General features: G+C 67.5%; 95 protein-coding genes, 3 tRNA genes and 2 riboswitches (1 of these 100 only partly in view). Of the genes, 67 read left to right on the top strand and 31 right to left on the bottom strand.

Annotated elements, in window-relative coordinates; genetic code table 11:
- Positions 1-228 precede the first annotated feature (228 nt).
- Positions 229-1944 carry a SulP family inorganic anion transporter gene (locus AC1DEM_RS08360; protein WP_476884020.1) on the top strand — a complete coding sequence of 572 codons (1716 nt, stop codon included), beginning with the start codon at positions 229-231 and terminating at the stop codon, positions 1942-1944.
- 96 nt (positions 1945-2040) lie between these two features.
- On the opposite strand, the gene AC1DEM_RS08355 is transcribed toward AC1DEM_RS08360, so the two are convergent.
- Positions 2041-2712, bottom strand: a complete 672-nt coding sequence (locus tag AC1DEM_RS08355; protein WP_476884019.1) for a response regulator — start codon at positions 2710-2712, stop codon at positions 2041-2043.
- On the bottom strand, positions 2705-4429 hold the full coding sequence (locus AC1DEM_RS08350; protein ID WP_476884018.1) for a sensor histidine kinase: 1725 nt from the start codon (positions 4427-4429) through the stop codon (positions 2705-2707). Before AC1DEM_RS08350 ends, AC1DEM_RS08355 begins: the two co-directional genes overlap by 8 nt.
- A gap of 182 nt (positions 4430-4611) precedes the next feature.
- On the opposite strand from AC1DEM_RS08350, the gene AC1DEM_RS08345 reads away from it, so the two are divergent.
- From AC1DEM_RS08345 to gatB, 4 genes are all read left to right on the top strand, one after another.
- The gene (locus tag AC1DEM_RS08345; RefSeq protein WP_476884017.1) at positions 4612-6093 is read left to right on the top strand and encodes a CitMHS family transporter; all 1482 of its coding nucleotides are present in this window, start codon (positions 4612-4614) and stop codon (positions 6091-6093) included.
- Between the two features lie 175 nt (positions 6094-6268).
- A complete protein-coding gene (gatC, locus tag AC1DEM_RS08340) occupies positions 6269-6565 on the top strand; it encodes an Asp-tRNA(Asn)/Glu-tRNA(Gln) amidotransferase subunit GatC (protein ID WP_026537696.1) in 297 nt (98 codons plus the stop codon).
- Between the two features lie 4 nt (positions 6566-6569).
- Positions 6570-8159 carry an Asp-tRNA(Asn)/Glu-tRNA(Gln) amidotransferase subunit GatA gene (gene gatA, locus AC1DEM_RS08335; protein ID WP_476884016.1) on the top strand — a complete coding sequence of 530 codons (1590 nt, stop codon included), beginning with the start codon at positions 6570-6572 and terminating at the stop codon, positions 8157-8159.
- On the top strand, positions 8159-9664 hold the full coding sequence (gene gatB / locus AC1DEM_RS08330) for an Asp-tRNA(Asn)/Glu-tRNA(Gln) amidotransferase subunit GatB (protein WP_377986112.1): 1506 nt from the start codon (positions 8159-8161) through the stop codon (positions 9662-9664). Before gatA ends, gatB begins: the two co-directional genes overlap by 1 nt.
- Positions 9665-9667: 3 nt before the next feature.
- Here gatB and AC1DEM_RS08325 read toward each other — a convergent pair whose 3' ends face one another.
- The gene (locus AC1DEM_RS08325; RefSeq protein WP_079551528.1) at positions 9668-10576 is read right to left on the bottom strand and encodes a LysR family transcriptional regulator; all 909 of its coding nucleotides are present in this window, start codon (positions 10574-10576) and stop codon (positions 9668-9670) included.
- A gap of 160 nt (positions 10577-10736) precedes the next feature.
- Between AC1DEM_RS08325 and tdh the strand changes: the two genes are divergently transcribed.
- The 5 genes from tdh (at position 10737) to AC1DEM_RS08300 (ending at position 16155) form a co-directional block, all read left to right on the top strand.
- The gene (gene tdh / locus AC1DEM_RS08320; RefSeq protein WP_476884015.1) at positions 10737-11783 is read left to right on the top strand and encodes an L-threonine 3-dehydrogenase; all 1047 of its coding nucleotides are present in this window, start codon (positions 10737-10739) and stop codon (positions 11781-11783) included.
- 86 nt (positions 11784-11869) lie between these two features.
- Positions 11870-13081, top strand: a complete 1212-nt coding sequence (locus AC1DEM_RS08315; protein ID WP_476884014.1) for a glycine C-acetyltransferase — start codon at positions 11870-11872, stop codon at positions 13079-13081.
- Positions 13082-13539: 458 nt separating this feature from the next.
- Positions 13540-13761 (top strand): hypothetical protein, encoded by a 222-nt coding sequence (locus AC1DEM_RS08310; protein WP_476884013.1) that lies wholly within the window; start codon positions 13540-13542, stop codon positions 13759-13761.
- Positions 13762-13786: 25 nt separating this feature from the next.
- On the top strand, positions 13787-14926 hold the full coding sequence (locus AC1DEM_RS08305; protein ID WP_476884012.1) for an NAD(P)/FAD-dependent oxidoreductase: 1140 nt from the start codon (positions 13787-13789) through the stop codon (positions 14924-14926).
- Between the two features lie 11 nt (positions 14927-14937).
- Positions 14938-16155 carry an amidohydrolase family protein gene (locus tag AC1DEM_RS08300; RefSeq protein WP_476884011.1) on the top strand — a complete coding sequence of 406 codons (1218 nt, stop codon included), beginning with the start codon at positions 14938-14940 and terminating at the stop codon, positions 16153-16155.
- A 22-nt stretch (positions 16156-16177) separates the two neighbouring features.
- Here the strand turns inward: AC1DEM_RS08300 and AC1DEM_RS08295 are convergent, their stop codons facing one another.
- Positions 16178-16858, bottom strand: coding sequence for a histidine phosphatase family protein (locus AC1DEM_RS08295; RefSeq protein WP_476884010.1), 681 nt, complete (start codon positions 16856-16858; stop codon positions 16178-16180).
- Positions 16859-16957: 99 nt separating this feature from the next.
- On the opposite strand from AC1DEM_RS08295, the gene AC1DEM_RS08290 reads away from it, so the two are divergent.
- A complete protein-coding gene (locus AC1DEM_RS08290) occupies positions 16958-17725 on the top strand; it encodes a CPBP family intramembrane glutamic endopeptidase (protein ID WP_476884009.1) in 768 nt (255 codons plus the stop codon).
- Positions 17726-17927: 202 nt separating this feature from the next.
- Here AC1DEM_RS08290 and AC1DEM_RS08285 read toward each other — a convergent pair whose 3' ends face one another.
- Positions 17928-18566, bottom strand: coding sequence for a VOC family protein (locus AC1DEM_RS08285; RefSeq protein ID WP_377986123.1), 639 nt, complete (start codon positions 18564-18566; stop codon positions 17928-17930).
- A 169-nt stretch (positions 18567-18735) separates the two neighbouring features.
- A riboswitch (SAM riboswitch) is annotated at positions 18736-18851 on the top strand.
- 61 nt (positions 18852-18912) lie between these two features.
- Between AC1DEM_RS08285 and AC1DEM_RS08280 the strand changes: the two genes are divergently transcribed.
- The 3 genes from AC1DEM_RS08280 (at position 18913) to AC1DEM_RS08270 (ending at position 23183) form a co-directional block, all read left to right on the top strand.
- A complete protein-coding gene (locus AC1DEM_RS08280; protein WP_476884008.1) occupies positions 18913-20229 on the top strand; it encodes a bifunctional o-acetylhomoserine/o-acetylserine sulfhydrylase in 1317 nt (438 codons plus the stop codon).
- Positions 20230-20370: 141 nt separating this feature from the next.
- Positions 20371-20486, top strand: a riboswitch (SAM riboswitch).
- 11 nt (positions 20487-20497) lie between these two features.
- Positions 20498-21637 (top strand): homoserine O-acetyltransferase MetX, encoded by a 1140-nt coding sequence (metX, locus tag AC1DEM_RS08275; RefSeq protein WP_476884007.1) that lies wholly within the window; start codon positions 20498-20500, stop codon positions 21635-21637.
- A 166-nt stretch (positions 21638-21803) separates the two neighbouring features.
- The gene (locus tag AC1DEM_RS08270) at positions 21804-23183 is read left to right on the top strand and encodes an MFS transporter (protein ID WP_476884006.1); all 1380 of its coding nucleotides are present in this window, start codon (positions 21804-21806) and stop codon (positions 23181-23183) included.
- A gap of 130 nt (positions 23184-23313) precedes the next feature.
- On the opposite strand, the gene AC1DEM_RS08265 is transcribed toward AC1DEM_RS08270, so the two are convergent.
- Positions 23314-24213, bottom strand: a complete 900-nt coding sequence (locus AC1DEM_RS08265) for a LysR family transcriptional regulator (RefSeq protein WP_476884036.1) — start codon at positions 24211-24213, stop codon at positions 23314-23316.
- A gap of 202 nt (positions 24214-24415) precedes the next feature.
- Here AC1DEM_RS08265 and mmsB point away from each other — a divergent pair, with 202 nt between their 5' ends.
- From mmsB to AC1DEM_RS08250, 3 genes are all read left to right on the top strand, one after another.
- The gene (gene mmsB, locus AC1DEM_RS08260) at positions 24416-25318 is read left to right on the top strand and encodes a 3-hydroxyisobutyrate dehydrogenase (protein ID WP_476884005.1); all 903 of its coding nucleotides are present in this window, start codon (positions 24416-24418) and stop codon (positions 25316-25318) included.
- Positions 25319-25427: 109 nt separating this feature from the next.
- A complete protein-coding gene (locus AC1DEM_RS08255; RefSeq protein ID WP_476884004.1) occupies positions 25428-26912 on the top strand; it encodes a CoA-acylating methylmalonate-semialdehyde dehydrogenase in 1485 nt (494 codons plus the stop codon).
- A 140-nt stretch (positions 26913-27052) separates the two neighbouring features.
- Positions 27053-27619: an isochorismatase family protein gene (locus AC1DEM_RS08250; protein WP_476884003.1), complete on the top strand. Its 567-nt coding sequence runs from the start codon at positions 27053-27055 to the stop codon at positions 27617-27619.
- On the opposite strand, the gene AC1DEM_RS08245 is transcribed toward AC1DEM_RS08250, so the two are convergent.
- Positions 27616-28227, bottom strand: a complete 612-nt coding sequence (locus tag AC1DEM_RS08245; RefSeq protein ID WP_476884035.1) for a hypothetical protein — start codon at positions 28225-28227, stop codon at positions 27616-27618. The genes AC1DEM_RS08250 and AC1DEM_RS08245 overlap by 4 nt on opposite strands.
- A 99-nt stretch (positions 28228-28326) precedes the next feature.
- Positions 28327-29190, bottom strand: coding sequence for an SGNH/GDSL hydrolase family protein (locus AC1DEM_RS08240; protein ID WP_476884034.1), 864 nt, complete (start codon positions 29188-29190; stop codon positions 28327-28329).
- Between the two features lie 94 nt (positions 29191-29284).
- Between AC1DEM_RS08240 and AC1DEM_RS08235 the strand changes: the two genes are divergently transcribed.
- Positions 29285-29941, top strand: a complete 657-nt coding sequence (locus tag AC1DEM_RS08235; RefSeq protein ID WP_476884002.1) for an alpha/beta hydrolase — start codon at positions 29285-29287, stop codon at positions 29939-29941.
- A 63-nt stretch (positions 29942-30004) separates the two neighbouring features.
- On the opposite strand, the gene AC1DEM_RS08230 is transcribed toward AC1DEM_RS08235, so the two are convergent.
- Positions 30005-30241, bottom strand: a complete 237-nt coding sequence (locus tag AC1DEM_RS08230; protein ID WP_090576591.1) for an RNA-binding S4 domain-containing protein — start codon at positions 30239-30241, stop codon at positions 30005-30007.
- 33 nt (positions 30242-30274) lie between these two features.
- On the opposite strand from AC1DEM_RS08230, the gene AC1DEM_RS08225 reads away from it, so the two are divergent.
- The 3 genes from AC1DEM_RS08225 to AC1DEM_RS08215 all read left to right on the top strand — a co-directional run bounded on the left by AC1DEM_RS08225 (position 30275) and on the right by AC1DEM_RS08215 (position 33754).
- Positions 30275-31240: a DMT family transporter gene (locus AC1DEM_RS08225; RefSeq protein WP_476884001.1), complete on the top strand. Its 966-nt coding sequence runs from the start codon at positions 30275-30277 to the stop codon at positions 31238-31240.
- A gap of 121 nt (positions 31241-31361) precedes the next feature.
- On the top strand, positions 31362-32747 hold the full coding sequence (locus tag AC1DEM_RS08220) for a glycine--tRNA ligase (RefSeq protein WP_277526103.1): 1386 nt from the start codon (positions 31362-31364) through the stop codon (positions 32745-32747).
- A gap of 2 nt (positions 32748-32749) precedes the next feature.
- Positions 32750-33754 (top strand): GNAT family N-acetyltransferase, encoded by a 1005-nt coding sequence (locus tag AC1DEM_RS08215; protein WP_476884000.1) that lies wholly within the window; start codon positions 32750-32752, stop codon positions 33752-33754.
- Positions 33755-33836: 82 nt separating this feature from the next.
- Here the strand turns inward: AC1DEM_RS08215 and AC1DEM_RS08210 are convergent, their stop codons facing one another.
- The 4 genes from AC1DEM_RS08210 to AC1DEM_RS08195 all read right to left on the bottom strand — a co-directional run bounded on the left by AC1DEM_RS08210 (position 33837) and on the right by AC1DEM_RS08195 (position 37896).
- Positions 33837-35276 (bottom strand): short-chain fatty acid transporter, encoded by a 1440-nt coding sequence (locus AC1DEM_RS08210; RefSeq protein WP_476883999.1) that lies wholly within the window; start codon positions 35274-35276, stop codon positions 33837-33839.
- Positions 35277-35346: 70 nt separating this feature from the next.
- Positions 35347-36243 (bottom strand): lysophospholipid acyltransferase family protein, encoded by an 897-nt coding sequence (locus AC1DEM_RS08205; RefSeq protein WP_476884033.1) that lies wholly within the window; start codon positions 36241-36243, stop codon positions 35347-35349.
- A gap of 76 nt (positions 36244-36319) precedes the next feature.
- Entirely contained in the window at positions 36320-37132 is an 813-nt protein-coding gene (locus tag AC1DEM_RS08200) for a DUF1295 domain-containing protein (protein WP_476883998.1), read from the bottom strand.
- Positions 37132-37896 (bottom strand): alpha/beta hydrolase, encoded by a 765-nt coding sequence (locus AC1DEM_RS08195; RefSeq protein WP_476884032.1) that lies wholly within the window; start codon positions 37894-37896, stop codon positions 37132-37134. Before AC1DEM_RS08195 ends, AC1DEM_RS08200 begins: the two co-directional genes overlap by 1 nt.
- A 255-nt stretch (positions 37897-38151) precedes the next feature.
- Here AC1DEM_RS08195 and AC1DEM_RS08190 point away from each other — a divergent pair, with 255 nt between their 5' ends.
- The 7 genes from AC1DEM_RS08190 to AC1DEM_RS08160 all read left to right on the top strand — a co-directional run bounded on the left by AC1DEM_RS08190 (position 38152) and on the right by AC1DEM_RS08160 (position 46025).
- Positions 38152-39525: an FAD-binding oxidoreductase gene (locus tag AC1DEM_RS08190; protein WP_476883997.1), complete on the top strand. Its 1374-nt coding sequence runs from the start codon at positions 38152-38154 to the stop codon at positions 39523-39525.
- Between the two features lie 113 nt (positions 39526-39638).
- Positions 39639-41132: a YibE/F family protein gene (locus AC1DEM_RS08185; RefSeq protein ID WP_476883996.1), complete on the top strand. Its 1494-nt coding sequence runs from the start codon at positions 39639-39641 to the stop codon at positions 41130-41132.
- A 101-nt stretch (positions 41133-41233) separates the two neighbouring features.
- Complete coding sequence (dusB, locus tag AC1DEM_RS08180; protein WP_476883995.1) at positions 41234-42412, top strand: tRNA dihydrouridine synthase DusB; 1179 nt, start codon at positions 41234-41236, stop codon at positions 42410-42412.
- Positions 42405-43694: a deoxyguanosinetriphosphate triphosphohydrolase gene (locus tag AC1DEM_RS08175; protein ID WP_476883994.1), complete on the top strand. Its 1290-nt coding sequence runs from the start codon at positions 42405-42407 to the stop codon at positions 43692-43694. Before dusB ends, AC1DEM_RS08175 begins: the two co-directional genes overlap by 8 nt.
- Positions 43695-43746: 52 nt before the next feature.
- On the top strand, positions 43747-45690 hold the full coding sequence (gene dnaG / locus AC1DEM_RS08170) for a DNA primase (protein ID WP_476883993.1): 1944 nt from the start codon (positions 43747-43749) through the stop codon (positions 45688-45690).
- 53 nt (positions 45691-45743) lie between these two features.
- A tRNA-Asn gene (locus AC1DEM_RS08165) sits at positions 45744-45816 on the top strand.
- A gap of 136 nt (positions 45817-45952) precedes the next feature.
- Positions 45953-46025, top strand: a tRNA-Asn gene (locus AC1DEM_RS08160).
- A 134-nt stretch (positions 46026-46159) separates the two neighbouring features.
- On the opposite strand, the gene AC1DEM_RS08155 is transcribed toward AC1DEM_RS08160, so the two are convergent.
- The gene (locus AC1DEM_RS08155) at positions 46160-46567 is read right to left on the bottom strand and encodes a hypothetical protein (RefSeq protein ID WP_090576548.1); all 408 of its coding nucleotides are present in this window, start codon (positions 46565-46567) and stop codon (positions 46160-46162) included.
- A 538-nt stretch (positions 46568-47105) separates the two neighbouring features.
- Entirely contained in the window at positions 47106-48329 is a 1224-nt protein-coding gene (locus tag AC1DEM_RS08150; protein ID WP_476883992.1) for a multidrug effflux MFS transporter, read from the bottom strand.
- A gap of 184 nt (positions 48330-48513) precedes the next feature.
- Between AC1DEM_RS08150 and AC1DEM_RS08145 the strand changes: the two genes are divergently transcribed.
- From AC1DEM_RS08145 to AC1DEM_RS08120, 6 genes are all read left to right on the top strand, one after another.
- Complete coding sequence (locus AC1DEM_RS08145) at positions 48514-49380, top strand: phage holin family protein (RefSeq protein WP_476883991.1); 867 nt, start codon at positions 48514-48516, stop codon at positions 49378-49380.
- A 54-nt stretch (positions 49381-49434) separates the two neighbouring features.
- Positions 49435-50058: a CDP-alcohol phosphatidyltransferase family protein gene (locus tag AC1DEM_RS08140; protein ID WP_476883990.1), complete on the top strand. Its 624-nt coding sequence runs from the start codon at positions 49435-49437 to the stop codon at positions 50056-50058.
- Positions 50058-50960, top strand: a complete 903-nt coding sequence (locus AC1DEM_RS08135; protein ID WP_476883989.1) for a DMT family transporter — start codon at positions 50058-50060, stop codon at positions 50958-50960. The genes AC1DEM_RS08140 and AC1DEM_RS08135 overlap by 1 nt, the downstream gene beginning before the upstream one ends.
- A 105-nt stretch (positions 50961-51065) precedes the next feature.
- Entirely contained in the window at positions 51066-52262 is a 1197-nt protein-coding gene (locus tag AC1DEM_RS08130; protein WP_476883988.1) for a glycosyltransferase, read from the top strand.
- A gap of 162 nt (positions 52263-52424) precedes the next feature.
- Positions 52425-52498, top strand: a tRNA-Ile gene (locus tag AC1DEM_RS08125).
- 200 nt (positions 52499-52698) lie between these two features.
- A complete protein-coding gene (locus AC1DEM_RS08120) occupies positions 52699-53889 on the top strand; it encodes an acyl-CoA dehydrogenase family protein (RefSeq protein ID WP_476883987.1) in 1191 nt (396 codons plus the stop codon).
- A gap of 95 nt (positions 53890-53984) precedes the next feature.
- On the opposite strand, the gene AC1DEM_RS08115 is transcribed toward AC1DEM_RS08120, so the two are convergent.
- Entirely contained in the window at positions 53985-54617 is a 633-nt protein-coding gene (locus AC1DEM_RS08115; protein ID WP_476883986.1) for a M23 family metallopeptidase, read from the bottom strand.
- A gap of 728 nt (positions 54618-55345) precedes the next feature.
- On the opposite strand from AC1DEM_RS08115, the gene rpsB reads away from it, so the two are divergent.
- The 6 genes from rpsB (at position 55346) to AC1DEM_RS08085 (ending at position 60394) form a co-directional block, all read left to right on the top strand.
- A complete protein-coding gene (rpsB, locus tag AC1DEM_RS08110; protein WP_277526085.1) occupies positions 55346-56263 on the top strand; it encodes a 30S ribosomal protein S2 in 918 nt (305 codons plus the stop codon).
- 133 nt (positions 56264-56396) lie between these two features.
- Positions 56397-57233 carry a translation elongation factor Ts gene (gene tsf, locus AC1DEM_RS08105; protein ID WP_476883985.1) on the top strand — a complete coding sequence of 279 codons (837 nt, stop codon included), beginning with the start codon at positions 56397-56399 and terminating at the stop codon, positions 57231-57233.
- Positions 57234-57408: 175 nt separating this feature from the next.
- A complete protein-coding gene (pyrH, locus tag AC1DEM_RS08100; RefSeq protein WP_277526083.1) occupies positions 57409-58146 on the top strand; it encodes a UMP kinase in 738 nt (245 codons plus the stop codon).
- A 112-nt stretch (positions 58147-58258) separates the two neighbouring features.
- A complete protein-coding gene (gene frr, locus AC1DEM_RS08095) occupies positions 58259-58816 on the top strand; it encodes a ribosome recycling factor (protein WP_277526082.1) in 558 nt (185 codons plus the stop codon).
- A complete protein-coding gene (locus tag AC1DEM_RS08090) occupies positions 58816-59736 on the top strand; it encodes a phosphatidate cytidylyltransferase (RefSeq protein ID WP_476883984.1) in 921 nt (306 codons plus the stop codon). The genes frr and AC1DEM_RS08090 overlap by 1 nt, the downstream gene beginning before the upstream one ends.
- Before the next feature lie 31 nt (positions 59737-59767).
- Entirely contained in the window at positions 59768-60394 is a 627-nt protein-coding gene (locus AC1DEM_RS08085) for a DivIVA domain-containing protein (protein ID WP_476883983.1), read from the top strand.
- A gap of 72 nt (positions 60395-60466) precedes the next feature.
- Here AC1DEM_RS08085 and AC1DEM_RS08080 read toward each other — a convergent pair whose 3' ends face one another.
- The 4 genes from AC1DEM_RS08080 to AC1DEM_RS08065 all read right to left on the bottom strand — a co-directional run bounded on the left by AC1DEM_RS08080 (position 60467) and on the right by AC1DEM_RS08065 (position 64468).
- Complete coding sequence (locus AC1DEM_RS08080) at positions 60467-61939, bottom strand: sodium/solute symporter (RefSeq protein WP_476883982.1); 1473 nt, start codon at positions 61937-61939, stop codon at positions 60467-60469.
- A gap of 40 nt (positions 61940-61979) precedes the next feature.
- Positions 61980-62318, bottom strand: a complete 339-nt coding sequence (locus tag AC1DEM_RS08075) for a DUF485 domain-containing protein (RefSeq protein WP_476884031.1) — start codon at positions 62316-62318, stop codon at positions 61980-61982.
- A 125-nt stretch (positions 62319-62443) separates the two neighbouring features.
- Complete coding sequence (locus tag AC1DEM_RS08070; protein WP_476883981.1) at positions 62444-63163, bottom strand: LytR/AlgR family response regulator transcription factor; 720 nt, start codon at positions 63161-63163, stop codon at positions 62444-62446.
- 87 nt (positions 63164-63250) lie between these two features.
- Positions 63251-64468 carry a sensor histidine kinase gene (locus tag AC1DEM_RS08065; RefSeq protein ID WP_476883980.1) on the bottom strand — a complete coding sequence of 406 codons (1218 nt, stop codon included), beginning with the start codon at positions 64466-64468 and terminating at the stop codon, positions 63251-63253.
- 224 nt (positions 64469-64692) lie between these two features.
- Between AC1DEM_RS08065 and AC1DEM_RS08060 the strand changes: the two genes are divergently transcribed.
- A complete protein-coding gene (locus AC1DEM_RS08060) occupies positions 64693-65073 on the top strand; it encodes a DUF485 domain-containing protein (protein ID WP_476883979.1) in 381 nt (126 codons plus the stop codon).
- The gene (locus tag AC1DEM_RS08055; protein ID WP_476883978.1) at positions 65070-66686 is read left to right on the top strand and encodes a solute symporter family protein; all 1617 of its coding nucleotides are present in this window, start codon (positions 65070-65072) and stop codon (positions 66684-66686) included. The genes AC1DEM_RS08060 and AC1DEM_RS08055 overlap by 4 nt, the downstream gene beginning before the upstream one ends.
- Before the next feature lie 127 nt (positions 66687-66813).
- Here AC1DEM_RS08055 and AC1DEM_RS08050 read toward each other — a convergent pair whose 3' ends face one another.
- From AC1DEM_RS08050 to AC1DEM_RS08035, 4 genes are all read right to left on the bottom strand, one after another.
- Positions 66814-67605, bottom strand: a complete 792-nt coding sequence (locus AC1DEM_RS08050; RefSeq protein ID WP_476883977.1) for a hypothetical protein — start codon at positions 67603-67605, stop codon at positions 66814-66816.
- 81 nt (positions 67606-67686) lie between these two features.
- Positions 67687-68097, bottom strand: coding sequence for a DUF4383 domain-containing protein (locus tag AC1DEM_RS08045; RefSeq protein ID WP_476883976.1), 411 nt, complete (start codon positions 68095-68097; stop codon positions 67687-67689).
- Positions 68098-68229: 132 nt separating this feature from the next.
- Positions 68230-68985 (bottom strand): hypothetical protein, encoded by a 756-nt coding sequence (locus AC1DEM_RS08040; RefSeq protein WP_476883975.1) that lies wholly within the window; start codon positions 68983-68985, stop codon positions 68230-68232.
- A gap of 151 nt (positions 68986-69136) precedes the next feature.
- Positions 69137-69610 carry an Lrp/AsnC family transcriptional regulator gene (locus AC1DEM_RS08035; protein ID WP_277526072.1) on the bottom strand — a complete coding sequence of 158 codons (474 nt, stop codon included), beginning with the start codon at positions 69608-69610 and terminating at the stop codon, positions 69137-69139.
- Positions 69611-69805: 195 nt separating this feature from the next.
- Between AC1DEM_RS08035 and pdhA the strand changes: the two genes are divergently transcribed.
- The 3 genes from pdhA to AC1DEM_RS08020 are packed head-to-tail and all read left to right on the top strand — an operon-like array spanning position 69806 to position 73391.
- Complete coding sequence (pdhA, locus tag AC1DEM_RS08030) at positions 69806-70984, top strand: pyruvate dehydrogenase (acetyl-transferring) E1 component subunit alpha (protein WP_476883974.1); 1179 nt, start codon at positions 69806-69808, stop codon at positions 70982-70984.
- Complete coding sequence (locus AC1DEM_RS08025) at positions 70984-71994, top strand: alpha-ketoacid dehydrogenase subunit beta (protein ID WP_476883973.1); 1011 nt, start codon at positions 70984-70986, stop codon at positions 71992-71994. The genes pdhA and AC1DEM_RS08025 overlap by 1 nt, the downstream gene beginning before the upstream one ends.
- Positions 71991-73391 carry a dihydrolipoamide acetyltransferase family protein gene (locus AC1DEM_RS08020; protein WP_476883972.1) on the top strand — a complete coding sequence of 467 codons (1401 nt, stop codon included), beginning with the start codon at positions 71991-71993 and terminating at the stop codon, positions 73389-73391. The genes AC1DEM_RS08025 and AC1DEM_RS08020 overlap by 4 nt, the downstream gene beginning before the upstream one ends.
- A gap of 254 nt (positions 73392-73645) precedes the next feature.
- Here AC1DEM_RS08020 and AC1DEM_RS08015 read toward each other — a convergent pair whose 3' ends face one another.
- Entirely contained in the window at positions 73646-74314 is a 669-nt protein-coding gene (locus AC1DEM_RS08015; RefSeq protein ID WP_476883971.1) for an SACE_7040 family transcriptional regulator, read from the bottom strand.
- Between the two features lie 149 nt (positions 74315-74463).
- On the opposite strand from AC1DEM_RS08015, the gene AC1DEM_RS08010 reads away from it, so the two are divergent.
- From AC1DEM_RS08010 to AC1DEM_RS07980, 7 genes are all read left to right on the top strand, one after another.
- Positions 74464-76071 carry a carboxyl transferase domain-containing protein gene (locus tag AC1DEM_RS08010; RefSeq protein ID WP_476883970.1) on the top strand — a complete coding sequence of 536 codons (1608 nt, stop codon included), beginning with the start codon at positions 74464-74466 and terminating at the stop codon, positions 76069-76071.
- A gap of 19 nt (positions 76072-76090) precedes the next feature.
- Entirely contained in the window at positions 76091-78277 is a 2187-nt protein-coding gene (locus AC1DEM_RS08005; protein WP_476883969.1) for an acetyl/propionyl/methylcrotonyl-CoA carboxylase subunit alpha, read from the top strand.
- A gap of 91 nt (positions 78278-78368) precedes the next feature.
- A complete protein-coding gene (locus tag AC1DEM_RS08000; protein ID WP_476883968.1) occupies positions 78369-79532 on the top strand; it encodes an acyl-CoA dehydrogenase family protein in 1164 nt (387 codons plus the stop codon).
- A 19-nt stretch (positions 79533-79551) separates the two neighbouring features.
- The gene (locus AC1DEM_RS07995; protein WP_476883967.1) at positions 79552-80352 is read left to right on the top strand and encodes a CoA transferase subunit A; all 801 of its coding nucleotides are present in this window, start codon (positions 79552-79554) and stop codon (positions 80350-80352) included.
- A gap of 2 nt (positions 80353-80354) precedes the next feature.
- Positions 80355-81116, top strand: a complete 762-nt coding sequence (locus AC1DEM_RS07990) for a CoA transferase subunit B (protein ID WP_476883966.1) — start codon at positions 80355-80357, stop codon at positions 81114-81116.
- Positions 81113-81673 carry a MaoC family dehydratase gene (locus tag AC1DEM_RS07985; RefSeq protein WP_476883965.1) on the top strand — a complete coding sequence of 187 codons (561 nt, stop codon included), beginning with the start codon at positions 81113-81115 and terminating at the stop codon, positions 81671-81673. The genes AC1DEM_RS07990 and AC1DEM_RS07985 overlap by 4 nt, the downstream gene beginning before the upstream one ends.
- Positions 81670-82512, top strand: coding sequence for an HpcH/HpaI aldolase/citrate lyase family protein (locus AC1DEM_RS07980; protein WP_476883964.1), 843 nt, complete (start codon positions 81670-81672; stop codon positions 82510-82512). Before AC1DEM_RS07985 ends, AC1DEM_RS07980 begins: the two co-directional genes overlap by 4 nt.
- Before the next feature lie 65 nt (positions 82513-82577).
- Here AC1DEM_RS07980 and AC1DEM_RS07975 read toward each other — a convergent pair whose 3' ends face one another.
- Both AC1DEM_RS07975 and AC1DEM_RS07970 read right to left on the bottom strand, forming a co-directional pair.
- Positions 82578-83315, bottom strand: coding sequence for a response regulator (locus AC1DEM_RS07975; protein ID WP_476883963.1), 738 nt, complete (start codon positions 83313-83315; stop codon positions 82578-82580).
- Positions 83312-84937 carry an ATP-binding protein gene (locus AC1DEM_RS07970; RefSeq protein WP_476883962.1) on the bottom strand — a complete coding sequence of 542 codons (1626 nt, stop codon included), beginning with the start codon at positions 84935-84937 and terminating at the stop codon, positions 83312-83314. The genes AC1DEM_RS07975 and AC1DEM_RS07970 overlap by 4 nt, the downstream gene beginning before the upstream one ends.
- A gap of 172 nt (positions 84938-85109) precedes the next feature.
- Here AC1DEM_RS07970 and AC1DEM_RS07965 point away from each other — a divergent pair, with 172 nt between their 5' ends.
- Genes AC1DEM_RS07965 through AC1DEM_RS07955 form a run of 3 tightly spaced genes read left to right on the top strand, consistent with a single transcriptional unit; the run spans position 85110 to position 88220 of the window.
- Positions 85110-86171: a Bug family tripartite tricarboxylate transporter substrate binding protein gene (locus AC1DEM_RS07965; protein WP_476883961.1), complete on the top strand. Its 1062-nt coding sequence runs from the start codon at positions 85110-85112 to the stop codon at positions 86169-86171.
- 2 nt (positions 86172-86173) lie between these two features.
- Positions 86174-86695 carry a tripartite tricarboxylate transporter TctB family protein gene (locus AC1DEM_RS07960; RefSeq protein ID WP_476883960.1) on the top strand — a complete coding sequence of 174 codons (522 nt, stop codon included), beginning with the start codon at positions 86174-86176 and terminating at the stop codon, positions 86693-86695.
- Positions 86688-88220, top strand: a complete 1533-nt coding sequence (locus AC1DEM_RS07955) for a tripartite tricarboxylate transporter permease (RefSeq protein WP_476883959.1) — start codon at positions 86688-86690, stop codon at positions 88218-88220. Before AC1DEM_RS07960 ends, AC1DEM_RS07955 begins: the two co-directional genes overlap by 8 nt.
- 127 nt (positions 88221-88347) lie before the next feature.
- Here the strand turns inward: AC1DEM_RS07955 and AC1DEM_RS07950 are convergent, their stop codons facing one another.
- On the bottom strand, positions 88348-89826 hold the full coding sequence (locus tag AC1DEM_RS07950) for a lipase maturation factor family protein (protein WP_476883958.1): 1479 nt from the start codon (positions 89824-89826) through the stop codon (positions 88348-88350).
- A gap of 120 nt (positions 89827-89946) precedes the next feature.
- Here AC1DEM_RS07950 and dxr point away from each other — a divergent pair, with 120 nt between their 5' ends.
- The 10 genes from dxr (at position 89947) to AC1DEM_RS07900 (ending at position 100859) form a co-directional block, all read left to right on the top strand.
- Complete coding sequence (gene dxr, locus AC1DEM_RS07945) at positions 89947-91131, top strand: 1-deoxy-D-xylulose-5-phosphate reductoisomerase (RefSeq protein ID WP_476883957.1); 1185 nt, start codon at positions 89947-89949, stop codon at positions 91129-91131.
- Positions 91132-91149: 18 nt separating this feature from the next.
- Entirely contained in the window at positions 91150-92481 is a 1332-nt protein-coding gene (locus tag AC1DEM_RS07940; RefSeq protein ID WP_476883956.1) for a M50 family metallopeptidase, read from the top strand.
- Between the two features lie 123 nt (positions 92482-92604).
- Complete coding sequence (locus AC1DEM_RS07935; RefSeq protein ID WP_476883955.1) at positions 92605-93303, top strand: MarR family transcriptional regulator; 699 nt, start codon at positions 92605-92607, stop codon at positions 93301-93303.
- Positions 93300-93830 (top strand): hypothetical protein, encoded by a 531-nt coding sequence (locus tag AC1DEM_RS07930; RefSeq protein WP_476883954.1) that lies wholly within the window; start codon positions 93300-93302, stop codon positions 93828-93830. Before AC1DEM_RS07935 ends, AC1DEM_RS07930 begins: the two co-directional genes overlap by 4 nt.
- Positions 93831-93888: 58 nt before the next feature.
- Positions 93889-94179: a YciI family protein gene (locus AC1DEM_RS07925; protein ID WP_476883953.1), complete on the top strand. Its 291-nt coding sequence runs from the start codon at positions 93889-93891 to the stop codon at positions 94177-94179.
- Positions 94180-94227: 48 nt separating this feature from the next.
- Positions 94228-95394, top strand: coding sequence for a flavodoxin-dependent (E)-4-hydroxy-3-methylbut-2-enyl-diphosphate synthase (ispG, locus tag AC1DEM_RS07920; RefSeq protein WP_277526049.1), 1167 nt, complete (start codon positions 94228-94230; stop codon positions 95392-95394).
- Positions 95357-96244 carry a GNAT family N-acetyltransferase gene (locus AC1DEM_RS07915; protein WP_476883952.1) on the top strand — a complete coding sequence of 296 codons (888 nt, stop codon included), beginning with the start codon at positions 95357-95359 and terminating at the stop codon, positions 96242-96244. Before ispG ends, AC1DEM_RS07915 begins: the two co-directional genes overlap by 38 nt.
- A gap of 504 nt (positions 96245-96748) precedes the next feature.
- Entirely contained in the window at positions 96749-98560 is a 1812-nt protein-coding gene (locus AC1DEM_RS07910; RefSeq protein ID WP_476883951.1) for a proline--tRNA ligase, read from the top strand.
- A 19-nt stretch (positions 98561-98579) separates the two neighbouring features.
- The gene (locus AC1DEM_RS07905; RefSeq protein ID WP_476883950.1) at positions 98580-99374 is read left to right on the top strand and encodes a sulfite exporter TauE/SafE family protein; all 795 of its coding nucleotides are present in this window, start codon (positions 98580-98582) and stop codon (positions 99372-99374) included.
- Between the two features lie 72 nt (positions 99375-99446).
- On the top strand, positions 99447-100859 hold the full coding sequence (locus tag AC1DEM_RS07900; RefSeq protein WP_476883949.1) for a pyridoxal phosphate-dependent decarboxylase family protein: 1413 nt from the start codon (positions 99447-99449) through the stop codon (positions 100857-100859).
- On the opposite strand, the gene AC1DEM_RS07895 is transcribed toward AC1DEM_RS07900, so the two are convergent.
- The 3 genes from AC1DEM_RS07895 to AC1DEM_RS07885 all read right to left on the bottom strand — a co-directional run bounded on the left by AC1DEM_RS07895 (position 100856) and on the right by AC1DEM_RS07885 (position 104168).
- Entirely contained in the window at positions 100856-101938 is a 1083-nt protein-coding gene (locus AC1DEM_RS07895) for an aminoglycoside phosphotransferase family protein (protein WP_476883948.1), read from the bottom strand. The two genes, AC1DEM_RS07900 and AC1DEM_RS07895, sit on opposite strands and share 4 nt — an antisense overlap.
- 79 nt (positions 101939-102017) lie before the next feature.
- Complete coding sequence (locus AC1DEM_RS07890) at positions 102018-102746, bottom strand: VIT1/CCC1 transporter family protein (RefSeq protein WP_476883947.1); 729 nt, start codon at positions 102744-102746, stop codon at positions 102018-102020.
- 228 nt (positions 102747-102974) lie between these two features.
- On the bottom strand, positions 102975-104168 hold the full coding sequence (locus tag AC1DEM_RS07885) for a ferritin-like domain-containing protein (protein WP_476883946.1): 1194 nt from the start codon (positions 104166-104168) through the stop codon (positions 102975-102977).
- Positions 104169-104272: 104 nt separating this feature from the next.
- Between AC1DEM_RS07885 and AC1DEM_RS07880 the strand changes: the two genes are divergently transcribed.
- Positions 104273-104890 carry a ribosome maturation factor RimP gene (locus tag AC1DEM_RS07880; RefSeq protein WP_476883945.1) on the top strand — a complete coding sequence of 206 codons (618 nt, stop codon included), beginning with the start codon at positions 104273-104275 and terminating at the stop codon, positions 104888-104890.
- Positions 104890-105006: the 5' end (the start) of a transcription termination factor NusA gene (gene nusA / locus AC1DEM_RS07875; RefSeq protein ID WP_476883944.1), read on the top strand. Its footprint extends 864 nt past the window's final position; the window shows 117 of its 981 coding nt (coding positions 1-117); the start codon lies at positions 104890-104892; its stop codon lies off the right edge, out of view. The genes AC1DEM_RS07880 and nusA overlap by 1 nt, the downstream gene beginning before the upstream one ends.

Genomic DNA, 105006 nt, shown 5'->3' with positions numbered 1-105006 from the left:
GCATGACCCCGACACGCCGGGCCGCGGCGAGTATCGACATCCCGCCACACACCATGTCAACGAAGTCGGTGCGGGTATTCGGAGGAAACAGCTTGACCATAAAACGCTCCATCAATCAGAGCGTTGCTACGACCATATGACTTTGCCCGGTCCTCATGGGCCGTAAGTGACCCCGCGTCGCTGTCTTAGACTCTGGCGGAACTCTCGGGCGTGGAGTATGACTGGCGCATGAAGAGGGCGCACGTCAGGGGCCCCGCCCGGGTCCCGCTCATCGGCCAGTTCCGCTCGTATGACCGCAAGTGGCTGCGGGGCGATCTGATCGCCGGCGTCACCGTCGCGGCCCTGATCGTGCCCAAGAATCTGGGATATGCCGGCATCGCGGGGATCCCGCTGCAGAATGGCCTGTATGCCGCGGCCGCCGGCGCCATCGTGTACGCAATCTTCGGCACGTGCCGGCAAATCTCGATGGGGCCGAGCTCGGGCCTCGCCGCGGTGGCCGCGAGTGCCGTGCTCGCGGCAGGCATCACCAGCGAACAAGACGTCGCCTCGTTCGTCGCCGGGATCACCCTGGCCTCCGGCATCCTGTTCCTGCTTCTCGCCGTCTTCAAGATGGGCTGGATTGCGCAGTTCCTTTCGAAGGCTGTGGTCACCGGTTTCCTATTCGGCGCGGCGATCGACGTCGTCATTGGAGAGCTCCCCAAACTCACCGGGACCGAGGTCACCGGCTCCAACCCCATCCAGGAACTGCGGTCCTGGCTCGGCACCCTGGGCGAGGCGCAGCCGACCACGGTGGTGGTGGGCGTCGTCGCGCTGGCCGTCGTCTTTGGATTAAAAGCCGTCGCGCCCGGAGTTCCCGGCGCCCTGGTCCTGGTGGTGGGCGGACTGCTGGCTGCGGCGCTGTTCGATCTCGGGGCCAAAGGGGTGGCCCTGGTGGGCGACGTGCCCAGAGGCCTGCCCTCGCTTCAAGTCCCGAACGGCCAGTTGATGTGGGACCACGTGGGCACCGTGGCCGCCGCGGCGGTGGCACTGGTCCTGATCGGCTTCTCCCAGACCGCCGGGGATGCGAGGGCGTTCGCTGCCAAGCACCGCTACCAGATCGATATCAACCAGGAATCGATTGCCCAGTCGATGGCCAACATTGCCGCCGGACTCTTCAAGGGGATGCCCGTCTCGACGAGTCTGTCGGCGAGCTCGCTGAACGACCACTCCGGGGCGAAGACCGGCCTCGCCTCCCTCACGTCGGGGGTCACCGTTCTGCTTACGCTGCTCTTCCTGGCGCCGCTGTTCTCCATCCTGCCGAAGCCTGTGTTGGCCGCGCTGATCATCGAGGCCGTAGTCATGGGCATGATGAACGTGCCTGAGATGCGGCGGCTGGCCCGGGTACAAAGGTTCGACTTCTGGATTGCGGTCGCCGCGATTATCGGCACGCTCATCTTCGGCGTGCTGGCCGGCGTCGTGATCGGGATCGGCCTCTCGCTCTTCTGGCTCGTCCGGGTGGCCACCCACCCGCAGATGCCGTCCCTCGGCCGCGAACAGGGCACCCAGGTGTTCCGCGACACCGGCGAGCACCCCGGCGACGAGATCGTTCCCGGCATTGCCGTGATCCGGTTCGACGGCGGCCTCTTCTTCGCCACCGCCGACGCCCTGGAGGACCGGCTGCGCGAGGTCATCCAGACCACGCCGGGGCTCACCGGCATTGTGCTCGACTGCGGCGGGATCAATTTCGTCGACTCCCAGGGGGCAGCAAAGATGGCGGACATCGCACGCCTCGCCCGCGAGTCGGACGTCAACCTGCGCCTGACCCGGCTCAAGCCCGCGGTTCGGGCGGTCCTGGAGCGCGACGGCGTGATCGAGCGCATCGGGGCGGAGATGATCCACGGCAACATCCACCGGGCCGTGCAGGCCGAGCAGGCGGCGCCACAGAAGCGGCCCGACGGCGCCTAGGTACAACCGCGCCGAGGAGCAACGAGGGGTCACGTATGGCCCATGCCGGCAGTCGACATGGGCCGTAGATGACCCCGCGTTGCTTGGGGTGCGTTACTAGTGACCGGTTCGGGCCGGGATCCCGTAGCGGTGCTCGGGGCGCCCGGTGGTGCCGTAGCGCAGCTGGATGTCGACGGCGCCGTCGTCCGCCAGCGCCGACAGGTACCGCTGGGCGGTGGCCCGGGACACGCCTACCCGGGCGGCGACGTCGGCAGCCGAGTACTGCTCGCCGGGAACCAGGGATTCGAGCACCGCGGCTTCCGTGGCAGAGCGGGGCCGCGCGGACGTGACGACATCGCCCGGGATCAGGGCGCGCTTGGCGCGTTCCACCGTCTCCTGGTTGACGGATCCCGGCTGCGCCAGGATCCGGCGGTAGCGGGCATAGGAGCGCAGCTGCTGCGAGAGGGCATCGGCCGTGAAGGGCTTGAGCAGGTAGCCCAGTGCCCCGCGCCGGAACGCGAGCCGGAGCGAGGCCGTGTCCGAGGCCGCGCTGAGGACCACGGTGTCCACGTCCAGTTGGTGCAGCAGGTCCAGTCCCGACGCGTCCGGGAGGTAGACGTCCAGCAGCACCAGGTCCGGGCGCAGGCTGTGGATGGCCTGCAGGGCCTGCGACGCCGATCCGGCCGGGGGCAGGGCCAGGAACCCCGCCACCGAATCCACGTAGGCGGCATGCAGCTTGGCGACGTGGAAATCATCATCGACAATCAGCACCCTGAAATCCTCAGACATCGTTGTCCTCTCCGCCGGGTTTAGTAGCAGTAGGTTCGGTGGTTCCCGGCAGGGTGGCGACGAACACGGCGCCCGGGCCGCCGGGGGTGCCCGCCTCGAGCAGGCGGACGTCTCCGCCACGGCGGCGCGCGAGCTGCCGGGACAATGCCAGCCCCAGGCCCTGGCCGGCGCCAGCCCGCGCCGGCCGGTCCGAGGTCGTATAGCCTTCCGCGAAGACCGCCTCGGCCTCCGCGGCTGCCATTCCGGTCCCCAGGCCGTCACCGGAATCCGCCACCACAATGTGAAGTGTGCCGGGCCCTGCGTCGATGCCCGGTTCGTCCAGCACTTCCACTTCCACCCAGCGCTCGGCCGCAGAACCGGCGACGGCGGCGTTCACGGCGTTGTCGATCAGGTTCCCCAAGACGGTGGTGACGTCCTGCGGCTCGGTGACATGGCCGCGGACCACGGATTCCGGGCCGAGGCGCAGGCTTACGCCGCGCTCGTCCGCCTCGACGCCCTTGGCGCCCAGGAAGGCCTGCAGGTAGGGATCCTGAAGCAGCTCGGCCTGGTCCACCGGGAACGCCAGCGGCCCGGTGCCGGCCAGTTTGGCGAGGTAGTCCTGGGCCTGCTGGGGCTGGCCGATGCTCATGAAGCCGGCGATCGTGTGCAGCTGGTTGGCGAATTCGTGGCGCTGCGCCCGCAAGGCCGCGGACATGGTGCCGACGGCGTCGAGCTGGCGGGTCAGCTGCTGCAGCTCGGTCCGGTCCCGGAGCATCACCACCCAGCCCAGGTCCTCGCGACGATGCAGGGCTTTGCGGGCGCTCGCCACCAGGACCCGGCCCCCGGCCACGAGTTCCACGGCCTCACCCTCCGCCGCGTCGGCCCGGGTCAGGGCTTTCAGCTGGGCCGGCACCGGCGCGGCGGCCCAGGCGCTGCCCGCCAGGTCGGGGACGCCGAGGAGCCGCTGGGCGGCGGCGTTGAAAACACTGACCCTGCCGTCGGCCGCAACGCCGATCACGCCGTCGTCGACCCCCTGCAGTACGGCCACCTGGTCGTGCACGAGGCTGCTGATCTCCTCGGGCTCCAGCCCGAGCGTCAGCCGCTGGAGCCGCCGCCGCAGCAGGAAGGAGGCCAGCACGCCGGCCAGCAGCGCACCGGCGGCCGTGGCGGCGATGGGGATGATGTCCCGGGCCAGGCTTTGGCTGATTGTTTCGGTGGAGTACCCCACGCTTACCTCACCCACCACGGTCCCGGAGTCCGGGGCGTACACCGGGACCTTGGCGCCGGCGGACGGGCCCAGCGTGCCCGTGTTGCGCGTGGTGACCTCCCGGCCGGCGAGGGCCTCGGAGGGGTCGGTGCTGACCTTTTCGCCCAGCCGCTCCGCGTCCGGGTGCGCCAGCCGGATACCGGTCTCGTCCGTGATGACCACGAACAGCGCGCCGGTGCGGGTGCGGGCACCCTCAGCGGCAGCCATCAACGGACCGGACAGCAACTCGGACGCCGGGGGAGCGGCGGGAAGGGCGCTGATGGACTGGACCTCTGCCCGCACTGACGGGTCCGAGGCCACCGTCCGGGCCAGGGTCAGCGCCTGGCTTTCCGCCTCGCGGCCCAGCCGGTCGTAGGTCAGCCAGGCGTGGACGGCGCTGCTCAGCAACACCACCAGCGCCACGACGCCGAGCTGCAGCAACAGCGTCTGGGTCGAAAAGCGCAGGGCCGGCATAGCTGTGCGGCGCTTCATCGGGCTCCTGCCTGGGAGTTGGTACCGGGGTTTGTGCGGACGTGAGCAGAATGCGCAAAATGCGTCCAATAAGCAGTATGCCAATCAATTGAGCCAAAGGCCCAGTCGTGACGGGCGCCACTCTAACGTCTGTAGTGCGCATCACACCGGAGTGGTGTCATTCAACGAAGAAGGAGCCGGCCGTGCTGGTATTACTAGGATTCGCGATGATCGCGGTATTCATGGTGCTGATCATGACGAAGAAATTGACGCCCGTACTGGCGCTCATCATCGTCCCCACAATTTTCGGGCTTTTTGCCGGCGCGGGCCTCGGCATCGGGCCCATGGTCATGGACTCCATGAAGTCGATGACGTCCACTGCAGCCCTGCTCATGTTCGCCATCATCTACTTCGGCTTGATGATCGACGTCGGGCTGTTTGACCCCCTGGTCCGGTTCATCGTTCGCAAGCTCGGCAACGACCCCGCCAAGGTGGTCCTCGGCACGGCCATCCTCGCAGCGGCAGTGTCCCTCGACGGCGACGGTTCCACCACCTTCATCCTCACCACCGCGGCCATGCTGCCGGTCTACCTGCGGCTCAAGATGAGCCCCGTGGTCCTGACCTGCGTGGCGGGCCTGGCCAACGGCACCATGAACATCCTGCCGTGGGGCGGCCCCACCGCCCGTGCAGCAACCGCGCTGAAGCTCGACGTCAACGATGTCTTCGTGCCCATGGTCCCGTCCCTCATCGCAGGCCTCGTTGTGGTGCTGGTCTTCTCCTGGCTGCTCGGCCTGCAGGAACGCAACCGCCTCCGCGCCACCGCCCCCGAGATCTGGGGCACTGGTGACGCAGGGATGTCCGACGGCGGCAGCGGCGCGGGCCGCTTTGGCCTCGGCCGCAAGGGTACGGGCCCCAAGGTCTCCGGGCCCAGCGGCGGAACTGCCGCCGTCGGAAGCCCCTCAACTGGCGGATCCTCCGTCGCCGTGCTCGAGCGCACTGAAACCCTCGTTGACGACCGCGACTCCGCGATGGCCGACACCGCCCTGGACCCCAACCGCAAGACCCTCCGCCCCAAGCTGTTCTGGTTCAACCTCGGCTTGACGGTCGCGGTCATGGTGACGCTCGTTGCCAACATCATTCCGCTCCCGTTCGTCTTCATGGTCGGTGCCGCCATCGCCCTGCTGGTCAACTTCCCCAACGTCAAGGACCAAGGCGCCCAGCTGATCGCCCACGCACCTTCGATCGTCGCCGTCGTCAGCATGGTCATGGCCGCCGCGGTCCTGACAGGTGTCCTCAACGGCACGGGCATGGTCAAGGCCATGTCGGAATGGCTCGTCCAGATCATCCCGTCCGACATGGGCCCGTTCATGGCCATCATCACCGGCGTCCTAAGCATCCCGATGACGTTCTTCATGAGCAACGACGCCTTCTACTTCGGTGTCCTGCCGGTCCTCAGCGAGACGGCGGCCCACTACGGCGTCAGCGCCGCCGACATGGCACGCGCCTCCATCACCGGCCAGCCCTTCCACCTGCAGAGCCCCCTGGTGCCGGCCATCCTGCTCCTGGTCTCCCTCGCCAAGGTGGAACTCGGCGATCACCACAAGAAGGTTCTCTGGCGCACGGCCGTGATCTCCCTCGTCATGCTGGCCGTAGGAGTCCTCACCGGGGCTATCGGCATCGGCTAACCACCCCCACAGCACCAAGCAACACGGGGTCACTTACGGCCCATTCGGAACCTCCGGATGGGCCGTAAGTGACCCCGCGTTGCTTGTCGTTGTGCTTCCTCGGCGGCCGACGGTAACAGCAGTTCAACCCACGTAGACTGGGACGGAAAATAATCCGAACTTGCAGGGGAGATCCATGGCTGCGATCAACCGCGACGACGTCGCGCATCTCGCGCAACTCGCGCACATCGAGATGAGTGCTGAAGAGCTGGACAGGATGGCCGGCGAACTCGCCGTCATCGTGGATTCAGTGAAGTCCGTCAGTGAAGCTGCCGGTGATGATGTCCCGGCTACGTCCCACCCGATTCCGCTGACCAATGTGTTCCGCGAGGATGTCGTGGGCCACACGTTTACGGCCGAGCAATCCCTCTCCGGTGCCCCCGACGCGTACGAAGGCCGTTTCAAGGTCCCGGCAATCCTGGATGAGGACTAAGACCATGACTGAGAACAACGAACTGATCCGCCTCTCCGCCGCCGCGCTCGCCGAGAAGCTCGCCGCCCGCGAGATCACCGCCGTCGAGGTCACCCAGGCGTACCTGGACCGCATCGCGGCCGTGGACGGCAAGGTCCACGCCTTCCTGCACGTCAACACGGATGAGGCGCTCGCCGTCGCCGCCGAAGTGGACGCGATCCGCGCCGCCGGCGGTGCCGCCGCCGAAGAGCTCCACGTCCTCGCAGGTGTGCCGATCGCCGTCAAGGACCTCATTGTCACCATCGGCCAGCCCACCACGGCCGGCTCGAAGATCCTCGAAGGCTGGAACAGCCCCTATGACGCCACCGTCGTCGAGCGCCTGCGCGCCGCGAAGATGCCGATCCTGGGCAAGACCAATCTGGACGAATTCGCGATGGGCTCCTCCACCGAACACTCCGCCTACGGCCCTACCCACAACCCGTGGGACCTGGACCGCATCCCGGGCGGTTCCGGCGGTGGCTCCGCTGCCGCCGTCGCGGCCTTCGAAGCTCCGCTGGCCCTCGGCACGGACACCGGTGGCTCCATCCGCCAGCCCGGCGCCGTCACCGGCACGGTCGGCGTCAAGCCCACCTACGGCGGCGTCTCCCGCTACGGCGCCATCGCCATGGCCTCCTCGCTGGACCAGATCGGCCCGGTCTCCCGCACCGTGCTGGACTCGGCCCTGCTGCACCAGGTGATCGGCGGCCACGATCCGCGCGATTCCACCTCGCTCCCGGATCCGCTGGAGGACCTCGTCGCCGCCGCCCGGACCGGCAACGTCGAGGGCATGAAGATCGGCATCATCAAGGAGCTCCACGGCGAGGGCTACCAGGCCGGCGTCGAGAACCGCTTCAACGAATCCCTTGAGCTGCTCAAGGGCGCCGGTGCCGAGATCGTCGAGGTCTCCTGCCCCAACTTCAAGTACGCCTTGGGCGCCTATTACCTGATCATGCCCTCCGAGGCCTCCTCCAACCTGGCCAAGTTCGACGGCGTCCGGTACGGCCTGCGGGTCCTGCCCGCACAGGGACCGATGACGATCGAACGGGTCATGGGCGCCACCCGCGCCGCCGGCTTTGGCGATGAGGTCAAGCGCCGCATCATCCTGGGCACCTACGCCTTGAGCGCCGGCTACTACGACGCCTACTACGGCTCGGCCCAGAAGGTGCGCACCCTGATCCAGCGCGACTTCGACGCCGCGTTCGCCAAGGCCGACGTGCTGATCTCCCCGACGGCCCCCACCACGGCCTTCAAGCTCGGCGAGAAGCTCAACGACCCGCTGGCGATGTACCTCAACGACGTCGCCACCATCCCCGCCAACATGGCAGGCGTCCCCGGGCTCTCCCTGCCCGGCGGCCTGGCCGATGAGGACGGGCTGCCGGTGGGCATCCAGCTGCTGGCCCCGGCCCGCCAGGACGCCCGGCTGTACCGCGTCGGCGCGGTCCTGGAATCCCTGCTCGAGGCACAGTGGGGCGGACCGCTGCTGGACCGTGCCCCTTCATTAACGGCTCCTTCCCTTACAGATTCTGCGGCTGCTTCACCGGCTGGCGCCGCTTCGAGCCACGGAGGTTCACACTAATGACTGACGCAACCCTCAGCTTCGAAGAAGCAATGGAGAAGTACGATCCCGTCCTGGGCTTCGAGGTCCACGTGGAGCTCAACACCAAGACCAAGATGTTCTCGTCGGCGCCGAACGTCTTCGGCGACGAGCCGAACACCAATGTCAACGAGGTGGACCTCGGCATGCCCGGCGTGCTGCCGGTGGTGAACAAGACCGCGATCGAGTCCTCGATCAAGATCGGCCTGGCGCTGAACTGCAAGATCGCCGAGAGGTGCCGCTTCGCCCGGAAGAACTACTTCTACCCGGACACGCCGAAGAACTTCCAGACCTCCCAGTACGACGAGCCCATCGCGTACGACGGCTACCTGGACATCGAGCTCTCCGACGGCACCATGTTCCGCGTCGAGATCGAACGCGCGCACATGGAGGAGGACGCCGGCAAGTTGACCCATATGGGCGGCGCCACCGGCCGCATCCAGGGCGCTGACTACTCCCTGGTGGACTACAACCGCTCCGGCGTGCCGCTGGTCGAGATCGTCACCAAGCCGATCGAGGGCGCCGGCAGCCGCGCCCCCGAACTCGCCAAGGCCTACGTGGCCGCCGTCCGCGAAATCGTCAAGAACCTCGGGGTCTCCGACGCCAAGATGGAACGCGGCAACGTCCGCTGCGACGCCAACGTCTCGCTGCGCCCGCACGGCCGCGAACGCTTCGGCATCCGCTCGGAAACGAAGAACGTCAACTCGCTGCGCGCCGTCGAACACGCCGTCCGCTACGAGATCCAGCGGCACGCCGCCGTGCTGGACTCCGGCGAGCCGGTCACCCAGGAAACCCGGCACTGGCACGAGGACACACGGACCACGACGTCGGGCCGGGCCAAGTCCGACGCCGACGACTACCGCTACTTCCCCGAACCGGACCTGGTCCCGATCACCGCGTCCCGCGAATGGGTCGAGGAACTCCGGGCCACCCTGCCCGAGCCGCCGGCCGCCCGCCGCAAGCGGCTGCAGGCCGACTGGGGCTACTCGGACTTGGAGTTCCGCGACGTCGTCAACGCCGGCGTCATGGACGAGATCGAGGAAACCATCGCCGCCGGCGCCACCGCCACCGTGGCCCGCAAATGGTGGATGGGCGAGATCGTCGGACGTGCCAAGAACGCCGACGTCGATCCCGGCCAGCTCGGCGTCGCACCGGCCACCATCGTGGAACTGAACAAGATGGTGGAGGACGGCAAGATCAACAACAAGATGGCCTCCGAGGTCCTGGACGGCGTGCTCGCCGGCGAAGGCACCCCGGCCGAAATCGTCGAGAAGCGCGGCCTCGCCGTTGTCTCCGACGATGCCCCCCTCCTGGAAGCGATCGACGCGGCCCTCGCCGCGCAGCCCGACGTCGCGGACAAGATCCGCGCCGGCAAGCTCCAGGCGATCGGTGCGATCGTCGGCGGCGTCATGAAGGCCACCCGCGGGCAGGCCGACGCCGGCCGTGTCAAGGAGCTGATCCTGCAGCGCCTCGGCGTCGAGGGCTAGCCCCTAACCGCCCACTAAATCGGTCATGATGGTCTGCAGTGCTTCGCAGACCATCATGACCGATGTGCGTTTAAGGTTCTCCGGCCGGGCCAGGAGGTCGATCCGGCGCCGGGTGCTGATGCCTTCCAGCGGCCGCAGCACAATGTCCGGGTTCAACACAGGCCGCGCGGTGTGCCGCGGCAGCAGGCCGATCACGCCGCCGGCCGCCACGAGGGCCGCCACGGTGGAGTAGTCGTTGATGCGGTGCACAATGTTCAGCTCACGGCTGGAGACCGCCGCGACGGCGGAGAGCACGTCCGCGGGGGAGTAGCCGGCGCGGCTGGTCACCCACGGCTCGCCCACGACGTCGTCGGCCGTCACCGCCCGCTGGCCGGCCAGCCGATGCCCGGCCGGCAGGGCCACGTCCAGCGGCTCGTGCGCCAGCGGGATTACCGCGACGCGTTCCTCGGGCCAGCGCGGGCTGTGATCCATCCGGTGCGCCAGGACCAAGTCGTAGCGCGCCGTCAGGGCCGGGAAATCCTGCTGGGCGACGTCCTCGTCGGACAGCAGGATCCGGGGTTGCCCGGGGCCGTCCAGGAGCCGGGCCAGCGGCGCGAACAGCGCCTGCCCGGCACTGTGGAACCCGCTGAGCGTCACCGGCGCCACCGGTGAGCCGTGGTACGCGCCGATCGCCATCTTCGCATCCGCCATCGCGCTGACCACCGCGGCTCCGGCGTCGGCCAGGACCTGGCCGGCCTCCGTGAGCACCAGGTTCCGGCCCTCCTTGCGGGTCAGCGGCACCTCAACGGTTTTCTGCAGCGCGGCCAGTTGCTGGGACACGGCCGACGGCGTCACGAGAAGGGTTTCGGCGACGGCCTTGACGCTGCCCAGGGCCCCGAGTTCGCGTAGCATCTCCAGCTGGTGGATTTCCATCCAGCCATTCTATGCAATAGCAATTCCTAATTCGTCGATTGAGAAGAATTCGGTTGTGCTAATGCTTTCTGATGGGTCTAATGGGGTGAGTTGTCCCACAACCCCGTCCCCGCGCGGCGGCACAAAACGCGCGGAGCGAATCTCAGAGTTAGGAAGACCCATGAAGGCTCTCTACAAGGCCGGCGCCCACGCAGGGTTCGAGCTCGTTGACCGTCCCGAGCCGAAAACCGGCCCTGGCGACGTCAAGATCCGGGTCATGACCACCGGCATCTGCGGCACCGACCTGCACATCCAGGCCTGGGACGCCTGGGCGCAGGGCATCATCAACGCACCCCTGATCGCCGGCCACGAGTTCTACGGCGAGGTCGTGGAGACCGGTGAGGACGTCCTGGACGTCAAGGTGGGGGACCGGGTCTCCGGCGAAGGGCACATCGTCTGCGGCATCTGCCGCAACTGCCGCGCCGGCCGCCGCCAGATGTGCATCAACACCGTCAGCGTCGGCGTCCAGCGCGACGGCGCCTTCGCCGAGTACGTGGTGATCCCCGAAACCAACGTCTGGGTCCACCAGGACCCCTCCGTCACGCCGGAACTCGGCGCCATCTTCGATCCCTTCGGCAACGCCGTGCACACGGCCCTGAGCTTCCCGCTGGTTGGCGAGGACGTCCTGATCACCGGTGCCGGACCCATCGGGCTGATGGCAATCGCCGTCGCCCGGCACGCCGGCGCGCGGAAGATCGCGATCACCGACGTCTCCGCTCCCCGGCTGGAACTGGCCCACAGGCTCGGCGTCGACCTCGCCATCGACGTCTCGAAGATGCGGGTCAAGGACGCCCAGCGCGAGCTCGGCATGCGCGAAGGCTTCGACATCGGCATGGAAATGTCGGGACACCCCACGGCACTGCCTGAGATGATCGACAACATGAACCACGGCGGCCGGATCGCAATGCTGGGACTGCCCAGCCAGTCCATCGACATCAACTGGGGCAAGGTGGTCACGCACATGCTGACCATGAAGGGCATCTACGGCCGCGAAATGTTTGAGACCTGGTACGCGATGAGCGCCATGCTCTCCTCCAGCCCGGTCCTGCACGCGAACATCTCGGCCGTCGTCACGGACACGCTGCCGGCCACCGACTGGGAAAAGGGATTCGAGGTGGCCCGCGCCGGCGTGGGCGGCAAGGTGGTCCTCGACTGGACCGTTTTCTAGGCCAGCCGCTTTTCAGGCCCGTTCCGCACCGCCCTTTCCACACCGCATTCTTTGCCCCCGCATCCAACCAGCTGAGGAGCCAACCCATGTATTCAGCCATCAAGGACCAGCTGCAGCACGAACTCGATGAGATCCGCAGCGCCGGACTGTTCAAGACCGAGCGGCACATCGACTCGCCCCAGGCCAACCGCATCAAGGCCGGACAGATCGGCGAGTCCGGCGCCGACGTGCTGAACTTCTGCGCGAACAACTACCTGGGCCTCGCCGACCACCCGGACATCATCGCCGCGGCGAAGACCGCGATGGACGAGCGCGGCTTCGGCATGGCGAGCGTGCGCTTCATCTGCGGCACCCAGGACCTGCACCTGGCCCTCGAGCAGCGCGTCTCGGCGTTCCTCGGCACCGAGGACACCATCCTGTTCTCCAGCTGCTTCGACGCCAACGGCGGCGTGTTCGAGTCCCTCTTCGGACCGGAAGACGCCGTCATCTCCGACGCCCTGAACCACGCCTCCATCATTGACGGCATCCGGCTCTGCAAGGCCCAGCGTTTCCGCTACGCCAACCAGGACATGGCTGACCTAGAGGCAAAGCTGATCGCGGCCACCACGCAGGAGAACCCGGCCCGCCGCAAGATCATCGTCACGGACGGTGTCTTCTCGATGGACGGCTTCCTGGCGCCGCTCGAAGCGATCTGCGACCTCGCCGAGAAGTACGACGCCCTGGTCATGGTGGACGACTCCCACGCGGTGGGCTTCATGGGCGCCACCGGTGCCGGCACGCCTGAACACGCCGGCGTCTCGGACCGCGTGGACATCTACACCGGCACGTTCGGCAAGGCCCTCGGCGGCGCGTCCGGGGGCTACGTCTCGGGCCGCGGCGAGGTGGTGGCCATGCTCCGCCAGAAGGCCCGCCCGTACCTGTTCTCCAACTCGCTGGCCCCGGCAATCGTCGCGGCCACGCTCACGGCCCTGGACCTTGTAGAGAGCTCCGGCGTACTTCGCGGCAAGCTCTTCGCGAACGCTGAGCTCTTCCGGAGCCGCATGAGCGAGGAAGGCTTCGACCTGCTCCCCGGCGAGCACGCGATTGTCCCGGTGATGTTCGGCGACGCCGTCATGGCGGCCAAGGTGGCCGACGCCATGCTCCACAACGGCGTGTTCGTCACGGCGTTCAGCTACCCGGTGGTGCCCAAGGGCGCCGCCCGGATCCGCGTGCAGCTCTCCGCGGCGCACAGCTCCGACGACGTCGAGGCCTGCGTCCAGGCATTCGTGCGCAGCCGCGCGGCGGTGGCCGCAGCCTAGGGCGGATCCCTGAGGCCGGGCCCCTGTTCATGTACGGGGTCCGGCCTCGCCTTGCTCGTTCATCCCGGCTTCCTCCGCTTGCTTGTCCGCGGGACATGTCCAGCTCCGGCAGCGAGGACTGGACTTAATGCCACTATGTCCAACGGCCACGACCACCGAAGGGCATGTCCCGGGCCGGCACACGGCAACGAGGGACATGTCCAGTCGCGCGGACCAGGGAAGGGCATGTCCCGGGCCGACCCGTGGCAACGAGAGACATGCCCAGCGGTGCGGACTCGGAAGGGACATGTCCATCTGCGTCCTCCAGCAGAGGCGGCCACTCTGCTCGGGCAAATTCTTTTTGCGGCCTAGCCCCTTCATTAGGGCTCAAATTCCCATATGACATGAATTTACCCGGGCTTTTTCGGGGGTGCGGCGGCTCCTGAGACCGTGCCCGAGCCGTTGTTCAGCTGGAGCAGTTGCAGCGGCATCACAGCCTGCAGCAGGGCTTGCGGTCCGGCGGGCTGCACCTGACAGGGCTGTTCTATGACATTGCCACGGCCCAAGTGCTGCAGGTGACCACCTCCGGCATCAGCCACCTGGACCCGGTGCCGCGGACCATTGAAAACACTGACAACGCAGACAAACCCGACAGCACAGCCGCCGCCGCTGGCCGAGGCGCAGGTCCCGGCGCGGTCTGACGCGGCGATCTGCAAGGATGGGACCATGTCAGCTCATTACGATGTCGTAATTGTCGGCGGCGGTATCGCCGGCCTGTCCCTTGCCTCCACCCTGGCCGGGCAATGCAGCGTGGCCCTGATTGAGGCCGAGCAGAACCTGGCGTACCACACCTCGGCCCGCTCGGCCGGGCAACTGATTCCCAGCTACGGCCCGCCCGTGGTCCAGGAACTCACCCTCCGGACGCTGGAAGTCATCGCCGCCCAGGACGCCGACCGTCCGGAACCGGTGCTCACGCCGCGCAGCTTCATGCTGATCGGGGACGACGCCACCGTCCGGGCGGAGGCCAGCGGCCACATGCACCGGATCACCCACGCCGAGGCACTGGATTTGTGCCCGGCCCTTGTCCCGGACGCGTTCAGCGCCGCCGGCCTGGACACCGGATCCTTCGCCTGCAACGCCCCGGTGCTGCTCGAGGACCACCGGCGCCGCGCCGAGGCCGGAGGGGTGGACATCATCACCGGCGCCAGGGTCCATTCGGCCCAGCGCCTCGGCACCGGCTGGGAACTGGGCGCCGGGCAGGAAGGCTTCCAGTCTGCCGTCGTGGTCAACGCCGCCGGCGCCTGGGCGGACGAGCTCGCCGTCCTCAGCGGCGTCGAGAAGCTCGGCCTCCAGCCGTACCGGCGCACCGCGGCGATCGTCGACGTCGAGAATCCGCTCCCGGAGGCCTCCCCGTTCGTGGCCGCGGCCGATGACAGCTTCTACTTCCGGCCCAAGAACGGCCAGGTACTGATCTCGCCCGCGGAGCACGTGCCCAGCGGCCCCGAGGACGCCCGGCCCTATCCCGGTGACATCGAACGGCTCGTGGCCCGGCTCAACGCGATCACGACGCTCGGGATCCGGAACGTTAACACGGCCTGGACGGGACTGCGGACGGAGGCGGCCGACGGCGTCCCGGTGGCGGGCTTCGACGCCGAGGCCACCGGATTCTTCTGGCTCGCCGGCCAGGGCGGGTACGGTTTCCAGACCTCATCCGCGATTGCGGAGCTGGCCGCCGGCCTGATCCTGGCCGGTCAGGCGCCCGCGCCCGCGGCCCAGTCCCCGGCTGTGTCCCCGCCCACCGGGGCCAGTCCGGCATCCCGGACACTGGAGGCGCTGGCCGCCACCCGCTGGTCCATCCGGCGCTAAAGAATGGTTCTATGAGCACCCTGATCACCAACATCGCCGAACTGATGACCCAGGACGCGGAACACCGCGTCCTCCGCGACGCGGCGGTGGTGATCGAGGGGGAGCGGATTTCCTGGCTCGGCGCCGCAGCCGATGCGCCGGCGGCCGACGAGGCCGTCGACGCCTGTGGCCGGGCGCTCCTGCCGGGCTGGGTCGATTCGCACACTCACCTGATCTTCGCGGGGGACCGCACCGCCGAGTTCGAGGCCCGGATGGCCGGACAGAGCTACAGCGCCGGCGGGATCGCCGTCACCACCGGCGCCACCCGGACCACGAGCGACTTCGACCTCACCCGGCTGGCGATGGGCCGCGTCGCGGAGGCCGTGTCACAGGGCACCACCTACCTCGAGACCAAAACCGGCTACGGGCTGGACCTCGAAAACGAGGCCCGCAGCGCCCGCATCGCCTCAACCGTGGCGGACGAGGTGACCTACCTGGGCGCGCACCTCGTGCCCGCCGGGATGGACGCGGAGGAATACACCGAGCTGGTCTGCGGGCCGATGCTGACCGCGGTCCGGCCCTACGTCCGCTGGGCCGACGTCTTTTGCGAGCAGGGCGCCTTCAACGAGGACCAGTCCCGCCGGGTGCTCCTGGCCTGCAAGGCCGCAGGGCTGGGGCTGCGCGTGCACGGCAACCAGCTGGGCGAGGGCCCCGGTGTCCGGCTGGCGGTGGAAGTCGGCGCCGCGAGCGTGGACCACGTGAACTACCTTTCGGCCGCGGATGTCAATGCCCTGGCCGGCAGCTGGTCCGGCTGGGACGCCGCCGGCGGCAGCGGCACGCGAGGCACCGTTGCAACGTGCCTTCCGGCCTGCGATCTGTCCACCCGGCAACCGCTGGCCCCCGGCCGGGAACTGCTCGACGCCGGCGTGCAGCTGGCGCTGGCGTCCAACTGCAACCCCGGCACGTCCTACACCAGCTCCATGGCCTTCTGCGTCACCACCGCCGTGCTGCAGATGCGGCTGAGCGTCCATGAGGCGGTGCGCGCCGCGACCTACGGCGGCGCGCTGGCCCTGGGGCGGGAGTCCGGGAACGACGTCGACGGCGAACGCGCGGTGGGCTCGATCGCCGTCGGACACCGCGCGGATCTGCACCTGCTCAACGCGCCTTCGGCCACGCACCTGGCCTACCGGCCCGGCATCCCCCTGACGCACGCAGTGTGGCGGGCCGGCGTAGCGCAGCCCGTCCGGTAGCCGGACCGTCCGTTAGCACTGGCTAGAAAACCATGGGCGGAGCATCGAGGACGGTCTCGTCCACGCGCCTCTTCTCCCACTGTGTGAAGGGTTTGTCGAGCTCGTACTTGTCCCGCGCCGTGCGCAGCAGGGTGCGGACCTCGGCGTTCTCCGGGTTGTTCAAGGACTCGAAATATTCCACCGACCAGTGAAACCAGCGCATGCAGAACAGGCGCATGGTCAGCCCGTGCGTCACGAACAGCGCGTTCGGGGCGTAGCTGGGCTTCGACCAGTGCCGGTGCAGGGTTTCCATGAAGGAGGAAATCCTGTCGTAGACATCGGAACCGGACTCGCCCTCGCGGAAGCGGTAGAAGAAGTGCCCGTAGGCGTTGCGGAGCTCCTTCTGGTCTTCGATGTCGCCGGCGATCTGAAAGTTCGCCCAGTCCTGTTCGCGCAGCCGCGGTTCCTCGATCACGCGCTCCACCAGAGGGCCAAGGTTGAGCGCCTCGAGGGTCTGGTAGGCGCGCAGGTACGGGGAGACATAGACACACACCGGGCGGCCGTCCAGCTGGCGCCGGACCTCTTCCCCGGCCGCGGTGGCCTGCTCAAGGCCCAGCGCCGTCAACGGGATCCGGTAGTCCGGAACACGGTTGTAGATCGAGGTATCGGCATTGGCGGCAGACTGGCCGTGCCGGATCATGATGATTTTCCGGGGCGCACTCATAATCCCCAAGCATAGGGCGCCCAACAGCCGGGGGTGCCGGCGCGGGCGGCACCACGCGGGCACCAGCAAACTTTCGGCAACTGCAGGCAAGATAGAAACATGTTGGTTCCCTCCCGCCGTCGGCTGCGGTTCGAAATGTTGATTGTCCTGGGCTTATCGCTGGGGCAGTCCGCGGTCTATTCCCTGGTGCAGCTGCTGGACAAGATGACCACGGCGCCGCTGGCGCAGGGGACGTCCACGCTCAACCGGTCACAGAGCCCGCGCGAATACTTCGACCTCACTTACCAGATGCTGGACATCATCTTCGCCCTCGTCCCGGTGGCCCTGGTGATTTACTTCCTCACCGAACACTGGCCGGCCGGAGAGCGCGGAACCTCGGCATTCCGAAAGATCGGCTTCGACTTTGCCCGGCCCGGCAAGGACCTCCTGCAGGGGCTGGGGCTTGCCGCGCTGATCGGCGTTCCGTCCCTGGGGCTCTACGCTGCCGGCCGGGCGCTGGGGATCACGACGTCGATCATTCCCAGCGCGCTTGCCCCGTACTGGTGGACCGTGCCGGTGCTGGTCCTGTCCGCGATCCGGCACGGGATCGTGGAGGAAGTGATTGTGGTGGGCTACCTGCTGGACCGGCTGGGGAAACTGGGCTGGAGCGTGCCGGCAGCCATCGCCGCCAGCGCCCTGCTCCGCGGCAGCTACCACCTCTACCAGGGGTTCGGGCCGTTCATCGGCAACGCGATAATGGGCGTCGTCTTCGCGCTGTTCTACATACGGTCCAAGCGGGTGATGCCGCTTGTGATCGCCCACGCCATTCTGGACACCGTGGCGTTCGTGGGGTTCAGCCTGTTCGGCAAGGCCGTGGGCCTGGGCTGAGCGGCTCACAACGCAACGCGGGGTCAGATACGGCCCATCCGGAGCCCCAGGATGGGCCGTATCTGACCCCGCGTTGCGTTTAGGGGCCGGCGACATTACCGGCCTAAATGATCCGGGCCCTTAAATGATTTCGGCCGCCGTCTCCTGGGTGACATCGTTGGCACCTAAGAGATGGCGGCCGAAGCGTGGGGCAGGTGGGGCGTTAGATCGTGACCGCTCCGGAGGAGGTCTCGAAGGTGACGGAGAGGATGCCGGGAGTGCCGTGCGGCGCGATCCAGTTCACGGCGACGTCCTCCAGCGGCTTTTCCACCGGTTCGCCCAGCCACTCGGTCACGCGCGCTGCCGAACCGGCAATGGTCAATGCGGACATCTTGACTTCGCTCGCGTAGGCGTTGGACGGGTGGAGTTCCGGGTCGCCCTCCCACTTGAGCATGTAGGGCACCTGGGGGTCGGCGATGAGCCCCAGGATGCCGATCTGCTTCCAGACCAGTTCGCGGCCGTCCGGAAACTTCCGGTTGCCGTTCACGGCCGCTCGGCCGAGCCGCTCCTCGAACGGGGCCAGATCGTCAACCTCGACGCACCAGCCCATCCAGCCGCCGCCCGCTTCGGAACGTGCCCGGACTGCCTGGCCGAACGGGGCCTTGTCGGAGGCCGGGTGGTTCAGGACCTCCACGACCTCCAGGTACTTGTGTCCCGCGAGCGGGATAATCATGTTGCGAGTCCCGAAACGGGGGTGCACTCCGCCCTTCACGGCTTCAACGCCGAGGGCAGACGCGATACGTTCAGTGGTGGCTGCCAAGCCATCGTGTTCACAGGCGTAAGAGACGTGATCCATGCGCATGCCATCATCTTGGCACTTTGTGATGGACCTCTCAGCTTAGGTTCCCCTAACCGTCATGGGATGTCCCGGGGAGGCCGACGCGGTGTCACGGGGGGCGCTGACACGCAGGCGTCTTCATCTTCGTCACAAAGCTATCCAGGGCTCCGCCGCGCTTCCTACACTGATGCAAGGTCATGAGTGCCAGCGCACAGCCCCGGCTTGCTGGCCGGCAACCCTCGTATCGCGGTGGGGTGCCCCGGGTGAAGACCTGGCCGTCCGGCGCCCGCCGGAGGGCAAGCGCGGCGCCTGCGCCGGTCCGGGCCGGAAGCCCTGGCCGGTGCTGTGCCCAGTCCCTTGAGGAGCATCAATGTCCAACGCCTGGTCCTTCGAAACCCGCCAGATCCACGCCGGCCAGGAGCCGGACAGCGCCACCGGCGCGCGTTCCCTGCCGATCTACCAGACGACGTCGTTCGTGTTCCCGAGCGCCGAAAGCGCCGCGAACCGCTTCGCACTGGCCGAACTCGCCCCCATCTACACCCGGATCGGCAACCCCACCCAGGACGCCGTGGAACAGCGCGTGGCCAGCCTGGAAGGCGGCCTCGCGGCCCTGCTGCTCAGCTCCGGCCAGGCGGCGGAGACCTTCGCGATCCTCAACATCGCCGAGGCCGGGGACCACGTGGTGGCCAGCCCCAGCCTGTACGGCGGGACCTATAACCTGCTGGCCCACACGCTGAAGAAGTTCGGCATCTCCGTGACGTTCGTGGAGGACCCGGACAATCTGGAGCAGTGGCGCGACGTCGTCCGGCCCAACACCAAGCTGTTCTTCGGCGAAGTGGTCTCCAACCCCCGCCAGGACGTCCTGGACATCGAGGGCGTCTCCCGTGTGGCGCACGAGGCCGGCGTGCCGCTGATCGTCGACAACACGCTCTCCACCCCGTACCTGATCCGGCCGATCGAGTGGGGCGCGGACATCGTGGTCCACTCCGCCACCAAGTACCTCGGCGGTCACGGCGCCGCGATCGCCGGCGTGATCGTGGACTCCGGCAACTTCGACTTCGGCAAGGACCCGGGGCGGTTCCCCGGCTTCAACACCCCGGACCCCACCTACAACGGGCTGGTCTACGCCCGAGACCTCGGTGCGGACGGCGCGCTGGGCGCGAACCTTTCGTACATCCTCAAGGCCCGCGTCCAGCTCCTGCGCGATCTCGGCTCCGCCGTGTCCCCGTTCAACGCGTTTCTCATCGCCCAGGGCATTGAGACCTTGAGCTTGCGCGTCGAACGCCACGTGGCCAACGCCACCACGGTGGCGAAGTGGCTGGAGGCGAGGGACGACGTCGAATCGGTTGCCTACGCCGGGCTGCCGTCCAGCCCCTGGTACGAGCGCGGCCGCAAGTACGGGCCCAAGGGAACCGGCGCCGTCGTCGCGTTCAACATCGCCGGGGGAGCCGAGGCCGGCAAGCGGTTCGTCGATGCCCTCGAACTGCACTCGCACGTCGCGAACATCGGCGACGTCCGTTCCCTGGTGATCCACCCGGCCTCGACCACCCACAGCCAGCTCTCGCCCGAACAGCAGACCATCGCCGGCGTCAATCCCGGCCTCGTGCGGCTCTCCGTGGGCCTGGAGCACATTGACGACATCCTCTCGGATCTCGACGCCGGATTCCGCGCGGCCAAGTCCGCCTGAGTTAAGCCAGATAAACCTGACGGCCAGCCGCCGGCCTCCCTTGAACGGGACGGCCGGCGGCGGGGCTGTCTGATCGCGGGGCTGTCACATGGAAGTCACAATCTTCGTGATTTCCGCACCCTCTTTCGTAGACTCGTACCAGGTCATGAGTGCCAGCGACAGCCCCGGCTTGCTGGCCGGCAACCCTCCTTTTGCGGCGGGGTGCCCCGGGTGAAGACCTGGCCTGCCGGTCAGCTGACGGCAGGCAAGCGCGAAGTTAGGTCCTCACATGACGATTGCCGTCACCCGCACGGGTGTTCCTGAAACCAAGCCATCCCGCAACCCGGACGGAACCGTCCAGTACGTCAGGATCGGTGACCTGCAGCTCGAATCAGGGATTCCGCTGCCGGATGTGGTCCTCGCCTACGAGACGTGGGGGACCCTGAACGATGACGCGTCCAATGCCGTTCTCATCGAACACGCCCTGACGGGCGACACGCACGTGACCCGCGGCCACAGCGAAGAGCCCGGTTGGTGGGAACAGCTCGCCGGGCCCGGGGCCCCCGTGGACACGGACAAGTACTTCGTGGTTTCAATCAACATCCTGGGCGGCTGCCACGGATCCACGGGACCCTCCACGCGGGCCCCGGACGGGCGCCCCTGGGGATCCCGGTTCCCGCTCGTCACCCTGCGGGACACCGCCGCCGCCGAGGCGCGGCTGGCCGACGCCCTGGGCATCGGCAGCTGGTACGCCGTGCTGGGCGGCTCCCTCGGCGGCGCGCGCGCCCTTGAATGGGCCGTCACGTTCCCCGGCCGGGTCCGGCGCTGCGCCGTGATTTCCGTCGGCGCCAGCAGCACAGCCGAACAGATTGCCTTCGCGCAGGCCCAGACCCTGGCCATCCGCCAGGACCCCCACTTCAACGGCGGAAACTACTACGGCGGCCCGGAACCCGAAGCAGGGCTCGCGCTCGCCCGCCGCATCGCGCACATCACCTACCGCTCCGCAGCCGAACTGGACGGCAGGTTTGGCCGGAACGCGCAGGAGCCGGAGGCGCCCCTGGAAGCCGGATCGCTGGCCGGGCGCGGGCGCTACCAGGTGGAGAGCTATCTGGACCACCAGGGCAACAAGCTGGTCCGGCGCTTCGACGCGAACAGCTACATCGCCATTACCGAGGCCCTCATGAGCCACGATGTCTGCAGGGGGCGCGGAAGCCTCGAGGAGGCCCTGGCCCCGGCCACCGCCGAGTTCCTGGTGGCGGCCGTGGACTCGGACCGCCTGTATTTCCCGGCCCAGTCCCGTCAACTGGCCGATGCCCTGCCCGGGCGCCCGGAAGTGCACATCATTGAAGCGCCCATCGGCCACGACGGTTTCCTGACCGAAATCGGCCAGCTCAGCGGCCAGCTGCGGGAGGCCTTCTTCGACCACTAGGCGCGACCTCGTGTGCATTTTTGCAGATGCGCTCTGCACTAATGGCTGTTGAGGCTCAGGGCGGGAGCGTCCATACTCATGGGGAATGACGCCATGTGCCCTAAGTCACGTGCGTCCTCAGCCCAATGGTCCACAGGGTGTCGACGGAGACACCAAAGGAGTCACGATGAGTACGGAAAACGCCGCAAGGCGCGCTGAAGAAACGGACGTCAAATCGTCCGGCCTGAAGAAGGTTGTCACGGCCTCCATGGCCGGCACGGTGGTTGAGTGGTACGAGTTCTTCCTCTACGCTTCCGCCGCCACCCTGGTCTTCGGCAAGCTGTTCTTTCCCAATTCCGGTTCGGAGTTGGACGGCATCATTGCCGCGTTCGTCACCTACGCGGTCGGCTTTATTGCCCGCCCCATCGGTGGCATCGTCTTCGGCCACTTCGGCGACAAGTTCGGCCGCAAGCAGCTGCTCCAGCTGAGCATCATCCTTGTCGGTGTTGCCACCTTCGCTATGGGCTGCCTGCCGACCTTCCAGCAGATCGGCTACTGGGCCCCGGCGCTCTTGGTCTTCCTGCGCTTCGTCCAGGGCTTCGCCGTCGGCGGTGAGTGGGGCGGCGCAGTCCTCCTCGTGGCTGAGCACAGCCCGAGCAAGTCGCGCGGATTCTGGGCCAGCTGGCCTCAGTCGGCGGTTCCGATGGGCAACCTTCTCGCCACCGGCGTGCTGTTCACCTTGTCCGCCACGCTGTCATCCGCGGAGTTCCTCAGCTGGGGCTGGCGTGTGGCCTTCTGGCTCTCCGCTGTGATCGTGATTGTCGGCTACTACATCCGCACTAAAGTCCAGGACGCCCCAATCTTCCTGGAAGCCCGCAAAGAGGTCACCGTTGAGAACAAGGGCTACGGCGTCGCCGAAGTCTTCCGCCGCTACCCGCGTGGCGTCTTCACCGCGATGGGTCTGCGATTCGCGGAGAACATCCTCTACTACCTTGTGGTCACGTTCTCCATTACCTACCTGAAGGTCGTGGTCCAGACGGACACCTCGCGGATCCTGCTGCTGCTGCTCGTGGCGCACCTGGTCCACTTCGTCGTGATCCCTTTGGTCGGCAAGCTCTCGGACAACGTCGGCCGCAAGCCTGTCTACATGGCCGGCGCTATCCTCGGTGGCACCTGGGGCTTCTTCGCCTTCCCGATGATGGACACCAAGAACGACCTCGTCATCCTCGCCGCGATCACCATCGGTCTGCTGTTCCACTCTCTGATGTATGCCGGCCAGCCGGCCATCATGGCCGAGATGTTCCCGACCCGGATGCGCTACTCCGGTGTCTCGCTGGGCTACCAGGTCACCTCGATCGTGGCCGGTTCGCTGGCTCCGATCATCGCCGTCGCGTTGCTGAGCCAGTACAAGTCCTCCACGCCGGTGGCGATTTACCTCCTCGGCGCCTGCCTGGTAACGATGGTGGCCGTGTTCTTCCTCAAGGAGACCCGCGGTATTTCGCTGCACGACGTCGACGCCGCCGACGCCCAGGGCACTGCCGACCTGCTCGCCGCAGGCAAGAAGTAAGCTCGAATCAACACACCAACAGCCCGGGCCCCGCACTGCGGGGCCCGGGCTGTTGCCGTTTGTGCCAGCCGATCCGCAATTGACGACCCCCGCGAAGGCGGGCAGCCGCCTTAAACGCAGCGTGCCCGGCTCAGCCGGCCAGCACGTCCTGGCGCTCCCGGATTTCGCCGCGGATCGCCTCCAGCACGGCACGGACGGGGGCTGAACGCAGCGCCTCGGGCCGGGCCACGGCCCAGATGGGCAGCTGGCGCTGGAAGTCGTCCGGCAGGACGGGCAGGAAGTCGGACCTGCCCGCCACCAGAAAGTTGGGGAGCAGGCCTATCCCGGCGCCCCGCCGGACGGCCTCCAGCTGGGCGAAGACGCTGGTGGCCTGGAAGCTGGAGCGCGGCACCGGCAGCTGCGTGGAGCGGTGCCCCAGCTCGGCCACCTGGAGCGCCGATTCCACGTAGGAGACGAAGCCGTGCTGCCGGACGTCGTCGAGTGTTGCCGGCAGCCCGTGCTCGTGCGCATATCCGGGACTGGCGTACAGCCTGAGGAAATAGTTGCTCAGGAAGATGGCCTGGGCGTTTGCTGTGTCCATGTTGCCCACCACCACTTCCAGGTCCACGCCGGAGCGGTTTTGGCTCGCCTTGCGTGTGGCGCTGAGCAACTCGACGTTGAGCAGCGGGTTCGCCCGCTGCAGCCGCACGAGCGCCGGGGCCAGGAATTCGGCGCCGAAGCCGTCCGGGGTGCTGATCCGGACAAGGCCGGAGACCACATCGCCGGAACGGGCAATGCTGCTGGACAGGGCACCGAGAGTGCCCTCGATGGCCTCCGCCGCCGCGACGGCCTGGCTGCCGAGCTCGGTCAGCTCCCAACCGTGCGGGCTGCGCTCCAGGGTCCGACCGCCGAGCTGCTTGTCCAGGGCCAGGACACGGCGGGAAATGGTGGTGTGGGTGGTGCCAAGCGTCTCCGCCACCGCGTTAAACCGACCCAGCCGTGCCACGGTCAGCAGGATCAGCAGGTCATCGGGGCTCGGAAGCCGACGCAAGTCCACGTTTGTCCCTCCTCAGCGAGTGTGTCGTCAACGGATACGGGGAGCCGGCACCGACTTTGTGCATTTGTGCACATGGCATCTGTGATTTTTTCCCTTGATTGCACTCTATCAGCGGTGTGATGCTGGACACTGGGACGCCGGGTTCCGGCCTTCGGGCCGGCCTCCCGGCAGCACATCAAGCAAAGGAGCTTAAGTTATGGCAGTCATCGCCTGGATCGGACTCGGAAACATGGGCGGGTCCATGTCCGTCAACCTCTCAAACGCCGGACATGAGGTCCGCGGTTTCGACCTCAACACCGCAGCAGTTGCCGCTGCCGAGGCCGGGGGAGTCAAGGCCGCCGGCAGCATCGCCGAGGCCGTCGCCGGCGCCGACGTCGTCTTCACCATGCTCCCCAAGGGCGAGCACGCCCGCGCCGTGTACCTTGGTGAGGACGGCGTCCTGGCCCACGCGGACACCCGGACATTGCTGGTGGATTCCTCCACGATCGATATTGCCTCCGCTCAGGCCCTGCACGACGCCGCCGCTGCCGCCGGCTTCCGTTTTGTGGACGCGCCCGTCTCGGGCGGCATGAGCGGCGCCAAGGCCGCCACCTTGACGTTCATGATCGGCGGCGAGGCCGGCGCCGTTGCCGAGGCCACCGAATACATCCGCCCCATGGCCGCGAACATCATCCCCACCGGCGGCGCCACCACCGGCCAGGCCGCAAAGATCTGCAACAACCTCATGCTGTTCATCAACCTCGCCTCCACCGCCGAGGGCGCGGTCCTCGCCGACCGGCTCGGCCTGGATAAGCAGGTTTTCTGGGACATTGCCTCGGTCTCCTCCGGGGACAGCTGGGCGCTGCGCACCTGGTACCCGGTGGCCGGCGTCGTGCCCACCGCGGCATCCAACAACGACTTTGCCCCGACCTTCACCACGGAGCTGGCCAACAAGGACATCGGCCTGGCCATCAGCGCCGCGCGTGACACCGGCACCCCGCTGGAAATCGGCGAGCATGTCCAGCAGCTCTTCCAGCGGCTCATCGACTCCGGCCAGTCCGGCCAGGACTGCTCCATGATCGTCAAACTCGTCGACGGCACGCTCGACCCCGCCAACTAACCGCCCCGCCAGCCAGCCGACCGCGCCAAGCAGGCGCCCTGCCCGCCAGGGCCCAACCCTTGAGGGCCCGCAACGTCACGGCCCCGCCCTTCACGAAAGAGATCCACCCATGGAACGCATTCCGCACTTCATCAACGGCGCCCTGATTTCGGACGCCGAGCGCTTCGGCCCGGTCTTCAACCCCGCCACCGGCGAGCAGGAGAAAGAGGTGGCGCTGGCCTCCGCCGCCCGCGTCGAGGAGGCCGTCGCGGCCGCCCGCGCCGCTCTGCCCGGCTGGCGCGCCACGAGCCTGGCCAAGCGCACCGGCATCTTCTTCAAGGTCCGTGAACTGCTCATGCAGCGCCGGCCCGAGCTGGCGGCCCTGCTGACCAGCGAGCACGGCAAGGTCCTCTCGGATGCGGAAGGCGAAATCACCCGCGGCCTGGAGAACATCGAATTCGCCACCGGACTGGCCCACATGCTCAAGGGCGAGCGTTCCGAGCAGGTCTCCGGCGGCGTCGACGTCCATTCGGTGCGCCAGCCGGTCGGCGTCGTCGCCTGCATCACGCCGTTCAATTTCCCCGCCATGGTGCCGCTGTGGATGATCGGCAGCGCCCTGGCCTGCGGCAACACCGTGCTGCTCAAGCCCAGCGAAAAGGATCCGTCCTCGGCCATCTTCATCGCCCAGGTCTTCGCCGAGGCCGGGCTGCCGGCGGGCGTGCTCAACGTGGTCCACGGCGACAAGGAAGCTGTGGACGTCCTGCTGGAACACCCGGACGTCAAGGCCGTCAGCTTTGTCGGCTCGACGCCGATCGCGCAGTCCATCTACAAGCGCGCCGCCGATCACGGCAAGCGCGTCCAGGCCCTGGGAGGCGCGAAGAACCACATGGTGGTCCTGCCGGATGCGGACCTCAACATGGCCGCGGACGCCGCCGTCTCGGCCGCCTACGGCTCCGCCGGGGAACGCTGCATGGCAGTCAGCGTCCTCGTCGCCGTCGGCAGCATCGCCGATGAACTCGTGGACGCGATCAGCACCCGCATGGCCGCGCTCACCATCGGCCCGGGCACGGACCCGGCCTCCCAGATGGGCCCGCTCATCACGGCCGAGCACCGTGACAAGGTGGCCTCCTACGTTGCCGGTGCGGCCAACGAAGGCGCCACCGTGGTGGTGGACGGCCGCGAGCACGAATTCGACTCCAACGGCTTCTTCATCGGCGTCAGCCTGATCGACCACGTCAAGCCCGGCATGAAGGTCTACGACGACGAGATCTTCGGCCCCGTCCTCTCCGTGGTCCGCGTCGAGACCTACGCCGACGCCGTCAAGCTGGTCAACGACAACGAGTTCGGCAACGGCGTGGCCATCTTCACCCGCGACGGCGGCGCCGCCCGGCAGTTCGAGTTCGACGTCGAGGCCGGCATGGTGGGCGTCAACGTGCCCATCCCGGTGCCGGTGGGCACCTTCTCCTTCGGCGGCTGGAAGAATTCGCTCTTCGGCGACACCCACATGTACGGGCCGGAAAGCATCCGCTTCTACACCCGCGGCAAGGTTGTCACCACCCGCTGGCCGGACCCGTCCACCTCGGTGATCGACCTCGGCTTCCCCCAGGTCGACTGACACCTCTCGGTTTCGACTCCAACGCGGGGTCACGTACGGTCCATCCGGCACCGGATCATGGGCCGTAGGTGACCCCTCGTTGCTTTTGGGGTCCGGGATTAGAGTAGGCAGCCAGGGACAGCCACGATCCAGGAGGCACCATGACCACGCTCCTCAACCGACCCAACACGGCATTGCTTGTCGTCGATATGCAGGTTGGCGTCGTCGCGGAGGCCTACCGCCGTGACGACGTCGTCGCGACCATCGCCGCCCTCGTGGACAAGGCGCGCGGTGCCGGAGTGGACGTCGTCTGGGTGCAGCACAACGGCGAGGAACTCCCGCGCGGCAGCGCCGGCTGGCGGTACGTGCCGGAACTCGCGCGGCGCGATTCGGAGCCGCTGGTGGCCAAGGAGTACAGCGACGCCTTCGAGGCGACCGATCTGGAGTCCGTGCTGGCCGATCGAGGCATCGGCCGCTTCTTCCTGGCCGGCGCGCAGACGGACGAGTGCATTCGCTCCACCCTCCACGGCGCGATCACCCGCGGCTACGACGTCACGCTGGTTGCCGACGCCCACACCACCGAGGACCTGACCGACTTTGGCGCGCCGCCGCCGGAGCTGGTGGTGGCCCACACCAATTTGTACTGGCAGTACCACAAGGCCCCGGGGCGCACGGCGGGAACGGTCAACGCGGCCGACGTCGACTTCACCAGCCCTGCAGGGTCTTAGCCCTTCATGATTTCGGCGCGCTGGGCCATGTAATTCTCCATGGACAGCTTGCCGTCGCTGTACTGCTGGTCGAGTTCGGCCAGCTTGCGGGCCCGGTAGCCCTGCGCGCCCGACGGCGGCGGGGGAATCTGCGGGGCCTGCGGCTGCCCTGCTGCCGGCGCAGGGGGAGTTGGGGGTGTCTGCCGCTGCGGCTGCGGCGGGTTGTTCAGGTACTCCGGGCTGTCCTCGTAGGGAACCGGAGACTGGTAGCCGGCCGGCCCGGAATATGGCGGGTTGGGGTACTGCTGACCAGGGTAAGGCTCGGTCGGGAACGGCTGGTCGGGGAATCGTGGAGCCGGGTACTGCTGGTTCGGGATCTGCTGACCGGGGTTCGGCTGGTTGGCCGGTCCCGGCTGCCTCGGGGCGCCCAACTGGCCGAAGCCGCCGAAGTAGTCCTGCTGCGTGTAGCCATCCCGCGGCTGGTTGCTCTGGTTGCCGGGGTTGTTCTGGTTGCCCGGGAACTGGCCGAACTGTCCCGGCGTGCCCTGGTTCCGGCCGCGGGCGGAACGGCGGTAGAGGCGCATGGCCACGGGAATCACGAACGACAACACGATGATCCAGAAGAACATACTGCTCACGGTATGGGGCCTTTCAGCTGCTGGGCCTTCTCATCTGCGGGCTCAAACATCGGGCCGGAGAAGTGTTCTTCCAGCTTATGCCCCGCAAGCTCAGGACCGCACCGCATCCTCGGCGCCGGGCGGTCCTTCGCCGGAGCCAAGCGGAACGCCGGGACCGAACACCGGGCCGGCCAGGGGCCGCTTGGCCGTCACGCCGTCGCCCGAGGACCTGTGCCGCAGCCGCCGAACCACCCAGGGGACAAAATACTCTTTGGCCCACACCAGGTCCCCGCTGCGCGCCTCGCGCCAACTGCGCTGAGGCAGCGGCTTGGGGGAGAGCGGCTGCAGGGTGTGCTGGACGTTCAGCGAGTCCAGCACCATGGCCGCGATCGTGTGGTGGCCCAGCGGTGAGAAATGCAGCCGGTCAGCATTCCACATCTGCGGGTCATTGAGCTGGCGCAGGGACCACATGTCCGCGATCACGGCGTCGTGGCGCGCGGCGATGGTGCGCAGGTTCTCGTTGTAGATGGCCACCTTGCTGCGGATCCGGCCCAACACCGTGGAACCGGTGTCCGGGCCGTTGAACAGGACCACGGTGGCGCCGCCCAGGCTCAGGATCTGCACCACCGAGTCAAGCTTTTCGGCCAGCACGTCCGGGTCACCGCCCGGGCGGATGAGGTCGTTGCCGCCCGCAGAGAGCGTGATGAGATCCGGTTTGAGCGAGAGGCAATGCGCCATCTGCTGGTCCACGATCTGCTGCAGCAGCCGGCCACGGACGGCCAGGTTGGCGTACGCGAAGTCGTTGTGGCCGCGGCTGAGTTCCTCGGCGACGCGGTCTGCCCAGCCCCGGTGGCCGCCGGGGCTGGCCGGTTCCGGGTCGCCGATGCCTTCCGTGAAGGAGTCGCCCACGGCCACATAGCGGGTCCACGGGTGGGTGACGATAGTGTCCGCTGAGGTATCCCGTGAATTTCCCATGGCTTCGGTTTCGCTCACCCCCTTATCCTGCACTGTTCAGGTTAAGCTACGCCACCGTGAGTTGTTACCGGCGGGTAACTGTAAGAATGGTTCCATGACTCACGCTGATGCCCTTCCGGCCCCCGTCGTCCTTTGGTCCAAGCCGGAGCAGGAGCGGGCCGGCAAACCCCTGCTGGTCCTGCTCCATGGCTACGGCGCCAACGAACAGGACCTGCTCAGCCTGGCGGAGATGCTCCCGCAGGACTTCGCGGTGGCCTCGTTGCGCGCCCCGCTCCCCGAGGGTCCGGGCTTCACCTGGTTCCCGCTGACGGCGTCCATTGACTATTCGCTCGACGCCGTCAAGGTCGCCGCAGCGTATGTCCAGGAGTGGCTCGACGGCGTCAAGGCCAACCACCCGTCGGTGACGCTGCTGGGGTTCTCGATGGGCATGGCCATGGCCACCACGTTGCTGCGGCAGCGTCCCGCGGACTTCGCCGCCGTCGTCGGCCTGTCAGGGTTTGTCGTCGACGCGGGCGACGATCCCAGCTTCCGTGACGGCGAGCTGGACGGCACAGTTCCGCTGTTCTGGGGCCGGGACCAGCAGGACCCGGTGATCACCGAGGACAAGATCGACTACACCATCGGCTGGGTCCGCAAGTACGTGAAGCTCACCAAGGTCCTGTACACGGGCATGTGGCACGGCATCAACCAGCAGGAAATCGGTCACGTCTCGGAGTTCCTGACGCACGTGGTGCTCAACTCCAAGAAGTAGCCGCAGGTTAGAATTAGCCGCGCCCGGACGAGCAGCCAGGAGGCCGCCCGCCCGGGCAGGGGACTAGGAGGCTGCGGGCGCGCTGATCCGCACGGTCCGGGCGTTTACGGTGACGGTGTCGCCGTCGTGAAGCTGACGGCCGCGGCGCTCGTCGATCTCCCCGTTGACCTTGACCAACCCGTTCTTGATCAGTTCTGCGGCCTCCACCCCGTCCTCCACCAGATTCGCAAGCTTTAGCAGCTGGCCCAGCCGGATCATGCTGTCGCGGATGGTGATGTCTTCGAATTCCGGATTGCTCATACAAGCAATAATGCCCGACCTAAGGTGGCACCAATGACCCACACCCCCCGGCTCCCGCTGATCGTGGGCCTGCCCATGGCCGTCGCGACCGGTCTGTTCATCCCGGTCCAGGGCCGGATCAACGGCGCACTCGGGGTGGTGCTGGGCGACGGAATCGGCGCCGCCGTCGTCAGCTTCAGCACCGGGTTGGTGGTGATGACAGTCATCTCGCTGGCTCTGCCCAAAGGCCGGGCCGGCCTGGCCCGGATCCTGCCGGCCGTGCGCGAACGGCAGTTTCCGCGCTTTTACGTGTTGGCCGGCTGCATCGGGGCCTTCTTCGTCTTCGCCCAGTCCTTCACCGTGGGACTGCTCGGAGTTGCCCTCTTCACGGTGGCCGCCGTGACGGGGCAGACCCTCAGCGGCCTGCTGGTGGACCGGATGGGGATCGGGCCGGCGGGGAAGAGACCCATCACCGGGATCAGGGTGATCGGCAGTGTACTCACCGTCGCCGCCGTCGCCTGGGCGGTGTCGCCCAGGTTCAGCGCCGGGGAATCCGGGCTGCAGCTGCTTGTCCCCGTGATGCTTCCGCTCCTGGCCGGGTTCCTGATGAGTTTCCAGCAGGCCATGAACGGCACGGCCACCGTGCACTACGGCACCCCCATCGCCGCGACACTCGTGAACTTCATCGCCGGAGGCGCCCTGCTGTGGGTGGCCTGGCTGATCAAACTCGCGGTGGCAGGGGCCGGCAACCCCCTTCCTGCGCAGTGGTGGTATTACCTTGGAGGTCCGCTGGGCTGCATCTTCATCGGCATCGGCGCCCTCCTGGTCCGCAGCCTGGGCGTTCTGGTCACCGGCCTCGGGATGATCGCCGGACAGCTGCTCGGCTCGCTCGGGCTGGACCTGATAGTGCCGGTGCCCGGAACTGTGATCGCGCTCCCGACAGTCCTCGGCACCGTGCTGACGCTCGGCGCCATCATCCTGGCCACCCTGCCTTGGCCCCGCGGCGCGCTGAAGCGGTAACGGGCCGGTAGGCTTGGAGTTTGCATCGCACTGTTCGTTTCCCCCGTCCGGCAACCAGCTGGTGACCCGGGGCTGACACCGCGGACCGCACCCAGCGGCCCTGTACAAAATTGGAGTTCCCATGGCAGCAAAATCCGTCCTTGACCAGATCATTTCCCTCGCCAAGCGCCGGGGATTCGTTTTCCAGGCCGGTGAAATCTATGGTGGCTCCCGTTCTGCCTGGGACTACGGGCCCCTCGGCGCCGAGCTCAAGGAAAACATCAAGCGCCAGTGGTGGCAGTCCGTGGTCCGCGGCCGCGAAGACGTCGTAGGCCTGGACTCCTCCGTCATCCTGCCCCGCCAGGTCTGGGAAGCATCCGGCCATGTCGATGTCTTCTCCGACCCGCTGGTGGAGTGCCTGTCCTGCCACAAGCGCTACCGCGCGGACCACCTCGAGGAAGAGTACGAGGAGAAGAAGGGCCGTCCTGCCGAGAACGGCCTCAAGGACATCGCCTGCGCCAACTGCGGCACCCGCGGCCAGTGGACGGAGCCCCACGAATTCTCCGGCCTGCTCAAGACCTACCTCGGCCCCGTCGCCAGCGAGGAAGGCCTGCACTACCTGCGGCCCGAGACCGCCCAGGGCATCTTCGTGAACTTCGGCAACGTCCTGACCACCTCGCGGAAGAAGCCGCCGTTCGGCATTGGCCAGATCGGCAAGTCGTTCCGCAACGAGATCACGCCGGGCAACTTCATCTTCCGCACCCGCGAGTTCGAGCAGATGGAGATGGAGTTCTTCGTCGAGCCCGGCACGGACGAGCAGTGGCACGAGTACTGGATGAAGGAACGCATGTCCTGGTACACGGGCCTGGGCATCCGCGAAGAGAACCTGCGCTTCTTCGAGCACCCGCTGGACAAGCTCAGCCACTACTCCAAGGGCACCACCGACATCGAATACCGGTTCGGCTTCCAGGGCTCGGAGTGGGGCGAGCTTGAGGGCATCGCCAACCGCACCGACTTTGACCTCTCCACCCACGCCAAGGCCTCCGGCGCGGACCTGAGCTACTTCAACCAGGCCACCAACGAGCGCTACACCCCGTACGTGATCGAGCCCGCGGCCGGCCTCACCCGCTCCTTCATGGCCTTCATGATCGATGCCTACACCGAGGACGAGGCCCCCAACGCCAAGGGCGGCGTGGACATCCGCACCGTGCTCAAGCTCGATCCCCGCCTGGCCCCGGTGAAGGCGGCCGTGCTGCCCCTGAGCCGCAACGAGGACCTGTCCCCGAAGGCCAAGGACCTCGCCGCCCAGCTGCGAAAGAGCTGGAACATCGAGTTCGACGACGCCGGCGCCATCGGCCGGCGCTACCGCCGCCAGGACGAGATCGGCACCCCGTTCTGCATCACCGTGGACTTCGAGACCCTGGACGACCAGGCCGTCACCATCCGCGAACGCGACACCATGAGCCAGGAACGCGTTTCCCTGGACAAGGTGGAGGGCTACCTGGCCGCACGGCTGATCGGCGCCTGACCATGGCCATCGCATACCGGGAATGGCGGGAGGGCGACGACCTCGCGCTTCTGGAAATCTGGGGCGGTCCTGAGACGGTCCAGGCCGGACAGTTCCGCGGAACGCTGGCGCCCTCGGGTAATGCCCCGTGGCGCCGTTGCATCGTGGCCGAGGACGTCGTGGACGGTGTCGCCATTCCGGTGGCGGCTGCCGTGGTCCATGAGGCCTCGCTGCATCCGGAACGGCTCTGGGCGTATGTCGAGGTCGCCCGGGACCACCGCCGCGCCGGCCTCGGGTCCACCCTGCTGACCATGCTGCGGCACGAGGCTGCCCAGGCGCCGTCGGGAGTGTCCAGGCTGCGCTGCAAAGTGGAGCCGGGCACCGCCGGTGCGGCGTTTGCCGAGGCCGCGGGCCTGGCCCCGATCCAGCGCTCCCGCCTCGTCGTCGTTGACCCGGCGCCGCTGAAGCTGCCGGTGTTCGGCGACGGATCGGAGTCCGCTGCCACCGATCAGGTCGAAGACCTGGCCACAGGCTCGGTGGAGCTCAGCGACGTCGTGGGACGCTACTACACCGCCGTGCACGGCTGGGACAGCCCGGGGGAGCTGAGCGTCGCCGCGGTGCAGCGCCTGTTCCTGGATGACCTCAGCGGCGCCCACGGAGCGATCGTGCTGCGGGCGCCCAAGGCCAGCGCCTTCGGGCACGGCATCGCGGCGAGCCGGAAGGGCCGGCTGGAGGGGTTCGCCATCAGCTACGCCCAGGGAATTCCGGGCGCCGACGCCGACAGCGACGGTGCGGCCGGGTCTTCTGAACCTACTGAGGTTTTCCTCGGCCACGAGCCCAAGCTCGACGCGGACCAGGCCCGGGCCGCCGTCCGGGATCTTCTGGCCCTGATCGCCTACCAGCACCCGGTGATGCTGGAACTGGACGACGCGATGACAGCCCTGCGCGCCGTCGTCGAGCCGCTGCTCGAGAGCGGCAAAGCCCATGTCCAGGGCTCGGCAACGTTGGTGGTCTCCGACCCGGCGTAAGCCTTAACCCAGCTGACCCGCAGTTGCGGCCGTTACGGCCCCGGCTGCGGGTCAGCTTGTGTTAAGCCCGGTTATTGCACAGCTATTTGGGGATCACCGGCGGCACGAAGTCGAAGGTCATGCCCAGCAGCCAGACGAGCAGCAGGACCACCGGCAGGTGGAAGGCGAACTGCAGGAAAGTGAAGCCCACCAGATCCCGGGCGCGCAGCCTCAGCACCGCGAGCAGCGGCAGCATGAAGAACGGGTTGACCAGGTTCGGCAGTGCCTCGGCAATGTTGTAGATCTGCACGGTCCAGCCGAGGTTCATGTGGACGTCGGTCGCGGACTGCATCACGTACGGCGCTTCCACGAGCCACTTGCCGCCGCCGGAGGGCACCAGGAGACCCAGCAGGGCGGTGTACAGCGCAATGACGACGGCGAACGCGCCATTGCCGCCGATGTCCGAGAAGAACCCGGCCAGGTGCGCGGAAATGGACATCCCGTCGTGGCCGGTGGCCTTGGTCAGGATCGCGGCCATCGCGGCGTAGAGCGGGAACTGGACCAGGATGCCGGCGGTGGCAGGGACCGCCTTGGTGACCGCCTGCAGGAAGTTCCGCGGCGTCCCGTGCAGGACCAGGCCCAGTATGAGGAACACCAGCAGGTAGCCGTTGAGGCTGCTGACCACGCTGAGGAACGGCTTGGTGAAGAACTGCGAGATGAGCCAGCCGAGCGTGAGGATTCCGGCCAGGATCGGCAGGAGCTTGCTGTATTCGAGCCATTCGCCCGGCCGGGAGCGTGGCGCGGGCTCGCTCGGTTCGTCATCCAGGTCCACGCCGAGGTCCTCGGCGGTGCGGATCGAGCCGCCGTGGGGCGCGGAGAAGTGCGCGATCACGGTGGTGAGGGCCATCAGGATGGCCAGTGTCAGCAGTGACTGCCAGGTAAAGATTGTGGTCCCGAAGTCCAGGATGCCGGTGATTTTCAGCAGCGCCGGCGGCAGCGACGCGGCGGTGGCCTGCAGCTGCGCGGCGGAGGAGGACAGCCCGAGCGCCCAGACGGCGCCGAGGCCCATGAACGCCGCCGCGCCGAGGGCACGGTAATCCACGGTCAGGTCCTTGCGGCGGGCGATCGCCCGCGCCAGCAGACCGCCGAAGATCAGGCTGAGCCCCCAGTTGAGGAAGGACACGGACATCGACATCAGCGCCACGAAGCTCACCGCGGTCCGCGCGGTCGACGGGACGAGGGCAAGCCGGTTGATCAGCTTCGCCACGGGCGGGGAGGTGGCCACGACGTAACCGGTCAGGACCACCATGGCCATCTGCAGGGTGAAGGCGGTCAGGTCCCAGAAGCCGTTCCCAAAGGAGTCAGCGATGGCCTGGGGCGAGGCGCCGATGGCCAGCGCGGCCACCGCGATGATGACGACGCCGGCGAGGGCGAAGATGTAGGCGTCCGGAAACCACTTCTCCGTCCACGACGCCATCCGTTGGGCTATCCGTGCGAGACCGCGTTCTTCGATTCCGCTCTTGGTCACGACTGTGCTTGCCACAGGTGTCCCTCTCCATTGAGTGCGTTTTGTACCCCATGGAGCTTAGTCAAGACGATGGCGGAAACCGGGTTTATCGGCGCCGGGTACCTGCGCGCCGCGGACCGTCGGCCTCGTCCAGCCGGCGTCGCTCCTCCTCGGTCGGGGCACTCCCGCCGAGACCGGCCGGCATCCACCAGGCACCGGGCGCGGGCAGCAGGGGAAAGTCGGCGATGCCGGTGTCGATCCCGTCCTGGAGCGTCTTGGCCAGGCGCGCGGTGGCCTGCCGGGCGTCCCTGGCCGGGGCCGGGAGGGAGCCCGGGAGGATCGGGGCGCCCACGTGGATGCGGACCGGGGCATGCCAGGCGCGCAGCGGCGAGAAGGCATGGTGGCGGGTCATCAGCCGGTGGGCGCCCCAGATGGAGACCGGGATGATCGGCACGCCGGCCTCCGCGGCCATCCGCACCGCACCGGTCTTGCATTCGCGCACCGTGAAGCTGCGGCTCACGCCGGCCTCGGGCAGGACAGCGATGTACTCGCCATCCAACAGCTGGGCGACCGCGGCATCGTAGGCGTGAGCCCCCGATCCGTACCCCACCACGACATGCCCGGCCGCGCTCACCGCGGGCCCGGCCAACCAGTGGTCGGCCGCTCCCTGCGTGACGAGGAAGCGCAGCTGGGCCCGGTTGTGCCACCACAGCAGCATCTCGGCAAAGGCAAAGTCGAGATAGCCGAAGTGGGTGATCGCCACCACGGCACCCCGGCCGGGCACCACCGGGCGCGACAGGCCGCGGGCGCTACCACGGTGAGAAGCACCTTGGGAAGCGCCCTGGGAAGCAGGACCGCAGGTGGCAGCACCGAGAGACTCGGGCTGGGGCAGGTGCTCCTGCCCTGTGACAATTACGCGAATCCGGAACAGCCAGCGCAGCACCAGCCCGGTGCAGAGCGTGAAACGGTAGAAGCGGTCGTTGGGTTCCGGCCGCCAGCTCAGGGGCCGCCAGTTCATCAACCGCCACCTCACCGGCCGCCAGCTCAGGGGAGGCCGGGCTTGGCCCGGGCCGCGCATGTCAGTGCCGGCCCGCCCGCCGCCGGGGCGGCAGGGGCAGGAAGCCGGAGGTGGATTCGATGTATTCCTTGTAGCCGGGCCGTGCGGACATTGCCTTTTCGGTCAGCGGCTTGCCCGTCTTGCCCGCAAGGGTCCAGATCATCAGGGCGGGGGAGAGGACGGTCAGCACCCCCGGCCAGGAATCGGCGGCCACGAGGAAGAGCCCTGCCCAGACGGCGGCGTCGCCGAAGTAGTTGGGGTGGCGGGTGTAGCGCCACAGCCCAGTGTTGAGGACGGTGCCGCGCTTGGCGGGATCGGCCTTGAACTGCTTCAGCTGCCAGTCGCCCACCGTCTCGAACACGAAGCCGAGGATCCAGAGCAGGACGCCGGCGACCGCGAGCCAGCCCAGGCTTCCGGTGGCGAACATGCCGACCTGGATGGTGAGCGAGACGAAGAACATCACCGCGCCCTGGGGCAGGTAGACCCGCCGCAGGGCGTAGACGTTGCGTGATCCGGGTGCTGCGGAGAGCATGTCCACATAGCGCGGGTCCTCGTGGCCGCCGCGTGCGCGGAGCCCGATGTGGACGGCGAGGCGGATGCCCCAGACAGCGACCAGGACAAGCAGCAGCAGCCGCCGTCCGTCGTCGCCGTATCCAGCGGAGAGCAGCCAGGAGATGCCGGCCACCACGACGAAGCCGAGGCCCCAGACGGTGTCGATAACGGAGTGCCGGTTCTGCCGCACGGCAACCGCGAAGGTAACTGCCAGCAGGACCACGAGTCCCGCGATGACCCACGGCAGGCTGGCCAGGAAGGCATCGAGCGGGAAGGGCGGCATCACAACACCACCGGCAGGCGTGTTCCGGCCGCCGGCAGGGCGCCGCGCAGGGCGCTGCGCAACGCGTCCGTGGATCCAGAAACGTCAGCTCCCGTGGCCTCGCCGAAGGCATCGAGGACGAAGCCGTTCGCCAGCGCATTCCACAGGGTCACCCGGCGGACCATGAAATGGCCGGCACCCTTGAGGGAGACGTAGTCGACGGACGCGGCGACGCCTTCGGCGCGCCGGGCATAGTCCAGTGACTTCGCCGGGCTGGTCCAGCGGTCGTCGGTGCCGTGGACGATCAGGACCCGGCGGCCAGCGACAGGTTGGACCGGGGTTTTGTGATCAATCCACGGGGCGAGCGCGACGACGGCCTCGACCTGCGGGTCGTCGGCCACGCACAGTGCCGTGAGACCGCCCATCGAGTGGCCCAGCAGGAACACCGGCACGCCGGGATGCTCCTGGCTGATCCGGTCGAGCGCCCACCGGGCATCGTGAACGGGGGACATGTCCTCCCCGTTCCAGCCGCGGTACCGGTTGCGCAGGGTCCAGACGGCTAGCCCGTGCGGGCCGCCCTTCCGGTGCAGTGCGCGGGCGAAGGGCAGCATCCGGGCCGGGCTCAGGTGCCGGCCGCGGACGGCGTCGTAGCTGTCGGCCCGCCCGCCGTGCAGGACCAAGGCGACTGCGCGGGTCTCCCCGGCGGGTTCGACGATTCTCAGCACGGCCCTGGCGGCGGGCCCGGAACGTCCCGCCCCCGGTTCTCTGTCGTCTCGTCTACGCATGGCCATGCGTGTGTCCTTCCTTCGTCCGTCAATTACCAACCCTAGGTTCCAGCCTCCGCCCGTCAAGGCAGGGGGTGCCTGATGTGGATTCGGAGCCGGTGCCCGGGGCGATGGGTGCCGTCCGCCAAAATGCCCTTGACGGGGAAATGCGGGAGGAGTAGGCATGTTGAGGTAAACCTCCGGGCGTCACGCCGGCTGGGAGCGCAGAGAACCGTCCGGGTCGAAGCTCACGACACGAAATCGACGGTACAGAAAATGAACGCAACAAAGTTCGATAGCCTGCGCGAGCAAGTCCGCGGGCAGATCATCACGCCCGGCGACGCCGGTTACGACGCGGCGCGCGCGGTCTTCAACGGCATGATCGATAAGCGGCCGGCAGCGGTGGTCCAGGTATCCCAGGTGGCCGATGTCATCTCCAGCGTCAACTTCGCCCGGGACAACTCCTTGGATCTTGCCATCCGCGGGGGCGGGCACAGCGCCCCGGGCTTTGGCACGTGGGATGACGCCTTGGTCATCGACTTCTCAAAGACCACCGGTGTCCGGGTCAATCCCGCAGCCGCGACGGCCCGCTCGGAGGCCGGTGCAACATGGGCCGACTTCAACCACGCGACCCATGCCTTCGGGCTGGCGACCACTGGCGGCATCGTCGGCTCAACCGGCATCGCCGGGCTGACCCTCGGCGGCGGCATTGGCTATCTGAGCCGCAAGTATGGTCTCAGCTGCGACAACCTGCTCTCCGCCGACGTCGTCACGGCCGAGGGGAAGTTCCTTACTGCCAGCGAAAGCGAGAACGAGGACCTGTTCTGGGCGCTGCGCGGCGGCGGCGGGAACTTCGGCGTCGTGACGTCGTTCGAGTACCGGATGCACCCCGTGGACATGGTCCACGCCGGCATCATCATCTACCCCATCGAGCATGCAGAGACGGTGGCAAAGTTTTACCGGGACCACATCGCCGCCGCCCCCGAAGAGTTTGGGGCGTTCCTGGGCTTCCATCAGGGTCCTCCGGTTCCGTTCCTGCCCGAGGAGTGGCATGGCAAGCCGGTGTGCGTCATCGTCGGCATGTGGACCGGCGACCTGGCGGAAGGTGCGGCACGCTGGCAGCCGTTCCTGGACGTCGCTCCGGCGGCGGGATCCATGATCGGGCCCATGCCGTACCCCGCCCTGAACACGGCTTTCGACCCGCTGCAGCCACCCGGCATGCAGGCCTACTGGAAGGCTGATTTTCTGGCGGAGCTCAATGACGGCGCCATCGCTGCGCACATCGAACACGGCAGCAAGGTCCCCAGCGTACAAACCGCGGTACATATCTACCCCATCGACGGTGCTGTCCAGCGGGTGGGAGCCACGGACACGGCGTTCGCCAACCGGAACGTGAAGTTTTCGCCCGTGATCGCGGCGCAGTGGCTGGACCCCGCGGAAAACGAGGCAAACATCGCCTGGGTGCGCGACTACGCGGCCGCACTGCGGCCCTATTCGGCTCCCGGCGGCTACATCAACTTCATGGACGGGGATGATCTGCCCAGGATTGCGGAGAACTACGGGGAGAACTACAAGCGGCTGAGGGAGGTCAAAGCCAAGTACGATCCGCAGAACCTCTTCCACGTCAACCAGAACATCGAGCCGGCGTAACTGGACGCCTCACCGGGACACGGGGCATGCCGCGGATGCGCGGCGTGCCCCGTCATCCGCCCGGACAACCCTCGCCCACGCCGTAAAGTCTTCGGCATGAGGTTGAACTGCTGATGGGCGCCGGACACTCGCACTCCCACACTGAACATTCTGAGCCGACGCCGCAGACGCTCGCGGCGCGGAAGAAGGCCAACTGGATCCTGGCTGCCATCCTGGTTCCGCTGACGCTGCTGACCCTGGCGGCCATGGCCTTCATGTGGCCGTCGGGAAGCAAGGAAGGAATCACCCTGGCCAGCCCCTATGCGGCGGCCCCCGGCGTGACGTTTGATACCGGCAAGATCCAGCGGGTCGTCGTCGGCAGCTGTTCGGATGCCCAGGCCGGTGGTGACGCCGCGGCGCAGCAGGGCACGTCCGGTTCCGGCACCACTCCGCAACCCCCGAACGAGGGCTCGCAATGCACGTTCGCCTATACCGAGCCGGACAAGGGCGGCAACCCGGTGAAGGTGGTCATCAACCCGGACATCGCGAAATCCCACGGAGTGAAACCCGGGGACAACATCCGCTACCTGAACCTCTCCAAGGTGCAGGGAGCCGACGGCCAGGGAGCGCCGGCCTATGTCTTCGTCGACTTTGTCCGGACGCTGCCCATCATCTTCCTGGCCGTGCTTTACGCCGTCGTCGTCATCGCGGTGGCGCGGTGGCGCGGCCTGCGCGCCCTGATCGGACTTGTCGGCGCCTACGTGGTGCTTGTCTCGTTCATGCTGCCCGGCCTGGTCGAGGGGAAGCCGCCGCTGCTGCTGGCGCTCGTGGGGTCCACGGTGATCATGATCGGGGTGCTCTATTTCGCCCACGGCTTCTCCGCCCGCACGTCGACGGCGCTGCTCGGGACTATGTTCGGCCTCGCCATTACGGCGCTGCTGGCTGCCTGGGCCACCGACGCCGCAAACCTCGCCGGTGTGGGCAGCCACGACGCCGCCACCCTCACCAACATGTCAGACAACATCTCCATCTCCGGCATCATCCTGTGCGGTCTGATCATCTCCGGTCTCGGCGTGCTGAACGACGTCACCATCACACAGTCGTCGGCCGTCTGGGAACTGTGGGAGCTCGCCCCCGAGACCAGCGCGCGGAAGCTCTTTGCGTCCGCGATGCGGATCGGCCGGGACCACATCGCCTCCACGGTCTACACGATTGCGTTCGCCTACGCCGGCGCGGCCCTGCCGATCCTGATCCTGGTCATGCTCTACGAACGGCCGCTCGGGGACGCCCTGACCAGCGCCGAACTCTCCGAGGAAGTCATCCGCACCCTGGTCGGTTCCGTGGGGCTCGTCCTCGCCGTGCCGGTCACCACCCTCATCGCCGTGCTCGTGGTCAAGGCCACCGGGATCAAGGGCGGCTCGGTAAAGCGGGTTGCCGTGGGCGAGCCCGACTGGGTCAGATCCGAGGCCGGCGGCTCTGTAGGGGTTGCGCCGGACCGGGGCACGACGGACGGGGGCACGACGGACGGGGTCGGGCCGGACGGGGTCGGACCGGACGGGGGCGGGCCAGACGACGCCGGTGCCGGTCCTGCCACGCGCCGCGGGCGGCGTGCCGCCCTGCGGGGCTGACGCGGACCCTGACGGGACCCGAAAGTATCCACATGGCCGGGCATTTCCACATAGCCGGAGCGGGACCGGGCCGATTTGCCCGTCTTTGAGACAATGGTCGGGTGACTGTTGTAGCAACGCCTCCCGCCCCTAAGCTGGAACTCCCGCCCCTGAAGCTGGGACCGATCACCGTGGACACCCCGGTGATCCTGGCTCCCATGGCGGGCATCACCAACTCCGCCTTCCGCAGGCTGTGCCGTGAATACGGCGGCGGCCTGTATGTGGCGGAGATGGTCACCTCCCGCGCCCTCGTGGAGCGCACGCCGGAATCGCTGCGCATCATTTCGCACGACGACGACGAGAAAGTCCGCTCCGTCCAGCTCTACGGCGTGGACCCTGTGACCGTCGGCCAGGCCGTCCGGATGCTCGTCGAGGAGGACCGGGCCGACCACATCGACCTCAACTTCGGCTGCCCCGTGCCAAAGGTGACGCGTCGCGGCGGCGGCTCTGCTTTGCCGTGGAAGATCGACCTCTTCACCTCGATCGTCCAGACCGCGGTGAGGGAAGCTTCCAAGGGCAACGTCCCGCTGACCATCAAGATGCGCAAGGGCATTGACGAGGACCACCTGACGTACCTCGACGCTGGCCGGATTGCCCGCGATTCCGGCGTCGCCGCCGTCGCTCTTCACGGCCGCACCGCCGCACAGTTCTATTCCGGCCAGGCAGACTGGTCCGCCATTGCCCGGCTGCGCGAGGCCCTGCCGGACATTCCCGTCCTGGGCAACGGGGACATCTGGTCCGCGGAGGACGCGGTCCGAATGGTCCGCGAAACGGGTGTGGACGGCGTCGTCGTCGGCCGCGGCTGCCAGGGCAGGCCCTGGCTGTTCGGCGATCTCATGGCCGCATTCGAAGGCAGCGAGCAGCGGTACCGGCCGGATCTGCGCCAGGTGGCCGAAAGCGTGTACCGGCATGCCGAGCTCATGGTCGAAACGTTCGGGGACGAAGGCAAGGCCCTGCGCGAAATCCGCAAGCACATTGCCTGGTACTTCAAGGGCTACGTGGTCGGCGGCGAGCTGCGGACCAAGCTGGCACTCGTCACCAGCCTCGAGGTGCTGCGCGGGACCCTGGACCAGTTGGACCTTGACTCGCCGTATCCCGGGGCCGACGCCGAGGGCCCGCGCGGCCGCGCCGGTTCTCCCAAGAAGCCTGCGCTGCCAAAGGACTGGCTGCTGAACCGGACGCTGGACGATGCGCAGACACGCGACATCTCCTTCGCCGAACTGGACGTCTCCGGTGGCTGAGACCCGGACCACCGCCCCCATCCTGGACGGCTACACCTCCCGCGACTGCGCCCGGTGGGTCGAAGAGCCGCCTAAGAGCACGTACCGGTCGGACTTCGAGCGCGACCGCGCGAGGGTCCTGCACTCCTCGGCGCTACGCCGGCTCGGCGCCAAAACCCAGGTGGTGGCGCCGGATACTGACGACTTCGTCCGGACCCGGCTCACCCACAGCCTCGAAGTTGCCCAGGTGGGCCGGGAACTGGGCCGCGCGCTCGGCTGCGACCCCGACGTCGTGGACACCGCGTGCCTCAGCCACGACCTCGGCCACCCGCCCTTCGGCCACAACGGCGAAGCAGCCCTCAACGAGGTGGCCCATGGGATCGGCGGCTTCGAAGGCAACGCCCAGACGCTGCGGCTGTTGACCCGGCTGGAGCCAAAGGTCCTGGCCGCCGACGGCCGGCCGGCTGGCCTGAACCTGACCCGGGCGAGCCTCGATGCCGCCGCCAAGTACCCCTGGTCCGCCGTGAACGCGCCGGTCATCCACGGGGAGCGGACCAGCAAGTTCGGCGCCTACGAGGACGACCTCCCCATTTTCGACTGGATCCGCGACGGCGCCCCGGAACGCCGGTCCTGCCTCGAAGCGCAGGTCATGGACCTGGCGGACGACATCTCTTACTCGGTGCACGACGTCGAGGACGCGATCGTCGCAGGCCACTTCCAGCTCCGCTGGATGGACAACCCGGACCACCGCGCCCGCGTCGTCGGCTACGCCAAGCAGTGGTACCTGCCGCACAACGACCCCGCCGCGATCGACGCGGCACTGGCCAGGCTGGAGGCCACGGACGTCTGGGTGCGCGAGGCCGACGGCAGCCGCAAGGCCATGGCGGCGCTCAAGGACATGACCAGCCAGCTCATCGGCCGCTTCTGCCAAAGTGCACTGGAGGCCACCCGCACGGTCTACGGCCCGGAGAACCTGACCCGCTACAACGCGGAACTGATCGTCCCGGATGAGACCGTCATGGAAATCGCGGTGATGAAGGGCCTGGCCACCACCTTCGTGATGACCACCGAACACCGCCAGCCCATTTACGAACGCCAGCGCGAGGTCCTGCATGCCCTTGTCACCGCGCTCAGCGCCACCGGGGACCGCCACCTGGAGCCGATGTTCGCCGCCGACTGGCTCGACGCCGCGGACGACGCCGCGCGGCTGCGCGTCGTCATCGATCAGGTCGCCTCGCTGACGGACGGCTCGGCGCTGGCCATGTACGAGCGCCTCGTGGGCAGCCTGCCGTCGCTGTGGTGACCGCCACCGTGGCCGGCCCGCCGGCGTCGTACCCGGGGACTAGGATGGCACAGTGGCCGGCCTGATCAAACGCGAAGACATCGACGAAGTACGCCAGCGCACGGACATCAAGGAAGTCATCGATGGCTACGTGACGCTCAAGGGAGCCGGACTGGGGTCCTACAAGGGCCTGTGCCCCTTCCACGACGAGCGCTCACCCTCCTTCACGGTCCGCCCCCAGGTTGGCCGGTACCACTGCTTTGGCTGCGGCGAGGACGGCGACGTCATCTCCTTCGTCCAAAAGCTGGACCACACCACCTTCCACGAGGCCGTGGAGAAGCTGGCCCACCGGATCGGCTTCGAGCTCCGTTACGAGGACGGCGGCTCCGGGCCCAACCGGGAGGACATCGGCCGGCGCCAGCGGCTGCTGGACGCGCACAAGGTGGCCGACGAGTTCTTCCGTGCCCAGCTGATCACCCCGGGCGCGGCCGAGGGCCGCAACTTCCTCTACGAACGGGGCTTTGACCGTGCGGCGGCGGAACAGTTCGGTGTGGGCTACGCGCCGCAGGGCTGGGACTCGCTGCTCAAGCACCTCCGCGGCCGCGGCTACACCGAACCGGAACTCAAGCTGACCGGCATGTTCTCCGAGGGCGGCCGGGGGATCTACGACCGGTTCCGCGGCCGGCTGGTATGGCCCATCCGGGACATCGCGGGCGACACCATTGGCTTCGGTGCCCGCAAGCTCTACGAGGACGACCAGGGCCCGAAGTACCTGAATACCCCCGAAACCGCGCTCTACAAGAAGTCCCAGGTCCTTTACGGAATCGACCTCGCCAAGCGCAGCATCGCCAAGGACCGCCAGCTCGTGGTGGTGGAAGGCTACACCGACGTCATGGCCTGCCACCTGGCCGGCATTCCGACGGCGGTGGCCACGTGCGGCACCGCCTTCGGCACCGAGCACATCAAGATCGCGCGCCGGCTGCTCTCCGACGACGGCAGCGGGGGAGAGGTCATCTTCACCTTCGACGGCGACGCCGCGGGCCAGAAGGCGGCACTGCGCGCCTTCGAAGAGGACCAGCGGTTTGTCGCGCAGACTTTCGTGGCGGTGGAACCCAGCGGCGCGGACCCCTGCGAACTCCGCCAGTCCAAGGGCGACTCCGCCGTCCGGGATTTGATCGGAAGCCGCCGGCCGTTGTTTGAGTTCGCCATCCGGGCCACCCTGAAGCGGCACAACCTGGACACCGTGGAGGGCCGGATCGCTGCCCTGCGTGAATCCGCGCCCGTGGTGGCGCAGATCCGCGACGCCGGCATCCGGCCGGCCTACGCCCGGGAGCTCGCCGGCTGGCTGGGGATGCCGGTCGAGGAAGTCAGCCGGGCCGTTGGTGCGGCCACCAAGCGTGCCGCGCAGGCGGCCTCGACCCCGCCGGGTGGCGGGCAGGGCCAGGGCCATGGACAGGGAAATGCCGGGGCTGGCCGCGGCTTTGCCGGGACTGCCCCGGGCGTTGCCCCGTTGCCGACGTCGGCCGTGCTCCCGTCCTTCAACCGGCCTGATCCCCGGGACCCCGTGGCGGCGATGGAGCGCCAGGCGCTCGAGGTCGCACTGCAGGAGCCCGGGATGCTCGAGGGTGAGACGTGGCAACGCTTCTCGGAGGCGCGGTTCTCCACGCCCGCCTATCTCGCCATCCACGAAGCCATCCGGGCTACCGGACTCGGGTTTGCCGGGGACCCGGTGCGCTGGGTGGAGCAGTTGCTGCAGGAAGTCCCTGAGCCGCTGCGCCCGCTCGTGTCCGAACTCGCCGTGGTGCCCCTGCCGGCCAACACACCCGAAGGTGTCCTGCGCTACTGCAAGGACATCCTCGCCCGCCTGTTCGAGCTTCAGATCACCCGGGTGAAAGCCGAGAAAATGGGCCAGCTGCAGCGCCTGGACGCCTCGGCCGATCCGGAGGAATTCCAGCGGCTGAATCGCGAACTCATGCAACTTGAGATGCAGCGGCGGTCCCTGCGCTCGGACGCCTGAGCCGCCGATTTCGTTTCCCGGGCAGGTGTTTGCTAGGCTTATACCCGCTTCATTCCTCCTTAGCTCAATTGGCAGAGCATTCGACTGTTAATCGAAGGGTTGCTGGTTCAAGTCCAGCAGGAGGAGCGCGCAGTCCCCGTTCCGGGTTCCGGAACGGGGACTTTTTTCATACCCGGAGGGGGTATTTCACAGCTGGCCGGCACAGACGCCCTGGCCGATTTCCCTACCGGCAAAACGTTTGCTAATGTCGTACCTGCTTCATTCCTCCTTAGCTCAATTGGCAGAGCATTCGACTGTTAATCGAAGGGTTGCTGGTTCAAGTCCAGCAGGAGGAGCGGACAGGTCCCGCAGCCGGTGAAAACCGGCCGCGGGACCTTTTTTATTGCTTCGTTGTGTTGACCCGTACCCTGCACCTGGCTGGGTGTTTCAGTGGGCTGGGCGTTTGTCGCCGGGCTTCCAGCGGCCCGACTTAGACGAAGTACATTTCCACCTGGAGGAAGCGCTGGGCCTCGGCCACCGCGGCCTGGAAGGCCTCAAGCTCCGTGGGGGACTTCCGCGGCTCCCGCGGATGCCATTCATGCGGCGCCGAGTGCACCTGGGTGAATCCGCCGCCCGGGGGGGCATAGAAGATGCCGAACCGTTGCACCGGCCACTCGGGGGAGGATTCCGGGGCCACGAGCAGGGCGGAGTCATAGGCCGGGTTGTACCACTGCGCTATCGGGCGGCGGCGGTCTTCGGTGAACAGGCCGGAGGCGTACAGGGCCGCCGACTGCGGACTGGTCTGGCTGCACAGGCGATCCCACCACAGGGGCAGGATTCCGGCATCGCACCGCTGCCATGTGGCCGGAAGGGGCGGGGGGTCCTGCCTGTGGGGCATGAAATAACTGTATCTCCCGCCGCGGACGTCGAACAGGGTGCGAGTGGGCCAAGGCCAGGCGGCGAGGGCTCGCCGTGTTCCCGGTGCCCGTGGGACATACTCAGTGATGGTCCTGCTGTCCGTGGGACATGCTCAGTGTTCGTGACCTGTCCGTGGGACATGCTCAGTGTTCGTGACCTCTCCGTGGGACATGCTCAGTGTTCGTGACCTCTCCGTGGGACATGCTCAGTGCTCGTGACCTGTCCGTGGGACATGCTCAGTGTTCGTGCCCTGTCCGGGGGACATGCTCAGCGTTCGTGCCCTGTCCGGGGGGACATGCTCAGTGTTCGTGCCCTGTCCGGGGGGACATGCTCAGTGTTCGTGACCTGTCCGTGGGGACATGCCCAGCCCTGGTCCTGGCGCATGGACATATTGCCACTATGCCCAGTCCTAGGCGCGAAGGATGGGCATGTTCCGCTGAGGCAGCCGCGAAGAATGGACATGTCCCAAGGCCTTGCCGCGAAGGATGGGCATGTCCCGCCGAGGAGCCGGGCCGGCCCTACTGGATCGGGGGCACAGTGCTGGGTCGTACAACCAGCCACAGAGCAGCGGCTGCCAGAAAGATGCAGGCGGCCTGGACGGCGCCCATGGGGGTCGCGGACCCGACGCCGAGCCAGCCGACCACCGGGGAGACCAGACCCGCCATCATGAAAGTCGCCGCGCCAAGCAGGGACGCCGCGGTGCCGGCCTGGGCGCCGTGTTTGGCGAGGGCCAGCACCTGCACGGTGGGAAAGGTGAAACCGGCGCCGAGGATGTAGAACCACAGCGGCACCAGGACGCCCCACAACCCGAATCCCAACTGGTCGAAGACGACGATCAGGACGGCCATGACGAACATCCAGGCCGTGGAACAGGCCAGGATCCACTGCGGCGGGACGCGCCTGATGAGCCTTGCGCTCGTCTGTACGCCTGCCACGATGCCGAGTGAGTTGATGCCGAAAAGCAGGCCGTACTGTTGGGGCGTGAAACCGTAGACATTCTGGAACAGGAACGGCGAGGCGGAGAGATAGGCGAAGAGGCCCGCGAAGTTCATGCCGCCCACCAGCAGCAGGCCCACGAAGATCCGGTCGGAGAACAGCACTTTGTAGCGCTGGCGCACGGTCATCCCGGTCTTGCCGCGCAGCTCCGGCGGCAGGGTCTCCCGGATCACGAACAGGGCCGCGATGATGACACAGGTCCCGTAGGCGGCCAGGAACAAGAAGATGCCGGGCCAGGGCATCAGCAGCAGCAGCTGGGAGCCGATGACCGGGGCGAGGATCGGGGCCAGTCCGTTGACAAGGGCCATCCGAGAGAACATCCGCACCATGGCGTAGCCGCTGAACAGGTCACGGACCATGGCCATGGCCACCACACCGCCGCCGGCGGCCCCGATGCCCATGAGGACACGGAAGAAGCCCAGCGTGGCGATATCCGTGGACTGGGCTGCGCCCAGGGATGCGGTGATGTGGACCGCCGTCGCCAGGATCAGGGGCAGCCGCCGGCCGAACTTGTCGCTCAGCGGCCCCACCACCAGCTGTCCCAGCGCGAACCCTATGGTCGTCCCCGTGAGCGTCAGCTGCACTGCTGCCTCGGAGACACCAAGGCTTTCTTCCAGGGCAGGGAACGCGGGCAGGTAAAGATCCACGGTGAACGGCCCCAGAGCCGTCAAGGCGCCGAGCGTCAGGATGTAGAGGAATTTGCGACGCCGGCTGAGGGAATCACCGGGATTGGGGGCTGTACTCACAGAGGTCCATCCTAGGGCCCGCAAGGGCGGCCGGCCGGTGGCTGGGCGGGCGCGCCACACCTTGCCTGAAAGGGCCTGCCAAGAGCCTAAATGATAGTTTTGACACCGGGGTCTGTGCGAAGCTGTCCAGACCCGGCAAGCCCGCGTGAGCGGATCGACGGATGGCACCAGTTAGGCGGGACCCATGAGCGGACGTCACAGCGGCGGGACAGGCAGCGGGTTGCGCGTTACTGCGCTGCCGAAAACCTTGAAGATGATCTTCAAGCTGGCGCCCCGCCAGCTCAATGACGAGATTGCTCTGGCCAAGGCCGAAATCAAGCGCAAGGGGATCCAGCTCGGTGTTGCCGGCGCCTTCTTCGGCGTCGCGCTGGTCTTCATTGCGCTCCTGGTGATCGGTCTTATGGTCGCCGCGATCATGGGCCTGGCCACGATCATGCCGGCGTGGCTCGCCGCCTTGCTGGTCTCCGCCGTGTGCCTGATCATCGCCGCGATCGGGGCGCTCATCGGGCAGAGGAAGTTCAAGGCGGTCATGCCGCTGGTTCCCGAGGACACACTCCGGGGACTCAGGCACGATCTTGGCATCGCCAGGGAAGGCTCCGCGTTCGACCCGGCCGTCCTGGATCCGAACTCCGAACAGTACAAAGCCGCGAAAGCCGCCAAGGAAGCCGCAGCCGCCAAGGCGAAGGCGGAAAAGGAAGCCAAAGCTGCCGCGCAGCCCGACTTGGGGCCTGCCCCCACAGAGGCCGAACTCCGAAGCCGGCTGGACGAGCGTCGGACGCATCTCACCGGCGTGCGCGACGACCTCGGCCGGGAACTCGATGTCAAGACCCAGGCTCAGGCGCTGCTGGCCGCCACCCAGGCCCGGCTGCAGGTCGGCAAAGCGCAGCTCAGCGACAAGATCGCCGGCTTCCGCTCCTCGGCGGGGACGCCTGCATCCGGTGACGGGCAGAACCTGACCGGCCAGATCAAGAACCGCTGGAAGCCCCTTGCTGTGCTGGCCGCGTCGGCCGCCGCCTTGGCAGTTCTGGTGCGCAGGCTGATGAAGGGCTAGGCAGACCCTGAACCGAAACACCAAACCGTTGCCGTCCACGGAAAGGGGGAATCGATGAAGTTCATCGGCGCTGGTGCCCGCCCCGGGCAACCCCTCGTCCACCGCGACGCGGTCTTCACGGTTCCAAATATCCTGACCGTGGTGCGCTTCCTTGGTGTTCCCCTGTTCATCTGGCTGGTCCTCTCGGAACACAAGTACGGCTACGGTGCCCTCGTGCTCGTCGTCATGGCCAGCACCGACTGGGTGGACGGCTACATCGCCCGCCGCTTCAACCAGATGTCCAACCTCGGACGGGTCATGGACCCGATTGCCGACAGGCTCTCGCTGATCGCCGTAGCCGTGACCCTGGTGATCGCCGGCGTCGTCGAGTGGTGGTATCTCGTCGCGCTGCTGCTCCCGGACGCGGTCCTGCTGGCCCTGTCACTGTTTTATTTCCACGGCCATCCGGATCTGCCGGTGAGCCGCATCGGAAAAATCCGGACCGGCCTGCTGCTGGTGGGCACACCGCTGCTGGTGCTGTCCAAACTTCCGGTGCCCGCCGCGGACGTCTACGCCACGGTCGCCTGGATCTTTTTGGGGCTGGGTCTCGTGGGGCACTGGATCGCGGCCTACAACTACGTCGGGGCCATCATTGCCAAGGGCCGGCAGCTTCGGGCGCACGACGGCGGCTCCCACTGATGGTATGGCTTGCGGTTTTGCTTGCGGTACTGGGCGCCTTCTGCCTGGCCTTTGGCGCCCAGCGCCAGGGCAGCGCGGTCAAGGCCGATACCGGCGGCCTCGCGCTGAGCAGCCACGGACTGCTGCGGCTCGCGCGCAATCCGCGCTGGGTTTTCGGGCTCATGCTGCTGTGCGTCGGGATGGGGATGAACGCCGTCGCCCTTGTCATGGCCCCCTTGACGGTGGTGCAGCCGATCGGCGCGATTGCGCTGGTCATCACCACCGTGGTCAACACCAAGGACCAGGGCCTGAGCATGAACCGGGCTACCGTCGTGGCGATCTCTTGCTGCGTGACGGGCTCAGCGCTGTTCGTGTTGCTGGCTGTCAACGCGACCCAGGAGAACCACAACGTCAGTGCCTCGGACGAGCTGACGATCGTGCTGCTCCTGGCCCTGGCCGTGGGGCTCTTCGGCACGCTTGCCGTCCTGTTCAAGCACCGCCTGAGCGCCTTCGTGTACATCCTCGGCGCCGGCGTCCTGTTCGGCTTCGTGGCTGTCCTGACCCGCATCATTGGCAGGCATCTGCTCGATCCCAACGGGCAGTTCCTGCTGAATGTGCCGTGGTACAGCGTCGTGGCGCTTATTGCTGCCGGCGCTCTGGGATCGTGGTTTGTCCAAAACGCCTACTCCAGCGGCCCGCCGGACCTCGTGATCGCCGGATTGACCGTGATCGACCCCATTGTGGGCATCGCAATCGGCATCGTGATTCTGGGAGAACTGCGCCCAGACGTACAAGCTGTGACGGCTATTGCCATGGGCGCGGCCGCATTGCTTGCTATCGTGGGAGTCATAGCCCTCTCCAGGCACCACCCGGAAGTCACCAAGCGCAAGAAGGAAGCGCGGAAGGCAGCCGGCAGGTCCTAGGGCATCAGTCCAGACTTCGGCTGCAAGCCCGGCGCGCCTGTGCCGACTGACAGCCGGCCGCCATTGATCCAGCTGTCCGCACAGCGACCACCAGGAGCTCTTCACGTGACCAAGTCCGACAACCAGCTGCCGCTGACCATCCTGATTGCCGCTGACACGTACCCTCCCCACGTCAACGGCGCCGCCCAGTTCGGCTACCGCCTCGCCAAGGGCATGACTGCCCGCGGGCACGACGTGCACGTCCTGGCGTGCCGCCCGGGCAAGGGCGCGAGCTACAGCGAGTTCAGCGAAGAGGCCACCGTGCACCGCCTCCGCTCCCATTCCGTGCCCACGCACGAATACTTCCGGATCACCTTCCCCTGGGAGATCAAGAAGGAAATCGGTCTCTTGTTTGACCGCATCCAGCCGGACGTCGTGCACATCCAGAGCCACTACATGATCGGCGAGCACGTCCTCTACGAAGCTGTGAAGCGCGGCATCCGGGTGGTGGCGACGAACCACTTCATGCCGGAAAACCTGAACCCCTTCCTGCCGTTCCCGCAGTGGTTCAAGGACATCGTGGGCCGGATCTCCTGGAGGGACATGGGCAAGGTCATGGGCCAGGCCGACGTCGTGACCACACCCACGCCGCTGGCCGCCAAAGCCATGCACCAGCACGCATTCCTCCGCAAGGTCCTGCCGCTGTCCAACGGCATCGACGCCGCCAATTACGAGCTGCGTCCCGACGAGACGGTGGAACGCCACACCAGCCCCACCGCACTCTTCGTCGGCCGGCTGGCCGAGGAGAAGCACGTGGACGTGCTGATCGACGCCGTCGCCAAGACGCCCAAGGACCTCGACATCCACCTGGAAATCGTCGGCGGCGGAGAAGTCCGTCCGGCCCTCGAGGCCCAGGTCGCCCGGCTCGGACTTACGGACAGGGTCAGATTCCTCGGCATGGCCAGCGACGCCGACCTTCGCAGGGCCTACATCACGGCCGACGTGTTCTGCATGCCCGGCACGGCGGAACTTCAGTCCCTCGTCACCCTTGAGGCGATGTCGGCGTCGACGCCGGTCCTGCTGGCCAACGCGATGGCGCTGCCGCACCTGGTGCGTGACGGGGAGAACGGCTACCTCTTCACGCCCAACGACAGCGATGACCTCGCCGCCAAGCTGGCCAGTGTCTTCTCGCTGCCCGCACACGAGCTCGCGGCGATGGGCAAGACCAGCCGGGAAATGGTGGAGAACCACGGCATCGCGCGCACGTTGCAGACGTTTGAGGACATCTACCGGGGCGCCAGCTACGACGACTTCGTCGTCTAGGCAGGCTGCGGCTCGCCTGCTGCGGCCGGTTGTGGCCGGCCGCCCGCATGGCGACCGTGCCGACCGGTGGCCGCATGCACGTGCGATGCGTCTACTATTGCTAGAGTATTTTTGCCCGGGATCAATCCGGCCCCAGCGGGCCGGGGCTGGCTCCGGGCGCAGGGGGCTATAGCTCAGCTGGTTAGAGCGCGGGACTCATAATCCTAAGGTCCTCGGTTCAAGTCCGAGTAGCCCTACATTTCTGCGGGATCCTCCTTATCCGGGGGCCGCACCACGGGAGCCGTGGCTGACGTTCGACGTCGGCCGCGGCTTCTTTTTTGTCGGGCCCGGTGCTTGCAGACGTCAGCAGACTGCGATATGTTACTCGTGAGTAACATATCGCCGGCGCTAAGTCCGCGCCCTTTTGGTCGCCGCTGATCACGAGTGAAGGAACATCATGCCCAAAGCTGCAATCGACATTAACAACCTGCCCTACGCCGACGGCGACTTCTTCGCGTTCGAGCAGCTGCTCAGCGCCAAGGAGCAGGACAGGCTGGCCGAGGTCCGCGAGTTCCTCGCGCGCGAGGTCAGGCCGATCGCCGTCGATTGCTGGAATCGCGCGGAGTTCCCCATGGAGCTGATCCCGAAGCTTGCCGAAATCGACCTGGTCAGCCCGGTCAGGAGGCAGGGCTACTCGAACCTCTTCGCCGGAATCCTGCACGCCGAGGCCACCCGCGCGGACACATCGATCGCGACGTTCATGGGCGTCCATGACGGGCTGTTCACCGGCTCCATCGAAGCCCTTGCCTCCCAGGAGCAACAGGACGCGTGGCTTCCCGAGATCTACTCACTCAAGAAGATCGGCGCCTTCGGCCTCACCGAGCCACTCGGCGGCTCCGACGTCGCCGGCGGCACCCGCACCACGGCACGGCGCGACGGCGGCAACTGGGTCCTCAACGGAGCCAAGCGCTGGATTGGCAACGCCACCTTCTCCGACTGGGTGGTCATTTACGCCCGCGACGTCGACGACAACCAGGTCAAAGGCTTCCTCGTCGACACCAAGACCGAGGGGTACAGCGCCGTGAAGATCGAGAACAAGATCTCGCTTCGCACGGTCCAGAACGCCGACATCACGCTCGATAACGTGGTGGTGCCGGAATTCTTCAAGCTCGCCAACGCCAACAGCTTCCGCGACACCAACAAGGTCCTGAAAGTCACCCGCCTGGCTGTGGCCTGGCAGGCGGTGGGCCAGCAGCTCGCGGCCTTCGACGTCGCCCGGCGCTACGCCGTGGAACGCAGCCAATTCGGCCGCCCGATTGCCTCCTTCCAGCTGATCCAGCACCAGCTCGTGCAGATCCTCGGCAACGCGGTCAGCTCCATGGGCATGATGGTAAGGCTTTCCCAGCTGGAGGACGCTGGCGAGGCGAAGGACGAGCAGTCCGCCCTGGCCAAGGCCTTCACCACCGCGCGCATGCGCGAAAGTGTGGCGCTGGGCCGGAGCATCCTCGGCGGCAACGGAATCGTGACGGACTTCGAGATGGCCAAAGTCTTCGCGGACGCCGAAGCCATCTACTCCTACGAAGGCACGCACGAGATCAATACCCTGGTCACCGGCCGTGCGATCACGGGAATTTCCGCGATCGTCTAAGGTGCGCTGACAGCCGCCACGACTGCCTGCCGTGCCTGCACGGGGCGGCCGTTCACAGGGAGTAGTTCACTGGGGAGCCGTTCATGAGGGGCCATTCATGATGGGCCGACGTCGATAGGCTGGAGCAGGACAGAAGGTCTCAGGTCCATCACGAACGCCAGCGGGTTGACGTAGTCTTCGCCGCGGCGGACGCCCCAGTGGAGACAGGGCGGTGCCGGGCCGCAGTGGCCGGCCTCTACATGCCCCAGGACGTCGCCCTTTCCCACGGCGGACCCCGCCGTCAGGAAACTCGCCACTGGCTCGAAACTGCTGCGTAGCCCGTTGCCGTGATCGATCGTGATGACCGGCCGGTCCACCACGATCCCGACAAAGCTCACCGTGCCGGCAGCCGGCGAGACGAGCGGGGCGCCAACCTGCGACGCCTCAAGGTCGACGCCGCGGTGGCCGCTGAGCCACGGCCTGGCCGGGGGATCGAAGGCGCGCAGAACCGCCGGCCGCGGGCTGAGCGGCCAGCTCCAGGCAGGTGCCGGGACTGGCCCTGTGCCCGGGGAGCCCCGGACGGGGGATATCGAAACCTGGGTGGGTACCGAGACCCGCGTGGGTACCGAGATCCGCGTGAAAACCGAGACCCGAGTGGAAACCGAGACCCCGGAGGCCGCGGGGACGGAATCTGCGGGGATGGGGGACAGCGCCAGGAGCAGTGCCGCAAGGCCGGGGGAGATCTTCATGGCCCCAGCCTGCCGCGGCGGCGCGCTGGGCGGAATCACCCGCGAGGGCTATGTGGATAAGCCTCAAGTGCGGTCCGAAGGCGCCGCTGCCCCATCCTCATGACTATTCGTGGTCGGTTACTGGCGGCGGCATCACCGCCGCGACAGAGGGCGCCAGTGCACTAGCCCCTAGCACGGCCGCGGCCGACGGCAGGGATGCTGCCCTGCCGGGAGGCCGCCACGGCTGGCGCCCAACGACGGCTACCCCCGCGACGACGGATACCGGCCCCGGCCGCATGCCGCCGCCCGCATGCCGTCCGGGCGCACTTCCGACCGCCGCAAAAACATGCCCAGCGGCGCCCGTCGGAGCCCCGAAACCCCGCCCCGCGACCCCGCGAAAACCGTCCTTCGGTACGGGGGCGCTGTAGTACACTTGGTGGAGCAGTTTGCTGTGCCCTCACGCTTGAACGTTGCGATAATTCGTAGTTGTCCGAGCCGGCACGCCTCATTCAGGGGTGCGGGGGAGCAGTGGCTGACTACGCGTATCCAGCCCTCCTCAAAAGAAGCCTGAAACTTCAGATGCGGAGGACTGTGCCTCCTGCGGTCCGTTCCTTCGGGTACGGATGGGAAGCGCAGTGGATGCCAGGAGCAACGCCCACCCCGGGCGAATGCTAAACAACCGTCAACTATTGGCAGGGTAAGAGAGCCATGGGCTCTCTCATGAATGACCTGCCGGAAGGAGCGTCGGCATGCCCGTCGTAACTATGCGCCAGCTGCTTGACAGCGGCGTCCACTTTGGACACCAGACCCGCCGTTGGAACCCGAAGATGAAGCGCTTCATCTTCACGGAGCGCAACGGTATCTACATCATTGACCTGCAGCAGTCGCTGTCCTACATCGACCGTGCCTACGAGTTCGTGAAGGCCACCGTTGCACACGGCGGCACCGTTCTCTTCGTCGGCACCAAGAAGCAGGCGCAGGAATCCATCGCCGAGCAGGCAACCCGCGTTGGCCAGCCGTACGTCAACCAGCGTTGGCTCGGCGGTATGCTGACCAACTTCCAGACGGTCTCCAAGCGCATCCAGCGCATGAAGGAACTCGAAGAGATTGACTTCGACGACGTCGCCGGTTCGGCTTACACCAAGAAGGAACTGCTGCTCCTTCGCCGCGAACTCACCAAGCTGGAAACCAACCTCGGTGGTATCCGCAACCTGACCAAGGCGCCGTCCGCGCTGTGGATCGTTGACACCAAGAAGGAACACCTTGCTGTCGACGAAGCCAAAAAGCTGAACATCCCGGTTGTGGCCATCCTGGACACCAACTGCGATCCCGACGAAGTCGACTTCCCGATCCCGGGTAACGACGACGCCATCCGCTCCGTCAACCTGCTGACCCGCGTGGTCGCCGACGCCGTTGCCGAGGGTCTCATCGCCCGCAACCAGCGCGCCACCGGCACCACGGAAGCTCCGGAAGAGCCGCTGGCCGAGTGGGAGCGCGAGCTCCTCGAAGGCAACAAGGCTGAAGCTGCTGCAGCGCCCGCCGCTGAGGCTGCTCCGGCTGCCGAAGAGGCACCGGCCGCTGAGGCTGCTCCGGCTGCCGAAGAGGCACCCGCCGCTGAAGCTGCACCGGCTGCTGAAGAAGCACCGGCCGCCGACGAAGCCAAGTAGTCAGACAAGTAAATCTGGATCTCCCCACATGCGCTCAGCTGCATAGGGGGTACCGACAGGATGGCCGCTCACTCGGTGAGCTGCCGTCCTGTCGGTCCGTACACCACATAAATTTCTAGACAGAGGGGTTCACATGGCGAACTACACTGCCGCTGATATCAAGGCTCTGCGCGAGCGCACCGGCGCCGGCATGATGGATGTCAAGAAGGCTCTTGACGAAGCCAACGGTGACGCCGAGAAGGCCATCGAAATCATCCGCATCAAGGGCCTCAAGGGCGCCACCAAGCGCGAAGGCCGCTCCACCGCTGAAGGCCTGGTTGCTGCCAAGGTCTCCAACGGCGTCGGCGTGATGATCGAAGTCAACTGCGAGACCGACTTCGTCGCCAAGGCTGACAAGTTCATCCAGCTGGCTGACAAGGTCCTCACCGTGGCCGTCGAGTCCGGCGCTGCCGACCTCGAGACCCTGCTGGCCACCGACGTCGACGGCAAGCCGCTGTCCGAGGTCGTCATCGAAGAGGGCGCTGTTCTGGGCGAGAAGATTGTTGTCCGCCGCATCTCCCGCATCGAGGGCGCAACGGTCGACGCTTACCTGCACAAGACCTCCAAGGATCTCCCGGCCCAGGTCGGCGTGCTCTTTGCTGTTGACGGCGAAGGCGAAGCAGCTGCCACCGCAGCCCACGATGTCGCCGTTCACGTCGCCGCGATGTCCCCGAACTACCTCTCCCGCGAGGATGTTCCGGCCGAGCTCGTCGAGTCCGAGCGCCGCATCGCCGAGGAAACCGCCAAGGCCGAGGGCAAGCCCGAAGCTGCGATGACCAAAATCGTCGAAGGCCGCGTCACCGGTTTCTACAAGGGCGAGGTTCTCCTCGACCAGGCATTCGCCAAGGATGCCAAGAAGTCTGTCGCCCAGGTCCTCGAAGAGGCCGGCGTCAAGGGAACCGCGTTCACGCGCTTCCGCGTCGGATCCTAGTCAGAGACTAGCCAGACACCAGTCAGGCAATAGCCAGGCACGCTAAGGGGGTGGTCACCACGGTGGCCACCCCTTTTGCATGCACGCCCGAGGCACGGTTCCGGTCACGGCCGGAATGCCGCCTTGAGCGCCCAGCACGATAACCTAACTCAGAGTTCACCAACGGGAAGGCACCATGGAAACCGTCACCACTTCAGCCCAGCCAAAGAAGAACAGGCGCCGCGTCCTTTTGAAGCTCTCCGGCGAGGTCTTCGGGGGCGGGAAACTTGGCGTTGACCCGGATACCGTCCGCGGCGTGGCCAAACAGATCGCCGCCGCAGTCCCCGACGTCGAGGTCGCAATCGTCGTCGGCGGAGGCAACTTCTTCCGCGGCGCCGAACTGTCCCAGAGCGGCATGGACCGCTCCCGCGCCGACTACATGGGCATGCTCGGAACCGTCATGAACTGCCTCGCGCTCCAGGACTTCCTGGAACAGGCCGGGGTGGAAACGCGCGTGCAGAGCGCCATCACCATGGGCCAGGTGGCCGAGGCCTACATTCCCCGCCGCGCCATCCGCCACATGGAAAAGGGCCGGGTTGTCATCTTCGGCGCCGGCGCCGGCCTGCCTTACTTCTCGACCGACACCGTTGCGGCCCAGCGCGCCCTGGAGGTGCACGCCGACGTCGTCCTGATGGCCAAGAGCGGCGTCGACGGCGTCTACACCTCTGACCCGAAGAAGGACCCGTCGGCGGAGAAGCTGCACCGCCTCAGCTACGACGACGCCCTCCGCCGCGACATCCGCGTGATGGACCAGACCGCGATGACCATGTGCAAGGACAACAACCTCACAATGGTGGTCTTCGGCATGGAAGGCGAGGGCAATGTCACCCGCGCCATCCTGGGCGAAGACCTGGGCACCGTCGTCACCCCGTAGCAACGGCTAGGATGTTTTCAGGACCTTTCCGCCGGCTGGCGGAAGACACAGGCGCACAAGAAGACGTGCCGCGCCCCGGCCCCCGGGACGTACCAATTTCTGAGGAGAGACCGTGATCGAAGAAACCTTGCTCGAAGCCGGGGACAAGATGGACAAGGCAGTTGAGGTAGCCAAGGACGACTTCGCCTCGATCCGGACCGGCCGCGCGACGCCCGGCCTGTACAACAAGGTTGTCGTGGAGTACTACGGCACCCCGACCCCGCTGCAGCAGCTGGCCTCCTTCGCGGTCCCGGATGCCCGCACCATCCTCATCACCCCGTACGACAAGACCGCCCTGCGCGACATCGAACGCGCGCTGAGCGATTCCGAGGTGGGCGCCAACCCCTCCAACGACGGCAACGTCATCCGGATTACCATTCCCGAGCTGACCAGCGAACGGCGCAAGGAATACGTCAAGATCGTCAAGTCCAAGGGTGAGGACGCGAAGGTGTCCATCCGCAACATCCGCCGCAAGGCCAAGGAAACACTGGACAAGCTCGTCAAGGACGGCGACGCCGGCGAAGACGAAGGCGCACGCGGCGAGAAGGAACTCGACGCCATGACCAAGGCGCACGTGGACGGGATTGACGAGCTGCTCAAGCGCAAGGAAGCTGAGCTGCTCGAGGTCTGATGGATCGGGCAAACGAGACCTCGGGGCCGCACGCCCGGAGGCGGGGGAAGCAACGCGAAAACCCGACGCCGAAGGCGGGCAGGAACCTACCCGCCGCCATCGGCTCGGGTGTGGGCATGCTCGTGTGCGTCCTCGGCGGCCTGCTCTTCCTCCCGCTCGGCTTCGTCCTGGTGACCGCCACGTTCGCGATCTTCGGCGTCTGGGAAATTTACCGTGCGCTGGAGGCCGCAGGCACCCGGCTGCCGATCGTCCCTGTGATGGTCGGAACGGTCGCCATGCCGATCGCCGCCTACTTCGGCGGCCTCGAAAGCCTGCTCTTTGCCATGCTCGTCAGCAGCGTGGCGGTGCTGTTGTGGCGGACCTTGGAAGGTGCAGCCGGCTCTGCGCGGAGCATCTTCGCGGGGGTCTTCACCCTGTCCTGGGTGCCGTTCCTGATCAGCTTCGCGACGCTGCTGCTGCACACCGCCGACGGCGAGACACCGGTGGGACTGTGGCCAGACGGCGTGATCCCGCAGGGAGCCTGGCAAATCGCCACCCTGCTGCTCCTGGTGGTGGCCAACGACACCTTCGGCTACCTCGTGGGCGCATCCCTGGGCAAGCATCCGATGGCCCCCAAGATCAGCCCGAAGAAGACCTGGGAAGGCTTCGCCGGCTCGATCGCCGGTGCCGTCATCGTGGGTGTGCTCGCCATGATCTTCGTGTTGGGCGAGCCGTGGTGGTTCGGCGTCGTGGTCGCTGTAGGCATGGTGGCCGCCGCCACCGCCGGCGACCTCGCCGAATCGATGGTCAAGCGCGAGCTCGGCATCAAGGATATGAGCAGCATCCTCCCCGGTCACGGAGGCGTCATGGACCGTCTGGACTCGATTGTCTTCGCCTCGCCGGTGGCGTTCATCCTGTTCTCGGCCCTCGCTGGCGCCTAGAAGCACGGCACCAGCACTTCCGGCGCCTAGAATGGTGCCGAGCAAACCAGCCGAACGGCATCAAAGGAACAAAGTAACAGTGGACATTCAACGGCAGATTCCTGCGTCTTTTGACCGCGTGCAGCGGAACCAGTATGGCTACAACGCCAAGCAGGTCGACGATTTCCTGCAGCGCGCCCGGGTGTCATTTGAAGCTCCGTCCGCGGCGGCCCGCGCCGTCAAGAGCTCCGACGTCCGCGCCGTGTCCTTCGATCCTGTGAAGGGCGGCTACGCTGCGGCCGGCGTGGACGCCGCGCTGGACCGGCTCGAAGACGCCCTGGCCCGTCGGGAGCGCGATGAGCTGGTTGCCGAACGCGGCGAGGACGCCTGGCTGCGCGAAATCGGCCGGCTCGCGGGCGTCCTGCGCGGGCGCCTGCACCGCCCGGACGGCCAGCGCTTCCGGCGCCCGTCCAAGCCCAAGGCCCGCAGCTACAACATCACCGACGTGGACGATTTGTGCCACGAACTGATCGGCTACCTCGAGGAAGACCAGCCGCTGAGCGTGGACAACGTCCGGCGTGCCGTGTTCCGCCCCGCTGTGGGCCGGGACGGCTACGAGGAAAGCCAGGTGGACGCGTTCCTGGAACGCGCCGTCGAACTCATGGCAGCCATCGACTAATCACGCCCGACGCCGGGCGCCCACCTGCCGGGTCCGCCCGACGCCGGATCGCCGGATCGCCGTTGTTGTGAGTTACCGTTCCGTCGCGAGCGGCCGTTCCGGGGTGTGCAGCCGGGTCATGAGGCGCGTCAGGGTCCGCGGCACGCGGGCCCGCGTGGCCCGGGAGACCAGGACCGTGACGGCGAACGCCGCCGGGACCGTCCAGGCGGCGGGCTGCGCCAGCCACGACGGCGTCTGGGCGCCCAGCACCGAGCCGGCCACCATCGCGCTGCCGCAGAGCACGCCACCGGTCGTCATGCCGGCGATTGCCCCGGCGTCCGTCAGTCCCCGCCACCAGATGCCCAGCAGCAGCACCGGGCAGATGGTGGAGGCGGTAAAGGCAAACACGAGACCCACGCTGCCGGCCAGCGCCAGCGACTCGGTCATCGACGCGATGCCCAGCGGGACCATGGCCGAGACCAGTGCCGCCAGCCGGAAGCCCCGGACACTGCCGCCGAACACGTCCTGGCTGATCACGCCCGCCAGCGAGACCACCAGGCCGGACGTCGTCGACAGGAACGCCGCGAATGCCCCGGCCACCACCAGCGCCGTCAGCAGGTCGCCGGCCATCCCGCCGATCATCCGGCCGGGCAGCAGCAGCACCAGCGCATCGGCCTGGCCGCTCTGGGCAAGGTCGGGGGCGAACATGCGGCCGAGCATGCCGTACGCGGTCGGGAACAGGTAGAAGACCGACAGCAGGCCCAGGACAATCAGGGTGGTCCGCCGGGCGGACTGCCCGTCCGGGTTCGTGTAGAAGCGGACCAGCACGTGCGGGAGCCCGAGTGTTCCAAAAAGCAGGGCCACGAGCAGTGAAATGATCTGATACGGGCCCGCGGGGGCCAGCGCCGTCGGATTGGCTGTGCTGGATGACGGCGACTCAGCCACGGCGGATTCACCGCCGCTGAGCACAAACAGCAGGAACACGAGCGGCACCGCCAGCGCGGTCAGCTTGAGCCAGTACTGGAACGCCTGGACGAAGGTAATGGAGCGCATCCCGCCGGCCACCACGGTGATGCAGACGACGCCGACCACCGCCACCGGGCCCACCCAGGCCGGCAGGCCTGTGGTGATCCGGATTGCCAGGGCCGCGCCGTGGAGCTGCGGGACGATGTATAGCCAGCCGACCAGGACCACCACCAGGCTGGTGACGCGTCGGACGGCCCGGGAATCGAGGCGCGCCTCGGTGAAATCCGGAATCGTGTAGGCGCCGGATCGGCGCAGGGGAGCGGCGACGAACAGGAGCAGCATCAGGTAGCCGGCCGTGTAACCCACCGGGTACCACAGCGCATCGGTGCCGGAGAGCAGGATCAGCCCGGCGACGCCCAGGAAACTCGCGGCGGAGAGGTATTCCCCGCCGATCGCCGAGGCATTCCACCACGGCTTGACCGTCCGGGACGCCACGTAGAAGTCCCCGGTGGTGCGGGAGATCCGCAGCCCGTAAAAACCGATGACGGCCGTGGCGAGCGAGACCGCGGCGAACGCCGCCACCCCGACGACGGGGTTCAAGTTCCGCCCACCGGGGACGCCAGCTCTCTGGTCATGTCCCTCACTTGTCGCCGGCGAGGTCCCGGTAGCGGGCCTCGTTCCTGGCGGCGGTCCGCACGTACAGCCAGGCGCTGAGACCGATCACCGGATAGATTCCGGCACCCAGCAGCACCCAGTCGAAAGGCAGGCCGGCAATGGTGGAGTCCGCCAGGCCGGGGACCAGCCCGAGCATGAGCGGGAAGGCGAGCAGGATCAGCAGGAAACCCAGGCCCACCACGAGGCCCAGGCGGAGCTGGGACCGGATGAGCGAGCGGACGAACAGCTGCCCGGCGTCGGATTCCTCTGCCGCTTCGTGCGGGACCGCAGCCGTGCGGCCGCCGGCCAGGGCGGCACCGGCCAGGGCGGCCGGGTTCGGTATAGCACTGTTCGGTGTGAAACTGCCCGATGTGACGCTGACCGGTGTGAAACTGCCCGATGTGACGCTGCCTGCCTTGACGGTCCGCGGCGCCGTGACCCGGACCCGCGTCATGCCTGCGGCCGGATACGGCTTGCTTCGAGCTTTTCCCGGACCGCCGGCAGGTGCCGGCGGCTGATGGGCAGTTCTGCTCCGGCTACGGTGACGCTGGGCCGCGCCGCGGCAAGCTTCATGTGGCTGATGTGGCTCAGCGCGGTCAGGTACGAGCGGTGGATGCGCAGAAACCCGGCGTCGGCCCACTGCTGTTCGAGGTCCGCCAGCGGAACCCTGATGAGGTAGCTCGCCTCCGCGGTGTGCAGCCGGGCGTAGTCGCCCTGCGCCTGCACGTGCGTGACGTCCTCGCGCCGGATCATCTTGGTGGTCCCGCCCAGGTCAACGGTGATCATTTCGGGGGCCGGGGCACCGTCCTTGAGCAGTTCACTGATGCGGCCGATCGACTTTGCCAGCCGTTCGGCGCGGACGGGCTTGAGGAGGTAGTCCACGGCCGCGAGCTCGAAGGCCTCCAGCGCACAGTCCTCGTCCGCAGTCACGAAGACCACGGCGGGAGGACGGTCGCTGCGGGAAATGACCCGGGCAATGTCCAGCCCTGACAGCGCCGGCATGTGGATGTCAAGGAAAACGGCGTCGACTTCTTCGGCCTCAAGCGCCCGCAGGGCCTCGGCGCCGGAGGAGGCACGGTAGATGGCGCCGATCCGGTCATCCTTGCCGAGCAGGAAGGCCAGTTCCTCGACGGCGGGGAGCTCGTCGTCGGCGACGAGGACGTTAATCATGGCTCTAGCCTACTGCCGCAGGCGTTTTGGCCGGGCCAGGTCGTCAGGCATGCGCAGCGGGCGGGGTCACGGCGGTTCCGGCCCGGATCAGGCGTCGTGCCGGGGCTGGGACTTGGGGACGCGCATCGTGATCAGGGTGCCTTCGCCCGGTGCCGTATCGATCACGAGGCCGTTGTCGTCACCGTATACCTGCCGCAGGCGGGCGTCGACATTGCGCAGCCCCACGTGATCGCCGTCGCTGTGCCCGGCCAGGACGGAGCGCAGCTGGTCCGGGTCCATGCCCACGCCGTCGTCCTCGATGGTCATCTCGGCGAAAGCGCCGGAGTCGTCCGCCGTGATGGAGATGTGGCCCGGTCCCTCCTTGGCCTCCAGCCCGTGCCGGACCGCGTTTTCCACCAGCGGCTGCAGGCTCAGGAAGGGGATCACCGTGCTGAGGACCTCCGGAGCGATCCGCAGGCTGACCTGCACGCGGTCCCCGAACCGGGCCCGTTCCAGGAGCAGGTACCGGTCGATGCAACGCAGTTCCTCGGCCAGGGTGGTGAAATCGCCGTGGCGGCGGAAGGAGTAGCGGGTGAAGTCGGCGAACTCCACAACGAGCTCGCGTGCCCGGACTGGGTCCGTGTTGATGAAGGAGGCGATCGCGTTGAGCGAGTTGTAAATGAAGTGCGGGCTGATCTGGGCGCGGAGGGCCCGGACCTCCGCCTCCATCAACAATGTGCGGGAGGCGTCGAGTTCGGCGAGCTCCACCTGGGTGGCCACCCAGTCCGCCACCTCGCCGGTGGCCCGGACCAGCCCGGCGCCGGCGGCCGGCGCGAAGGCCGCGACCACGCCGACCACGCGGGCACCGGCCTTGATCGGCGCGATCACGACGGCGCGCTCCACCTCGGGAGCCAGCCTCCGCCCGCCGTCGCCGGTGCCAAGCAGCTGGAGTTCGCCCGCCGGAATCACGGCGAGGTGGCCGCCGTCGAGCACTTTGGCCGCGAGCCCCATCAGGGCGGGCTTGAGTTCCTCGCCGGCGCCGTCCCACGCGAGCACGCCGGTGGTGTCGGTGATGGCCAGGGCGTCGCAGCCCAGGAGGCTGCGCAACTGCTTGCTGGCCTTGGCCGCGCCTGCCGGGTTAAGGCCTGTCCGCAGGTACTGGCCGGCACGGGAGGCGGCATGCAGCGTCTTGTAGGTGGCCCGTTCCACGTCGGTGCCGAGGTCCCGGAAGGAGCGGAGGACCTTGAGCCCCACGGCGACGACGGCCGCGATCGCCAAGGCAATCACCGCGATGGCGGCGGCGGTGAGCAAGGGAGAGTCCGGCATGGTGCCAGCCTACCGGCCGTGCGGGCGGGCACCTTTCGACGTCGTGAGGCACCGTTTGGCGCAGGGTGGGGGCCGCTGGGCGACGCGGGTGGCGCGGGTTCTGGAACGCATGGGTGTCACGGTACAGAGTGATTGCAGTCACATTGGCCGGATGGGTTGTATGCGGAGTCCCGCGAGACCACGGCAGCCGGTGTGGGCTCACCAGTCTCAATGAGGAGGAACCGATGGGTCACGACGCCCAAGAAACGGACGCAGCGGCGGCCGTGGACTTCAAGGAAGTCCAGTCGACGGAGCAGTTCAAGGAACTGCGCAAACGTCACCGCAGCTTTGTCTTCCCGATGTCCATTGCATTTCTGCTCTGGTACTTCGCGTACGTCCTGCTGGCCGACTATGCGGTGGAATTCATGTCCACGAAGGTCTGGGGCAACATCAACGTCGGCCTGCTCCTGGGCCTGCTGCAGTTCGTCTCCACGTTCGCCATCACTGGCTGGTACGTCAGCTACTGCAACCGCAGGCTCGACCCCATTGCCTCCGAAATCCGCCACGGAATCGAAGGGCACGAATTCGACAAACACGGCAACCCGGTAGGCGGAGCAACAAAATGACACTCATGGTCCCCGCGGTCAATGTCGCCGCCCTCAAAGACACCACCCTGCTGAACATGGGCATCTTCGCCCTGTTCGTGGCGGTCACCATGGTGATCGTCTTCCGCGCCAGCCGCAACAACAAGACAGCGGCCGATTACTACGCCGCCGGGCGCTCCTTCACGGGTTCGCAGAACGGTACGGCGATCGCGGGCGATTACCTCTCCGCGGCCTCCTTCCTGGGCATCACCGGTGCGATCGCCATCAACGGCTACGACGGCTTCATGTACTCCATCGGCTTCCTCGTCGCCTGGCTCGTGGCCCTGCTGCTCGTGGCAGAACTGCTCCGCAACACGGGCAAGTTCACCATGGCCGATGTCCTGTCCTTCCGGCTCAAGCAGCGCCCCGTGCGCATCGCGGCCGCCATCTCCACCCTGGCCGTCTGCTTCTTCTACCTGCTGGCGCAGATGGCCGGTGCCGGCAGCCTCATCTCCCTGCTGCTGGGCATCAGCGACTGGGGCGGGCAGGCCCTGGTGATCATCGTCGTCGGCGTCCTGATGATCATGTACGTCCTGATCGGCGGCATGAAGGGCACCACCTGGGTCCAGATCATCAAGGCCATGCTGCTGATTGCCGGCGCCGCAGTCATGACCTTCTGGGTCCTGGCGATCTACGGCTTCAACCTCTCGGATCTGCTCGGCGGTGCCGCGGAAACCGCGAAGAACCCGGGCGTCCTGAACCCGGGCCTGCAGTACGGCAAGTCCGATACCTCCAAGCTCGACTTCATGTCCCTGGGCCTGGCGCTGGTGCTCGGCACCGCGGCCCTGCCGCACGTGCTGATGCGCTTCTACACAGTGCCCACGGCCAAGGATGCCCGCAAGTCGGTGGTGTGGTCCATCTGGCTGATCGGCATCTTCTATCTCTTCACGCTGGTGCTCGGCTACGGCGCCGCGGCACTCGTCGGCGCGGACACCATCAAGTCCGCCCCGGGCGGCGTCAACTCGGCCGCACCGCTGCTCGCCTTCCACCTCGGAGGGCCGTTGCTGCTCGGCTTCATCTCCGCGGTGGCCTTCGCCACGATCCTTGCCGTGGTGGCCGGCCTCACCATCACTGCCGCGGCGTCCTTCGCGCACGATATCTACGCCAACGTGTTGGCCAAGGGGAAGGCCGACGCCGGCACTGAGGTCAAGGTTGCCCGCCGCACCGTGGTGGTGATCGGCCTGCTGGCCATCGCCGGCGGCATCTTCGCCAACGGACAAAACGTCGCGTTCCTCGTTGCGCTCGCCTTCGCCGTTGCGGCTTCCGCCAACCTTCCGACCATCCTCTACTCGCTCTTCTGGCGCCGGTTCACCACCCAGGGAGCGCTCTGGAGCATGTACGGCGGATTGTCCGCGGCCATCATCCTGATTGCGCTGTCCCCGGTGGTGTCTGGGGCCAAGACATCGATGATCCCCGGCGCCAACTTCGCTGTTTTCCCGCTGAGCAACCCGGGTATCGTCTCCATCCCGCTCGCGTTCTTCCTGGGCTGGCTCGGCACCGTGCTGGACAAGCGGAAGGAAGACGTCACGAAGCAGGCCGAAATGGAGGTCCGCTCCCTGACCGGGGTGGGTGCCGAGAAGGCCACCAGCCACTAGGTCCGCCTGCCAACGGCAGGAGCTCCCGTGCAGCAGCACGGGAGCTCCTCTGTTTTGGGTTGAGGGGTTTTGGGTTGAGGGGTTTTTGGGTTGAGGCTCGCGCCCCTAACTAGTGGCCGGAATGCTACTAGTGGCCGTGGTGTTGGCCGCCCGGGGCGGGGATCCCGTGGCTGCCGTGGGGCACTGCGAACTGGCCTGCCGAGGAGGCCGCCAGGCCCGGCGTGGCCACGGCAGCCACCATAACCGCAAAGCCAAAAGCTGCCAGCAGAAGCCGCCCGGGCCGGAGCCCGGCCATGTCCTCGCCCGCTGACCGAACCGGACTCCCGCGGTGGCCCTGTCGGCGCAGCCAGCCCGCGGCCGCCACGATCATAAGGGTCAACAGCAGTGCGGCAAGATGGCTGATCACCAGTGATCCGCTGTTCATCGACTGGGAACTCAGTGATGACTCGAGCGATTGTCCATTTAGCGATTGCCCATTCAGCGATTGTCCGGCGGCTACAGCGAAGGCATGCACCAAGGCTGCGGTCGCGAGCAGGGCCATGGATCCTGCGGCCCACGGCAGACGCCCCCGGCGGAGTGTCAGGACCGCGCCTGCAAGAATGGCGCACCCCCAGATCCCCGCAGCTGCTCCCGCCACCACGGACGGGCCGTCGACCGGCGGGGGGCCCGCGGCCGCGGTCGGTGCCAGCAGCATGCTGGCCGCGATGCCCAGGTTCACCGCGCCGGCACCGAAACCGGCGAAGCCCGCGAACAAACTGACAGCTGCTGCTCGGGTGGCGCCGCCGGCCGGAACGGTCCGGGCCGCATCCTGCACCGGGCCCTGTTCAGGGTTTTGGTCCAGCTGTGCGCCTGGCTGAGGAAGCTGTTCCAGCAGTGGTTTGTTGTTCAGAGGCTTGTTGTCCAGGGGAGCCGAACTCATCTCGACCGTCCTTCGTCTGGTGTGGGAGCGACGCCACCGGCGTCTGGATTAGCAGCAGATCGGGAGTGCCTTCGGTGTGCCTTAGACGCGGGCCCGGGCCGGAACCGCTGCCTTGTCCATGGACAGCCCGACGCCCAGCAGCAGCACGGCGCTGGCAAGGTGCAGTACGTTGTCCGGACCGTTGAGGGCGATGATGTTCAGCGGCGAGCTGAGCAGGAAGAGCCCGACGATGCCCACGAGAAGATACACGGCCCCTACCGCGGTGTTGATGGTCTTGGCCATGGTGACACCTTGCAGGCCGGCATAGAGCAAGGCGGCGCCAATGGCGAGGTGGATGACGTTGTGCAGCGGATTGACCTCAAAGATGATCAGGTTGGCGCCCTCGGTCGCGGCGAAGCCGACGCCGGAGGTGACCACAAAGCCTAGGAGGCCAACCAGCAGGTAGACGGCACCGAAAATGGTGGCGATCAGTCGGTTGGGTGATGTGCGCATTGGTCTGAATCCTTATCGATCGGGCCGACATGATGATCGGCCGGGAGCGGGGTCCCGGGCGGGACTCCCTGAAGGCGATTCGGACCATGCGCGGGAATGGATGGGTGGCGGCCGCGCGGGAGTTTTCCGAGGTCAGCGCTGCGGCCGCAGCCGGATATTGACCATCTTGAGCTCGTCGCGGCCCTCGAAACGGTAGGCCAACTCCACGTGCTTGGTATCGCAGTCGATGGAACCCGCGACCTCGGCCGCGTTGGAGCCGTTGTCTGTGCTGACGTTGAGGCTGGAATAGTTTGGCTTACAGCTGGCGTCCAGCTCCAGGCTCTGCACCCCGGCCGCGAACTCCTCCCGGGAGATCTTCTCCATGAGGGCCGGATCCAGGTACTTCTCGTAGGCGCCGTTGACGTCGCCGGCGATGATCTGCTTGGTGAACTCGTCCGCGAGGCCCCGCGCCTGGTTGGTGGCTCCGCCCACCACGTTGAGGAGGATGACGACGCCCGCTGCTACCAGCAGCAGCACACCGCCGACGATCCCGAGGACAATCCACAGTGCCTTGCGGCTCTTCTTGGGCGGCGGTGGCTGGCTGCCGTAGTACGGCGGTGGCTGGCTGCCGTAGTACGGCGGCGCGCCGTTTCCGGGAGGTGGGTAGTTGGGCAGCGGGTAGTTGGGTGCGCCGTTGCCGGGTGCGGAGGACGGATTCGGGTCTGGCGGCGGGTAATTGGGCGAGGGGTAGTTGGGTGGTGCGCCATTCCCGCCCGGGCCTGGCGCGGCCGGCCCGGGAGGGGCGGCATAGTACGGAACGGGCGGCTGACCGGGGGGCGGATGGCCGGCGGCAGGCTCATGCCCTGGCAGCGGTGGTACCGGGCGGTGCGGTTCCTCGGGACTGCTCACGGTTCAAGCCTCTCCGGCAGTCCAGACAGCCACTGCCTGTTGTACAGGGCCGCGTGCGCGGACCCAAGGACTCAAGGGGGACCCAACGGACACAGCCTAGCGCCGCGGCCTCCCTGCGCACAGATCTCCCAGCGCACGGATGAGGAGCAGATCAGTTGTCGGCGGATCCGCGTTCCAGCAGGGGCTGAATCCGGAACGGGATCAGCTCACCCATCGCCAGGGCCGTATCGGTCCGGTCCACGCCGTCGCAGGCCAGGATCTTGCCATTGATCCGGAAGAGGTCCTCGGCGTCGAGCGCCACCACCCGCAGGAGCAGATCGGCCGAGCCCGTCAGGCCGTAGCCCTCCAGGATTTCCGGAATCCCGGCGAGCTCGACGGCCAGGGTGCCGAGTTTCTGCTGCTGGACGTGGACGGAGATGAAAGCCATCAGCGGGTACCCCAGGGACACCGGATTGATGCGCCGCTCGAAGGAGAGGAACACGTGCTTTTTCTCCAACTGGGCCATCCTGGCCTGCACCGTATTGCGCGAGAGTCCCAGCTTCTGGGCGAGGGCCACCACGGTCCGCCGGGGGTCCCGTGACATGGCCGAAAGCAGGCGGGTGTCAGTGCCATCCAAGGGTTGCATAATGCGCAAGATTAGCACGGTCTCGGGTCGTCAGACAGTGCATAATGCTCAACATTTTTACTGGTGGTTGTACCCGATGAGCATTGTGAGTAGGGTCACAAATATCCGGGGCGACGGCGCCCGGGCGGCTGGCGCGCCGCGGGACCACAAGTCCTGCGAGTTCCGGTCAGACGACGTCAGAAGGTGCGGACTACAGTGTTTACCGACGACGCGGGCAAGGGCGGTATTTCCGCCGGGGGCCCCGGGAACAGTGAAAATTCAACGAGGCGGACGGGCGGCGATCTCGTCCAGCTCATCACTCCGGCGGGTGAGCGCATCAGCCATCCGGAGTTCGATTCCTGGCTTCAGGACGTCAGCGACGAGCAGCTTTGCTCCCTGTACGAGGACATGGTGGTCATCCGCCGGATCGACGCCGAAGCCACTGCCCTCCAGCGGCAGGGCGAACTGGCACTCTGGCCGCCGCTACTCGGCCAGGAAGCATCCCAGATCGGCTCGGCCCGCGCACTGCGCGAGGACGACTTTGTCTTCCCGAGCTACCGCGACAACGGCGTGGCCTACTGCCGGGGCGTGAAACCGGAGGACCTGGTCCGTGCCTGGCGGGGCAACGCCTCCGCCGGCTGGGATCCGTTCACCGTCAACGTTGCGACCCAACAGATCATCATCGGTGCGCAGAGCCTGCACGCCACGGGCTATGCCATGGGCATCCAGAACGACGGCGCCGACGCCGTCGCCGTGGCCTACTTCGGCGACGGCGCGACAAGCGAAGGCGATGTCAACGAAGCCATGGTCTTCGCCGCGAGCTTCCAGGCGCCGGTGGTCTTCTTCTGCCAGAACAACCACTGGGCCATCTCGGAGCCCGTCCGGCTGCAGTCCCACATCCAGCTGGCGGACCGCGCCTCAGGCTTCGGCATCCCCAGCATGAGGGTCGATGGCAACGATGTCCTCGCCGTCATGGCGGCCACTCGCATCGCCCTGGACCGCGCCCGGCACGGCGGCGGACCCACCTTTATCGAGGCCGTGACGTACCGGATGGGCCCGCACACGACGGCGGATGACCCCACCCGCTACCGGGACGCCAACGAGCTCGAGGACTGGGCCGCCAAGGACCCGATCTCCCGGGTGAAATCGCTGCTGGACCGCAAGGGGCTGCTGACCGCGGACCTTGAAGCCGCCGTCGCCGCGAAAGCCGACGCCGTGGCCAAGGAACTCAGGGCCGGCACCATCAACATGCCCGAGCCGCAGCCGCTGGATATCTTCAAGCACGTTTACAGCACGCCCAACTCCTGGCTGGACCGCCAGCAGGAGCACTATTCCCGCTACCTGGCTTCCTTCGGCGATCCCGCAGAAGCCGCTTCTGAAGAAGGTGCACGCTGATGACGCAGATGACCTTTGCCCGAGCCATCAATTCGGGCCTGCGCAAGTCCCTCGAAAACGATCCCAAGGTGGTCCTGATGGGGGAGGACATCGGCGCCCTCGGCGGCGTCTTCCGTGTCACCGACGGGCTGCAGAAGGACTTCGGGAAGCACCGCGTCGTGGACACCCCGCTCGCCGAATCCGGCATCATGGGCACCGCCGTCGGCCTGGCGTACCGCGGCTACCGCCCGGTGGTGGAGATCCAGTTCGACGGCTTCATCTACCCGGCGTTCGACCAGATCGTCAGCCAGGTCGCCAAGATGCATTACCGCACCCAGGGCGCCGTCAAGATGCCCATCACCATCCGCGTCCCGTTCGGCGGCGGCATCGGCTCTCCGGAGCACCACTCGGAATCTCCCGAGGCCTACTTCACCCACACCTCGGGATTGCGCGTGGTCAGCGTGTCGAACCCCCAGGACGCCTACACCATGATCCAGCAGGCCATCGCCTCTGATGATCCAGTCCTGTACTTCGAGCCCAAGCGGCGCTATCACGACAAGGGCGAGGTGGACGAGACCGTCGACCTGAGCACTGCGCTGTCCATGGAAAAGGCCCGCGTGGTCACCGAGGGCAACGACGTCACCCTTGTAGCCTACGGTCCGCTGGTCAAGACTGCCCGCGACGCCGCACTGGCGGCCGCGGACGAAGGCGTCTCGGTCGAGGTCATCGATCTCCGCTCCCTCGCACCGCTGGACTTCGTCACCCTTGAGGCGTCTGTCCGCAAGACCGGGCGGCTGGTCATCACCCACGAGGCCGGCCAGTCCGGCGGCCTCGGCGCCGAGGTTGCCGCCAGCATCGCCGAACGCTGCTTCTACCACCTCGAAGCCGCCCCGGTCCGCGTGACCGGCTTCGACGTTCCGTACCCTTACTCCAAGCTGGAAATGCACCACCTGCCGGGCCTCGACAGGATTCTCGACGGCGTCGACCGTGCCATGGGCCGCCCCAACTCCCTCAGCGGGCTGGAAGGATGAGCGCCACCATGATCAAGGAATTCAGGCTGCCGGACCTCGGCGAAGGACTGACGGAATCGGAGATCGTCGCCTGGAAGGTCGCGGTAGGGGACACCGTCACCCTCAACCAGATCATCGCCGAGGTGGAGACTGCCAAGGCAGTGGTCGAGTTGCCCTCGCCGTTCGCCGGCGTGGTCGCGGCCCTGCACGAACAGCCCGGCACCGTGGTGGAGGTCGGCAAGCCGATCGTCTCCTTCGAGATCGCGGACGACGGCTCAGGCGGTTCCGCGGCTGACACAGGAGCCGCCAAGCGCGAGCCGAACCTCGTAGGCTACGGCGCTGTCCTCGAAGCCTCCGGCCGGCCCGCCCGCCGCGCCCGCACTTTCGCGGCCCCTGCGGCGGCTTCCCAGCCCGCCCCCGTCGCTCCCGTCCGCGCCGAGCCGGTGGCACCGGTCCGCGCAGCTGGGCCGATTGAATCGAAGCCTGTCGAGACCATGCCGTCCGCGTCGGGGGAGCGCCCGCGGTCCACGCCGCCGGTGCGCAAGCTGGCCAAGGATCTCGGCGTCGACCTCGAGGCCGTGACCGGCACGGGGGAGCACGGGCTCATCAGCCGAGACGATGTCCTGAACTTCGTCGGCGGCGGAAACCAGACGGCAGCAGTGCAGGAAGTCGCCGGCGCGCCGGCGCCCGCCACCGGGCGCGTCGCGGCCGGCGGTGAGCGGGAGACCCGCACGCCGATCAAGGGCGTGCGGAAATTCACGGCCGCCGCCATGGTGGCCAGCGCCTTCACCGCCCCGCATGTCACCGAGTTCCTGACGGTCGACGTCACGCCCACAATGGAGCTTCTGGCACGGCTCAAGGCCAGCCGCGCGTTCGCCGGCTACAAGCTCACGCCGCTGACGCTGGTCTCTAAGGCGGTGCTGATCGCGCTGCGCAACCACCCGACGCTCAACGCCCGGTGGGACGAGGCCAACCAGGAGATCGTCCAGTTCAACTACGTGAATCTGGGCATCGCGGCCGCGACGCCGCGCGGGCTGACGGTTCCGAACATCAAGGACGCGGACCGGATGTCCCTCATGGAAATCTCCTCCGCCCTGACGGAACTGACGGACACGGCCCGGGCCGGGAAGACAGGCCCCGAGGCGCTCTCCGGGGGCACGATCTCCATCACGAACATCGGCGTCTTCGGCATTGACGCCGGCACGCCCATCCTGAATCCGGGCGAGGCAGCCATCCTGGCCCTCGGCGCGGTCCGGAAGATACCGTGGGAGTACCAGGACGAGGTCGCACTGCGCCAGGTCATGACGCTGAGCCTCTCGTTCGACCACCGCCTGGTCGACGGCGAGCAGGGCTCGCGCTTCCTCCAGGACCTCGGCGCCATGCTGGCCGACCCGGGTATGGTCCTCGCGATGGTCTAGGCACGCGGGTTAGCGCGCCGCAGGCCAAACAAAAGCTGCCGGCTGCTCCTTTTTTGGGGGTGGCCGGCAGCTTTCTTTTGTGCAGGGAATGTCCTGGGCCAGGTTCTTTTGCGCGGGTTTGCCGCCCGGGGGCACTTTGGGTGCAATAGTCGACGGCGGCGGCCGAGCTGGCGGCGTGTCCGCGGCAAAGTGCCCCCGGGAGTCGCCCGGACAGCGGGGAGTGCCCCGGGAGTGCGCCCGGGCCGGGCGGGGCGTTAGAGTCCGGGCCGGGTGGCCGGTGCCATGAGCGCGGCCATAGCCATGCTCTCCAGCAGCGGCCTGGCGCGGCGGACGCCGATCCGGCGCCCGTGGCTGCGCACCGAGTGCGGGGTGGAGTTGATCAGGCCGAAGGTGGCATGCGCCCGCATCCGCAGCTCGGCGGCCTCCGTGCCCTCGTGCAGCCCGGCCAGTACGTCCACCCAGAGCTCAACGTAGCTGCGCTGGAGCGTGCGGACCTCGGCCTGGTCCTCGCCGGCCAGGTTGCTGAAGTCCTGGTCCTGGACCCGGATGACGTCCGGATTGGTCAGGGCAAAGTCGACGTGGAAGGCCACCAGGCCGCCCAGAGCCGCCAGGTCGCTGTCGGCATCGGTCACCACCTTGCGGCCGCCGTCGAGCAGGTCTTTACTGACGCTGAGCAGCAGCGCGCCAAGGACAGCCTGCTTCCCGGCAAAGTGGCGGTAGACCGCGGGCCCGCTGACACCGGCCGCGGCCCCCAGATCCTCCAGGGACACGCGGTTGAAGCCCTCGAGGGCGAAGAGCGCGGCGGCGGCGGACAAGAGGGCCTGCCGCCTGTTCGCCTTGGCCTGGCTGCGCTGTGTTGACGTTGCTTGTGTAGAGGCTGCCTGGGCTGACGGAAGCTGGGCGGTCTGGCTGGGCTCGGTCACCGGCGCATCCCCTCGTTGCAAATGGTCCCTGTGTTGGACATCACAGTTAATAGAGACTAACCTAAATCTCAGTTATGCGGTACTAACCGAAATAGCCGGGCGGCCTGAGTTGCCGGTACGGCGCGCAGGTCAGGGAACGGAAGCAGTCAATGGAGACAATCGCCAGCCGGGTGGATGCGACGAGCACAGCCTATGCCGCGAACCGGGAGGCCCAGCTGGGGCTGGCCGGCGAGTTGAGGGAACGGCTCGCCACCGCAGCGCTGGGCGGGCCGGCCAAGTCCCGGGAACGCCACGTGGCCCGCGGCAAGCTTCTGCCGCGCGAGCGCATTGACCGTCTGCTCGATGACGGCAGCCCCTTCCTGGAGATCGCCCCGCTGGCGGCGGACGGCATGTACGACGGCGACTCGCCCGGTGCCGGCGTCATCGCCGGGATCGGCCTGGTGCACGGCCGGCAGGTGCTGGTCATTTCCAACGACGCCACGGTCAAGGGCGGCACCTACTATCCGATGACGGTGAAGAAGCATCTGCGCGCGCAGGAAATCGCCTTGGAGAACCGGCTGCCCTGCATCTACCTCGTGGACTCCGGCGGCGCGTTCCTGCCCAAACAGGACGAGGTCTTCCCGGACAAGGAACACTTCGGCCGGATCTTCTTCAACCAGGCGAAGATGTCGGCGGCGAAGATCCCGCAGATCGCCTCCGTCATGGGCTCCTGCACTGCCGGCGGCGCCTATGTCCCCGCGATGAGCGACGAGACCGTGATTGTCCGCAACCAGGGCACCATCTTCCTGGGCGGCCCGCCGCTGGTGAAGGCCGCGATCGGCGAGATCGTCACGGCGGAGGAACTCGGCGGCGGCGACGTGCACTCGAAGATCTCCGGGGTCACGGACCACCTGGCCGAGAACGACGAGCATGCCCTCCAGATCGTCCGGGACATCGTGGCCACGTTGCCGCGGCCCACCGCGCCCGTCTGGGACGTGGACACCGCCGTCGAGCCCGTTGCCGACCCGGACGAGCTCTACGGTGCCGTTCCCACGGACGTCAACGCCCAGTACGACGTGCATGAGGTCATCGCCCGGCTGGTGGACGGCAGCAAGTTCCACGAGTTCAAGAGGAACTACGGCACCACCTTGGTCACAGGCTTCGCGAAGGTGCACGGCCACCCGGTGGGCATCGTGGCCAACAATGGCGTGCTGTTCAGCGAGTCCTCGCTCAAGGGCGCGCACTTCATCGAACTCTGCGATCAGCGCGGCATCCCGCTGATCTTCCTGCAGAACCTGTCCGGCTTCATGGTCGGCAAGGACTACGAGCAGGGCGGCATCGCCAAGAACGGCGCCAAGATGGTCATGGCCGTCGCCACCGCCAGGGTCCCCAAGCTCACGGTGGTGATCGGCGGGTCCTTCGGGGCCGGCAACTACTCGATGTGCGGACGGGCCTATTCGCCGCGGTTCCTGTGGATGTGGCCGGCGTCGCGGATCTCCGTGATGGGCGGCAACCAGGCCTCCAGCGTGCTGGCCACCGTGAAACGGGACCAGTACGATGCCCGCGGCGAGGAATGGTCCGCCGCGGACGAGGAAGCGTTCAAAGCCCCGATTAAGGCCCAGTACGAGGACCAGGGCAGCCCCTACTACTCCACCGCGCGCCTGTGGGATGACGGCGTGATCGACCCCGCGGACACCCGCACCGTCCTGGGACTCGCGCTCGACGTCGTCTCCCGCACCCCACTGCCGGAGACCTCCTTCGGCCTGTTCCGGATGTGAGCAAGCTGTGACTATTTCCTTGACGACTGCACCGTCAGCACCCCCGAAGCCCCTCTTCGGCACCGTGCTCGTCGCCAACCGCGGCGAGATCGCCTGCCGCGTCATCCGGACCCTGCGCGCCCTCGGCATCCGTTCAGTCGCCGTCTATTCCGACGCCGACGCCGGCGCCCGGCACGTGCGGGAGGCCGACGTCGCGGTCCGGATCGGCCCGGCCGCCGCCGCCGAGAGCTATCTGAAGATCGAGGCCATCCTGAAGGCCTGCCGCGACACCGGCGCCGAGGCCGTGCACCCCGGCTACGGCTTCCTGAGCGAGAACGTCGACTTCGCCCGCGCACTGGCCGACGCCGGGATCACGTTCATCGGCCCCGGCGTCGAATCCCTGAACGTCATGGGCGACAAAATCCGCTCCAAAAACCACGTCACCGGCTACGGCGTCCCCGTAGTCCCGGGCATCGCCGAACCCGGCATGAGCGACGCACAGCTCATCGAGGCCGCTGCCGGCGTCGGCTTCCCGCTGCTGATCAAGCCCTCCGCCGGCGGCGGCGGAAAGGGCATGCACATCGTGGAACGGCCCGAGGACCTGGAAGCCACCCTGGCCACCGCCCGCCGCGTCGCCGCGAGTGCCTTCGGCGATGACACCCTGTTCCTGGAACGGCTGGTACTCACCCCGCGGCACATCGAGGTCCAGGTCCTCGCCGACAACCACGGCAACGTCATCCATCTGGGGGAGCGCGAGTGCTCCCTGCAGCGCCGCCACCAGAAGGTCATCGAGGAGGCGCCGTCCCCATTGCTGGAATCCCTGCCCGACGGCGCGGAAATCCGGGCCCGCCTGGGCGAAGCCGCCTGCAACGCCGCCCGCAGCGTCAACTACTCCGGCGCCGGCACGGTGGAATTCCTGGTCTCGGACAACGCACCGGACGAGTTCTTCTTCATGGAGATGAACACCCGGCTGCAGGTTGAGCACCCCGTCACCGAGATGGTCACCGGAATCGACCTCGTCGAATGGCAGGTCCGCATCGCCGCCGGCGAGGAACTCACCGTCCGCCAGGACGACGTCGTCCTCACCGGCCACTCTGTGGAAGCCCGGGTGTACGCGGAAGTCCCGGAGAAGAACTTCCTGCCCTCCACGGGCACTGTCCTGATGCTGGACGAACTGGGCGGCGACGCAGCGGGCGACGCCGATGGCAGGGTCCGGGTCGATTCGGCCCTGCTGGAGGACCTGGAGATCTCCTCCAGCTATGACCCGATGATTTCCAAGGTCATCGCGTGGGGCCAGGACCGCACCGAGGCCCTCGATACCCTGGACCGGGCGCTCGCCGGTTACACGGCACTGGGCATCGACACCAACGTCGAGTACTTGCGGCTGCTGATCAACGACGCCGACGTCCGGGCCGGGCGCCTCGACACCGGCCTGATCGAGCGGAAGATGCCGGAGTTCTCCTTCCGGCATCCGGGCGACGTCGAGGTCGCCGCCGCTGCCGCGTACGCCGCCGCCACGCAGGAGCACGATGCACAGGCCGCCGGGAAAGGCCCGTGGGACCTCCGCGACGGTTGGCGACTTGGTGCACGTGCCCCGCGCCGGATCAGCCTTGGCACGCCCGACGGCGGTGTCGCCACGGTTGAGGTGTCCGGTTCTGTAGTGCAGGGCACCGCGGCTGTGAGCGTCGACGGCGGGCCGCAGCGGACCGCAGCACTTCGCTTCCCGACACGCAACCACGCAGAGTTGACCCTCGACGGCGAAGCCCGGGTGTACTCGCTCGTGGCCCTGTCCCAGGGGCGTGTCCGCCCAGGTCTGGAGAACTCGGTGCCCACCGAAATCTTCCTCGGCAACGAGGGCTGGTCATGCCGCCTGGAGGTGCTCAGCCGGGAAGCCCGGCTCGCCCGGGTGCTGGCGGCGATCGAACGCGAGGAAGGCGCTGCCGACCCGGCCGTGCGCTCGCCGATGCCCGGCACCGTGGTGTCCGTGGCCGTCAGCAACGGCGACACCGTGGAGGCCGGCCAGGTCCTGCTCTCCGTGGAGGCGATGAAGATGGAGCACCAGCTCGTGGCGCCCCTCGACGGAACCGTCCACATCAGCGTCGGGTCAGGCGACCTCGTCAAGGCAGACCAGGTGCTGGCGACCATCCACCCGTCTGTCCCGGCCGCACCTTCGAAGGCCGAGGACACGATCGAGGAAGCCGTCATCGCGATGGGCGCGGCCGAATGACCGCACCGTACTGACGCACGCGGACAACCACCCGCAGCCAACACCCCTTTCAACAGACCACAGAAGTACCTCAGACACAGGAGTCACCCCCATGGCAGATTTTGAACTCAGCGAGGACTACCAGGACCTCAGCAACACCGTCCGCGAATTCGCCGACGAAGTGGTGGCCCCGGTCTCCGCCAAGCACGACGAGGAACACAGCTTCCCCTACGAAATCGTCTCCCAGATGGCGGACATGGGCTTGTTCGGCCTGCCGTTCCCGGAAGAGTTCGGCGGCATGGGCGGGGACTACTTCGCCCTGGCCCTTGCCCTGGAACAGCTTGGCCGGGTGGACCAGTCCGTCGCCATCACCCTGGAGGCCGGCGTCTCCCTCGGTGCCATGCCGATCCACCGCTTCGGCAACGCCGCCCAAAAGGAGGAATGGCTGCCGCTGCTGGCCTCCGGCAAGGCGCTCGCCGGCTTCGGCCTGACCGAGCCGGAAGCCGGCTCGGATGCCGGTGGCACCAAGACCACCGCCAAGCTCGGCGGCGGGGAGTGGGTCATCAACGGCAACAAGGAGTTCATCACCAACTCCGGCACCGACATCACCAAGCTCGTCACCGTCACCGCGGTGACCGGGCAGGAGGAACGCTCGGACGGCAGCATCAAGAAGGAAATCTCCACCATCCTGGTGCCCACCAACACCCCGGGATTCACCGCCGAGAAGGCTTACAACAAGGTCGGCTGGAACGCCTCGGACACGCACCCGCTGACGCTCAACAACGTCCACGTCCCCGAGGCAAACCTGCTGGGCACCCAGGGCCGCGGCTACGCCAACTTCCTCTCCATCCTGGACGAGGGCCGGATCGCGATCGCTGCCCTGGCCGTCGGCGCGGCCCAGGGCTGCGTGGACCTGTCGGTGAAATACGCCAAGGAACGCAGCGCATTCGGGCAGAACATCGGCAAGTACCAGGCCATCGCGTTCAAGATTGCCCGGATGGAGGCACGCGCCCACACGGCCCGCCTGGCCTACTACGACGCGGCCGCCCGGATGCTTGCCGGCAAGCCGTTCAAGACGCAGGCGGCGATCGCTAAGATGGTCGCAGGCGAGGCAGCCATGGACAACGCGCGGGACGCCACCCAGGTGTTCGGCGGCTATGGCTTCATCAACGAATTCACCGTGGCGCGCCACTACCGCGACTCGAAAATCCTTGAAGTCGGCGAGGGCACCACGGAGGTCCAGCTGATGCTGATCGCCCGCGAACTGGGACTGTAGCCGGCCGGAAGGATCACTGATGATCAACAAAGTTGTTGCCAGCGCCGCCGAGGCAGTCGCGGACATCCACGACGGCGCCTCCCTCGCCGTCGGCGGTTTCGGGCTGTGCGGCATCCCCGTGACCCTGATCGAGGCCCTGCACGAGCGCGGTGCCACGGACTTGGAAACCGTCAGCAACAACTGTGGCGTTGACGACTGGGGCCTCGGAATCCTGCTCAAGGATGGCCGGATCCGGCGCACCATCAGCTCCTATGTGGGGGAGAACAAGGAGTTCGCCCGGCAATACCTCGCCGGCGAACTGGAGGTGGTCCTCACCCCGCAGGGCACGCTGGCCGAAAAGCTGCGCGCCGGCGGCGCCGGCATACCCGCCTTCTACACGCCGGCCGGCGTCGGTACCCAGGTGTCCGACGGCGGCCTGCCGCAGAAGTACGATCGCGACGGCAACGTCTCGATCGCCTCCGCGCCCAAGGAAGTCCGCAGCTTCCACGGCGCCGACTACGTGCTGGAGGAATCGCTCACGCCCGACTTCGGCCTCGTGCATGCCTGGAAGGGAGACCGCCACGGCAACCTCGTCTTCCACGCCACCGCCATGAATTTCAACCCGCTGTGCGCCATGGCCGGGAAGATCACGATTGCCGAGGTCGAGGAACTCGTGGAGCCGGGGGAGTTGGACCCGGAGCACGTCCACGTCCCGGGAATCTTTGTCCAGCGCGTGGTGCTGGCCCCGCAGGGGGAGAAACGCATTGAGAAGCGGACGGTTGCGGTGACCACTGGCGCCTCCGGCGGACCAAAACTGGCACCAGAGCAGGCAGGAGCATAGCCGTGGAAACGAACAAAGCCCAAGAGGCCCCGCCCCGTCCTGAGGCCGTGCGGCACGAGTATCGGCGCTCCGCCGTCGAACACCCCGCCGGTGTCGAGAGCAAAGGCTGGACCCGCAACGAACTCGCCGCCCGGGTGGCGCAGGAACTGCACAACGGCGAGTACGTCAACCTCGGCATCGGCATGCCGACGCTGATCCCCAACTACATTCCGGCCGGCGTCGAGGTGGTGCTGCATTCGGAGAACGGCATCCTGGGCGTCGGGCCCTACCCGGCCGAGGACGAGATCGATCCGGACCTGATCAATGCCGGCAAGGAAACCGTCACGGTCAACAAGGGTGCTGCGTTCTTCGATTCCGCCGCTTCTTTCGGCATGATCCGGGGCGGTCACGTCGATGTGGCCGTGCTCGGTGCCATGGAGGTCGCCGCCAACGGCGACCTCGCCAACTGGATGATCCCCGGCAAGATGGTCAAGGGCATGGGCGGCGCGATGGACCTTGTGTTCGGGGCCAAGAAGGTAATCGTGATGATGGATCACGTGGACCGCAGCGGCAGGCCGAAAATCGTCGAAACCTGCACCCTGCCGCTGACCGGCAAGGGCTGCGTGGACCGGATCATCACCGACCTCGCCGTGATCGATGTCGTGACCGACGCCGGGCCGCCCCGGCTGGTGCTGCGCGAACTGGCGCCCAACGTGTCCGTGGAGGACGTCGTGGCGGCCACCGGCGCCGAACTCTTTGAGGAAGACCAGGAACTGACCGTATGAGTGACGCAGACCGATCCACTCCGAGCCCCGTACCCGGCACCCCCCGGGTGATCGAGCAGCGCGGCCTCTACTTCGATGAGCTGGAGGAAGGCGTGCTCTACGCCCACCGGCCGGGCCGGACCGTGACGGAGACGGACAACGTCTTGTTCACCACCATGACCATGAACACCCAGGCCCTGCACCTCGACGCGGCCTGGAGCGCCGGGCAGCCCTTCGGCCAGCGGCTGATGAATTCGATGTTCACCCTGGCCACCGTGGTGGGCCAGTCCGTGCCGCAGCTGACCCAGGGCACCATCATCGCCCAGCTGGGCCTGACGGATGTGTCCTTTCCGCACCCGCTCTACCACGGGGACACCCTGTACACGGAGACGGTGGTCACCGGGAAACGGCTGTCCGCATCCCGCCCCGGCCAGGGCATCGTGACCATGCAGCACACCGGGCGGAACCAGCACGGGGACGTGGTGGCGCTCGCCGCCCGCAGCTGCCTGATGTGGACACGCGAGGCACACGCCGCGGCCGAGCTGGAAGCCGCGCAAAAGGGGACAATAGAGACATGAGTTTCTTGATGGGTCCTGCCCTGCTGTTCTGCCCCGCCGACCGCCCCGAACGGTACCAGAAAGCCGCCGAGCGCTCCGATACCGTGATCGTGGACCTCGAGGACGCCGTCGCCCCCGCAGACAAACAGCGGGCCCGCGGCGCCATCCTCGCCCAACTCGGTGCTACAGGCGACGTCCCGGAATTGGATCCGAGCCGCACGATCATCCGGGTCAACCCGGCCGGCACGGACGAGTTCGAAAAGGACCTGCACTGCCTCAAGCACACCCCCTACCGGCACGTCATGCTGGCCAAGGCGGAGAGCGCCGCCCAGCTGAAGGAGCTCGCAGGCTACAGCGTGATTGCCCTTTGCGAGACGGCCGCCGGCGTCCTCAACGCCGCCGCCATCGCCGCCGAACCCAATGTGGTGGCCCTGATGTGGGGTGCGGAGGACCTGCTGGCGTCGCTCGGCGGAACCTCCAGCAGGACGGAAACCGGCGGCTATCGGGCCGTCGCGCTGCACGCCCGCTCCAGCGTGCTGCTGGCCGCCGGCGCCTTCGGCAAGGACGCGATCGACGCCGTCTACGTCAACATCCCCGATCTGGCCGGGCTGGCCCTCGAGTCCCGTGATGCCGTGGCGTCCGGATTCTCGTCCAAAGCCTGCATCCACCCGGACCAGGTGGCCGTGGTCCGGGAAGCCTACGCCCCAACGGAGGCCGACGTCTCAGCCGCCGCCGAGTTGCTCGACGCCGCTTCCGCCGCCGGGACGGGTGTGTTCGCGTTCAAGGGCAAGATGGTCGACGGACCCATCCTCAAGCATGCCGCGTCCACCCTGCGCCGCGCGGGCCACGTAGGGTCCTAGTGGTTCCTAGGCGCCTGTCCTGACCGGCGCCTGTCCTGACCGGCGCCTGCCCTGACCGGCACGGCTCAGCGGCGCCAGAGGTAGCGGTTCTCCGGCCGTCCCGCCGCCCCGTAGCGGGGCGTCAGCCGGGCATGGCCATGAATCACGAGGTACTCGAGGTAACGGCGGGCACTGACCCGGGACAGGCCCAGCTGCAGCGCCAAACCGGCAGCGGAGACGTCCTCCGGGCTGGCCTTCAGCGCCTCGATGACCGCGTCCAGGGTGGGCCGGGAGAGTCCCTTGGGCAGCCGCAGGACAGGCCGGCCCGGCGGTTCCGGCCAGGCAGTCTGTCCCGCCGGGGTTTCCGCCACCGCGGACCGGCGCGAGGGAGCCACCAGGCGGTCGATGCTTGCCTGGTCCAGCGGTCCGGCCGCGCCGGCGGCGAGTTCCTCCCGCAGCATGACGTACTCGTCCAGCCGGTCGATCAGGGCCTGCGAGGAGAAGGGCTTGACCAGGTAGTGCAGCACTCCACCGGCCATCGCGCCCCGGACAGTGTCAATCTCCCGGGACGCGGTTATCACCAGGACATCCACCGGCCGCCGGCGCCCGCGCAGCCTCTGCAGGACGTCCAGGCCGGACATGTCCGGCAGGTGAATGTCCAGCAACACCAGCTCCGGCCCCAGCTCCGCGGCCAGGTCAAGGCCCTGCTGCCCGGTGTGGGCCATGGCCACGACGTCGAAACCGCCGCGCGCCAGCAGGAACCCGTGATGGATCCCGGCCACTGCTACGTCATCGTCAATGATGAGGGTGCGTATGGCGCTCATTGCTTCTGAAGTTCCGCCTCTTTTGTCTTGTCCACTGCCGTCTTGAGCACCACCGTCTTGAGCACCGCCGTCTTGAATATCACAGTGAAGCAGGCTCCGCCCAATGCCGATGAGGAGACCGCCGCGCAGCCTCCGCGGCGGAGGGCAACCCGCTGGACCAGGGCCAGCCCAAACCCGCGGCTGTTGATTCCCTCGGCCTCCTTGCTGGTGACGCCGGGCTCGAACACTTTAGCGCGTTCCGGCACCGGGACGCCGGGCCCGTCATCCTCCACCACGATGGTCCGTCCGCCGTCGGCGCTCTCGCCCAGCCGGATGGCCACAGTGCTGTCATAGCCGGCAGCGTCCACAGCGTTGTCGATCAGGTTGCCCAGGACCGTGATGACGTCGCCCGAGTCATCGGCGGAGCATAAGGAATCCGGGCTGACGATGATCTCGATGCCGCGCTCGGCGCAGACTGTGGACTTGGCGATCAGCAGGGCCTGGACCCCGTGATCGGTGATTCCGGGCGCGATCGGCCGGTTCGCAAAGACGGCGTCGTTGTGGCTGCGGCCCAGGTATTCGATGGCCTTGTCCTGCTTTCCGAGCTCCAGCAGCCCGGAAATGACGTGCAGTTTGTTGGCGAATTCGTGTGCCTGGGCGCGGAGGGCCTGCGTCACGTCCACAGCGCCGTCGCGGTCCCGCAGGACGGTGTGAAGTTCCGTGCGGTCCCGCAGGATCAGCACCTTGCCGACTTCGCGGCCGTCGACCGTGGCCGCATTGACCTTGCCCAGCAGGATCCGCTCGCCCGAGAGCACCAGTTCCTCCGTGGCGGACCCGGCCGAAAGCAGGCGGAGGACCGCCGGTTCCAGGCTCGCCGCGGCGGGCGTCCCCGTGATGTCCCCTGCGAGCGCGAGCAGGCGCCGGGCCTCGTCATTGACCAGCGCGATCCTGCCGTCGGTGTCCACCGCCACAAGCCCTTCGCCCAGGCCGTGGAGCATGGCGTCGCGCGTTTCCAGCAGGGCCGCGATGTCCTCGGGCTCGAGCTTGTAGATCCGCCGCCAGACCAGTTTCGAGACGTACATCGCGCCCAGGGAACTCAGCAGCGCCGCCCCGAGCAGCCAGCCGAACAGCTGCGGCATGTCCTCGTGGAGGTCGGCGGCCAGGGTGCTCTCCAGCACTCCCACGGATGCGGAGCCGATCACCGTGCCGGCCGCATCGAAGATGGGAACCTTCACCCGCCAGGACTCACCCAGCGTCCCCGTCTGTGTGCCCACGTAAATCTCGCCGGACAGGGGCACGGAGGGATCGGTGGAGACCGGCCGGCCGATTTCCGCCGGATTGGGGTGCGACTGCCGGACCCCGTGCCGGTCTGTCACCACCACATAGGTGACATTGGAGGCCTGCCGGATCACTTCCGCGATCGGCTGGATGGTCTGGGCTGGTGACGGCGTTCCGAACGCGTTGATGACGGAGGGCAGCTGGGCAACACTTTCGGCCACGCCGATCAGGCGGCCCTTGTACGCGTCCCGGAGCTGCTGTTCCTGCATCCGGATGGTCACGGCCCCCACGGCCGTGAGGACAGCCAGAACGATGCCCAGCTGCAATGCGACCAGCTGGAACCGTAGGGGAATCCTGTGAAACATGTCACAAGTTTCGCATTGGGAGCGCCGCCCGCCCGCCAATAAGACGCCCGCGGCCGTGACCAATATGACCACTACTACCTCTACGGCCAAATTCTGTTGCCCTTCGCCGGGCGATCCTAGGGTCAGTGACGTGATTCCAATGATGTGCATCACATTCGCTCAAGGAGAAACCATGTCTGTCCTGCTTCCATTCACGCAGTCCCCGTTCACGCGGTCCACTTTCATGCGGCCCGCCCACACCCGCCGCGCCGCCCTCATCGCCGGTGCCGCCGGCGTCGTCCTGGCCATGTCCGCCTGCGCAGGAAGCGGAACCGGCGCGGCTGCCGGCTCGTCCGCGGGCGCCGACTCGATCAAGAAGCTCAGCATCATCGTCCCGGCCAACCCGGGCGGCGGCTGGGACCAGACCGGTCGCGCCATGCAGCAGGACCTGCAGACCAACAAGCTCGTCACCTCCGCCCAGGTCACCAACATCGGCGGCGGCGGCGGGACCAACGGCCTTGCCAAGCTGGCCACCGAGAAGGACGTCAACACCCTCATGGTGATGGGCTACGTCATGGTGGGCGCAGTCGAGACCAACGGTGCCAAGACCCGGCTCGAAGACACCACCCCGATCGCGCGGCTCACCGAAGAGCCGCTGGTCCTCGTGGTGCCGGCGGAGTCGAAGTACCAGACCGTCGCCGACCTCGTGGCGGACATCAAGGCCAACGGCAAGGGCGTGGCCATCACCGGTGGCTCGGCAGGCGGGGCGGACCACATCCTGGCCGGTCAGATCCTGAAATCCCAGGGCGTGGAGGCGGACAAGCTGAACTACATCGGCTACTCCGGCGGCGGCGAATCCATCGCGGCGCTGCTCGGCAACAAGGTCCAGGCCGGCATCTCCGGCGTGGGCGAGTACGCCGAACAGGTCAAGGCCGGCAAGGTCCGGGCGCTCGCCGTCTCCGGAAAAGCCGAGGCCCCTGCGCTCCCCGGCGTCAAGCCGCTCAAGGACCAGGGGATCGACGTCGTGCTGACCAACTGGCGCGGCGTGGTGGCCCCCGGCTCCATCGACGACGCCCAGCGCGCGAAGCTGACCGAGGTGGTCACCAAGCTGCACGCGTCCGAGGCCTGGAAGTCCACCCTGTCCAAGAACAACTGGGACGACGCCTTCCTGGCCGGCGACGGCTTCAAGACCTTCCTGACCGAGGACATCGCCAAGGTCAAGACCACGCTGACCCAGATCGGCCTGGTCAAGTAAGAATGTCTTCTCTCGCAACAACGCCCGCCAAACGGCCGACGGGGGAGATCCTGTTTGCCCTCGTGTTCGTCAGCGTGGGCGTCGCGGGCCTGGCGACGGCGGGATCCATTCCGATCCCGCCGTCGGAGACCGGCATCGGCCCCCGCGCCTTCCCCTACATCGTGTGCGGCATGCTGGTGCTGTGCGGCGCCGGGGTGGTCCTGCAGGTCCTGCGCGGCAAGGTCGGTCAGGCCGAGGACAGCGAAGACCTGGACGTCACGGCCAAGACCGACTGGGTGGCCCTCGCCAAGCTGGTGGGCTTCGTGGTGCTGCACATCTTCCTGATCGAGCCGGCCGGCTGGCCGGTGGCCGCGGCCGTGCTCTTCAGCGGTGCAGCCTGGTCCCTGGACGCCAAACCCCTGTGGAAGGCGATCACCGTGTCCGTGATCCTGGCGCTGGTGCTGCAGTACGTCTTCGGCGGGCTGCTGGGCGTCTCCCTGCCCCCGGGGCCGCTGTTCGAGGGGGTGACCTTCTTCCATGGATAGCTTCATGCTCCTGCTCGAAGGGTTCAGCACCGCGCTCCAACCGGTCTACCTGCTCTACGCCCTGGGTGGCGTCTTCGTCGGCACCGCCGTCGGCGTCCTCCCCGGCATTGGCCCGGCCATGACCGTGGCCCTGCTCATGCCCATCACCTACGCCCTGGACCCCGCGGCGGCGCTGATCGTATTCGCCGGGATCTACTACGGCGGCATGTACGGCGGTTCCACCACGTCCATACTGCTGAACACGCCCGGCGAATCCTCCTCGATCGTCACGGCGCTCGAAGGAAACAAGATGGCCAAGGCCGGCAGGGGAGCGGCGGCCCTGGCGACGGCGGCGATCGGATCCTTCATCGCCGGGACCATCGCCACGGTCCTGCTGACCTTCCTGGCGCCCGTCGTGGCCGACTTCGCCGTCGGCCTCGGCCCCGTGGACTATGTGGCCCTCATGGTGGTGGCCTTCCTGACCGTCGGGGCGCTGTTGGGCGCCTCGGTCCTGCGCGGCCTGGCCTCGCTGGCCCTGGGGCTGTTCATCGGCCTGATCGGCATCGATGACAGCACGGCCCAGCAGCGCTTCACGTTCGACAACCCCACGCTGGTGGACGGTGTCGACATGGTCCTCGTGGCCGTGGGCCTCTTTGCGCTCGGCGAGGCGCTTTACGTCGCTTCCAAGCTGCGGCACGGCCCCGTGGAGCTCATCCCGGTCAGCAAGGGCAAGAACGCGTGGCTGTCCAAGGAGGACTGGAAGCGGTCCTGGAAGCCGTGGCTGCGCGGAACCTTCATAGGGTTCCCGATCGGCACCGTCCCGGCAGGCGGCGCGGACGTCTCCACGTTCCTTTCCTACGCGGCCGAGCGGAAGCTGGCCAAGGGTGCCAACAAGGCCCAGTTCGGCAAGGGCGCGATCGAAGGCGTCGCGGGACCGGAAGCGGCCAACAACGCCGCGGCCGCCGGTGTCCTGGTGCCGTTGCTGACCCTCGGCATCCCGACGACGGCGACCGCGGCCATGATGCTCACGGCCTTCCAGCGCTACCAGATCCAGCCCGGCCCGCTCCTGTTCGAAAACCAGGGGGCGCTCGTTTGGACCCTCATCGCCTCGCTGTACGTCGGCAACCTCATGCTGCTGGTGCTGAACCTGCCGCTGGTGGGCCTGTGGGTGAAAATCCTGCAGATCCCGCGCCCCTACCTCTACGCTGGCATCCTGGTCTTCGCCGCCCTGGGCGCCTTCTCGGTGAACTTCTCGCCGAGCGACGTCGGCATCCTGCTGGTGGTGGGCATCCTGGGCTACTTCATGCGCCGCTACGGCTATCCCGTGGCGCCCATGGTGGTGGCAATGATCCTGGGACCGATGTTCGAGGTGCAGTTGCGGCGCTCGCTGCAGCTCTCGCAGAACGATCCCACGGCCCTGTTCGCCTCGCCGTTCGCCCTGGTGGTGTACGTCTCCATGGCGCTGATCTTCGCCGCCTCATGGTGGCTGCGCCGCCGCCAGGCCGCGGTGGAGGCTGCACCGGCGCAGGAGCGGGTGTCCGTCTAGCCAGTGCCGCCGTCCCCGCACGCCAAGGGGGCGGCGGCCGCTCCCCGTGCCGGGCCCTGCCGATCCGGCCCGGGCGGTCCTGCCGATCCGGCCCGGGCGGTCCCGCCGCGCGGGATCGGACCCGGGTTCAAGCCCCCGGCGGCAGGCGCGACGGCGGGATGACGACATACAGCGGCGTCCGGATCCAGCGCTGGCCCGTGGCACGGAACTCCGCCCGGGTGGAGAAGCGGTAGAGGTAGCTGCTGGCACGCACCCAGTGGGGCCGTTCGCCGTCGAACGGGTCATGGCGCAGCAGCCGCAGCGTGGGCCCGTCCGCCGCCAGCAGCTTGGCCAGGAACGCGTAGAACCACTCCTCGTGCACGGTCCGCAGCGGCAGGAACCACATCAGCCAGTCAAGGCGCAGGTGGTACGGGGCGAACTGGCGGGGGAGGCGCCGGACGTCTCCCGGCTTGCCCTTGAACCCGTACTCCCGCCACTCCGTGTCCTCCCCGGGTTCCGCGTCCAGGGTGCCCTCCACCACGATCTCGATCCGCCGCTTCGTGACCGTGCCGAACGCACCGTAGGTGTTCACCAGCTGCCAGCGGTTGAAGGAAGCGTTCATCAGCTGATGGTGGGAGAAGAGATTCTCGATGGGCCGGTAACTGAGCACCACGAGCAGCACGGTGGCGACCAGGACCACCACCAGCCACGGGACCGGCGCCTGGCTGCCGGCCCCGGTGCCTGCTCCGGCGGCTGCGGACGCGGCGTGCCAGTCAAGCGGGATTACCGGAAGCACGGCGTGCGCCACAGGATCGCTGACCGCCGCGAAGGCCAGGATAATTGCCATCCAGTTCAGCCAGGCGAAATTTCCGCTCGCCACCAGCCACAGCTGGGTGAAGATGATGATCCCGGCGGCGGCGCTGGCCAGGGGCTGCGGGGCAAAGAGGAAGAACGGCACCACCAATTGGGCGAAGTGGTTGCCCAGGACCTCCAGCCGGTGCCAGGCCTTGGGGAGCAGATGGGCCTGCCGGCTCAGCGGCCCCGGCATCGGCTGGGTCTCGTGGTGGTAGTACAGGGCCGTCAGGTCCCGCCACTCCTGTCCGCCCCGGATCTTGATCAGGCCTGCGCCGAACTCCAGCCGGAACACCAGCCAGACCAGCAGGATCAGGATGGGCCTGGGCGGGGGAGTCTGGTCCGAGCCGAGGAAGGCCACCGTGAACCCGGCCTCCAGCAGCAGCATCTCCCAGCCGAACCCATAAAAAGTCTGTCCCACGTTCACGATCGACATGTACAACAGCCACAGGGCCAGGAACGCGATGAGCGGAACCCAGGGCGGGCCAACCTGGGGCAGTCCGGCGATGAGCGTGGCGGCAATGGCCATGCCGCTCCAGCAGACCGTCCGCAGCAGCCGGTCCGAGTAACGCCAGCGGAACAGGCTGGGCCGGCCCAGGCGGTTGAAGCCTTCGAGATACTCCGGCACCGGCAACAGGCCGCGCTCGCCGAGGAGGGCCGGGAACTGGTTGAGCGAGGAGAGGAACGCCACGAAGTAGAGGGTGGCGGTGCTGCGTTGCAGCACCTGCCGGGCGAACTCGTACTCCGGCGCGTCGAACCACGCGGTCCACTCCACGTTTTCCACGTTACGCCTCCGCCCTGCTGCGTCAACGAGTGGCGGCGACCCACCGGCGCAAAGGAAACAGGCCCCGAGCACCGAACGCAGTATGGGATAACGGTGCGGGATACTTGAAGCATGCAGCCGCGCAAAATCGTCCTCCTCGGGTCCACCGGTTCCATTGGCACACAGGCGATTGACGTCGTCGACGGCGCCCCGCACCTTTTCGAGGTCGTGGCGCTCAGCGCCGGCGGCGGCAACCTCGAACTCCTGGCCCGGCAGGCTGTCCACACCCGCGCCTGGGCCGTCGGGGTCGCCACCGGGGAGGCCTCCACCCTCCGGGACATGATCAACGACGCCGCCCGCGCGGCGTCAGTGACGGGCTACCATCCCGAGATCATCACCGGCCCGGATGCGTCCACCCGGATCGCGGAAATCAGCGCCGACGTGGTCCTCAACGGCATCACAGGCTCCATCGGACTTGCCCCCACCCTGGCCGCGCTCCGATCCGGCGCCACATTGGCCCTGGCCAACAAGGAGTCCCTGATCGTCGGCGGCGCCCTGGTCAAAGCAGCGGCCCGCGAAGGGCAGATCGTGCCCGTGGATTCGGAACATTCGGCCATTGCCCAATGCCTGCGCTCCGGCACCGCAGCGGAAGTGGACCGGCTGATCCTGACGGCCTCCGGCGGCCCGTTCCGTGGCAAGACCCGGGACCAGCTGCATGGCGTCTCGCCGCAGGACGCCCTGGCCCACCCCACCTGGGACATGGGCCTCATGGTCACCACCAACTCCGCCAGCCTGGTCAACAAGGGTCTGGAGGTGATCGAGGCGCACCTGCTCTTCGACATCCCGCTGGACCGAATCGACGTCGTGGTCCACCCGCAGTCCGTGGTGCACTCGATGGTCCAGTTCGTCGACGGCTCCACGATCGCCCAGGCCTCGCCGCCGGACATGCGCCTGCCCATTGCCCTCGGTCTCGGCTGGCCGGACCGCGTCCCGGGTTCCGCGAGCGCCTGCGACTGGAGCAAGGCCACCAGTTGGACGTTCGAACCCCTTGACGCTGAGGCCTTCCCCGCCGTCGCCCTCGCGAAGGCTGCCGCCAGGCAGGGCAGCACCTTCCCGGCAGTGTTCAATGCCGCGAATGAGGAAGCGGTGATGGCCTTCCACGCCGGGCAGATCCGGTTCACCGACATCGTTGACACGATCGACGCCGTCCTCAGCGAACACTCAGGATCCTCCGGGCTGACGGTTGAGTCAGTACTGGATGCTGAAAGATGGGCACGCGCCCGCACCCACGAACGTTTAGCCGTCAGAAGCGTCTAGGAAGCAGCAGATCACAGCATGAGCCCCGTCCTCCTCTTTATCCTCGGTGTCGTCTTTGTGGCGATCGGCATCGCCGTGTCCATTGCCCTCCACGAAGTCGGTCACCTGGTCCCGGCCAAGCTGTTCAAAGTCCGCGTGACCAAGTACATGATCGGTTTCGGGCCCACCGTCTGGTCGAAGAAGCGGGGTGAAACCGAGTACGGCCTCAAGGCCATCCCGCTGGGCGGCTACGTGTCCATGATCGGGATGTACCCGCCGAACAAGGAAGACGGCACCGTCCGCACCTCCAGCACCGGCATGTTCCAGTCGCTGGCATCCGATGCCCGCTCCCTGGCCCACGAGGAAATCGGCCCCGGCGACGAAAACCGGGTCTTCTACCGGCTGCCGGTCTGGAAAAAGACCATCATCATGCTCGGCGGGCCCGCAATGAACCTGCTGATCGGCGTCGTGTTGACCGCGGTGCTGTTGATGGGATTCGGCACCGCCACCCAGACCACCACCATCGCGGACGTCTCCAAATGCCAGGTCAAGGCCGGCGAGACCGTGGATCCGAACTCCGCCGACTGCAAGCTCACCCCCGCCGCAGCCGCGGGCCTGTTGCCGAATGACACCATCACCTCCTTCGACGGCAAGGCCGTCACCGGCTGGGACGAACTCACCGGCTGGATCCGCGCCTCGGCGGGCCGGCAGGTCAGCATCACTGTGGAGCGCGGCGGCGCCACGGTCTCCACCACCGTCACGCCCGTGCTCTCCGCCCGCCCCGTGATCGGTCCCGACGGCCGCCAGGCCAAGGCCGCCGACGGAAGCCTCCAGTTCCGGGACGTCGGCTTCCTGGGCATCGGTGCGCAGACCGAACTCGTGCAGCAGCCAGCGTCGTCCGTGCTGCCGATGGCGGGGGAGAACATCACGCAGGTTGCCGGGGTTGTGGTGAACCTGCCGGCCCGCGTGGCCGGTGTGGCCAAGGCAGCCTTCAGCGAGGAACCCAGGGACCCCAACGGCCCCATCAGCGTGGTGGGCGTGGGCCGAGTGGCCGGCGAGGTCGCCGCCATGGAGGAGGTCCCGCTGCAGTCCCGCTTCGCCGCACTGATCGGTTTGCTGGCCGGACTCAACTTCGCCCTGGCCGTCTTCAACCTCATCCCGCTGCTGCCGCTCGACGGCGGCCACGTGGCGGGCGCGCTGTACGAGGGGGCCCGCCGCCAGATCGCCAAGCTGTTCGGCCGCCCGGATCCCGGAGCGTTCGATATCGCCAAGTTGCTCCCGGTGACCTATGTAGTGGCGGTGCTGCTGATGGGCATGGGAGCATTGCTGATCTACGCGGACATCGTGAAGCCGGTCCACCTCTTCGGATAAGGGGATCCACCGGCCGTTCCAGGCAAACTCCGCTGACTTTCATTTATAAGCTTATTTGGGCTGATTTTAAATAATCAGTTGAAAATGATTGATTATTGTCGATCACCTCCCTAGGCTGGGGCCATGTACGTCATGACAATCGACCAGCGCGGCAGCACGGGCGACATCGACCGCGTCCCCGGGCTCCTCAAGGAACTAGCTGCCATCTCCACCGCCGGGCGCTTTGAACGTTCGGTGGGCGACGAGGTCCAGGGCGTGGTGGAGCGGGCCGAAGAGGTAGTGGAGATCACCCTGCATGCCCTGCGCAGCGGCCGCTGGTACGTCGGAATCGGGGTGGGGGAGGTGGACCTGCCGCTGCCCGCCAGTCCGCGGGAAGGCTCCGGTCCTGCCTTCGTGGCAGCCAGGACCGCCGTTGATCGGGCCAAAGGGGCGGCCGCCCATGTACCGGTCGCAGTGGTCGCCGGCCGGGGCCGGCGTCGGGCAAGTGCAGCACTAAGCGCAGCGGCCGCCGCGGACGGCACAATCGCATCCCGGGAGGCCAAGGCTTGCGCCAACGCGGAGGCGGTGCTTCGGCTCATTGGCCGCCTGGTCCAGGACCGGACTGCGGCGCAATGGAAGGTGTTGGACGTGCTGCGCTCGGTGCGGCTCGGCACCCACGGCACCCATGGCACCCAAAAAATTGCCGCGCAGAGACTCGGAATCACGGAGCAGTCGGTGAGCCGCGCGGTCCTCCGCTCGGGCTGGCAGGAAGAATGGGCGGCGCGGCCAGCGGCGGAATTGCTCCTGACCCTGGCCCACGACAGCACCGAAGGAGAGCAGTGAACGCCCTCTGGATCACGCTGGCGCTGCTGACCGCGGGATTCGTCGGCTGGCCGGTCACCGCCGGGATGTTCCGTCTCGCCCGGACCATAGATGACCGGACCCTGGACGGCGGAGCGGGCGGCACCAGTACCGGCGACACGGCTGAGGACCCCTCTGCCGACTCCACCACGGACCCCGATATCCAGGCGGCCCCGGATGTCGGGCCGGACCCCGCACCGGGCGCGGCCCCGCCCGTCCAGCCGGCACCGCCTGTCCAGCCGGGCCAGCCTGCCGAAACCGTCAGCAGCGTGCGCATCCTGCGCGGCGGCGCCATGATTGGCATCCTGGAACGGTTCGCCGTATGCCTGGCAATCCTCGCCGGCCAGCCCGTCGCCATTGCCTATGTCGTGGCCATCAAGGGCCTCGGCCGGTTCGCCGAGTTGAAGGCCACCCCGGTTGCCGCCGAGAGGTTCATCATCGGAACCCTCACCTCCATGCTCTGGGCCGCCGGCGTCGCCGCCCTGGCCAAGGTCCTCTTCCTCGGCTAACCCCGTGCCCCGGCGCCCCCGGATGGGAACCGGGCAAACGGGACGATAGTGTATCCGTATGACTGTTTTTGCTGTGGAGTACGTGTACGACGCCGAATCTTCCGAGGTCCGCAATGCCAGCCGCCCGGCGCACCGTGAATGGACGGCGGGACTTGCCCGCGAGGGCGCCCTGCTGGCCAGCGGCCCCTACGGCGACGGTGCGGGCGCGCTGCTCATCTTCAAGGCGGCCGACGAGTCGGCCTTGAATGACCTCCTGCGGCAGGACCCCTTCGCAGCCGCCGGTGCCATCTCGGGCACGCGCACCACTGTGTGGGCGCCGCTGACCGGTCTTCTGGCCGAGCACGCCTAGCCTGTCCCGCCCCCACCTTCGCTTCATCGAAACTAAAAGGGAGTCCATGTGACCTCGGTCAGCCTGGGAATGCCGTCAGCACCGCCCCCCGTACTTGCCCCCCGCCGCAAGACGCGCCAGATCAAAGTGGGATCCGTCGGGGTCGGCTCGGACTCGCCCATCAGCGTCCAGTCCATGACCACGACGCCGACTACCGACATCAACGCCACCTTGCAACAGATCGCGGAACTCACCGCTTCCGGCTGCGACATCGTCCGGGTCGCCTGCCCGTCCGCCGATGACGCCGAGGCGCTGCCGATCATCGCCAAGAAGTCCCAGATCCCGGTGATCGCGGACATCCACTTCCAGCCGAAGTACGTGTTCGCCGCGATTGAGGCCGGCTGCGCCGCCGTGCGCGTGAACCCGGGCAACATCCGCAAGTTCGATGACCAGGTCAAGGAAATCGCCAGGGCCGCAAAGGACCACGGCACCTCGATCCGGATCGGCGTCAACGCCGGCTCCCTGGAGCCGGGCATCATGAAGAAGTACGGCAAGGCCACCCCCGAGGCCCTCGTGGAATCGGCCGTCTGGGAAGCCTCCCTCTTCGAAGAGCACGGTTTCCACGACTTTAAGATCTCCGTCAAGCACAACGACCCGGTCATCATGGTTGCCGCCTACGAGATGCTGGCCGAAAAGGGCGACTGGCCCTTGCACCTCGGCGTCACCGAGGCCGGACCGGCATTCCAGGGCACCATCAAGTCCGCGACGGCGTTTGGCGCCCTGCTCTCACGCGGAATCGGCGACACCATCCGTGTCTCCCTCTCGGCCCCGCCGGTCGAGGAAATCAAGGTGGGCAACCAGATCCTGCAGTCGCTCAACCTGCGCCCCCGCAAGCTGGAAATTGTCTCCTGCCCCTCCTGCGGCCGCGCCCAGGTGGACGTCTACACCCTCGCCGAGCAGGTCACTGCCGGACTGGAAGGCATGGAGGTCCCGCTGCGCGTGGCGGTCATGGGTTGCGTTGTGAACGGCCCGGGCGAGGCCCGCGAAGCCGATCTCGGCGTAGCCTCGGGTAACGGCAAGGGCCAGATCTTTGTCAGGGGCGAGGTCATCAAGACTGTCCCGGAGGACCAGATTGTTGAGACACTGATCGAAGAAGCGATGCGTATCGCGGAAGAGATGGGGGACGCCGATGGCGAAAATGCTGTCAAGGGTAGCCCCGTGGTTAACGTCTCGTAGGGACGACGCCGCTGCCGGCGTCGTCGTCCGGGTTCTTGGTGGCGGCGACACCGGACAATTGCTCGCGCTGGCGCACCGGGACGCCGTCGCCAACGTCTTCATCCTCTCGCACCTGGAGGTCGCCGGCACGGCGTCTCCCACGGCCGGGGGCGCCAGCATTCTCGGCGTGTTCGACGGCGACACCCTCCTCGGTGCCTGCTGGGCCGGCGCCAACCTGGTGCCCATCGAGCTTGCCCCCGAGCTCGCCGGCCTCGTTGCCATGGCCGCACACCGCTCCGGGCGCCGCTACGCCTCGATCTTTGGCCCCGCTGAGACTGTCCTGGCCATCCACGCGGCCTTGGAGCAGCTCGGCCAGGTGGCCCATGAAGTCCGCGACCACCAGCCCCTGCTGACGATCTCGGGCCCGCCCGCTGTCCGGCCCGAGCCCGCACTCGGCTTCGGCCAGCTGGCTGACTTCGACAAGATCCTGCCCGCGTGCGCCGCCATGTTCGAGGAAGAAGTGGGCTATTCGCCCTACCTTGGCGGCAGGGAGTATTACAGCCGCCGCGTCAGGAGCCTCGTCCGCCAGGGCCATTCCCTCGCGCACGTGAACTCGGAGGGCCAAGTGGTCTTCAAAGCCGAACTCGGCGCCGTCACGCAGGAAGTGACCCAGGTCCAGGGCGTCTGGATGAATCCCGAGTTCCGCGGACTGGGACTGAGCGCGGGCTACATGGCCGCCGTCGTCGTCCTCGCCCAGACCCTCGCGCCCGTCACCAGCCTCTACGTCAACGACTTCAACGCAAAGGCCCGCGCCACCTACGACCGGGTGGGCTTCCGCCAGGCGGGCACGTTCGCCACCGTGCTTTTCTAGACCGTGCTTTTCTAGACAGTGCTCTTCTAGACAGTGCTTTTCTAGACAGTGCTCTTCCAGCGGGCAGCGCCGGCCGGACGTCATCCGCCGGGCCCCGCAGCGGACTTGTCCGGACACGTTGCAATTATCCGATTGCAGACTATTGATTCCCGGGCCCATGTCACATAGGTTCTACCTAGCCGTGTCGCACAGGCGCGCATATTCCCCAGCGCATTTTCCGGGGAAAGCAACGCCTGGAGACGACACCACGTAGCTCGCAGCCTGAGATCTGGGGTGCTGGGGCCACGGGAGCCACGCCATGACGGGATGACCAGCCGGAGACGGCCAGGGGCTTCCATCAGTTATGGCGTGGCTCTTCCATGTGCTGCGTTTTGCCCGCAGCAGTGCCGCGGCAGTGCCGAAGCAGGGCACTGCGGCACAGGCGTGCGCTCCGGACGGTAGATTGGTACCTAGATGCTTTTCCCGGTTTTGCCCGCACTTTCCCCAGAAACGGATATCCCACCTGTGGTCCTTCGACTCTCCAAGCTGTTCCTGCGCACCCTGCGCGAAGATCCCGCCGACGCCGAGGTAGCCAGCCACCGGCTCCTGGTCCGGGCCGGCTACATCCGCCGGGCCGCGCCGGGCATCTACACGTGGCTGCCGCTGGGGCTGAGTGTGCTGCGTAAGGTGGAGCAGGTCATCCGCGAGGAAATGACGGCCATCGGAGCCCAGGAAGTCCACTTCCCGGCGCTGCTGCCCAAGGAGCCCTACGAGGTCACGAACCGCTGGACCGAATACGGCGAGGGCATCTTCCGGCTCAAGGACCGCAAGGGCAACGACTACCTCCTGGCCCCCACGCATGAGGAAATGTTCACCCTTCTGGTCAAGGACCTGTACTCCTCGTACAAGGACCTGCCGCTGAGCATCTACCAGATCCAGAACAAGTACCGCGACGAGGCACGTCCCCGGGCAGGCCTGCTGCGCGGCCGCGAATTCATCATGAAGGATTCCTACTCCTTCGACGTCGACGACGCCGGACTGGACGCCAGCTACGCCGCCCACCGCGGCGCTTACCTGAAGATCTTCGAGCGCCTCGGCCTTGAGGTGATTCCGGTTGCTGCCACCGCCGGTGCCATGGGCGGGTCCAAGAGCGAGGAATTCCTGCACCCCACCGAGATCGGTGAGGACACCTTCGTGCGCTCGGCCGGCGGCTACGCGGCCAACGTCGAGGCCGTCACCACCGTAGTCCCCGCGGACATCGACTTCAGCAACGCCCCGGCCGCCGAAGTCCGGGACACCCCGGACACGCCCACCATCGAAACGCTCGTCAACGCCGCCAACGTCCTCGTTCCGCGCACAGACGCCGGCGGCGGCCCCTGGACCGCCGCCGACACGCTCAAGAACGTCGTCCTCGCCGTCACGCTGCCCACCGGCGAACGCCAGCTCGTAGTCATCGGGCTCCCCGGCGACCGTGGGGTTGACCTCAAGCGCGTCGAAGCGAACATCGGGTCCTTCCTGCCCATTGCCGGCGAGATCACGCTCGAAGCCGCCAACGACGACGACCTCAAGAAGCAGCCCCTGATCGTGAAGGGCTACCTCGGCCCCGGCATGTCCCTGGACGCGCCGCTGCTGGGCACCGAGGGCGCCGCAAAGATGCTCTACCTCGTGGATCCCCGCGTGGTCAGCGGCTCTGCCTGGGTCACCGGCGCCAACGAGGCCGGCAAGCACGTCTTCGGCCTCGTCGCCGGACGCGACTTCGGCTGGGACGGCGTTATCGAGTGCACCGACGTGCGCGCCGGCGACGAGGCTCCCGACGGTTCCGGACCGCTGGAAACCGCCCGCGGCATCGAGATGGGCCACATCTTCCAGCTGGGCCGGAAGTACGCCGCGGCCTTGGACCTGAAAGTCCTGGACCAGAACGGCAAGCAGGTGGTGGTGACCATGGGTTCCTACGGCGTCGGCGTCACCCGCGCCGTCGCAGCCCTGGCCGAGTCCAACCACGACGACAAGGGCCTGGTCTGGCCCCGCGCAGTCGCCCCGGCCGACGTCCACGTTGTGGCCGTGGGCCGCGGCGAGGAAATCTTCGCCGCCGCCGAAAAACTGTCCCTGGAGCTCGAAGCCGCCGGCCTCGACGTCATTTATGACGACCGCCCCAAGGTTTCCCCCGGCGTGAAGTTCGGCGACGCCGAACTCGTCGGCGTCCCCACCATCCTCGCCGTCGGGCGCGGACTCGTGGACGGCGTCGTGGAGATCAAGGACCGCCGTAGCGGCAATGCCGAGAATGTAGCCGTTGACAAGGCTGTTGACTACGTAGTCAACGCTGTGCGCAACAGCTGATGCTGCGCATTTCCAGTTAGTGGTCTCCGGACTCGAGTCGATCCAGCTCGGAACGGTCATCCTGATTGTTGTGGCCGGCCTGGCCGCGGGCTGGGTCGACGCCGTCGTCGGTGGCGGCGGGCTCATCCAGCTACCGGCCATGCTCCTGGTGCCGGGCATCAGCCCGGTCCAGGCGCTGGCGACCAACAAGATGGGCTCCATCTTCGGCACCACCACGAGTGCGGTCACGTATTACGGCCGTGTCCGGCCCGATCTGCGCACAGCCCTGCCCATGGCGGCGATCGCGATGGCGGGAAGTTTCGGCGGCGCGGCTGTGGCCGCCAACCTGCCGGCGAGCGTGTTCAAGCCGATCATCGTGGTGGCGCTGATCGCCGTCGCGCTTTTCACCGCCTTCCAGCCCGGCCTCGGCGAGCTGACCAAGCTGCGCCACGCGGGGCACCGGCACTACGTGGTGGCCTGCGTGATCGGCGGCGTCATCGGCTTCTATGACGGCATGATCGGCCCCGGCACCGGCTCGTTCCTGATCATTGCCCTCGTCTCGGCTATGGGCTACGCCTTCCTGGAAGCCAGCGCCAAGGCCAAGATCGTGAACGTTGCCACCAACGCCGGTGCCCTGCTGTTCTTCGTGCCACACGGTGCCGTGCTGTGGGGGCTCGGGCTGCTCCTGGGCCTTGCGAACATGGCCGGCGGCTACCTGGGCGCCCGGACGGCGGTCCGGCAAGGGAGCAAGTTCATCCGGATCGTGTTCCTGGTGGTTGTGGCTGCGCTGATCATCAAGCTCGGCTCCGACGTCTGGCAGGACAACTTCACCTAGGTGTCCGGCAGGCAAGCCTGTGGCTCCCGCAAGGGACTCCCAGTCCGCTGGCCCCGGGCGTAGCATGCAGCTATGTCAGCAGGTGAGGAACGCTACCGGGATGCCCTCGAAGCCGCCGCCACTCACGCGCGTCGGTGGCTCGAGAGCCAGGGAACACGCCACATCGGACCGAAGGCCACGGCGGCCGAGCTCGCGGCCGACTTCGGCGGACCGCTGCCCAAAGAAGGCATGCCGGCCGCGGCGGTGGTGGACTATCTCGCCGCCAAGGCCGAACCCGGGCTGATGGCCATGCCCTCCGGACGGTTCTTCGGCTGGGTCATCGGCGGCACGCTGCCGGCCGCCCTGGCGGCAGACTGGCTCCTCAGCGCCTGGGACCAGAACGCGGGGCTGCGCTTCGCCACGCCCGCCACCGCCGCGATCGAGGAAGCCGCCGGCAAATGGATCCTTGAGCTGCTGGGTCTACCCGAGGAGTCCGACGTCGGCTTTGCCACCGGCGCCACCATGGCCAATTTCACCGGACTGGCCGCCGCCCGCTGGCGGCTCATGGCAGATGCCGGCTGGGACCTCGACGGCGACGGCCTGGCCGGTGCGCCCCGGATCCGTTGCTTCGTGGGGCAGGAACGGCACGACACCATCGACCTCGGCCTGCGCTACCTGGGCCTCGGGCGTCCCACCGTGGTGCCTTCCGATCGGCAGGGGCGCATCATCCCGGCCGAGCTGGACTGTGCCCTGGACCTTGCACTCAGCGCGGGGGAGGACGGCCGGCCGGTTCTGGCCCTGGTGTGCCTGCAGGCCGGCAACCTGCATTCGGGCGCCTTTGACCCCTTCGCCGAGGCGATAGCCGTCGCGAAGGCGCACGGTGCCTGGGTGCACGTGGACGGGGCGTTCGGACTCTGGGCCGCCGCCGTCCCCGAGCTCTCGGCCCTGACCGCGGGACTTGGCCTGGCCGATTCGTGGGGGACGGATGCGCACAAGACCCTCAATGTCCCCTACGACTGCGGGATCGCGATCGTGCGCGACGCCCAGGCCCTGCGGTCGGCGATGGGGCTGCGCACCAGTTACCTGATCCAGGCCGCTGACGGTGCCGGGGACCCGTTCGAGAGTGTGCCTGAGCTCTCCCGCCGCGCGCGCGGCGTCCCGGTGTGGGCGGCGCTGAAATCCCTGGGCCGCGACGGCGTGGCCAGCCAGGTCCGCACACTCGTGCAGCGGGCCGCGCAGTTGGCCGAACAGCTCGCGGCGCTGGACGGCGTTGAGGTGCTCAACGACGTCGACTACACCCAGGTTTCCTTGGCGTTCGGGGACGACGCCGTGACGCGCGCCGTGACGGAACGGATCATCGGCGACGGCCGGGTCTGGATGTCCGGATCACGCTGGCAGGACCGCGATATCCTGCGGATCTCGGTGAGCAACTGGAGCACGGACGACGCCGACGTCAGAGTCGCCGTCGACGCCGTCCGCGACGCACTGTCGGCCGTGCGGGGCTAGCCGCCGGCCAGCCCCGCTGCTTCCCCGGCTGCTTCCCCGGGCGAGGGCAGATCCTGCGGAGCGGGCAAGCCAGGAAGGGTCCGGCCCGCCAGTGTGCTCGCCACCCACAGGGAACGGGCCAGATCGCCCTCATGGTGACGCTGCGAGGCATAGCCGAGGGCGTTCTCCACCTCGCGGACCAGGCTCCACTGCCGGGCGGTCTCGGCGTCCAGGCCGGCGGCCGCACTGAAGTCCCCGCAGCGTGCGAGCAGCGCCCGTCCGGGATTGTGCTGTGGCAGCTCGCGGAGCCTGTTCCACAGCACCGGGGCCACGGCAAATTCGGCCTCGCCGATCATGGGCTGCGGATCAATGGCAGCGTACTGATCCAGCCCTGTTGCCTGCCCGGTGCCCCGTCCCGGCATGCCGGGACGGGCGAGGATGTTCAGGTAGTGCAGGTCCGCGTGGACCAGGACGTCCTTTCCTGACCGCCTGCCGACGGCGCCCCGGGTTTGGCAGACTTCAAGCGCCGCTTCGAGCAACCACCGGGGGAACGGCTGCGCCAGGTCCTCCCACGTCGCGGGGAGTTCATCGCTCCACTGTTCGGCCCGGGCCGCCACGTGGTCGATATCCCGCCATTGTGGCCGGTCATCCGGGACCACGCTGAGCTGGCGGACCACGCCGCCCCACACCGTCACGGCCGTTTCCAGGGGGACATCCAGGAGGGAGCGGCAGGCGTCCAGGCGCTCCAGGAGCAGGGCGCAGGATTGGGCGTCGGCAGCCAGCAGCCTGACGGCGCCATGGCCTCGCCATAGGGCTAGGGCGTGGTGTTCGCGGGTGGCCTCCTCATGCGGAAAAGCCACCTTCAGGACGGCGAGGTTGCCGTCGGATCCGGCCCCGTCCATGTGCCGGACGGGGATGACGACGCCGCCGTGACCGTACCAAGGAAGGGCGCCCGGCTCCAGGTCCGGCAGGAGTTCCCACTGATCGAGGAATTGTCCGATCAGGCCAGGAAGTGACGCCAGCCAGGCGCGGCCCTCCGGCGTGCGGGAGTAGCGGCGGGAAAGATCGGGCGGAATCGGGACGTCTCGGATGGTGCTCACGGGACCTATCGTAGGCGCCGGAGGGGATGCGGCCGCTTGGCGCGTGCCGAAATTGGGCGCTGCGGCCTTAGCTGCGGCCTTAGACGATGCCGCTCGCGCCGAGCGCATTGCCGATCGCAAACGTGGCCACCAGCGCCAGAGCACCGCCAACCACCACGCGGATAGCTGCCTTGAGCTTTGAGCCGCCGCCAATCCACGCGCCCACGGCGCCGGTGACCGCCAGCGCCACGAGCACGGCCACGAAGGTCAGCGGGATCCTGATATCTTCCGGCGGGAGCAGGATGGCCAGCATGGGCAGGACCGCACCGGCGAGGAACGCGACGGCGGAAGCGAACGCCGCGTGCCACGGACTCACGATGTCGGTCTCGTCAATGTTGAGTTCGGCTGAGAGGTGCGCGCCCAGGGCGTCGTGTGCCGTGAGCTCCCTGGCCACCGTGCGCGCCGTCGCGGGGCTCAGGCCTTTGCCCTGATAAATCGCGGCGAGCTCCTCGAGCTCTTCCTCCGGCTGTTCCGCCAGTTCCCGGCGCTCCTTCTCGATCAAGGCATGCTGGCTGTCCTTCTGGCTGCTGACGGAGACATATTCGCCGAGCGCCATCGAGATAGCGCCGCCCACGACGCCTGCGGCGCCCGCTAGCAGGATCGGCCCGGTGTCACTAGTGGCGCCGGCGACGCCGACGACAATCGCGGCGACAGAGACGATGCCGTCATTGGCCCCCAGAACGCCCGCACGGAGCCAATTGAGGCGGTGTGCGATGTCATTATGGTGCGGCTCGTTCTCATGAAAGGTTGCGGCGCCGGTGGTGTCCATGACTACAGCAAATCACCCGGGCCGGGGCGTTGCCAGTATTCCAAGGCTTACCAAATTTAGCCGAGGCTTGCTCCGGTCCGCAGCCTCGCGGCTGCGACGGCCCGCAGCCTCGCGGCTGCGACGGCCCGCAGCCTCGCGGCTGCGACGGCTGCGTGGCGGGGTCCAGACCCGGTAGGGCACCGGGATCCGCACCCACAGCACAGGCCGCCGTGACGGCTGCGACGGGCTTTAGCCTGCCGGCTGCGACGGCTGAGTGGCGGGGTCCAGGCCCGGCAGGGCACCGGGATCCGCCCCCCACAGCACAGCCCGCTTCCCGGCGCCGAGCAGGGCCGCGATGGCCCACTGCCGGGTCTCACCCTCGCTCAGCGCCACGAGGTCGCCATACGCGGGCAGTGCGGCGGCCTCCAGAGTGCCGAGCCCGGCAGCGGGGGAGGACAGGAAGGATGGACCCAGCGTGTAGCCCGCCTCCCGCGGCGGAACAGCGGAGCAGTGCAGCCGGCTCAGCGATTCTGCGCCGCTGAGGAGCGTGTCATGGCGTGCCAGTTGCTCGGCCGCGGACTTCGCCGCGTTCCCGTCCAGCCGGGGCAGCGCCACTTGGTACCCGTAGATGGTCTGTGCTTCGGTCCGGACCACCGCCGCCAGTGCGCCGCCGAGGCTGGATGCGGCCGCGAACTGCCCTGGACTGGACTGCGCAGCATCGGACTGCGGGGACGCGGATGGCGAAGGGCAAGTGCCGGACGGCTGCGGCGAGGCCGCGTCGGCGGCCGGCGCCGCAGTCCCGGTGCCGGCTGCGAGGGCCGAGGCCTGCAGCAGCTGTCCGGCGCCGACGGCAGCCAACAGCCGTGCCATGCCGCCATCGGCCACTGCAGCGTCGGCGAGGCGCTGTGTGCCGCTCTTCGCGAGGGCAGTTACAAGGCCGGCGGCGGTCGACGGCAGGGGTGCGGCTGGCGGTCCGGTACCGGGCTGGCCGGAAACGGAGGGAGCCGGTGTAGCGGAGGAGGTTGCCGGGGGCGTTTCCCGGCCGGAGCCCGCGGCCGCTGCGCCGGTTGCGTCGGCAGGGTTTTCCCCCGGTGCCAGCAACGCTTGCGCCTGGGTTGTCAGCAAGGTCACAGTCCGCTCGATGGCGGGGTTCCCGGCACCGGTGGAAGGGCCGTCGGTGCTGGGCGCCGAGCCGTCTTTTGAACCGTGTTGTTTCGCGGTGCCAAGCTGGCTGCCGGCCTCCCGCAACCGCGCGGTTTCGGCCAGTGCCGCGGCCCGCGCCTGTTCGGAAAAGGGCGGCTGCGCAGGAACCGGTGGCCGGGCCGGCATCAGGACCACCCCCAGGCTCACCACCACCAGGGCGAGGCATACAAGAAGCGCGTAGCGGGGGAGCGACCGGGGAAGGTGATCCTGCCATCGCTTTTCCCTGGTGTCGTCGTTCACAACAGACCATGTTGTCATGCCGGCCCGGAACGCGTGCACCACGCCGCCCGGAAAATCGCTAGGCTAGTACACACAACATTATCTAACGGGAGGCGGCCGGCATCATGACCAACGCAGAAGCCACGACTTCAACAGACCGGTCCGGGACGGGGAAGGCTGAAGCCGCACCCGTTCAAAATGTCGAGGCCGAGCGCCTGCACGCACTCTTGGAACCCGCAGTGCTGGCGAACCGGCTCTACCTGGAAGACGTATCCATCCACGTCGCCGGCGCCAACCGGGTGGTCCACGTAGTGGTGGACCTGCCGCAGGAGGAGACCGGGGGCGTCGGCCTCGACGTCATCGCGGAGATCTCCAAGACCCTCTCCGACACCCTGGACAACGACCCCAGCATGGACGCGCGCCCCTATGAGCTCGAGGTCTCTTCGCCCGGCGTCGGACGTCCACTGACGGAAGAGCGGCACTGGCACCGCGCCCGCGGACGGATGGTCAACGTGAACATGATCCAAGGTGACAACGTCACCGGCCGGGTCCAGTCCGTCGATGATGGGGGAGTCACCCTCGTTCCGGAAATTGCCGTCAAGAAGGGCATGAAGCCCAAGCAGGGTGAACCCGTCAAGCTTCCTTTCGACAGGATCCGCAGCGGAAAAGTCGAGATAGAGTTCAGCCACCTCGAAGAGGCCGGTCTGGAAAAAGCAAACAATGGACCTTCTGAGGAGGCCTGATGGATATTGACATGAGCGCGCTAAGACTCCTGGAGCGTGAGCGTGAAATCCCGCTGGATCTCCTGATCCCAACGATCGAGCAGGCACTGCTGGTGGCCTACCACAAGACCCCCGGC

Source organism: Arthrobacter sp. 05T420, assembly GCF_056396305.1.
This window is presented reverse-complemented; position numbering and strand designations above follow the sequence as displayed.

What these genes read in the sequence shown, in the direction of transcription:
- AC1DEM_RS08360 (WP_476884020.1), top strand. Translation starts at nt 229, where the DNA reads ATGAAGAGGGCGCACGTCAGGGGCCCCGCCCGGGTCCCGCTCATCGGC.
- AC1DEM_RS08355 (WP_476884019.1), bottom strand. Translation starts at nt 2,712, where the DNA reads ATGTCTGAGGATTTCAGGGTGCTGATTGTCGATGATGATTTCCACGTC.
- AC1DEM_RS08350 (WP_476884018.1), bottom strand. Translation starts at nt 4,429, where the DNA reads ATGAAGCGCCGCACAGCTATGCCGGCCCTGCGCTTTTCGACCCAGACG.
- gatC (WP_026537696.1), top strand. Translation starts at nt 6,269, where the DNA reads ATGGCTGCGATCAACCGCGACGACGTCGCGCATCTCGCGCAACTCGCG.
- gatA (WP_476884016.1), top strand. Translation starts at nt 6,570, where the DNA reads ATGACTGAGAACAACGAACTGATCCGCCTCTCCGCCGCCGCGCTCGCC.
- gatB (WP_377986112.1), top strand. Translation starts at nt 8,159, where the DNA reads ATGACTGACGCAACCCTCAGCTTCGAAGAAGCAATGGAGAAGTACGAT.
- AC1DEM_RS08325 (WP_079551528.1), bottom strand. Translation starts at nt 10,576, where the DNA reads ATGGAAATCCACCAGCTGGAGATGCTACGCGAACTCGGGGCCCTGGGC.
- tdh (WP_476884015.1), top strand. Translation starts at nt 10,737, where the DNA reads ATGAAGGCTCTCTACAAGGCCGGCGCCCACGCAGGGTTCGAGCTCGTT.
- AC1DEM_RS08315 (WP_476884014.1), top strand. Translation starts at nt 11,870, where the DNA reads ATGTATTCAGCCATCAAGGACCAGCTGCAGCACGAACTCGATGAGATC.
- AC1DEM_RS08305 (WP_476884012.1), top strand. Translation starts at nt 13,787, where the DNA reads ATGTCAGCTCATTACGATGTCGTAATTGTCGGCGGCGGTATCGCCGGC.
- AC1DEM_RS08300 (WP_476884011.1), top strand. Translation starts at nt 14,938, where the DNA reads ATGAGCACCCTGATCACCAACATCGCCGAACTGATGACCCAGGACGCG.
- AC1DEM_RS08295 (WP_476884010.1), bottom strand. Translation starts at nt 16,858, where the DNA reads ATGAGTGCGCCCCGGAAAATCATCATGATCCGGCACGGCCAGTCTGCC.
- AC1DEM_RS08290 (WP_476884009.1), top strand. Translation starts at nt 16,958, where the DNA reads ATGTTGGTTCCCTCCCGCCGTCGGCTGCGGTTCGAAATGTTGATTGTC.
- AC1DEM_RS08285 (WP_377986123.1), bottom strand. Translation starts at nt 18,566, where the DNA reads ATGCGCATGGATCACGTCTCTTACGCCTGTGAACACGATGGCTTGGCA.
- AC1DEM_RS08280 (WP_476884008.1), top strand. Translation starts at nt 18,913, where the DNA reads ATGTCCAACGCCTGGTCCTTCGAAACCCGCCAGATCCACGCCGGCCAG.
- metX (WP_476884007.1), top strand. Translation starts at nt 20,498, where the DNA reads ATGACGATTGCCGTCACCCGCACGGGTGTTCCTGAAACCAAGCCATCC.
- AC1DEM_RS08270 (WP_476884006.1), top strand. Translation starts at nt 21,804, where the DNA reads ATGAGTACGGAAAACGCCGCAAGGCGCGCTGAAGAAACGGACGTCAAA.
- mmsB (WP_476884005.1), top strand. Translation starts at nt 24,416, where the DNA reads ATGGCAGTCATCGCCTGGATCGGACTCGGAAACATGGGCGGGTCCATG.
- AC1DEM_RS08255 (WP_476884004.1), top strand. Translation starts at nt 25,428, where the DNA reads ATGGAACGCATTCCGCACTTCATCAACGGCGCCCTGATTTCGGACGCC.
- AC1DEM_RS08250 (WP_476884003.1), top strand. Translation starts at nt 27,053, where the DNA reads ATGACCACGCTCCTCAACCGACCCAACACGGCATTGCTTGTCGTCGAT.
- AC1DEM_RS08245 (WP_476884035.1), bottom strand. Translation starts at nt 28,227, where the DNA reads ATGTTCTTCTGGATCATCGTGTTGTCGTTCGTGATTCCCGTGGCCATG.
- AC1DEM_RS08240 (WP_476884034.1), bottom strand. Translation starts at nt 29,190, where the DNA reads ATGGGAAATTCACGGGATACCTCAGCGGACACTATCGTCACCCACCCG.
- AC1DEM_RS08235 (WP_476884002.1), top strand. Translation starts at nt 29,285, where the DNA reads ATGACTCACGCTGATGCCCTTCCGGCCCCCGTCGTCCTTTGGTCCAAG.
- AC1DEM_RS08230 (WP_090576591.1), bottom strand. Translation starts at nt 30,241, where the DNA reads ATGAGCAATCCGGAATTCGAAGACATCACCATCCGCGACAGCATGATC.
- AC1DEM_RS08225 (WP_476884001.1), top strand. Translation starts at nt 30,275, where the DNA reads ATGACCCACACCCCCCGGCTCCCGCTGATCGTGGGCCTGCCCATGGCC.
- AC1DEM_RS08220 (WP_277526103.1), top strand. Translation starts at nt 31,362, where the DNA reads ATGGCAGCAAAATCCGTCCTTGACCAGATCATTTCCCTCGCCAAGCGC.
- AC1DEM_RS08215 (WP_476884000.1), top strand. Translation starts at nt 32,750, where the DNA reads ATGGCCATCGCATACCGGGAATGGCGGGAGGGCGACGACCTCGCGCTT.
- AC1DEM_RS08200 (WP_476883998.1), bottom strand. Translation starts at nt 37,132, where the DNA reads ATGCCGCCCTTCCCGCTCGATGCCTTCCTGGCCAGCCTGCCGTGGGTC.
- AC1DEM_RS08195 (WP_476884032.1), bottom strand. Translation starts at nt 37,896, where the DNA reads ATGCGTAGACGAGACGACAGAGAACCGGGGGCGGGACGTTCCGGGCCC.
- AC1DEM_RS08190 (WP_476883997.1), top strand. Translation starts at nt 38,152, where the DNA reads ATGAACGCAACAAAGTTCGATAGCCTGCGCGAGCAAGTCCGCGGGCAG.
- AC1DEM_RS08185 (WP_476883996.1), top strand. Translation starts at nt 39,639, where the DNA reads ATGGGCGCCGGACACTCGCACTCCCACACTGAACATTCTGAGCCGACG.
- AC1DEM_RS08155 (WP_090576548.1), bottom strand. Translation starts at nt 46,567, where the DNA reads ATGCCCCACAGGCAGGACCCCCCGCCCCTTCCGGCCACATGGCAGCGG.
- AC1DEM_RS08145 (WP_476883991.1), top strand. Translation starts at nt 48,514, where the DNA reads ATGAGCGGACGTCACAGCGGCGGGACAGGCAGCGGGTTGCGCGTTACT.
- AC1DEM_RS08140 (WP_476883990.1), top strand. Translation starts at nt 49,435, where the DNA reads ATGAAGTTCATCGGCGCTGGTGCCCGCCCCGGGCAACCCCTCGTCCAC.
- AC1DEM_RS08135 (WP_476883989.1), top strand. Translation starts at nt 50,058, where the DNA reads ATGGTATGGCTTGCGGTTTTGCTTGCGGTACTGGGCGCCTTCTGCCTG.
- AC1DEM_RS08120 (WP_476883987.1), top strand. Translation starts at nt 52,699, where the DNA reads ATGCCCAAAGCTGCAATCGACATTAACAACCTGCCCTACGCCGACGGC.
- AC1DEM_RS08115 (WP_476883986.1), bottom strand. Translation starts at nt 54,617, where the DNA reads ATGAAGATCTCCCCCGGCCTTGCGGCACTGCTCCTGGCGCTGTCCCCC.
- rpsB (WP_277526085.1), top strand. Translation starts at nt 55,346, where the DNA reads ATGCCCGTCGTAACTATGCGCCAGCTGCTTGACAGCGGCGTCCACTTT.
- tsf (WP_476883985.1), top strand. Translation starts at nt 56,397, where the DNA reads ATGGCGAACTACACTGCCGCTGATATCAAGGCTCTGCGCGAGCGCACC.
- pyrH (WP_277526083.1), top strand. Translation starts at nt 57,409, where the DNA reads ATGGAAACCGTCACCACTTCAGCCCAGCCAAAGAAGAACAGGCGCCGC.
- AC1DEM_RS08090 (WP_476883984.1), top strand. Translation starts at nt 58,816, where the DNA reads ATGGATCGGGCAAACGAGACCTCGGGGCCGCACGCCCGGAGGCGGGGG.
- AC1DEM_RS08085 (WP_476883983.1), top strand. Translation starts at nt 59,768, where the DNA reads ATGGTGCCGAGCAAACCAGCCGAACGGCATCAAAGGAACAAAGTAACA.
- AC1DEM_RS08070 (WP_476883981.1), bottom strand. Translation starts at nt 63,163, where the DNA reads ATGATTAACGTCCTCGTCGCCGACGACGAGCTCCCCGCCGTCGAGGAA.
- AC1DEM_RS08065 (WP_476883980.1), bottom strand. Translation starts at nt 64,468, where the DNA reads ATGCCGGACTCTCCCTTGCTCACCGCCGCCGCCATCGCGGTGATTGCC.
- AC1DEM_RS08060 (WP_476883979.1), top strand. Translation starts at nt 64,693, where the DNA reads ATGGGTCACGACGCCCAAGAAACGGACGCAGCGGCGGCCGTGGACTTC.
- AC1DEM_RS08055 (WP_476883978.1), top strand. Translation starts at nt 65,070, where the DNA reads ATGACACTCATGGTCCCCGCGGTCAATGTCGCCGCCCTCAAAGACACC.
- AC1DEM_RS08050 (WP_476883977.1), bottom strand. Translation starts at nt 67,605, where the DNA reads ATGAGTTCGGCTCCCCTGGACAACAAGCCTCTGAACAACAAACCACTG.
- AC1DEM_RS08045 (WP_476883976.1), bottom strand. Translation starts at nt 68,097, where the DNA reads ATGCGCACATCACCCAACCGACTGATCGCCACCATTTTCGGTGCCGTC.
- AC1DEM_RS08035 (WP_277526072.1), bottom strand. Translation starts at nt 69,610, where the DNA reads ATGCAACCCTTGGATGGCACTGACACCCGCCTGCTTTCGGCCATGTCA.
- AC1DEM_RS08025 (WP_476883973.1), top strand. Translation starts at nt 70,984, where the DNA reads ATGACGCAGATGACCTTTGCCCGAGCCATCAATTCGGGCCTGCGCAAG.
- AC1DEM_RS08020 (WP_476883972.1), top strand. Translation starts at nt 71,991, where the DNA reads ATGAGCGCCACCATGATCAAGGAATTCAGGCTGCCGGACCTCGGCGAA.
- AC1DEM_RS08010 (WP_476883970.1), top strand. Translation starts at nt 74,464, where the DNA reads ATGGAGACAATCGCCAGCCGGGTGGATGCGACGAGCACAGCCTATGCC.
- AC1DEM_RS08000 (WP_476883968.1), top strand. Translation starts at nt 78,369, where the DNA reads ATGGCAGATTTTGAACTCAGCGAGGACTACCAGGACCTCAGCAACACC.
- AC1DEM_RS07995 (WP_476883967.1), top strand. Translation starts at nt 79,552, where the DNA reads ATGATCAACAAAGTTGTTGCCAGCGCCGCCGAGGCAGTCGCGGACATC.
- AC1DEM_RS07985 (WP_476883965.1), top strand. Translation starts at nt 81,113, where the DNA reads ATGAGTGACGCAGACCGATCCACTCCGAGCCCCGTACCCGGCACCCCC.
- AC1DEM_RS07980 (WP_476883964.1), top strand. Translation starts at nt 81,670, where the DNA reads ATGAGTTTCTTGATGGGTCCTGCCCTGCTGTTCTGCCCCGCCGACCGC.
- AC1DEM_RS07975 (WP_476883963.1), bottom strand. Translation starts at nt 83,315, where the DNA reads ATGAGCGCCATACGCACCCTCATCATTGACGATGACGTAGCAGTGGCC.
- AC1DEM_RS07970 (WP_476883962.1), bottom strand. Translation starts at nt 84,937, where the DNA reads ATGTTTCACAGGATTCCCCTACGGTTCCAGCTGGTCGCATTGCAGCTG.
- AC1DEM_RS07965 (WP_476883961.1), top strand. Translation starts at nt 85,110, where the DNA reads ATGTCTGTCCTGCTTCCATTCACGCAGTCCCCGTTCACGCGGTCCACT.
- AC1DEM_RS07960 (WP_476883960.1), top strand. Translation starts at nt 86,174, where the DNA reads ATGTCTTCTCTCGCAACAACGCCCGCCAAACGGCCGACGGGGGAGATC.
- AC1DEM_RS07955 (WP_476883959.1), top strand. Translation starts at nt 86,688, where the DNA reads ATGGATAGCTTCATGCTCCTGCTCGAAGGGTTCAGCACCGCGCTCCAA.
- dxr (WP_476883957.1), top strand. Translation starts at nt 89,947, where the DNA reads ATGCAGCCGCGCAAAATCGTCCTCCTCGGGTCCACCGGTTCCATTGGC.
- AC1DEM_RS07940 (WP_476883956.1), top strand. Translation starts at nt 91,150, where the DNA reads ATGAGCCCCGTCCTCCTCTTTATCCTCGGTGTCGTCTTTGTGGCGATC.
- AC1DEM_RS07935 (WP_476883955.1), top strand. Translation starts at nt 92,605, where the DNA reads ATGTACGTCATGACAATCGACCAGCGCGGCAGCACGGGCGACATCGAC.
- AC1DEM_RS07925 (WP_476883953.1), top strand. Translation starts at nt 93,889, where the DNA reads ATGACTGTTTTTGCTGTGGAGTACGTGTACGACGCCGAATCTTCCGAG.
- AC1DEM_RS07915 (WP_476883952.1), top strand. Translation starts at nt 95,357, where the DNA reads ATGCTGTCAAGGGTAGCCCCGTGGTTAACGTCTCGTAGGGACGACGCC.
- AC1DEM_RS07900 (WP_476883949.1), top strand. Translation starts at nt 99,447, where the DNA reads ATGTCAGCAGGTGAGGAACGCTACCGGGATGCCCTCGAAGCCGCCGCC.
- AC1DEM_RS07890 (WP_476883947.1), bottom strand. Translation starts at nt 102,746, where the DNA reads ATGGACACCACCGGCGCCGCAACCTTTCATGAGAACGAGCCGCACCAT.
- AC1DEM_RS07880 (WP_476883945.1), top strand. Translation starts at nt 104,273, where the DNA reads ATGACCAACGCAGAAGCCACGACTTCAACAGACCGGTCCGGGACGGGG.